Origin of the sequence: Acinetobacter sp. 'aerobic (ED)', from assembly GCF_904886855.1 — a bacterium.
Lineage (GTDB): Bacteria > Pseudomonadota > Gammaproteobacteria > Pseudomonadales > Moraxellaceae > Acinetobacter > Acinetobacter courvalinii.
The window spans coordinates 403,699-519,041 of the sequence record NZ_CAJHGI010000003.1 but is presented as its reverse complement, the minus strand read 5'-3'; the positions used below and the strand labels follow the sequence as shown (position 1 = coordinate 519,041).

Here is a 115,343-nt window from a genome sequence, read left to right as displayed (position 1 = left end):
GGTTAAGGTGGTTGCATCTGCCATCGCAAACGGTACATCAAGTAAACGTGCCAGCGTTTGTGCCAGTAAGGTTTTACCTGAACCGGTCGGGCCGATCAGCAGAATATTACTTTTCGCAATTTCAATATCCTGATGCCCATGATTCGACTGGCCCACTTTCAAACGCTTATAGTGGTTATAGACCGCAACAGACAAGGTCTTCTTGGCAACATCTTGCCCGATTACATATTGATCCAAGGCAGCACGTATTTCGTGTGGTTTTGGCAATGGCTTGGTTGCCCAATCACCTGCTTCAACTTGTTGACTGGTTTGCACCAGGTCCAAGCAGACATCCACACACTCATTACAAATATATGCGTCCTCACCAGCAATCAATTTTCCAACTTCAGATTGCGTCTTACCACAAAATGAACAATGTTTTTGTCCTTGAGGATGTTCGGACATATTTACTCCACAACTTAAATCTTAAACTTAGGTCCTAAATCAGGGACGTTTGCTTAGCACTTCATCTACTAAACCATATTCTTTGGCTGCTTGTGCAGTCATGAAATTGTCACGATCTGTGTCACGCGCAACCGTTTCATAATCCTGGCCGCTATGTTCGGCCATCAAGCGGTTTAAACGCTCTTTGATAAACAGAATTTCACGCGCATGAATTTCGATATCAGAGGCCTGACCACGGAAACCACCGAGTGGCTGATGAATCATGACACGTGCATTTTCCAGACAGTAACGTTTCCCTTTGGCGCCCGCATTTAACAAGAATGCACCCATTGATGCAGCTTGCCCCATGCAGTAAGTGACAACATCAGGTTTAATAAACTGCATGGTGTCATAAATCGCCATACCCGCAGTGACTGAACCACCTGGTGAATTGATATAAAGGTGGATGTCTTTTTCTGGATTTTCTGCTTCAAGAAATAACATCTGCGCAACGATTAAGTTCGCCATGTTATCTTCAACTTCACCCGTTAAGAAAATAACACGCTCACGTAATAGACGTGAAAAAATATCGAATGAACGCTCACCACGAGAGGATTGTTCAACGACAACAGGAACTAAAGCATTTTCAATTGTTGGAACATACATATGTTTACTTATTCCTAAATTATTGTGACCCGATCTATGCCAACAATATGAGGGATAATCGATGAAATTGCAAAAGGTTCAATCTGAAATATTCGATTATTTAGACTAAAATCTGGTAATTTTTCGAGAAATTAACACTTTCATAACATAGGGTTTTAAGCACTTGCAGCAATACTTTCCAGGATAGAAATTTTCGGATTCTGCAAGCCCTGCTCCCCAGCATTTTGCATACGAGAGAATAGAACGAGATAAGAGCCGTAACTGCTCAATTCATTTTTTAACGTTCTACCTTATCCATACAGCTCAATGCTAAAGAAAAAAGGCGCATTAAGCGCCTTTTTTCTTTAAACAACTTTTGAAAGATTAGCCACGACGAGCTTGTTGTTCTTTCAATAAGTCTTCGTAGCTAATCGCAACATCTTTTACTTTAGCAGCAGCTAAGATGTGATCAACCACTTGATCTTCTAACACAACAGCTTCGATTTGAGCGCGTTGTTGTTTGTCATTTTTGAAATATTCAACCACTTCAGTTGGATCTTCATAAGAAGAAGCCATGTCATCGATGTAAGCATCAACACGTGATTGGTCAACTTCAAGTTTAGCATCAGCCAATACCTTGCTTACCAATACGCCAAGCTTCACTGATTTTTCAGCTTGCTCTTTGAACAATTCATCCGGAAGCATGCTGCTGTCAAATGCGCCTGCACCTTGAGCACCAAACTGTTGCGTGAATTGCTGGATCATTTGTTGACGTTGACGGTCAATTTCTTGAGCAACCATAGATGCTGGAACTTCGATTTCGTTTGCAGCAACAAGCGCATCAAATGCAGCTTGTTTAACTTGGTTACGAAGACCATTGCGAACTTCACGTTCCATATTCTTACGAACGTCAGCTTTTAACTTGTCTAAGCCTTCTTCTTCAGTTAAACCAAAGATTTTCAAGAATTCAGCATCGATTTCTGGAAGTTTAGGTTTTTCAACTTGCTTCACAGTGATTTTGAATTGAGCCGCTTTACCCGCCAAGTTTTCAGCTTGGTAGTCTTCTGGGAAAGTTACATCGATAACTTTCTCTTCGCCAGCTTTCATACCAACGATACCGTCTTCAAAACCTGGGATCATACGACCTGAGCCAAGTACAAGTTTAAAGTCTTCAGCAGCGCCACCTTCAAACTTCTCACCATCAACAGTACCTTCGAAGTCGAAAGTCACTTGCATGTCTTTCTTCGCCATACCTTTGGTTACAGCCCAAGTTTGACGTTGTTTTTGCAAGTTTTCGATCATCACGTCAACGTCTTTATCGTTGATTTCTGATGATTTACGTTCAACTTCCAAGTCAGCAAAAGTTTTCACTTCTACTTCTGGATAAACTTCAACAGTTGCTTCAAAAACTAAAGCATCATCTTTGTTTTCAACTTTCTCAATGTTTGGCATACCCACTGCATTGATTTTTTCTTGTTGAATTGCTTCGAATACGCTGTCACGAATGACGTCATTCACAACTTCTTGATAAATGCCCGCACCATATTCACGGCGAACAACATTTAAAGGCACTTTACCTGGACGGAAGCCGTTGATCTTCACAGTTTTGGCAGTGCGTTTTAAGCGAGCTTCAAACTGCTCGTTAACACGGCTCGTCGGTACAGAAACATTTAAACGACGGGCAACGCCCGAAACCGCTTCAGTCGTTACTTGCATGGCTTCCTCGATATATAGTTAGTAGTAACATTTTTAAAGTGCCACATTATATGACAACTTTCAGGATATACAAAATCGGATGCTAAAAAAGCAAATATATTTCCAATTTCAACTGAAATCACAGTTTTCTTAAATGAAACTTAAATTGAATGTTACTTTTTGTTGTTAATGATAAATATTATCACTATAATTCGCACTGATTTTGAGCACTTTTCTATTTTTTCTCGTCCAGCTTTGGAACTCTAGTTATGAGTAAATTTAATTTATCCCCACTTTCTTTTGCATTACTTGGGGTAATGACCACTTCGGCTTTTGCAGACAACACAACAACACCTGAAAGCACCAATACACACCAGCTTGCTACCATTGTGGTTTCGGCTTCTGGTTTCGAACAAGATATTAAAAATGCACCGGCCTCGATTAGCGTTGTCACTAAAGACGATATTGAAAAGAAAAATGCGACCAGCATTGCAGATCTACTTTCAGATGTCCCTGGTATCGACATCCGTGATGGGATTGGAAAAACCTCTGGCTTAAATATTAAAATGCGTGGCCTAGGCAATGAATACAGTCTGATTCTGATTGATGGTCGCCGCCAAACCACTTCATCGGATGTAACACCAAACGGTTTTGGAGAATCAGCAAATGGCTTTTTACCCCCACTCGCTTCAATTGAACGGATTGAAGTCATTCGTGGACCAATGGCAACGCGCTATGGTTCCGAGGCGATGGGTGGTGTCATTAATATTATTACCAAGAAAATTAGTGATCAATGGAATGGCAATGTCACAGTGAGTGGCAATGTGATGGAACATGGCGGCGAAGCCGACTCATGGAAAACTAGCGTAGTGGTGAATGGTCCAATTATTCAGGACAAGCTGGGCCTCCAGTTACGTGGTTCTTATTTAGATCGCCAAAAGTCAGAACGTGTTCCAGGCACTTCAGGTCGTGATCCACGTCCAAGTGAAGCAGATATTTATGATATCGGTGGAAAATTATCCTTTAAATTGGATGATCAGAATAGCTTCTGGGTAGATGGTTTTCACTCAAGTCAAACTTATAAAAATGATGATAACCGTTTAGGTACACTGGATACACCGGCACGAGCTAATGGCTATAAAGACGAGCTGGAATTCAAACGGGACCAGATTGCTGCAGGTCATCATGGTGACTATAGTTTTGGTCAATGGAACTCTTATGTCAGCCAGACTAAAACAGAAACAATTGGCCGTACCATTCCAAGAAATACATTCCCTGGGAATGCAGCAGCAGGTCAGGACCGTACCTTAAAAAATACGGATTTTGTTGCCGACACACATGTGGTTATGCCAATTGCAGATCACAAACTTACTGTCGGTGCTGAATATAAAGAAGCAAAAATTGCAGATGATATTGCTGGTCTTGGTGCAACATTCAAAAAAGACTCTTTCTCTATCTATGCAGAAGATGAATGGCGCATTCTCGACAACCTCGGCTTTACGCTTGGTGGTCGTTATGAAGACCATTCGGGCTTTGGAGGCCAATTTAGCCCGCGCGCCTACCTCGTCTGGAATGCAAATGACGAACTTACAATTAAAGGTGGTGTCAGCACAGGTTATAAAGCACCATCTGCAAAAGACCTTCACAATGGCATTGTAAGTATTAGTGGGCAAGGAACCTCATTTAACATTGGCTCTCCTAACTTAAAACCAGAAGAATCAACCAACTATGAACTTGGCTTCAACTACAACAACGGCAATTTAGACCTGACGACAACAGCATTCTTTAATAAGATTAAGAACCTGATTACTGATGGACCTGAATTACTGAACTGTTTCTCTGAAAAAAATCCAAATCAACCCGGTTGTGTGAGCTATGGATCACATATCACTCAAGATACTTTTTCACAAAAAATCAATGCAGATGAAGCTGAAACCAAAGGTGTTGAACTCAGCTTGAAATATAGCATTATTCCTGAATGGGACATTAAAGCTGCATACACCTATATGGAATCAGAAATTACCAAAGGTAAGAACAAAGGTTCTTATCTAAGTAATGTCCCTAAAAATGCATTTAATATGACCTCAACCTGGCACATCAATGATGCATTTGATGTATGGTTACAACATGAATATAAATCAGACCGTAAGCGCTACAATACAGAACAAACCGCAGGTGATGCCGCTATTATTTATAATGCAACTAACAATAAATTAAAGGGTTATAACTTATTTAATTTAGGTGCAAGTTATCGTGTAAATGATCAATTGCGTTTCAATGGTTCAGTGAACAACCTGCTCGACAAAGACTTTAGCAGCAATGGTTCATATATTGATGCTAATGGTAATCCGGCTTCTTATTACGACTATATGCAAATTAGTTCAGGCATGTCTGGTACTTATCTTGCAGGCCGTAACTACTGGTTATCTGTATCCTACGATTTCTAAGTAATCTATACATCATTATATAAAAAACCTGCTCATGCAGGTTTTTTTTACATTTGTCTCCCGCTCATAGCATGCTGTTTAAAGTCATCGCTTTGACAATTTTTTATACTCAGAGTTTAAATTAAACTTTAAAATTTCTATTGTCTTTACTTTTAAACCTTGAGCATCTTGTTTAGAACCCAAGGTTCAGATCATCTTCTCTTTTCCATTAAAAATAACAAGCTGATATTCAAAAGCTTTCATATTGAGTGTCTATAGAAAAAACAGAATTCACTTTATTCGAATGAAAAAATAATTAAATCTAAATAAAAAATTAACTCTTAATGCACAATCGTTTTTCCAGATTAAAGAAAAAAATCAACAAATTAACTACATTTAAGAACAAAACTTCATTCATATTTCCATAATTAAAAGCTGAGGGAATTGGAAAAATCAATTCCAAACAAATGCATATAGAAATAAGAATGATTATTCTTTGCATGAATTTTTATACTGTTTAGGCGTGTCTCATGTCGTTTATCAAATCACGGAAGAAACTCGTTTCTTCTGCAATTGCATCATCACTTTCGGTCATTGCAGTACCTGCGATTGCACAAGAACAACCCGTTCAACTCCCAACCATTCATGCGCATGCAGAACAAGAACAGAGCCTCAAGGTTGATAACTCTGCAAATGCAAAATTTGTTGCACCCCTTAAAGACACTCCGAAATCAGTCTCTATCCTTTCTCAAAAACTAATTAAAGATACCAACTCGAATACCTTACTCGAAGCACTTCGTTATGAGCCAGGGATTACTTTAGGTGCGGGTGAAGGTGGTACACCATTTACAGATATGCCCTATATTCGTGGTTATAGTGGACAATCATCGATTTATGTAGATGGTGTACGGAACACTACCTCACAAAGCCGCGACATGTTTGCGATTGAACAGGTTGAAGTCATTAAAGGTTCTTCTTCTGCCCTCGGTGGAGGTGGCAGTGTGGGTGGTAGCATTAATCTTGTCCCGAAAGTGGCCCATCAGGGTGATGTATATCAGGGCAGCATTCAAGGGGGTACCGACAACTATCGCCATATCCAGCTGGATGCCAATAAAGATTTCGGCAATGGTATCGCAGGTCGTGTTGTGGTGATGGGTCATGAAAATGAAAAACCAGGTCAACACAATGGTGCAGAATTTGCTCGTGCAGGTCTCGCATCAAGCCTTGCTTTTGGCTTAGACACAGCAACACGCGGTACATTCAGCTATTACTATTTACGTAGTAATGACGAACCAGATGCCGGTATTCCATTTAATAATCCAACACGCGCTCCTGCGGGTGTAACGCTTAATCCAGGTGATGGTCGCCCAGTAAGCGTCAAAGCCGGCACCTACTATGGCTGGAAAGATCGTGATTTTGACAAACGTGAAAATCACATTGGTACCTTCAAGTTGGAACACGATTTCAATGAAGATCTGACCTTGTCAAATGTGATGACTTATAACAAATCAAAGTCGGACTATGTCTATACCAATGCAGATGACTCAAATGGCAATATTTACCGCGGTACAGTTGCTCGCCGTGCTTTAAGCCGTATTCTGGATACCGATGCGTATAGCGATCAGCTTTCTTTAAGAGGCAAGTTCAACACTGGGGCATTTAAACATTCATTTAATGTAGGTACTGAGTGGAGCTATCAAAATACCGATCAGGGCATGCATACCTTTACCAATGCGGCTGGCCAAACAACTTCAACTATTCTGGCTTCGAATGTCAGTGGTTGTGACACAGCTTCCGCTACGTCAAATGGCTGGTGTACTGGTTTAAATAATCCAGGCAATGGTCGCTTTACTGACAGTGTAGGCAGTATCAAAAGTCAATCAACAACACGTAGCCGTACTGCCTCTGTTTATGCCCTTGACAGTATTGAGTTTAACCCACAATGGTTACTTAACTTAGGTGTTCGTTGGGACAAATTTGATACCGAGAAGAAATATAATAAAGATGTCTATGCGACAGATAAAGGCGCTTATGACTACTCCAAAGTTGCCACAGCTAAAGGCACTAAATACGAAAGTGATGCTGATTTCTTTACTTATCAGGCCGGTTTAGTGTTTAAGCCAACTGAAGCAGGCAGTATCTATGCAAGTTTTGCGACTTCTGCAAATCCAGTCGGTGTTTTAGCTGAAGGTGATAACAGCGATAATGCGCTCGGTACGACAGATATTGTGAATAACCTGAAGCCTGAAGAAGCACGGACTTTTGAAATCGGAACCAAATGGGACCTGTTTAATGAACGTGCCAATTTAACCGCAGCTATTTTCCGTACTGAAAAGCAAAATACCCGTATTCAAATTGATCCAACCACAACCACCAATGCGGGTGAAAGTAAAGTAGATGGATTTGAAGTGAGCTTAAACGGCAAAATTACCAATAAATGGGATATTGCTGCAGGTTATAGCTATCTGGACAGCGAAATTACTAAGGCAGCTTATAACGCAGTCGCGCAAGAAGGTAAACCACTTCCATTCGTTGCGAAAAACAGTGCTACTTTATGGTCAACATATAAAGTATTACCGAACTTAACACTAGGTGCGGGCGCAGAATATCGTGATCAAGTGTTTGTAAACACAACAGCACCGAAATTCTTGCCAACTTATACCATCTACAATGCAATGGCAAAATACGATGTAAACAAAAATGTGAATTTACAACTTAACGTGAATAACATTGGCGATAAACGTTACTTTACCAGCGCACATGCTGCACATTATGCATTTGAAGGTAATGGTCGTAACGCGGTACTTGCTGTTAATTTTAAATACTAAGTAACAGCGCCATAATAACTTTATGGCATTCAACTGAGTTCATATAAAATAGCCTCGTCATGAGGCTATTTTTACAAATGCAATAAATATTCAAAAGGTGTTCAGCGTGATCCATCATATTCCCAATGTATTAAGCAAACAACAAGTTGCAGAATTCCGCCAGTTAATGGCAGATGCAAATTGGGTGGGTGGAAAAGTGACTGCGGGGACCCTCTCTGCTTCAGTGAAACAAAATCAGCAGCTTTCAGAACAAGATCCCCTGACCCATGCGCTTAGTGATATTGTGATCAAAGCGATCTGGCAACATCCACTGTTTCAGGCTGCGGCATTACCGCATAAAATTATTCCGCCCCTGTTCAATCGTTATGATGAATCTGAAAGCTTTGGCTTCCATGTCGACAACTCGATTCGCCTGATTCGTGGTACATCCGAGCAAATCCGCACCGATTTATCCTGCACCCTGTTCTTAAGCGAACCGGAAGAATACGAAGGCGGCGAACTGGTGGTTGAGGATACCTATGGTTACCATGAGATCAAACTTCCTGCCGGTGATGTGGTGCTTTATCCATCAACCAGTTTGCATGAAGTCAGTAGTATTGGCTCTGGCACCCGTTTCGCATCATTCTTCTGGGTACAAAGCCTGATTCGGGAAGATAGCAAGCGACACCTGCTCTTCTCTTTAGATGAAAGTATCCGTGAACTGCGCAAAACTCATGGCGATGCTTATCCAGAAGTGATGAAACTCACCAATATTTACCATAATCTGATCCGGATGTGGTCTGAACTCTAATTCACATAATTTTCAAAGCTTAGAGATAAAATTAATTTTTTTATCTCTCATTCATAAAATTACGGGAAATTTTCCCCATTAAAATTAAAATAGTGCAAAAAACAGGGAAATATTTTCCATTCATTGTCTTTAAAATGTTTTATAGACCTTTGCAGCCGTCTGTATTTTCGCCTAGACTGAACCCAGTTAGATGATTAATATAACTGCAAAATTAAATAACCCATACGAATGGTAGATGATGAAAACAAATCGCGGCTTTACCCCCCCGTCTCATACAACACATCTTGCTGTTCTTCTCCTGATGCTGCGCCTCGCGCGCGTATAAATTTTTAGCCTACCTTTTTAGGCACTCGCCCCCCAGATTTGCTTTAAATTAATTCTTATAGACACCATATATATTTGTAGCACGTTGCCTTTTATTTGACTCAGCAACCATGCTACGACAAGGAGTTATCTCATGATGTTGGCTGACCCAAGCAAGAAATACCGCCGTATGTACCAGCGCGTCGATTTACCCGATCGCCAGTGGCCAAATAATGAAATCAATCAGGCACCGATCTGGATGAGTACCGACCTTCGTGACGGTAATCAGGCAATTTTTGAGCCGATGAACATGGAACAAAAATTAAAAATGTTCCATATGTTGGTCAAGATTGGCTTTAAACATATTGAAATCGGCTTCCCCTCTGCATCACAAATCGACTTCGACTTCACCCGTAAGTTAATTGAAGAAAATTTGATTCCGGATGATGTCTATATCGAAGTATTGGTGCAAGCACGTGATCACTTGATTGAACGTACCTTCGAAGCTTTAGTTGATGCAAAACGCGCCATCGTGCATATCTATAACTCAAACTCGCCGACTTTCCGCAAGAAAGTCTTGAATGTCGATGCCAATGGCTCAAAACAACTTGCCATGAATGCGGCAAGCAAAGTTAAGGAATATGCGGCACAGTACCCAGCAACAGAATGGATTTTCCAGTACAGTCCCGAATGTTTCACCGCAACCGAATTAGAAGTCGCCAAAGATGTCTGTGATGCGGTGACTGAAATTTGGGAAGCTTCACCGACCAACAAAGTCATCTTGAACTTGCCTGCAACCGTGGAAGTGTCGACGCCGAATGTCTATGCCGATCAAATCGAATGGATGCACCGCAACTTGGCACGTCGTGATGGCGTGATTATCTCGGTACACTGTCACAATGACCGCGGTTGTGGTATCGCCGCCTCTGAATTGGCAATTATGGCAGGTGCTGACCGGGTTGAAGGCTGTGTGTTTGGGAATGGTGAACGTACCGGTAACGTTGACGTTGCAGCAATTGCCTTGAACATGTATACCCAGGGTGTTGCACCTAACTTGGATTTCTCCAATATCAATGAAGTGATTGCGACGGTTGAAGAATGTACGGGCTTACCTGTGCATCCTCGCCATCCATATGCCGGTGATTTAGTCTTTACCGCATTCTCGGGTTCACATCAGGATGCGATTAAGAAAGGTTTCGAGTTCCAGAAAAACGAAGAAATCTGGGATATGCCATATTTACCAATCGATCCGAAAGACTTGGGTCGTGACTATGATGCAGTGATCCGTGTCAATAGCCAATCAGGTAAAGGTGGTATTGCTTACTTATTAGAATCGAATTACAACGTTGCCTTGCCACGTCGTGTACAAATCGAATTTAGCCAGATCGTACAGCAACATACCGATGAAAATGGCACTGAAATCAGCGCCCATGAAATCTGGTCTTTATTTGAAAAAACCTATGTTGATGTAAAAAACAGTCATTATCACACTAAGCATTATCAATTATCAGATATTAATGGTACACAAATCATTGAATTAGACGTTGAAATCGACGGCGAAATTCAACGTCTACGCGGTGAAGGCAATGGTCCGATTTCAGCTATGTTAAATGCTTTACAGTTACCGATTGACGTGGTGAACTACGAAGAACGCAGCATCAGTTCAGGTGCCAATGCCAAAGCCCTTGCCTTGATTGAACTTCAGGTGAAAGGTACAGGTAAGAGTGCATTCGGTGCTGGCGTACATGACAACATCGTGACCTCATCAATTGAAGCCATTATTGCATGTACAAACCGTTTGATTGAGCAAGGTGTGTTGACCACCGACCAAGTGGCTGCCGCAGCCGTGTAGATCGGTGAAATATCACATAATCGTCAGTAAAGCTGAGTTGTAATATCAGAAAAAATGACTTTTGAAAGGATACCTGAATTGGTATCCTTTTATTATTAATGATTTATTATAGGGCGAATCATTCCAGTGTCTTTTCCATCGGATTCAGTGGGTTTAGTCACACCACAAAAGTTTCAATTTGAACAACCGCTAGAACTTGAATGTGGTCGAGTATTACCACGTTTTGATTTAATGGTTGAAACCTATGGAACACTCAATGCAGATAAATCCAATGCCATTCTGATTTGTCATGCACTTTCAGGACATCACCATGCCGCAGGCTACCATCATGAAGATGATAAAAAAGCAGGCTGGTGGGATAGCTGTATTGGCCCTGGAAAAGCAATTGATACCGACCATTTCTTTGTTGTTTCATTAAATAATATCGGGGGCTGTAGTGGCTCTACAGGACCAACCTCACCGAATCCAGAAAATGAAAATCGTCCTTATGGTCCAGACTTTCCACTGGTTACCGTGCGCGACTGGGTCAAAACCCAAGCCATGCTATCTGACCGACTCGGTGTTGAGGTTTGGTATTCCATTATTGGTGGCTCTTTAGGCGGTATGCAAGCCTTGCAATGGTCATTAGATTACCCTGATCGCCTAAAAAAATGTGCCGTGATAGCCAGCGCACCAAAATTATCAGCTCAAAATATTGCCTTTAACGAGGTGGCACGCCAATCAATTCTCTCTGATCCAGACTTCCATCATGGCCGCTATCTGGAAAATGACAGCTATCCGAAACGCGGCCTGATTCTGGCACGTATGGTCGGGCATATCACCTACTTATCTGAAGAAGCCATGAAGCAGAAATTTGGCCGTGACCTCAAGTCAGGCAAATTTATGTATGGTTTCGATGTCGAATTTCAGGTTGAAAGCTATTTGCGTTACCAAGGTGAACAATTTAGTCGCAATTTCGATGCAAATACTTACTTGATTATGACCAAGGCACTGGATTATTTTGACCCTTCCCGTGAATATGAGCACTCTTTAACAAAGGCCATGAGTAAGCCGAAATGCCAGTTTCTGGTGATTTCATTTACCACGGACTGGCGTTTTAGTCCTAGCCGTTCACAGGAACTGGTAGATGCCTTGATTGATAATCATAAGCCTGTCAGCTATCTGGATATTGATGCTGAGCAAGGTCACGACTCATTCTTGTTCCCTATTCCCCTCTATGTAAAAACACTACGGGCATTTTTAGGTGGAGAACAACAGTTGCAATCGACACGACAGGAGCAGCACTGATGCGTATAGATCAACAACTTGCCGAAAAATGGATTAACCCGAACTCTAGCGTGTTAGACTTAGGCTGTGGTGATGGTGAATTGCTGGCTCACATGAGCAAACAGCATAATATTCGTGCCTATGGGCTAGAAATTGATCAAGAAAAGATTGCAATTGCCATCAGTCGGGGGTTAAATATTATCCAACAGGACTTGAACCTCGGTTTAAGCCGCTTTGCCGACCAGTCTTTTGACTCTGTGGTGATGGCACAAGCTTTGCAAGCTGTAGATGCACCTGATGTATTACTCCGTGATATGGTGCGTGTCGGCAAACAGGCGATTATTACTTTTCCAAACTTTGCGCATTGGAAGACACGTTCTTTTCTTGCATTAAAAGGGAAAATGCCTGTTTCGGAAGCTTTACCTTATATGTGGTATAACACCCCGAATATTCATTTATGTACTTTCCGTGACTTTGAAGCCTTATGTGCCGAGAACCGGATTAAAATTATTAATCGACTTGCCGTTAATGGTGACCAACAAGGTAGTATGCTCAGCAAGCATATGCCGAACCTATTTGGTGAAGTCGCAATTTATCGAGTGAGCGCTCTATGAAAAAGACATTAATCAGCACATTTTTATTTGGTCTGATCAGTATACAAGCGCACGCTGACTATGTTGCCCAACCACAATCGGTCGCAACACAGGCAGCGCGTTATTCAGTGATGGACATCGGTGGATTACAAAGCGCAGCCAAATCTGGTCAGGCGGGGGCACAATTTTATTTAGCGACCCGTTACCAGTATGGTAAAGACGTGGCTAAAGATGAGAAACAGGCATTTACCTTATTCAAGGCTGCTGCGGATCAAGGTTTATCTGCAGCACAATTGAATGTGGGCCGTATGTATGCCGATGGTATTGGCACCAAGAAAGACGAAGCTTTGGCTCGTAAATATTTCGAGAAAGCAGCCAGCAATGGCGATAACCGTGCCAGCTTTAATCTTGCCATGATGGAAGAGCAAAAGAAAAATTATATGGGTGCTTATCAGTGGTATGAGCTTTCAACCCGTGATGGCATGCTCGATACCAAAGTGATCAAACTTTCTGAAGGTAAGAAAACGGCGTTGGCTGCAAACTTGACCCAAGACCAGATTCGTACTGCACGTGACCGTGCTGATAAATGGATTCAAGCGCAATAATCTTGTTTAGATTTATTGAATGATATAAAAACCGACTTGTAAGAGTCGGTTTTTTATTATATTGGTAACATTCATCCTTAATTAAATTTATTAAATGAGCGAGATAGAAAAGGCAATATTCAAAGCAAAACTAGAATTGGAAATAATCACTGCGGAAGAAATCCAAAGGTGGGCAATTGAGACATTAGAAAAAGATTCATCGAATGATTTAGCTTTAGAAATATGCTTTCTATCAACACCAGAACAAATTACAACCTATTTTAATCAATTATCCCGAAGTCTATTTAATACAGATTTAACAAAGGTATCAGTCAATAAACTCTTAAAAGATTATATTGAAAAACATTTAGAGCTAGTCAAAAGCCAAGAGCTTCTATTTCCTTTTCTTCAGAAGCTTTTGGCTTTATCTAAGGCTGTAGAGAATGAGGATCTTTTTGAGTTATTAAATTATTATGATGACCAGTTCTACTTAAGTTTTGAAGGATATACGCCTTCTGAACCAGATGCTGTATTTAAAGAGTTCATAACCGATTTAAAAGATTTCTTATCTACACAAAGTTAAAGATATGAGGGAAAAGGAGCAATTACTCTTGCTTTCAGAATGTGATAATTCAGCACTATCCTATTGCATAAAAACCCCCTAAAATTCCACTTAATCTAAGCTAATCTAAAAATTCATATGTCTACCCAATCCTGGCTCAACCAAGGCAGCCTTGTGCTTGCAAGTAATAACAAAGGCAAAGTTGTCGAATTTGAACACCTCTTTCAACAACTGAATCTTCCTGTTGAAATCATTCCTCAAGGCAAACTCGATATTGAAGATGCCATTGAAGATGGTCTCAGCTTTGTTGAAAATGCCATTATCAAGGCACGTCATGCGTCTAAGCTTTCAGGTAAACCTGCACTTGCAGATGACTCTGGGCTATGCGTTCCGGTTTTAGGCGGTGCACCTGGCATCTACTCGGCGCGCTATGCAGGCGAACATGGTAACGATGCTGCCAATAATCAAAAGTTGCTGGCCGATCTTGCACCTTTTCGTAAAGACGGTGAAGTGATTGAAGGGATGTTTGTGTGTGTACTCGCACTGGTCACGCATGCAGAAGACCCGCTACCACAAATTTTCCAAGGTATCTGGAAAGGTAAGATTTTAACAGCAGCGCGTGGTGAAAACGGTTTTGGTTATGACCCTTTATTTTGGCTACCTGAACTCAATGTGTCGAGTGCCGAACTCAGCAAAGCTGAGAAAAACAAGATCAGCCACCGTGGCCAAGCCATGCAGCTATTTAAAGCCAGTCTGGTTTAAAACACGCAAGTGCTCTCCTAAATGAGGGCGCTTTTTATATGTAGCAATAGACCATAGTTCACAATCACAATAGAACTGACGATGGTTCCTGCAGCAATATAGCGAGCTGAAACGCCTGTCCCTTGGTAATGCGTCTCCAATGCCACAATATTGGCGGCGGGCGGTAGACAGAATAAGAAAAACAGAACTGGAATCAAAAATTCAATCTGCGGCATGGCGATAAAATAATAAGTCATGGTACATATGATGACGCCACAGAGTAGCTTGAACATTAGGGTTCGAGTGCTCAGCAGCAAATCAGCCACATGTACACGAGTATGTCTCAGCCACATTCCCAGAATGCACATGCCGGCAAAGCTCATCCCAAACTTGGCAATCTCATACGCCCCTTCTACCAGCGCATTGCCTTGCAAATCATGCCCTCCCAACAGCCATAAAACCAAGGCTGCGAACAAGGCCAATACAGGGGGTGATTTCAGTACTTTTTGCAATGTTGCAAGGTAATCCGTCGGCCCGTCTGAAACCGCAGCCACCGCCCAGATATTGCCAAACAGTGAACCACCAATATATAACGCAATCATGGCTGCGCTGACCTGCTCTCCAAATAAGGCGATAGCAAATGGAAAACCCAACCAGCCGATGTTGCTATAACTCACACAGAGCGCCTGTAAGCGATCCGTCGAAAGAAGGAAAAAGCCATAAAATAAAATAATCGATGTAATAAAACTAAATCCCATCAAGGCCAAGCTGCCTGCCTGATAAAACACCATGTTGTAGATGATCACCGCCGGGATAAAAAGCCGTGCCAATAAGGAAGATAGGACTTTCTTCGCCTGTTCTGCGACTCTGAACTGAGCAAGCAATAGCCCGAATATAAAGGCACTTACTGGAAGAATGAAGGTCATGTCGATCTATTTTTTTATCATGTCTTGATAGGCTGCTTATGCTAGCACTATTTAGCATGGGATAAATGCACTGTCTTAAAACTGCAATATAAATGTCACATCTTTGTCATGCCAAACTGTTGAGATATATCCAAAGTTTTATAGGAATAGAATGATGGCGGGTTTATCAATTTGGCATGTACTGATTTTTGCAATCGTGGTGATTTTACTTTTCGGTACATCAAAGCTTAAAAATCTGGGTAAAGATGTCGGTGGCGCAGTGAAAGACTTCAAGAAATCCATGAAAGAAGACGAAACGGCGGCCTCTTTAAATGAACCTCGCACTATTGATGCTCAAGTTAAAAATACTGAAAGCTCAGTAAAAAGTTAAGCGAGCACGACTATGCTGAATTTGGGAATGACCGAAATCTTTTGCTTTGCAGTGATTGCATTGCTGGTGCTCGGTCCTGATAAATTACCAGAAGCTGCCCGGTTCGTAGCCAAATGGTATGGAAAAATTAAAAAGTTTATCAACAATATTCAGAATGAAATTGACCGCGAACTTCGCCTTTCCGAGTTCCGCGAAGAAATGCAAAAAGAAATTGATAAAATCACAGAACTTGAACGCAGGATGCAACAACAGCTAGATGCGCTTAAAAATACACAAACGCCTTCCGAGACTGAACAAGTCCAAGCTGAGACTAAAGCTCCCATCATCTATACGCTGAGTCCACAGCAAGCGATCCTGCCGTTCAGTCTTGAATATCACAAGCAATTACCTTTCAAACCTGAGCCGAGTCTGTCGACTCAACCGTTTGATACAGAATTAAAGATTGCCGTATGAGCCAGTTACCTTCGACCTCAGTAAATCCTGAAGAAACCCTGCAACAAATGCCAGTGATGCAGCATTTGATTGTACTCCGTCAATATCTGTTCAAGATTGTCGGGGTGACGATTCTGCTGTTCTTCTGTTTATTACCGTTTAGAAACACGACCTATCAATGGCTTTCAGAACCGTTAAGACAACAGCTACCTGCCAGCTCAACCATGATTGCGACTGATGTCACGGCAACATTCATGGCGCCATTCAAGCTGAATCTGTTTGTAGCATTCATGCTGGCCATGCCGTATATCATTTACCAGATTTGGTCATTTATCAAACCGGCCCTGTATGAAAAGGAACGCCATCTGGCTATTCCGCTGCTATTGGGCAGTATCGTACTGTTTTATCTGGGTGTGGCCTTTGCCTATTTTATTACCTTGCCGGCAATTTTACATTTCTTTATCAGTGTTTCACCTGAAACCGTTGCTCCAATGACCGATATCAACAGTTATTTAAGTTTCTGTTTAAAACTGTTTCTGGTGTTTGGTTTTACCTTCGAAATTCCCATCATTACGCTGGTTCTGATTTTAATTGGTGTGGTGAGTACCCAGAGCCTGATTGAGAAACGCCGTTTCATTGTGGTCGGCTGTTTCTTTGTTGCCATGTTTGTAACCCCACCTGATGCCTTGTCGATGATTATGCTGGCAGTACCGATGTGGATGTTATTCGAACTGGGTTTATTGTTTGGAAAAATACTCGAAAAACGTAAAGCATCCGCTTAAATGAACCGAATCAGATCCCTGAGCATGCTTCAGGGATTTTCTATTTTAAATTTATATTTTTTAGCTATTTATAAAAATTAAATTGTCTTGAAACTGCCTTCAAACTGTCAAAAAACTGTCATCTCCACTTCATAGAATCAATCAGGATTTATTTACCCTATATTATAGATACGGAATTATTATGACAGCCAATACCACTCAGCCAAGTCGTCGTGATATTTTAAAATGGTTCGCTGGCGTTCCATTTTTACCATTGGGGGCAATGGGGACAGCAGCAGCTTTAACGGGTTGTAATGATGACAACGATAACAATGTTGTTACACCACCGGCGAAACTGGTTAAATTCAAAAATGCCAAATTTACACCTATGGCAGCACCCTCAACCACAGCAGAAATGGCCACCACTTCAGTCAAGTCTAGCCTGACCGTGACCTGGGAAGACAACACCACTACCGAATATAAACTGGGTTATCAGGAATTTTTCCGCACAGGTATGCAAGTGGACAATATCGATGGTGGAAAAATTATTGCCGGTAGCTATTACGACATCAACAATAAACCGATCCGGGATACTTCGGTTGCAGGTCAGGAACGTCAATTCTTCTCTGACTGTCCAGATGGTTCGTCAATGATTCATCTGCAAGATGCACAAGTACCGGGCGTCAACAATCCAGTCTTCCATGTGGTGCAATTCGAATACACCACACAAAACCTGGCTCAACAAAGTATGTATGGGCAATTACCTTCTCCAATTGCGGTACTGACTTTAGATCAGGATCAGAAAACAGGTCATCTGGCATTGAAAAAATACTTCAATGTCGATATGTCCAAAGTGCATGGTCTATGGATTACCTGTGGTGCGAGCCTCTCCCCTTGGAATACCCATCTTTCTAGTGAAGAATATGAACCGGATGCTTTTGATCAGATCGGTAGCAGCCTCGCAACCTTGAAAGCCTATAGTAAAAATCTGTATGGCAATGAAAATACGGCGAATGTCTATAACTACGGCCATTTACCGGAAATCATTCTGGATGGTAAAGGTCGTGGTACTGCGGTTAAACATTATTGCCTAGGCCGTATTTCACACGAACTGATTCAGGTGATGCCAGATAACCGCACCGTGATCATGGGCGATGACTATACCAACGGCGGTTTCTTTATGTTTGTTGCAGATAAAGAGAAAGATCTTTCTGCAGGCAGCCTATACGTTGCGAAATACACAGCTGAATTGAATGAAACCTCTACTGCACCGATTAAGTGGATCAAACTGGGCCATACCAACAGTAAAACCATTGAAGATCTGGTCAATGTTCGTGGCATTAAAGCCGAAAACATTATGGAGAGCTTAAGCACTGCTCCAGCAGATTTGACCGGCTATACCCAGATTGTACTGGATAAGAAAACCCTGTGGGTCAAGTTAAAAGAAGCCAATAACGGTTTCAGCAAAGCCGAAATCGAACTGGCGGCAGCTTTCCTTGAAACTCACCGTTATGCGGCGCTCAAAGGCGGCAGTATGGCTTTCACCAAGATGGAAGGCACCACGGTCAATATCAAGGATAAAGTGGCTTATTCTGCGCTGGCCAATATTCAGGACTCCATGATTGAAGGTAAATCAGGCTGGGTGGCTGAACATAATGTGAAATTCAAAAACACCCTGAAAGCCGGTGGTGTACTTGCACATGACCTTAAAGGCAGCCAGATCGATCACTTAAATGGTGTCATCAATAGTGAATGGACACCTTATCAAAGTCATATGGTCTTGATGGGCAAGGATATTCCAGTGGATAGTCTGGGCAATACGGCTGATCCAGACAATATCGCCAGTCCAGATAACCTAAAATTCTCTGAAACCTTACGTACCCTGTTCATCGGTGAAGATAGCGGTAACCATACCAATAACTTCCTGTGGGCATATAACGTGGATACCAAGTCTTTAGACCGAATTCTGTCAACACCGGCAGGTGCAGAATCAACCGGTTTACATGCGGTTGATTCAGTCAATGGCTGGACCTATATCATGAGCAATTTCCAGCATGCTGGTGATAGCTCAAAACTGCCTGCTGACTTGAAAGCAACCGTTTTAGCCAACTACAATGGTGGTTATAGTGCCAGCGTCGGCTACATCACTGCTGACCCAGTTGCACCATCAATTGAGAAAAAAGCTTAAATCCAAGCTTTCATTGTAAAAAGAAAATGCCGACTTCATGTCGGCATTTTTTATGGGTGCAACTCGAGCTCTAACGCAACAATCTGTCCCTGCTGTTGCCCTTGCTGGGATTTTTCTAGCCATTGCCATTGTGTTGAGTTGAGTCTTAAAAAGTTTGAGCAGCGTGTGCCGTAGACCGGACTCTGGATAAAGGTCGAAGACAATAAGGCTTCCATTTCAGTGCTGATGCCGGTGTCAGGTAACAGGTCTGCAATGACCTTGCGCTCATCCTCCAGAATATCCCAGGCCGCATGTCTGAGCTCAGCCTCAGATATTTGTGTTTGTTGCAGCATCGGTAAAAACTCCTGGGTAAAGCGTTTGCGTAAATGTCGGGTCTTTTGCCAATCTTCGGACATTAAGCCATTCGATACCACATATACCCCATTCGCCAGTACCTGAGGCGCTTCCCCCCGGTTACTCATGTAAACGGCCTGCTCCCGATCGCCAACAAACAGATTAAAGCCTGCATAATCCTGCTGTCGCTGTTCTAGTTGCTGGGCAAAACGAATCGGTGCCAGCTCACTTTCCAGAAAAGACTGGATCAGATGGCCACGTGAAGTGGTGTAGGATTGCTGATCCCGGCCATTACGAAAATTGGTGAGGATGGCCCATCGTCCCGATGCAGTCACGCCCATCCAGGTCCCGCCTGACTGCAAGTCCTGTCCGGCCACAATCGGACTCGCGGTCCACTGATGTAAAGCGGCACTAGGACGATGATAAAATTCATCACGATTTGAAAGTAGACATAATGGCATCTCATCCAGTACATGCCATGCGAAAGCGACAATACACATTGATTTGGTTCTCACATCTTTACACATTGAATGTACAACATTTTTCACATCATTCCGCTACAATCTGATCAAAACTTAATTTCAAATTCTACATTGAGGAACAGCAATGCTGACCTATCCAAATATTGATCCAGTTGCGCTGAGCTTAGGACCAGTCAAGGTGCACTGGTATGGACTCATGTATCTGTTGGCTTTTCTATGTGCCTGGGGTTTAGCATCGTACCGCGCTAAACAACGTGATGGCTGGACTGCCGATATGGTTTCAGATCTGGTGTTTTACGGTGCGCTGGGTGTTGTGCTGGGTGGACGTGTCGGCTATGTGCTGTTTTACGAATTCGGTAAGTTTCTGGAAAATCCACTGTGGTTATTTCAGGTCTGGACCGGCGGCATGAGCTTCCACGGCGGTTTCCTGGGTGTCATGATTGCCATGTTGTTCTGGTGCAAAAAGTACCAGAAAACCTGGTTTCAAACCCTGGATTTTATTGCACCATGTGTACCAACAGGTCTTATGTTCGGGCGTTTTGGTAACTTTATTGGCGGGGAACTTTACGGCCGTCAAGTGCAAGATCCGAACTATCCGTTCGGGATGATTTTTCCGACCGATCCATTAGGTCTGGTCCGTCATCCTTCACAAATCTACCAAGCGCTATGTGAAGGTTTGATCCTGTTTATCGTACTGTGGTGGTTTAGTTCCAAGCCACGTCCACGTATGGCGGTTTCTGCGCTGTTCCTGACCGGATATGGTGTTGCCCGCTTCTTTATGGAATTCTTCCGTCAACCCGATGCAGACCAGGGCTTTATCCTGTTTGGCTGGATGACCAAAGGCCAGATCCTCAGTTTCCCAATGATTATTATTGGTCTGTGGATGATCTGGTACGCCTATCGTCGAAACATCTATGACTGGCAGTTAAAGAAATAAAATGATGGGAGCAAAAGCTCCCATTTTTTTGCGCTGTATTCATTATCCATAAAAAGCGTATAGTGATTTTAGAAGCTATCCCTATCGCAACAGGTCAAAGCGATGCCAGATCACCGTGCAGGCTTTAAAAGCCACCAACTCGTTCTATCGCTCTCCCCTTTACAATTAAATCGGGAGCTTGTGACAGCAATAGAAAAGACACTTGGCCTTTCCTTCCTTAATGAAGATGAGCCACATCGGGTGTGTTTTGCCAATCAAAATGCTGAACTGCAAGATGCCTATAAACAGGTTTTCAGTGCTATCGATCTGCTTGATTATGTCTATGCCATGTTGCTCTCAGCACAAGGCAATCTCGATAAAATATCGCTGCTCAGTGAACATCAGAGCATGATTGCCTATCCAACCGATCCTCTACACTTCTGGCAATTGGTTCGAGTCGGACAACAATACCGCCTGTCCCAGACTTAAAATTTTCCAGCCAACGCCTTAACGACTTCGCCCAAACGCTTGCCTTGTGCTTCACACAGAACCTTTTCATCCTGGCTCAGGCTTTGATCATGGCGAGGCCCACTGACATGGCTGGCGCCATACGGTGTTCCACCGGTTTTGGTATTCGACAGGGCTGGAATCGAATTGGGCAAGCCCAAAATCATCATACCGTGATGGAATAATGGCGGCAGCATGGTCAATAACGTACTTTCCTGCCCGCCATGCATGGAGCCTGAAGAGGTGAAGACACAGGCGGGTTTATCATGCAAAGCGCCATTCAGCCATAAACTGGTGGTTTGATCCCAAAAGTACTTCATCTCACTGGCCATATTGCCAAAACGCGTTGGCGAACCCAAGGCCAAACCGGAGCAATGGCTGAGATCGTCCAAAGTGCAATAAAGGTCGCCTTCTGCTGGAATACTGGGCGCCGCTTCAGTGACGACGGTGGCTAAATTCGGCACGGTTCGAATGCGCGCTGTTACACCTGTAGCTTCAATGCCATCGGCAATCAGATGCGCCATTTGCTTAGTGGAACCATATTTACTGTAATAAAGAACAAGAACGTAAGGTTGCATCACTTTCAAGAATTTTGTTAAAAAGGACACTATACGACATTTTATACATTTTAGGCTGTTACAAGTCCTGTGCTTTTGCAGGATCTTATTAAAAATAATTAGGATAGAACCCATGATCTTAGACCGTTATCTAAAAAAACTGCCTTTTTTAGAAAAAACATGGTTTCAATTTATTGTGTTTGTGTTACGACGTTTTGAAGCGGATCGCTGTCGGGAACAGGCAGGAGGACTGACCTATACTACCCTGTTTGCAGTCGTTCCGATGTTGACTGTTTTTCTGGTGATTATCTCCTCGATTAAAGCCTTAGAGCCTGCGCGGCAACAGTTACAACAACTGATTTACAGTAACTTTTTACCCAAAAGTACCATCGCCTTTGACAAGGCCTTGAATGCCTTTACCGAGAAATCCAGCAATCTTACCGTGATTGGTGTGCTGTTCCTGTTTGTGACCACCGTGCTGATGCTGACTTCGATTGAGAATGTGTTTAACCGCATCTGGCGTGTTAAGGAAACTCGCACGGGTCTGGTCGGTTTTATGCGTTACTGGACCATTATTTCACTGGGCCCAATTGTGTTGGGCAGTGCTTTTGTATTGTCTTCAACTGTCGCTTCGATGAGTATTCTCAGCAATAATTTTGCAGGCTATCAGCTGGATGGTGCCTTCCTGCTCTGGCTAATCTCGTTTTTACTGACCGTTGTTGGCTTCTTCATTTTATACTGGACCATCCCGAACCGTATTGTCCCGGTTTTTTCAGCCTTTATTGCTGCCTGTTTTAGTGCGACCGTATTTGAAATTCTAAAACGTTTTTTCGGCTGGGTGATGAGCAACTTCACCAGCTATGAAATCGTTTATGGCGCATTTGCCGCTGTGCCGATCTTCCTGCTCTGGATTTACCTGTCTTGGAATATCATTTTATTGGGGGTTGAAATCAGCTATGCCCTCACCGCCTTTCACTCTGGCAAAGAACAGAAACGCCATCCAATCCTGATGTTACTCGACATTCTGGAACTGTTTTACAAGAAGCAGCAGATTGGACAAAGTGTCAGTGAGAAAGAGCTATTGAATATTATCGGTCGTGGCGAATTAGGTCGACTACCGGCTTATATCCTGCAACTGGAACAGCAGAACCTGATTATGCGCACGGATAAAGATGAATATGTACTGGTGCGGAATCTGGCGCAAGTCGATTTCTGGAGTTTCTTTACCGCCCTGCCTTATCCATTACCGTTACGTCCCGATGTTGAAAATATTCATCAGGACGATGAATGGATGGAACGGCTCGGCCCGTCCCTGATTGAAAGTAATGATTATTTAGCTGCCAAGCTATCCATTCCGCTGTCCACCATCTTTGAACAGAAATAGTCAAAAGGCCTCAATCGAGGCCTTTTTTAATTTCTGATCCAGCCTTGCAGACTAACCACCACAATGCCAAGTAATACCAAGGCTGAGCCCATCACAAAATTCAGTTCAATTTTTTCGCCCAGCAAGCAGACGCCAAAAGCTATTCCAAATAACGGCGTAAGGAATGAAAATACGCCCAGTCGCGAGGCCAGATAATTGCGTAATAACCAGAACCAGGCCAGGAAACTGGCAAAGGACACAATCAGGGTATGAAAGGTCAGACTGCCGATCACCAACGGGGTAAAATGAATGGTGGCTTGTCCGAGAAAAAATGCCAAACCGAACAGCAATACAAAACTGCCTGCCAGTTGATAAAACAGAGTTTGGGTAACGGCGGCCTGAGCCAGCGAAGATAAACGAACTGTCACCGTGGTTGCCGCCCAGGCAATCCCCCCTGCCAAAGCCAGTAAGTCCCCCCATAACATCTGCTGTTCTAGCTGGTTGGCACCTGGATTTGCCCTCATAAAAGTGACCACAATGCCTAAAAAAGCAATGGCAATACCACTCCACTGCAGCACACTTAAACGCTCGGAAGGCAGCTTCCAGTGCAGCCCCAAAGCCACAAAAATGGGAGCGGTATACAACAGCACCACCGCATGAGATGCAGACGTCCATTGCAAGGCCTGCGCCAGTAGAAAGAACTCCAAAGAAAATAAAAAAGCGACCAGTGCCCCTGCCTTGAGATTCTGGCGATTGAATAACTGACTGGCTTTATCCAGATACAGCAACGGTAATAACAAAATTGCAGCCAAACCTGACCGCAATGCAATCTGCATTAAGGGCGAAATATCGGGAGCTGCCATTTTTAAAATGACTTGTTGTAAGCCCCAGATCATACACAGTACGACCATCAGGCCCGATGCAGTTGCATCTAATGCTTTGCGCTCATCCATCGCACGCTCCCGATTCTATTATTTGAGCACCAATATAAGGCTGTCAGATTTTCATGATATAGTGAAAATCTGACAAGACATGCGTGTTTTCGGGCAATTCTCATCTTATGAAAAAGTCAGCACAACGGATTCAGGATTTTCAGGCCATTCCAACCTACAATGATATTCCTGCACCTTTATGGTTACGGGTTCGGGATGCGCCTGCAGAGACTTTTTATCCTAAACATGCGCATGCTTGGGGGGAGTTTATTTATGCCTTTGACGGGGTGCTTGAAGTCAATATTGAGCAGATCAATTACCTTACCCCGCCGCCTTATGGCATCTGGTTGCCGCCGCATCTGCAACATAGCGGGATTAACCGGAATGATGTGACCTATTGTACGCTTTATATTCATGAATCATTATGTCAACGGATGCCACAACAGGCCGGGATTTTACTGTCCGCACCGCTGGTTTCCGCGCTACTGGAACATCTTCGTCACACAGCATTTTCAGAACACGATCCTGAATATATCCGCCTACTTCAGGTTTTACTGGACGCACTGACCCATGCTGAACTGGTCGGCAGCTATTTGCCCACCACGCAACATCCGGCACTGGCTAAGGTTCTGAGCCATTTACATGAGTTTCCTGCAGACAACAGCACCCTTGAACAGCTTGCCCACATGATCAACATGACCGAACGCACGCTGGCCCGCTATAGTCAAAAAGAATTGGGCATGTCATTGCATGAATGGCGGCAGCGCTTAAAAGTCATGAAAGCCATGTCGATGCTCAATCAGGGTAAGACCATTGAAAGTATTGCGCTGGATTTGGGTTATGCCAGCTCATCCGCTTTTATTTATATGTTTAAACGCTGGATGCATTTCACCCCTGACCAGTTCCGCAAGCTCTATCAAGGCAGTTAAGCTTTGCTTGGATAGTGCATAAATGATCAGGTCTTTCAATAAAAAAGCGCTGCTATTTATCGAGCAGCGCTTCTTTATCTTGCTGTTTTTATTGTGCTTTCACAAAGCTATCCCAGTCATATTCACCAGACTGGGTAATCAGTTTCATGGTCAACTGATCATTGGCACGTAAAGCGCCGACACCTGCTGGTGTACCGGTCATAATGACATCACCTGCTTCCAGGCTAAAACATTGATTGATCTCAACCAGTAACGCACCAATATCCCGAATCATGTCTTTGCTAAATCCATGCTGACGCTCAACCCCATTAATGGTGAAAATGAGTTCCAGCTCCTGCAAGTCGCCAATTTCATCCGCTTCGATCCAGTCCGCCAGAAGACAGGCTCCGTCAAAGGCTTTGGCACGTTCCCAAGGCTCGCCTTTGGCTTTTAAATTCCCTTGCAAATCACGCAAGGTTAAGTCCAGCCCCAAGGTCACTGCACCAACGGCTTCCAAAGCTTTGGCTGGATCCGTTTCTTGAGAGAGAGGATGGGTGATTTTTAAACAGATTTCACATTCATAATGACACTCCCCTAAAGCCTGATTCCAGCTGATTCCCTCAGATAAAGGACTCAAACTGCTCGGTGGCTTGATGAATAAGATCGCACGATCAGGAATAGGGTTGCCTAACTCTTTGGCATGTTCTGCATAATTTCGGCCGACACACACAATTTTTGAAGGACGTGTACTCATGAATGTTCCTTGTTCTTTGAACCGCTGATAAATTTACTTTTTAAAGCTATTTTCAAACTTGGTTTGATCTGAAGTATTTGCAAATGCACGTTTCGGTACAATAATCACGGTATGATTTTTCAGTTCCAGCATATAGGTCAGCTTGCCAGTTGCAAAAGATTGTACCTCGGTATACTGAGTTCTCTGGGTTTTGCCTGTTGCGTACAGTTCAAAATGATCCTGATATAAATCAATCCCCTGCTCACTTTTACCGAACTGGTAACGGACAAACTGGCGCTTGAATAACATCGGCAATAACCAGTAGCGCATTACGCCCTGCATCAGCAGAAAGAACGCACCCAATGCCACATAATAGCGCCCGACTCCAGAGAAGCCTAAATAAATCCCCCACAGGATAATCGCGATACTAATCACCGGTGTTAGAAAACGGCTAAAGGTCTTTTTACCAAAAGTGACCAGAGCAAAACCATCCTGTGATTCTTCCAGATTCAGATAATAGCGCACAGAGACCGTTGGACGTTGTTCAGACATTTTGATTTCTAACATTTGAAAAAAACTGACCTATTAGAACATAAATGCTTCACAGGTAAATCACCTTTCTGGCGTTTTGATACAAAATTTAAATCTGAGATTTAAGCTAACTTGATGATTCTTTTTTTATATCAATTTATCCCGATGCTTTGATTTTAAAGTCCTGCAAAATATCGTCTTTTGTTCTTAAATCGCCTGCATATATATTTATATGCTCAACCAATCGAATCAAGTTTCTGGCGAAGTTTTACACAACATGACTATTTTTTAACGCTAAAAAATCTTATTAATAACGGACATGGATACACTCAATTACAGGGTGTTAATGCCCGCCAAATCACGAATAAAAAGCAAAGGAATGTGATGCATTATTTGAATGGACTACTTATCTCTTGTATTTTTCTAGGCACAACACAAAGTTGTTTTGCTCAACTGTTGTCATGGAATGACAATATCCCCAGTGCTTTACAGCCATTTCAAAACAACCCCAAAATACTGGCAGGTTATACCCAAAACACGATTTTTATCTATGGACATCCTGTCACAAAAACGGCACTCCCCACCTTAAAAACCAATCCTCAACCCAGCGTGAGTTTCAATTCGGCTGCGATGATTGTACCCGTCAACGCCCAGCAGGTGGCCAAAACCTTAACTGATTTTAAGCAATATGTCGGTTTATTCCCGACCTTGAAATCCGCCAAAGCACTGCAACACTCAGGCAATATTGTCCAGATGAAATATCGGGTCTCGATTCCGACACCTATTCCCGTGCTGAACTTCAATGAAGACGTCACCTTACAGCATCAGATTCAACCCAATAGCATTTCCAGCTTGGTGATTGATGCACCCATTCCTTATGGCGTAGGTAAATTTGAATGGTTTGCCCTAGATGAACACCACACCTTAATCACCTTAACCCAATGGGGAGATCTGAACCAACCCAAGGGATTTATTTTTAAGAAAATTCTGAATGCCATTCCTGAAGTCAAGCTGGGTATTCCCAGCGGTACCAATGCTTTTGTAATGGAGGCGCTCAGAAACCGTTTTAATCAGCAAAATATAATCGCCCTGAATGCCGGACAAATTCCCAGCCCGCAACTGAATCGCGCACAATTGCTAAAAATCGCACAACTGAGCCAGAATGCCCAGCAGCCGGTGAGCTTTCTGCATGCGCCCACCAGCGTACTCTATACCCATGGACGTGAAGCCATGCGCTTTACCACAACCTATCGTTTTTATACGCAATCCCCTCAACCCTTACAAAAATGGTTGAGTCCTAATGCCTATCAGGAACTGTTCCCCCGCCAGATTAAAAAAGTGGTCACGACACCTGTTCAGAATCAGGCGCAGGATGCAGATCTAAAGGTCAATGTCGGTTTGGGCGTGATCAATATTCCCTTTGCTTTTAAACTGCATTTTAACTATCCCAACACGACTGAAAATAGTTTTTATGCCAATGGCGGAGACTTACGCTTTATCAAAGGGGAAATGCGCCTTGCTGCTCAAGATCAAGGAACCTTATTTAAAATGACAACAAGCATGAAAATCGATGAAAAGGCACCTTTTTTACTCAGGGCAATGCGAAGCCTGCCTTATCATGACGTGCTACCTGCGGTTGGTGGGAATGCGGTATTTGTACAGAAGCTCAAGACAAAAATTTAAGACACAAAAAAACCGCATTTAAGCGGTTTCTTTTTTCAAATTGGTGCGCTCAGAGAGATTCGAACTCCCGACCCCTTAGTTCGTAGCCAAGTGCTCTATCCAGCTGAGCTATGAGCGCATATTTGATGGAGGGCATTATACGCACTTTTTGGTAAAAGATAAGGCCTTTTTCAAGCATGAGTGATCAACTGGCTATAGATTCAGCGTTTTATTCAGATTAAATCACCACGACTGTGGCAAATCGACCGAACCATGCCAGAAATCAGTCCTACTCCCCGAAATTTCACAACAGGCCAAATCAAATCAGCGCTTGCAAACTATTGGATATAAATTAACGATTAAAATTCAATTAAATAAATAACAGTCTATAAAAGGTACTTCAAACCACTCTGTAATTTTTATAAATAATCTATAATTTCATAATATTAATAGCAATTAAAAATCCAAGTTCCAAAATCAAAATCCAATTCTTTGTTTTATATAATTTTTATAGCTCATTAAAAAATATGATACATACTGCAATATTGACATTAAAGCGTTAATCAACCAATACTAATTGGTATATTATGCGACAGGAGTCACATAATTATTAAGCTAAATAAAACAAAACTCCAATAATTATAGGTATATCGACATGTTATTTAAAAATATTTTATCACCAATTACGGGTATTCTCTCGCTTTCGAGTAGTAATAGCCAAGCAACGGCGCCAGTTCCTGTTAACACCGTATCGACAACAAATCATGTTCAGGTCGAAGATACCACCATCACCAATAATAGTAATGGTTCTGGTGACGGTTTATTCGGCGGTGTACTTACAGGCAATGGTCCTCAAAACTACGGTGTTGGCGTTGGTAATGTCCAAGACCTTAATTTTCCCCTTCCCTTCACCACAGCTTTTCACTCATTAGGAAATTCATTTCCCTGGTCAGCCAATTCTTCATCGATTAATACCGCCACCACCAGCGCTTCGACCCAGGTTCACGATAATGACATCATCAATAATAGCAATACTGGCACAGGTGCCGGAAATGGCAGTGATGGTGGCGTGTTAAGCGGTATCGCCTCTGGCAACGGCGAACATAATTACGGTATCGGTAATGGCAACGGTGACGATGCCAACCTGACAACCCCGGTCACAGTGCCATTCGAGGCCTTGGGCAATTCAGTTGCCGCACTGGGTCAAGGCGGACTGGACTCGGTTAATACCACACCAACTACCTCTAGCGTCAATATTCAGGACAATGACACCACCAATAATAGTAATACGGGTACAGGAGCTGGCAACGGCAACGGTGGCGGCTTGCTCAATGGCGTAGCAGCTGGAAATGGCGAACATAATTACGGTATCGGTAATGGCAACGGCGACGATGCCACAGTCACCATCCCATGGACCACACCCGTTCAAGCGGTGGGCAATTCGATTGCGGGTCTGGGTGGTGGCGATATTGATTCAGTTAATACTGCACCGACCACCTCGAGCACCAATATTCAGGACAATGACAGCATTAATAACAGCAATACCGGCACCGGTGCCGTAGGTAATGGCAGTGGTGGTGGCTGGTTAAACGGCGTAGGCGCTGGTAACGGTGAACAAAACTATGGCATTGGCAATGGTAACGGTGACGATGCCAGTGTCACTACACCCGTCACTGCACCATTTCAGGTACTCGGCAATTCAGTTGCAGGTCTTGGCGGTGGAGATGTGAATTCCGTCAATACCGCACCGACCACATCGACGACTAATCTCCAGGACAATGACACCACCAATAATAGCAACAGTGGTACAGGTACCGGGGGTAGCGGTAATGGACTAGGCGGATTGCTGAATGGTATTAGTGCAGGCAATGATGAACACAATTACGGTATTGGCAATGGCAACGGTGACGATGCCAGCGTAACCGTACCATGGACCACACCTGTGCATGTACTCGGCAATTCCTTTGCAGGTTTGGGTGATGGCGATGTGAACTCAACCAATACCGCTCCTACAACCACGTCCAATATTATTCAGGACAATGACACGACCGATAACAGTAATAGTGGTACAGCTACGGGTGGCGTCGGTAATGGTGTGGGGGGCTTAGGCAATGGCCCTGCTGCGGGGAATGGCGAACAAAACTATGGTATTGGTAACGGTAATGGAGATGATGTCGACATTACGGTGCCTTGGACCACACCTTTAAATGTACTCGGCAATTCTGTTGGCGGTGGTGGCAATAATTCATCAACCAATTCGGCACCGACCACCACACTGAACCATGTTCAGGACAATGACAGCACGGATAATAGCAATAGTGGTACAGGTACCGGCGGCACTGGCAATGGTCTGGGTGGCTTACTCAACGGTATCAGCGCTGGTAATGGTGAACACAACTACGGCATCGGCAATGGTAACGGTGATGACGCAGACTGGACTTCGCCTGTGGTGACTCCGATCAATGCCATGGGAAATAATGTTTCCTGGTTTGGCAGCAATGATCCGACTCATACCGGCAATACCTCGGTCAATAATGGCTCAACCCATACTACCAACATCGTCGAAGACAATGATCATATCGACCATAGTAATAGTGGCGCAGGTGCTGCCGGCAATGGCATCGGAGGTCTACTGAGCGGTATTGGCGCAGGCAATGGTGAGCAAAACTATGGCATCGGTAATGGTAACGGCGATGACGTCGGCATTACCACCCCGATCACGACGCCAATCAATGGCCTAGGCAATGAATTCTCATTCTTTGGGGATGCCAATAACGCATCGCATAACAATGCTTCGACCACCACCACCAATATTGTCCGAGACAATGATACAACGGACAATAGCAACAGCGGTGTTGGCAGTGGTGCAGGCAATGGCATTGGTGGCCTACTCAATGGTGTCGGCGCTGGCAACGGCGAACATAATTACGGTATTGGCAACGGTAATGGTGATGACGTTGGTGTCGTCATGCCAATCACCACCCCTCTCAGCGGCTTGGGCAACTCCTTCTCGGTCTTTGGAGACTCAACCACAAGCTCAGTCAACAATTCATCGACCACAGCCGTCAATCATTATGAAGACAATGACACGACTGACAATAGTAACAGTGGTACCGGCCTGACAGACGATGCTGCTGGCAATGGCGTAGGTGGTTGGGGTAATGGCCCTGCTTCAGGGAATGGTGATCACAACTATGGTATTGGCAATGGGATTGGCAATGATTCAAGTGTGGTTGCACCCATCACAACGCCAATCAGTGGTTCGGGAAATGCCTTCTCAATCTTTGGCAATGCCACCTCAAACTCGGTCAATGACTCATCGACCAAAACCACCAACTACTTCCAGGACAATGACAGCATTAATAATGGCAATAGCAGTAGTGGTGTTGGTGGTACGGCAGGGAATGGTGTCGGTGGTGGTTTATTAAATGGTGTCGGCGCAGGCAACGGTGAACACAACTACGGTATTGGTAACGGGATTGCCGATGATGCCAGTGTGGTGGCACCAATCACTACACCGATCAATGCATCGGGTAATGCCTTCTCAATTTTTGGCAATGCCACTTCAAACTCAGTGAATAACTCCTCAACCACAACCAATAATTACTTCCAGGATAACGACACAACCAATAACAGTAATAGCGGTGGTAACGGTACTGGCAGCGGTTCAGGCAATGGCACAGGAGGCGGATTATTAAATGGTGTTGCCGCAGGTAATGGCGAACACAACTATGGTATTGGTAACGGGATTGCCGATGATGCCAGTGTAGTGATCCCGATTACGACACCGATCAATGCATCGGGTAATGCCTTCTCGATCTTTGGTCATGCAACAGCCAATTCAACCAATAACTCCTCGACCACAACCAATAACTACGTTCAGGACAATGATTCAACAGACAATAGTAATAGTGGCAGTAATGGCGTAGGCGGTGGTTCAGGCGGGCTGCTTGGCTTAGGTGGTTTACTCAACGGGGTTGCAGCAGGCAATGGTGAACATAACTATGGTATCGGTAATGGGATTGCAGATGATGCCAGCATCGTCGCCCCGATTGCCATTCCGATTAACCTGTCAGGTAATGCAATCTCCCTATTTGGTAGTGCAACGGCCAATTCTCACAATAATTCATCCACCACAACCAACAATCATGTTCAGGACAATGACAGCACCAACAATGGTAACGGCACTGGCAATGGTGGCAGTGGTAATGACTCAGGCGGCTTACTCGGCGGTATTGGCGCAGGCAATGGTGAGCATAATTATGGTATTGGCAATGGGATTGGTGATGATGCCAGTATCGTGACACCGATTACGATTCCAATTAACTTCTCAGGCAATGCCATCTCGGTACTCGACCTCAGCGGTTTAAATGGTGATGGTGAATTTAATCCACTAAGCCCAGTGACCAACATTATTCATATTGTAGCGGGTGATGGCGAAGGCGGTACAGGACTACTCGGTACCGTGACAGGTGTTGTGGGCGGAGTCACAGGTGGTCTTGGTGGTGAAGGCGGTCCTTTAGGCGCAATCACAGGCATCATTGGTGGCATTACTGGCGGTATCGGTGGTGGTGAAGGCGGTCCTTTAGGCTCGATCACTGACATTATCGGTGGTATTACGGGTGGCATCGGTGGTGGTGAAGGTGGTCCTTTAGGCGCAATCACAGGCATCATCGGCGGTATTACGGGCGGTATCGGCGGCGGTGAAGGTGGGCCTCTTGGCGCGATCACTGACATCATCGGTAGTATTACCGGTGGTATCGGCGGTGGTGAAGGCGGTCCTTTAGGTGCAATCACTGGAATCATCGGCGGTATTACGGGCGGTGACCTAGGCAACAATCCTGTCACTGGCGTAATCCAGTCGGGCATTGATGTACTGCAAGGCGTTGAAAGCCTGAAAACAGATATTATCAACACCGGTATTAGCACGGTCGGCGGTGCAATTGGCAGCGTACTTCCGGGTGTTCATCCTGTTACGGATCTGACCAATCTTGGTACCCTCACCTTTGAAACTTCTCGCGATACCGTAAACGGCACACTTGAAGCCATTTCTGATCTGGCAGGTGCTGATATCGGTGGTGCTGCCGGTTCACTTACTGGTGTGGTGGGTACATTGATCAACAACGGTTCAACCGCTTCCGGTCTGGTTCAACATGCAGTTGGTGACCTGACTGATGTCGGCGGCCTGCTTGGTGGTATTACCGGTGGTATCAGTGGTGGTGAAGGTGGTCCTCTAGGCGCAATCACAGGCATAATTGGTGGTATCACAGGCGGTATCGGTGGTGGTGAAGGCGATCCTTTAGGCGCAATCACAGGCATCATTAGTGGTATCACAGGCGGTATCGGTGGTGGTGAAGGCGGTCCTCTAGGCTCAATCACTGACATCATTGGCGGCATTACGGGTGGCATCGGTGGTGGTGAAGGCGGTCCTCTAGGTTCGATCACTGACATCATCGGTGGCATTACGGGTGGTATCGGTGGTGGTGAAGGCGGTCCTTTAGGTTCGATCACTGACATCATCGGTGGCATTACTGGCGGTATCGGTGGCGGTGAAGGCGGTCCTTTAGGTTCGATCACTGACATCATCGGTGGCATTACGGGTGGCATCGGCGGCGGTGATGTGATTTCCGGAGTCGCTCAACCTATTCAAATTGTGGTTGGTAGTGGTAGCTTAACGCTCGATCTTCTGCAAGACAGTCTGGGTAGACTATCAAATGGCAATCTATTCGATGGCATTAGCAACCTTGTTCATGTCAATAATGAAGATGGTAGTGTGGATAATATCTTAACTGCGATTACAGGAACCGTTTCATCAAGTTCAGGCATTGCTGTAGGTGAACCAAATCCAAATGGTGGCGCTTTAACAGATCTCATCTCCATCACTTCACCATTATCAGGTTTAACCGATCATCTATTCGGTTCCGTTCATCACTTTTAATCTCTAAATTGTAGAAAAGCTGCTGGGATCAGTGGCTTTTCTCTTCCTCTGGAATCATCATTTGAATGTGATTAAGCAACGATATAAGTGTTGATTAATAAGTTTTTTTTAACAACGCGACATAACCCTATAAGTAGGCAACATTTTTACTGGATCTTTATTTTAAAACAGAGTGATGTAATATTTGTAAGTAATTAATAATTATATGTTTTGTTAAAAATCTCAAACTAGAAATATTTAATTTCAAATGAGTTACAAATTTTATAAACTTCTGGCCATTTGTCTAAGTAAAAAGCAATTTTTTAAAGAAAAATCATTTTAATTGCCTGATATATTTGATTATATTTCATCCTATAATGTTTATAATAATTTTTAGAATAAAATACATATGTAGATTTAATAGAATGTTTTTCTGAATAAAATAAATATAATTCAGTAACTTAAACTCAAATTTAACAATCCGATTCAATCACGTTACAGATTGACAAAAGAATTGCCACATATAACACTAAAAGCGATTAATGTGACTTTAATCACAAAATAATCATAGCACGCTAATAATTACTTAGAACAACACAACTTTAAGAATATAGGTATCATTATGCTTTTTAAAAGTCTTCTATCACCCATTAAAAGCATTACTTCGAGTCTCGTCGATAGTAATAGCTCAACATCACATGTTGGCGGTTCACTCCTCGCTCCCCTGTCTCTCTCTAGCATTACCAATATCGTTTCAACCAATACACTCACCAATACGGTTAGCAGTATTACTGGCGGAGCAGCCAACAATCCTCTCGGGGCAGTGACAAATATTCTTGGTGGTGTGACAGGCGGAACAAGCGGTAGTCCACTTGATTCGGTCACACATATTATTGGAGGAGTTACAGGCGGTGCTACGGGCAATCCGCTAGGCGCGGTAACAAATATCATCGGTGGCATTACCGGTGGAACCGATGGTGGTCCATTAGGCGCCGTTACAAATATTGTTGGCGGTATCACAGGGGGAGCTGGTGGAAATCCACTAGGCGCTGTAACAGGCATTATCGGTGGTATTACAGGCGGTACGGAAGGCGGCCCGCTTGGCGCGGTCACGAATATCATTGGTGGGATTACTGGCGGTGACCTTGGTCATAATCCGGTCACAGGCGTAATTCAGTCTGGTATTGATGTACTCCAAGGCCTTGAGAGCTTAAAAACAGAAGTGATCAATACCGGTATTGATACAGTTGCAGGTACGATTATTGGGGCAGTTCATCAATCCGAGCATCCGATTGGCGATCTTGCAGATTTAGGAACACTTACTTTTGAAACCTCTCGCGATACTGTAAACGGTACGCTTGAAGCCATTTCTGATTTAGCCGGTGCTGATATTGGTGGTGCCGCCGGTTCGCTTACAGGTGTAGTGGGTACACTGATCAACAACGGTTCTACTGCTTCTGGTCTGGTTCAACATATTGCTGGTGATTTGACCAATGCTGGTGGAATCATTGGCGGTGGTGAAGGCGGTCCTCTGGGCGCAATCACAGGCATTATCGGTGGCATTACTGGCGGTATCGGTGGCGGTGACGGCGGTCCTTTAGGCGCAATCACAGGCATCATTGGTGGTATTACAGGTGGCATTGGCGGCGGTGAAGGCGGTCCGTTAGGTTCTATCACAGGCATTATCGGTGGCATTACTGGTGGTATCGGTGGTGGTGACGGCGGTCCTTTAGGCTCGATCACTGACATTATCGGCGGTATTACGGGCGGTATTGGTGGTGGTGACGGCGGTCCTTTAGGTGCAATTACAGGCATTATCGGTGGTATTACGGGTGGTGACCTAGGCAACAATCCTGTTACAGGCGTAATTCAAACTGGTATTGATGTACTGCAAGGCGTTGAAAGCCTGAAAACAGATATTATCAACACCGGTATTAGCACGGTCGGCGGTGCAATTGGTAGCGTACTTCCAGGTGTTCATCCTGTTACAGATCTGACCAATCTGGGTACCCTCACCTTTGAAACTTCTCGCGATACCGTAAACGGCACACTTGAAGCCATTTCTGATCTGGCAGGTGCTGATATTGGTGGCGCTGCTGGTTCGCTTACAGGTGTGGTGGGTACATTGATCAATAATGGTTCAACCGCTTCTGGTCTGGTTCAACATGCAGTTGGTGACCTGACTGATGTCGGTGGCCTGCTTGGTGGCATTACTGGCGGTATCGGTAGTGGTGAAGGCGGTCCTTTAGGCTCAATCACTAACATCATCGGTGGCATTACCGGTGGTATTGGCGGCGGTGAAGGTGGGCCTTTAGGTGCTATCACAGGCATCATCGGCGGTATTACCGGTGGTATCGGTGGTGGTGAAGGCGGTCCTTTAGGCTCAATCACTGACATCATCGGTGGAATTACGGGTGGCATCGGTGGTGGCGAAGGTGGGCCTCTTGGTGCGATCACTGGAATTATCGGTGGTATCACAGGCGGTGACCTAGGCAACAATCCGGTTACAGGCGTAATTCAAACTGGTATTGATGTACTGCAAGGCGTTGAAAGCCTGAAAACAGATATTATCAACACCGGTATTAGCACGGTCGGTGGTGCAATTGGTAGCGTACTTCCGGGCGTTCATCCAGTGACTGACCTGACCAATCTGGGTACCCTCACCTTTGAAACTTCTCGCGATACTGTAAACGGCACACTTGAAGCCATTTCTGATCTGGCAGGTGCTGATATTGGTGGTGCTGCGGGTTCTCTTACTGGCGTTGTCGGTACACTGATTACGAATGGTTCGACGGCTTCTGGTCTGATTCAACATGCAGTCGGTGACCTGACTGATGTCGGTGGCCTGCTTGGTGGTATTACCGGTGGTATCGGTGGCGGTGAAGGCGGTCCTTTAGGCGCAATCACAGGCATAATTGGTGGTATCACAGGCGGTATCGGTGGTGGTGAAGGCGGTCCTTTAGGTTCAATCACTGACATCATCGGTGGAATCACTGGCGGTATCGGTGGCGGTGAAGGCGGTCCTTTAGGTTCGATTACTGACATTATCGGTGGCATTACGGGTGGTATCGGTGGTGGCGAAGGCGGCCCTCTAGGTTCAATCACTGACATTATCGGTGGTATTACTGGCGGTATCGGTGGCGGTGAAGGCGGTCCTCTAGGCTCAATCACTGACATCATTGGCGGCATTACGGGTGGCATCGGTGGTGGCGAAGGTGGGCCTCTTGGTGCGATCACTGGAATCATTGGTAGTATCACAGGCGGTGACCTAGGCAACAATCCTGTCACTGGTGTAATCCAGTCGGGCATTGATGTACTGCAAGGCGTTGAAAGCCTGAAAACAGATATTATCAACACCGGTATTAGCACGGTCGGCGGTGCAATTGGCAGCGTGCTTCCAGGTGTTCATCCAGTGACGGACCTGACCAATCTGGGTACCCTCACCTTTGAAACTTCTCGTGATACCGTAAACGGCACACTTGAAGCCATTTCTGATTTGGCAGGTGCTGATATTGGTGGTGCTGCGGGTTCTCTTACTGGCGTTGTCGGTACACTGATTACCAATAGTTCAACGGCTTCTGGTCTGGTTCAACATGCAGTCGGTGACCTGACTGATGTCGGTGGCCTGCTTGGTGGTATTACTGGTGGTATCGGTGGCGGTGAAGGCGGTCCTTTAGGCGCAATCACAGGCATAATTGGTGGTATCACAGGCGGTATCGGTGGTGGTGAAGGCGATCCTTTAGGCGCAATCACAGGCATCATTAGTGGTATCACAGGCGGTATCGGTGGTGGTGAAGGCGGTCCTCTAGGCTCAATCACTGACATCATTGGCGGCATTACGGGTGGCATCGGTGGTGGCGAAGGTGGGCCTCTTGGTGCGATCACTGGAATCATTGGTGGTATCACAGGCGGTGACCTAGGCAACAATCCTGTCACTGGCGTAATCCAGTCGGGCATTGATGTACTGCAAGGCGTTGAAAGCCTGAAAACAGATATTATCAACACCGGTATTAGCACGGTCGGCGGTGCAATTGGTAGCGTGCTTCCAGGTGTTCATCCAGTGACGGACCTGACCAATCTGGGTACCCTCACCTTTGAAACTTCTCGTGATACCGTAAACGGCACACTTGAAGCCATTTCTGATTTGGCAGGTGCTGATATTGTTGGCGCTGCCGGTTCGCTTACTGGCGTTGTCGGCACACTGATTACCAATGGTTCAACCGCTTCTGGTCTGGTGCAACATGCAGTCGGTGACCTGACTGATGTCGGTGGCCTGCTTGGTGGCATCACGGGTGGTATCGGTGGTGGTGAAGGCGGTCCTCTGGGCGCAATCACGGGCATTATCGGTGGCATTACTGGCGGTATCGGTGGTGGTGAAGGCGGTCCTTTAGGTTCAATCACTGACATTATCGGTGGTATTACGGGTGGTATCGGCGGTGGTGACGGCGGTCCTTTAGGCTCAATCACTGATATCATCGGTGGCATTACTGGCGGTATCGGTGGTGGTGAAGGCGGTCCTCTAGGCTCAATCACTGACATCATCGGCGGTATTACAGGTGGTATTGGCGGTGGTGAAGGCGGTCCTCTAGGTTCAATCACTGACATTATCGGTGGCATTACTGGCGGTATCAGCGGCGGTGTAAATAGCGGAGATATTATTTCTGGTATTGCTCAACCGATTCAGACCGTAATCAGTAATGGAAATGTGACGATTGATAGCTTACAAGACCATGTCAGCACACTGTTCAGTGACGGTTCATTTGACGGTATTAATAACCTCATCAGTGTAAGTGCTGGCAATGGTGATTATAATATTGATGGAAGTATCGATGGCATCTTGGATGCATTGACGGGTACTGTATCTTCAGGCATTGCTGTTGGCGAACCAAATCCAAATAGTGGTGCTTTAACAGATCTTGTTTCACTGCAATCTCCACTCAACAATCTTACAGATCACCTCTTCAGCTCTGTAAATCACTTCTAAATAGATCAAATAAAAAAGCCGCTGATCAGCGGCTTTTTTATATTTCTAATATTTACGATCTACGATCCGTAAAATTCAGGCATAAAAAAACCGCAATCAAGCGGTTTCTTCACTTTAAGTTGGTGCGCTCAGAGAGATTCGAACTCCCGACCCCTTAGTTCGTAGCCAAGTGCTCTATCCAGCTGAGCTATGAGCGCATTACTTATCTGCCTATTCAGGCGTGTGTTACTTTAAATCTTTACTTGGTGCGCTCAGAGAGATTCGAACTCCCGACCCCTTAGTTCGTAGCCAAGTGCTCTATCCAGCTGAGCTATGAGCGCCTTAAGTAAAGTGGCGGTGAGAGAGGGATTCGAACCCTCGATACAGTTACCCGTATGCATCCTTAGCAGGGATGTGGTTTCAGCCACTCACCCATCTCACCGTAACACGAGCGCAATAATACAAACTAAAACCACATTACACAAGGGATGTTCCTATTTTTTTCCACTATTTCAGCTCAATCAAATACTTTTTAATCAATTTTCGTATTTTTTCAGCATTTTTTAGTTCTACGCTTGTTAATATAGCGTTATCTCCTTTATTTGGATCGGGCCAATAAACAGAATCTTGCAATCTTTGACGTGCAGTTAGAGTTTGAATGACTTATGCTAAACCGATCTGCCAGATGTGAAATGAAACGATATGACTAAAAATTGGGCCGATCCCGAAGCAAAAGCAGAAGCGCAACGTTACGATAATCCTATTCCTAGCCGAACTCTTATTTTAACTACATTAGAACAATTAAAAGCTGCCCAGTCTCATGCAGAGCTGGTTGACCACTTCAATATCCCCGATCAGAAAAGTATTGATGCATTAAATCATCGTTTAAGTGCGATGGTACGTGATGGGCAATTGATGAAGGATGGGTTCAAATACCAGCCTGCAACCGATTTACCGAGCCATGAAGCCACGGTCTATATCAATAGTAAAGGTTTGGGGACTGCCAACATTGCAGGTCAGGATGATGTGCTCCTGCCTGAACGCGAATTACGTCTGGTCTTTAATGGCGATCGCGTTAAAGTCCGCCAGACCTCCGTTGACCGTAAAGGTAAAGCTTGGGGCTTTATTACCGAAGTGGTACAGCGCCGGGTTAAACAGATTATTGGTAAAGTGGCTGAGCATGAAGGTGAGTATTTTATTCAACCGGGCAATCCCAATCAGCATCAACCGATTACCTTAGAGAAAGAATTGATTGAACATGCCAATGCCAAAGTGGGCGATATGCTACGCGTGGCTATTGATGACTACCCGACCCGTGAAGAACTGGCGACCGGGCATGTGGTGCAGTCGATGGCGGATAAAGCCGATACAGAAATCATTATTCCGCAGACCATTCTAGAATTTGGTTTGCCTTATGAATTTCCAGAAGCTGTGATTAAGGAAGCAGAAAGCTTTAAAGAACCTTCTGAACAGGATCGTAAAGGTCGTGTTGATTTACGCGATTTACCCCTCGTGACGATCGATGGTGAAGATGCACGCGACTTTGATGATGCAGTATTTGCAGAAAAACGTGCAGGTGGTGGTTATCGTGTGGTGGTCGCGATTGCCGATGTGAGCCATTATGTCCGCTTAGATTCACCTTTAAATGAAGAAGCTGAAGAGCGTGGGACCTCGGTTTATTTCCCGCACTTCGTATTACCGATGCTGCCTGAAGCCTTATCCAATGGTCTATGCTCTTTAAATCCGCATGTAGACCGTCTGTGTATGGTCTGTGATTTAAAGCTGTCACGTGCAGGTAAAGTGACAGGTTATGAGTTCTACCCTGCGGTGATGCATTCCAAGGCACGGTTGACCTATACCCAAGTCGGTCAATATTTTGAAGGTGCCACAGATGCCATCCCGGCAGATAAAACCATTCATAAATCATTAAACACTTTATTCCAGCTTTACCAAACGCTGAAAGAGTTACGTGCCAAACGTCATGCAATGGAGTTTGAAACCATTGAAACCTACATGACCTTTGATGAGCTAGGCGGAATCAAGGAAATCTTGCCACGTACCCGTAATGATGCGCATAAACTGATTGAAGAATGTATGTTGCTGGCCAACGTTGCCGCAGCAGAGTATTCATTAGAGCATGATATTCCGATGTTGTATCGTGTGCATGAAGCACCAGAGTTCTCCCGTATTCAAAAAGTGCGTGATTTCGTCAAATTACTAGGCTTACCGTTCCCTGAACAGCCAACTCAGGCCGACTACCAAGCCGTGATTGAAGCGACCAAAGATCGTCTGGATGCACCAAGTATTCATGCAGTACTGTTACGTTCAATGATGCAAGCCTATTATGGTGCTAACAATGCGGGACATTACGGTCTGGCTTATGAAGCCTATACGCATTTCACTTCGCCAATTCGCCGATATCCGGATTTATTGTTACACCGTGCGATTAAGGCTTATCTTGATAAGAAACCTTACCCGCTTTCAGGTGCAGCATTAGATGATGCAGGTGAGCATTTCTCACAAACTGAACGTCGTGCCGATGAAGCCTCACGCAGCGTCACCACCTGGTTGAAATGTCATTATATGCAACAGCATTTGGGCGACGAGTTTGTCGGTGTGATTAGTGCAGTAACCGAATTCGGCCTGTTCGTCACCCTCAAAGACCTGTATGTGGATGGCATGATTCATGTGAGTCAGCTCGGTGAAGACTTCTTCCTGTATGATCAGGCCAGCCAAAGCCTCATCGGTCAGAATCGTGGCCAATCATTTAGCCTTGGTGATGAAGTCAAGATTCAAGTGGCCGGCGTAAATCTGGAAGAACGTAAAATTGACTTCCAGTTGGTTCAGCAATTAACCCATCTCGGTCGTGTAATTCGCCAGAAAGCACCTCGCACTGCGAATCCTTCTAGCTCGAATCGTGCATCAACAACGGAAGAAGTATTTGGCAAAGCACCTTCATCGACGAAAGCTAAAGTCAGTGAAAACGGCGAAAAGCCTGTACGCAAGAAAAAAGATAAGAATAAACCAAGTTCTTATAGTAAAAAGCCAGCTAAGAAGGCTTCAGCTAAACCTGATACGAAAGAGAAGGCCAAAAAGAAAGTGAAAAAGAAAAAGTCGAATGCGAAAGCAAAGGCTGAGTAATTTATAATGGCTTTAGGGTTAAAACCTTAAAGCCATTCACTTTATAACTGTTAATATCATGAAAATATTTTTAATCCTCTTTTTACTCTTACATTCATCCCAGTTATTGGCACAAACTGAAAAAATTATCTCTTCGTCATCTAAAGAAATGCACCTAGATATTCCCGTATTTTCTCTTTTTTCAGACTTTTCCAAGATTCAATCTGAATTCCCCCTGCAAGAATACAGCCCCAATAAAAACTTTATTCAGGAATCAAAATATTATTTTTTTGAAGCTGAACTTGTTGATATTAAATTAACCGAGTGGAAGGGAAAGTTGCATGAAGTCAATTACACTCTTAAAACAGAAGATCCCGTTCAATTGAGAAAAATTCAAAAATATCTTTTCGAGCATTATAAAAAAAATTTCGAATGGGAACTAACTGTTGATAATGGATTTGGTAAATTCTATGAAAATTCCAATAAATCAATTTTAGGGATATATGCTTATTCTTTTGAGCCTACAATCTCTTTTCTTTCAAATGAATTAAGAGTAGAGGAAACAAAAAGACGCTTTCCTGATTCAAATGAGTGATACACATGCAAAACTCAAAAATATTTTATTAGCCTTGATTTCTCTCCCGCTAAGCCCTACATCTATAACTATGTTTAGAAATGATATGGCAAAAATACAATGACACTACAGCAAGCGACACTTCCCACTCCCCAGTTTGATCAGATTCAACTTGCCGACTTAAAACAACAGATCGAACAAACGATTCAAAACGGTCAAGAATTCCTGAATCAACTCAATGAGGTCCCACAAGGCACCGAAGCACAACTGGCGACATTGAGTGAAGTCGATCAGCTTGAAAATAATATGAGTGAGTCTTGGGGTATTTTGTCGCATCTCAATGCTGTGATGAACAATGCCGAAACGCGTGAAGTGTATCAGGCCCTGTTACCAAGTTTAAGCGAATACTATACGCAGCTTGGACAACACACGGCGCTATATCAAACCTATCAGCAGATTCATGATAGCGCTGCATTTCAAACACTCAGCGAAGCCCAACAAAGTGCTATTAAGCTCGCACTTCGTGACTTTAAGCTGTCTGGTGTGGCTCTCGAAGGCGAAGCGAAAAAACGTTATGCAGAAATTTCGGCACGTTTATCGCAGTTGTCTTCGGACTTTTCCAATCATGTGCTTGATGCAACCCAGGCCTACTTTAAGCCTTTAACAGAAGCACAGCTTAAAGGTCTACCGCAAAGCAGCGTTGAACTGTTAAAACAATACGGACAACAGCGTGAGCTAGAGCAAGCCGTTGCCACACTCGACTTCCCTGCCTATTTTGCAATTATGACCTATGCCGAGGATCGTGAACTAAGAGAAGAGCTGTATAAGGCCTATGTCATCCGTGCGTCTGAGCAGTCCGACAAGACTGAATTTGATAACACACCTGTGATGGAAGAAATCCTGAGCTTACGCCAGGAAATGGCACAACTGCTGGGTTTCAATAATTTCGCTGAATATTCACTTGCCAGCAAAATGGCACCAGATGTCGAAACGGTGGATAAATTTCTGGTTGATCTGGCAGAACATGCGCGCACCCCAGCACTGGCTGAAATTGCAGAGCTTAAGACCATTGCACAACAAGATGGCATTGAAGAACTCAAACCGTGGGATGCAACCTACTACTCTGAAAAGTTGAAACAACAACAATTCAACCTTTCTCAAGAAGCGCTTAAACCCTATTTCCCTGCACCGAAAGTGGTACAAGGTTTATTCCAAATTGTGCAACGCCTGTACGGTATCCAGATCATCGAACGTCAGGCACCCGTTTGGCAGGATGATGTGCGCTATTTTGAAATTGAAGATCAAGGCCAAGTGGTCGGTGGTTTCTACTTCGATTTATATGCCCGCAATGGCAAACGTGGTGGCGCATGGATGAGCGGCTTCCGTTCCCGCGTACAAACCACCAATGGTCTGCAAAAACCGATTTGCTATATGGTCTGTAACTTTACTCCGCCGATTGGCGATCAACCTGCCCTACTGACCCATGATGAAGTGATTACCTTATTCCATGAATTCGGACACGGCTTACACCACATGCTCACCGAAGTGGATAACATCTCGGTTGCAGGTACACACGGCGTGGCGTGGGATGCAGTGGAGTTGCCAAGTCAGTTCATGGAATTCTGGGCGTGGGATAATGAAAGTCTGGATGTCCTAAGTGAACATACCGAAACTAAACAAACCCTACCGCAAGAATTGCTATCAGCATTATTAAATGCACGTTTCTTCCAGTCGGGTATGCAAACACTACGTCAGATTGAATTTGCGCTGTTTGACCTGACCATTCACCGTCAAGCCCCGGCATTAAACAGCCAGCAGATTCAGGACACACTGGATGAAATTCGCCATAAGTTTGCCGTAGTGCCTGCCGTACCATATAACCGTTTCCAGCACAGTTTCAGTCATATTTTCGCGGGTGGCTACGCTGCGGGTTACTACTCTTATAAATGGGCAGAAGTTTTAGCCAGTGATGCCTTTGACCGTTTTGAAAGCGAAGGTATTTTTAATACCGAGACTGGAAAAGAATTTAGAAAGTTTATTCTAGCAGTTGGCGGAAAAGATACAGCACTTGATGCGTTTCGCAATTTCCGAAAAAGAGAGCCTAAAATAGATGCGTTATTACGTCATCAAGGTTGGACGAACACAGATAAAACCGCTTAAACTATGTCATTATTATTCACAGGGTGTAATGAACTGACATGAAAAGACAATTCATCGCGGGTGCAAAATGTCCCAAATGTGGAGCGTTAGATCGTGTGGTTAAGATCATCACTGTGGATGACGAGTGGATTGAATGTATCGAATGTGCTTATAGCGAGAAGCGCCCGACCCACGTGGAAGAGCAACAACCCGCTGAGCCAGATGAAATTGGGGTGATACAGTTCAAACCTCGTCATTTTGACTAGAAAGGTTAAAAATGATGTCCACATATCCAACTGAAAATTCCAGATTATTATGGATGATCATCGGTGGAATAAGTGTTGTTGTGGTTCTGTTCCTTGCTGTCCAATGGTTTTTAGCACAAAAAGATCAGCAATCGACAACAACACCAACTCAACCTGCTGCGGCTCAGACCGCTGTTACCACGTCTCAACCAGACCCTGCAGTCAGCAATGAAACCGTGACTGCGGAAAATGAGTCTGTAGAGCCGATTAAGCTGGTTGAAGAATCGATTATTAAAGCGCCGCTTCCAGCCAATGACAGTCTGGCCAAGGAAGAAATTGCCAAACTGGATGATATTCACCTGCAACTTCAAGACCAGCAACATGAGCTTAAGCAGCAACATGAAGATGTTGATCAAATGCTTAAACTCAAGGAAGAGCAGATCAAGTTATTAGAGGCTCAACTCGCTGCCCAGAATCACTCTTGAAACCGAACAAGCTTTAACTTTCGTTAAAGCTTTTTTATTGCTGAACGTTTTAATCTAAAATTTGTTCAGAACGCGATTTCAACTGAAGCGGTTTCTGAATCGTTTGTGCAATCAAGATTCCCACCAAAGTCAAACCACCACCAATATAATGGAACATTTGCAAATGTTCGCCGAGTAGGGCCACTGCAATCAAGGCAGTAAATAAAGGCAACAGGTTCATAAAGATACTGTTGCGATTCGGTCCTAAATGTCGGACCCCTTCAATCCATAAATAAGACAACAACACCGATGAGAAAATGCTGGCATAAACAATCAGCGGAATGGTTTGCTGATTTAACTGTATATCTTGGGCGGGTAAAAACACAAAAAAAGGTAAGACATATAAAATCGCAAAGCTGGATTGGACGAAATTCGATTGCCAAGCCGGAATCGGCATTTTCCAGCGTTTTAATAACACCCCATATAAAGCATAGCCTGCTGCTGCAATCAGCATTAAACCATCACCGAGATGTACGCCCTGACCCCATATATTGCGAATACTGCCATGACCCAATAAATATAAAATGCCATAAAAAGACAGTGCGCCACCGAACAACATGCCATAGCTGATCCGGTCTTTAAGCATCACGCTACTCAAGATCATGGTGAGTAATGGAATCAAGGCGGTGACGATCGCCATATTGGTTGCCGTGGTCGTCGCTGCCGCCTGATAGGATAAGAACTGAAATAATGACACCGACAAAAAACCACCCAATGCCAATTGCTTCCAGTATTGCTGGATGGTGTGGCGGTTTTTCCAGACTGGAATCAGCACAAAGGTACTCATCACGGCGAGCGCCAGCACCAGACGATAAAAGGTAATTGCCACAGGAGAAATGGCATGACTGGCCATTTTGGACACCGCTACATTGCCTGCCCAAAATAAAATGGCGAACAATGGATAAAAATAAGCTTTCTGAAACATAATCAAAACCTGTACATAGCCGTACCGATCATGCTAAAAAATAATCAGCTTATAGTTTCTCGATAAAAAGACGATAACTATCGTAAAAAGGACAAATTATTTTAGGTTTAGCTGAGTATGGGAAAAAATTTTCAACATGGCTTTTTGGATTATCCGGTCTATGCCTTCTCGGAGAATTATCCGCATGGCCATATTGAAGACTGGCATAGTCATGAACGTATCCAGTTAATCCATACCCTGACTGGCGTAATCCGGGTACAAACCCATGAAGGCATCTGGATTACACCGCCTGGAAGAGGCGTCTGGATACCTGCCCAAAAACCCCATGCGCTACTGAGCAGTGGTGAAGTTAAAGCAAGAGGCGTTTTTATTGAAAGTTCCACTCAAAATGATCTGCCAGACCAATGTCGCGTGGTGGCAATTCCAGCGTTATTACGTGAATTGATCAGTAGTGCGATGCATATACAAAGCACGATTCAACCAGTTAGTCGCAATGAAAGGCTATTACAGCTAATTCTGGACGAAGTTCGTCTCCTACCCGCACTGGCTTTTAATTTGCCCGAACCCCAAAGCCCCAAGCTTCAACAGTTATGCCAGCGCATTAAAGAAAATCTGGCTTGGGAATGGAGTCTGGAACAAAGTGCGCAACACTTACATATCAGCACTAAAACGCTGGCACGTCATTTTCAAAAAGAAACTGGCCTACATTTTTCCCATTGGGTTCGGCAGGCAAAACTGATGCAAGCCATGATTGATTTAGCCATGTATAAACCCGTGCTGAATGTGGCCTTAGATTTAGGCTATGAGAGTCCCAGCGCCTTTAGTGCCATGTTTAAACGTGAAACTGGCATGACACCGAGTGATTATCTGAAACAATTTTCTGATCACATCGTTTGATGTGTATCAAGCAGTCCTATTAGAAAAATACATTCCTTTCACTTCCGCACAGGCATAAAATAAGCCCAAATTCTCGATACTGCCCTGGTTATGAATACTCCCCAAACGAATCGCAATCTCTTTGTGGCGATTGGTTGCCTAACGATTTCTGCACTACTTTTCTCTGTGATGGGCATTTGTATTCGTTATGCTTCTCATACGGTCGATAATTACACCATTGTGTTTTTCCGTAATGTGGTGGGGCTGATCCTGTTTCTGCCTTTTATTTTTAAGCAAGGCATTGGATTTGTAAAAACAGAAAAACTGTGGATGCATACCTGGCGCAGTATTGTTGGCCTTGCTGCCATGTATGGCTTCTTCTATGCCATTGCACATCTGAAACTCTCCAATGCCATGGTATTTACCTATTCTTCTCCGATTTTTATTCCTTTAATTGCTTGGTTATTCCTGAAAGAAAAAGTTACCACGGCGATGCTATGCGCTGCAGGGCTGGGATTTATTGGCGTATTCTGTGTGGCAAAACCCGATCAAGGTTTATTAAACTGGATCTCCATTGTCGGCATCAGTTCAAGTTTATTGGCCTCTATGGCCTTTGTCACCGTTCGTGCCCTGACCCAAACCGAACCACCAGAACGGATCGTATTTTATTTCTGTCTGATTGGTTCCCTGCTTTCGGTGATTCCGATGTTCTGGGTATGGCGACCTTATCATCTGCATGAATTATTTTTCCTGGTCGCGGCAGGTGTCCTAGCTAATGTCAGCCAGATTTTTATGTCGCATGCCTACCGTCTTGCCCCTGCTGGACAAATTGCCCCTGTGAATTATATTGCGATTATCTTCGCCGGAATCTGGGGCTTTTTACTCTGGAACGAAGTGCCAGATTTATACAGTGTGATTGGTTTTGGCATTATTTTATTGGCAATTTTATTATGCAGTCCGCTGATCCAAAGCAAAAAGCAGACTCAATAAATAAAAATAAAGACGTTAAAAAAAGCACCCGAAGGTGCTTTTTTAATTTTCACTATTAGTGTTTATACCAGCCAAACATCTGGAAGATATACGGTGCATAGGTCACCAGCACCAAGGATGAGAACAATACGATAATCGGCAATAACCAACGTTCATAACGGAAGTAGAAACTGGTGTATTTCTCTTTCGCTTCCCTGTCGGCGGCCGAGACCTCCTCATCCCCGACGGAGAGTCGCGTCAGCAAGTGGTTCAAGGCAACCGGTGGCGTTACATAACCAAATTCGAAGGCGACTAGTACAATCATCCAGAAGTGGATCGGATGAATACCATTCTCGTAGGCCACAGGTGCAACCGTTGCCGCCACCAAAATCACCGCACCGAATGGATCGGTCGTCATACCAATAATCGCCAGTAACAGTGCAATAAAGGCAAGTGAAATATAGATATTGCCCAAGTGTGTTGGTAATAATTCCACCACTTCAGCACGTTCAATTAAGCCACCGACACTTGCAGATAAAGCCATCAACAGAATCAACGCACCGATATGTCCAACTGTTTCTGAGGTTGCAAAACGTAATGCACCACCAAAACCAAAGTGCTTACCCCCATGTGGATCATGAGACTTCAGGAACTCAGATTTTTTCTCATGTTCACGAACCAGAGCTTCATGCTTAGGATCAACCACAGATGCTGGTGCCACTTTTGATGCAAATAACTTGTCAAACAAGATCATTGCAATCAACACCAACGGTAAAATCATTGGTGCAGTGAATTCATTAATAGACGTATCTAAAGCCAGCTTATAGAACATCACAACAGCAAAGCCGATAATCACATAAGGAATGACAGGTACACACGCACGTAACATGCCCGGTACCGCCACTTTCGGTGAATTCACACGGAATTTTTCTTCGGCAAGAATCAATGAAACACCGAGGAAAATAAACGCAGTTAACCAGAAAACATAGATACCGTGATCAAATAATTCGGTAGAGGTCACATGACGACTGTCGAGCATCGAGATCAGGATCACCAGTAAGCATGGGCGAATCACCACACCTAAAGAACCTGACATGGCCGATACAGCCAATGCATATTGACGACGCGCGCCTGAGTTCCAGACTTCCTTATAAATGATTGCGCCGGCTGCAATTACGAAAATTCCAGAAGCGCCGGTATAGGCGGTTGGAATCGCTGCTGCAATCAGAATCAACCAGGTTAAAGTTTCCGGCGCCAGGTTCCATGGACGCAGGATATTTAAGAATAAATCCATCACACGGGTTTGGGTCAGTAACATACCGGCCCAGATAAACAGTGCAAGATTCAGGAAAATACCCGAGAATTCCACCAGAATACCCAAGTAGATCCCTTGCCCCATTGGATAGTCCATGAAGAAGGTAAATACAATACCGGTCACTAGCGACATGAACGCGTACAGTGGCACACTGAGTAAGGCTAAACCAAAATTACCCTTCGGCTGAGCCGTCTTCGGTATAAAGATAAACTGGAAGATACTGATAATGGTTAGGGATACAAATAACGCAATCCATAACCAATATAAGACTGTGGTTTTACCAGCAACCTCAACCCCAGAGTTCAGTACAGAATGATACTGGCTGACCACTGAATAGCTCAGTAAGGCATTGCCCGCTACCATCAACGCTGAATAAACCCGGAAATCAATCTTGGTTTTTGGCGCACGTAAACTGATATGGTGATAACGTAAAGAAGCTGTTACTGAAGCAAACAACACCATGATCAATAAAATGATGGTTTGATTTTCAGTACCATATTTAAAAATACCAAAGAAAGTCGTTTCAACTTTGCGATAAGTACGAATACTTGGATGAGCTTCCAAGTGCTTCATGGCTTTATCATAAAATTGATACTTTTCTTCACATTGTTGCTGTGCGGCCAACAAAGATGTACGTACATCAGACTCAGAAGCTGCACCAAACATACTGGCAAATTCATCCGCAGCATTGGCCTTCATCTGCGCCTGTACTTGTGCATCAATATTCGGATGTCGATCACAAGATGGTTTTTCAGGCTCAGCCCGCAAAAACGAATATTGCATCCCTGTGGTTTGATCACCGTAAAGTCGCTCCCCCATACGGAGCATTTGACCGTGAATCATCTCGCCAGTACCAATAAGCAAAGTCATTAGCAACAAAGCAAGAATGATGAAGGTTGATATCCAATCATTCCAGATATAGCCTAACCGGGCTAATCCATACTTTTTCTCTTGATCATTTTGCATGTCTATTCCAGTTTATTCTTATCAACATCCATCCAAAGATGTTGAATCATGCGCTGTCCATGGTTGATAGATAAATGAATTTACCCTCTTATTAACCAATCCCTTTAAACCGCTTAAATTTGAATCAAATTTTTTCAAAAAAGAATGACTACAATCACTTTTTTGTTGGTTGTTTTTATCAATCTAGATGTGCTCTATTTTTTTCCTTTTTATAAATAAATAACTTAAACCGGCTAGTACGCCCCCGATAGCACCAATCAGATGGGCCTCAGTAAGCACGGGACTGCCAATTAACTGCGCTGTTCCCGTCTGTCCAAAGGTATTTTCCCAAATCAATTTTGCTGCAATCAGCGCTAAAACCAGTAAGGCGAACTTACGTTCTTTCTTATATTGCAGATATACCAGTCCTACAGCAGTGTACAAGCCATGCAATACACCAGAAAGCCCGGCATAGGCATCAATATAAGGTAAATAGAAATAGAAAACCAAACTGATGAATGGTGGCAAAACCAGCAGTAATGACCATAAATGCCAATTACGGACATGCGGAAAAATAAAAGGTAAACATGCAAAGGCCAGCATATTTAACAGAAAATGTATCCAGCCCACGTGTACCCAATGTGCAGTCCATAACCGCCAGAATTCAGTGAGTAAACTCGGTCTCCAATAAATGAAATAATCGGAAAAAACTTGCAGACATGCCGATATGGATACACATATCGCGATCAAAATGACTTTTTCTATCCATATTTGATCTTTCATTGATTGACCACCTCTTGAAAAAACAGACCTTTTACCCAGTGTAAGTGCTGGTGAAGTAAAAGGCCGTTTAATTCAGGTTACTCAGCTGGCGTTTCTTGCGTTGGAGCGGCCTCATCCTGTGCTGGTGCAGAGGCTGCCTCGCCACCCCCATCAAAGAGTGAATCCAGTTCAGCTGAACTTTCTTGTTTGTCATCCCAGAATGTGGTCATACCCTCATCGCTTGCTCTGACACCGGTATTTTCAGTCCAGTAACGGTCTGCGATGCCACGTACCATCAAACCAGCCATTTTATCAATCAGTCTGAACTGCGGATTTGCAGGTTTGTCATCCCCTGTTGCGGCTGCATAAGAACGCAGTGCATCACGTAATTTGGCATCATCACCGCTGGCTTGTGCTGCCACGGCATATAAAGCATGCGATAAGCGCACACCTTTCTTCTCGCCAATCGCCATTGATTGTTTCATGGTGGCATACGGTTCAGGTTTACCATCGCCAGCGCCAGGCAATAAAGTCCAGATCACGGCGCGAGTCGCCATTGGCGCACCCCAGAATTTTTCATTGTCCAGACAGGTCATGCCACGTTCAACAATCCCGGCAATATCCTTAGGCACATTGATTGCACCGCCCGAGTTAATGTCATTGGTCATGGCTTGCAAGCCACTCACCATACCGAGTAAATACACGGTCTGATCCAGATCATTACGCATGGTTGGGCATGAATCACCTAATTTATATTTGTATTTTGATTCCCAACGATTTGCAAAAAGTTGATAGCCTGCATATTGGCGTTCAGCCGCAATCCCAGCCCAACGTTTCTGCTCGATACGCGCGTCTTGAGCTTCCGAAACCTGACCGGCTTTAGAGGCACGTAAATAACGTAATTCTGCTTCCAATGCCTGATTCTCAGCACAAATCCCGGCTGCGGTATACAGCAGCACAGCCATACGGGTCGGGTCTGCCCCCATATCTTTGGTTGACATCACTGCAGGCGTTAATGCATTGCCTGAGTTACACACCATTTCAGCATCATCCATGGCCAAAATCGGTGGAACGATATGTTTTTCACCAAAACCTAATGCGACATTTGCTCCAGTTTTAACAACGTATGAGCATCCAGATAACATTGATGTTGTCAGCAAAGCTACCGCGACGCCTTGTCCAATTTTATGGAGTTTAGACATACTTCCTGTCCCTCTAATAATTTGTTTTTTCCTTTTAGCTGTACATTATCAGATGCAATTCCTGAATTAAAGAGTAATTACTCTAATTTTACAGGGACATTTTGACATACTTCACACATGAATAAATTGACAGATCTGCGGGAATACAGAAATTTCAGGCAAAAAAAAGTAGCATTGCGACGGTTCAGCACATGCTACTTATTAACTGGTAAAATCGTGAAACTCTTTATCTTTTAGTTTTGTTGAAAATAATCCTTGAGTAATGTACCGGCTCTTCCTACTACAATCGCCATAACGATCGCAATTACCAGAAACATCCACATTGAAATCTCCATAGAGACCTCCTATACTTTTCGTATCTACTTTTGATAGATACTAGATTGGCGTTCACCATCGATATTCACAGGAGCGTGATATATTGATGATACTTTCAATCTCTTTCTCTTGGTCACAGCAACAGGTTGATGTGATTCAAGATATTCCCTGAGTAAAGTTCCTGCTCTTCCTACTACAATCGCAAAGACAATTGCGATCACCAGAAACGACCATGTTGGAATTTCCATTTTGGACCTCCACCACACTTTACGTTGGTGTTTGTACTTTAACGAAAATAAATCGGTCTTGAGGGGCAGATTGTCTGACAATCATAATTTTCACTATTTTTTAGAGTTTTTAACCTAACAATCGAAGCAAAATATACGCTTTAAAACCATATATCATTGAAATTTATAAAATAATTAATTATACACAGATGTAAAATTGTCAAACAATTAGCCTAGTTTTGCCTGTAATTTTAAGGATTTCCACTGTAAAAATGATAACTGGTCCCACCAGATGATGAAATTTTTATGTTTTGGATCAGAAAAACACAGCACGATATAAGCTTGATGATCAATTATTCTTGTGATGGATCGGGTCTGGATCGGAAGAGATGAATCGTAAAATTCAAATGACCACGCCTGTTGGTCGAGATGCTCAAAACGTTTTAATCGGGGTTGTTGCAGAAATAGCAACCAGCTCAATGCCAATATGAAGCAACTGCCTAACCATACCGCCAAAGAAAGCAAAGAATAAGTCAGGCTAACAATCAACAGCAGCATAAACAGTTGCAATACCATCGAAAAACGACTGTATTGCAACTCAAAAACACGATCAGCCGTGGACATAATGTTTTAGTTTGAGAATAAATGCTTTCAGTTCAGTCCGTGGCGGTTCCCCAACTTCCATGAACCAGTCCAGCAAGTCCGGATCTTCCTGATCAACCAGCTCTGCGAATAAGGCCTTTTCAGCCGGATCGGCAGTGAGATAGTAATTTTTAACATATGGGTCAAAATATACATCGATTTCTTTTAAACCACGACGTGCACGATACACGACCTTACGTTCTTCCAGTGTCATTTCATCAGACATTATCTGTTCCACTATGCAACCATTTACTCTGATAGTGTACCTGATCCCCCTTTAACTTCGCAGCGTTTTTTCTCAAGTGACCAAATACATCAATCAAATTGAGCATTGATCACATTGTTCACTATTTTCCCTTTCTTGTATGGTGAAGAGGATGATCTACATTCAACAAACCAGGGAAAATATAACAAATGCAATCAGGTGCAATTCGTCCAGTTCCAAACATGCTCGCGCGTAAACTCTTTACTTCTGATCATGAAGCATTTCGTGAAACTGTACGTAAATTCTATGAAAAAGAAGTTGTTCCAAATATTGAAAAATATGAAAAACAACAACATGTTGACCGCGACTTATGGAATAAGGCCGGTGAGCTTGGCTTGCTGTGTACCACCATGCCAGAGCAATATGGCGGTTCAGGTGTTGATCGCCTCTACAGTATGATTCTGATTGAAGAACAAGCCTATGCCATGGACTCCAGCACTGGTTTTTCATTACATTCAGATATCGTGGCCAACTATATCAACAACTTTGGTAATGAAGCACAAAAGCAGCACTGGCTGCCAAAAATGGCAACGGGTGAAGCGGTCACCGCGATTGCCATGACTGAACCAGGAACAGGTTCAGACCTGCAAGCCGTTCGTACTACCGCGGTACTGGATGGCGATGACTATGTGATTAATGGTTCAAAAATCTTTATTACCAATGGCTATCTATGCGATATGGCCATCGTGGTGTGTAAGACTGGCAATAGTGAAAAAGGTTCTGCCAATCTGTCGTTAATTATTGTGGAAGCCGATCGTGCGGGCTTCAGTAAAGGCAAGCCTCTGAATAAAATCGGGATGAAAGGTCAGGATACCTGTGAACTGTTCTTTGACAATGTACGCGTTCCGAAAGAAAACCTACTCGGTATGGAAGGCATGGGCTTTATGATGCTAATGAAAGAATTGGCATGGGAACGTATGCTGGTTGCAATCATTTGTCAGGCGGGCGCTGAAGCCGCTTTTGCACATACTGTGCAATATACCAAAGACCGTAAAGCCTTCGGCAAAGCCATTAGCACCTTCCAGAACACCCGTTTTAAACTGGCTGAATTACGGACTGAAATTGATTTCTGTCGCACTTATTTAGATCGCTGTATGGAGTTACAACTCGAAGAAAGCTTAGGTGTTGATGCTGCTGCCGCTGCAAAATATAAAATTTCCGATATGTTCTCGAAAGTGGTGGATGAATGTTTACAGTTACACGGCGGTTATGGCTACATGCTGGAATATCCAATCGCACGTGCCTATATCGACAACCGTGCCAACCGTATTTATGCAGGTACCAATGAAATCATGAAAGAGTTGATTTCCCGTACTCTCTAAAGACAGAAAAACAAAAAGGGATCATGCTTAATGTATGATCCCTTTTTATTTACTTAATTTCTGTTTTCTCATTGCCCGTCTGGGCAGCTTGCGGATTCATCCGTTGCATTAACTGCTTGACCTTAGGGTTTTCACTATACTGTTGCATGGTGGTATTCAGTGCATTGCGCGCATTTTGTGTGGTGAAATGTGCCACCTCACTACCAACATCACTAGCTTTCTTGGCCCAGACCTTCCCTTCAGCAGATTGATAGAAATTCAACGCAGCCTGTAATTCTTTTTCACTAAAGCTCTCGACATAGCGCTGTACAATAAACTGCTTGCGTTGCTCACTATCCAGATTCTTAGTTAAATCAGTATAGAAGCTTTCTGGCAAATCCTTGGGTAAACGCATCCGGATTTGCTCTAGAATCATTTTATCGGTGTTTTGCAAACCCTGTTCCGTGCCATCGACCGATACCAGTTTTTGTGCAATCGCTACCTTCTGTTTTGCATCATCAGCAAAAGCCAGACTGCTTGATAACATGATCCCCAAAATGATGAGTTTTTTCATCCAATTATCCCTATCTTAATTTTCTAATCTGCCCAATATACGTGATATTTTTAGAATTCAAAGCCTATTTCCAATAAAAAACCCTATGTATCGACATAGGGTTTTCAATGATCAGGTTACTACATTACGAGACCAGTTTTGGTTTACGGTCAGCATGTTCATCACGTTTGTGGAACTGTAGAACACCATCATTAAATTTAGCATCTTTCAATTCTTTACGGTCTGCCAGATAGTTATTGGTAATTTTCCAAGGCGCTTGCTTACCTTGTTTCGGCATCACATCTGCGGCACGCGCAATATAGCCAGAAGACATTTTGCCCATAATCGTGTCGTGTTCCAGTTGTGATGGGTCCGCATGCGCAATCACTTCATCAAAACCATTCTTGTCCATATGATTGAGCAAACGGCAAATATATTCAGCTGCAATATCAACTTTTAAGGTCCAAGACGCATTGATATAACCAATGATCATGGCCATATTTGGTACATCGCTGACCATTACCCCTTGATAGAGCATATGTTGTGAAGTATTCATCGGCTTACCGTCAATTAACCCTTTCACACCACCCAGAATTTGAATTTCCAGACCGGTTGCAGAAATGACGATATCCGCTTCAAGATGCTTACCAGATTTTAGCTGGATGCCATTGGCCGTGAACTTCTCAATTTGATCTGTTTCTACGCTGGCCTGCCCCTGACGTAATGCTTTGAATAAATCGCCATCTGGTACCACACATAAGCGTTGATCCCAAGGGTTATAGCTCGGGGTAAAGTGTTTCATGTCGACTTTACCTTTCAACTGCAATTCAATCCCTTTCAGCAATAAGCGACGTACTGTTTTTGGATATTTTTGTGCAAGCGCATAAATACCACGTTGCATGCCAATGTTACGTGCACGGGTAAATTTATAAGCCGTTTCTTCAGACATAAATTTACGGGTTTTTTCATAAATAAAGTCGATTGAAGGCACGGTTGCAATATAGGTTGGTGAACGCTGCAACATGGTTACATGACCTGCCCCACCTTTGACCATTGAAGGCACCAAGGTAATTGCAGTTGCACCACTACCAATGATCACGACTTTCTTACCAGTGTAATCCAGGTTTTCAGGCCAATGTTGCGGATGAATAAACTGACCTTTGAAATCTTCCTGTTTCGGGAATTTTGGTGCATAACCCTGATCATAATTATAATAACCGGTACAGCCCATCACAAAGTTTGCTGACCAAGTTTGCTTTTTCTTGTTGCTATCTTCAATCTCAACAGACCATTTTTTCTTGCTTGAATCGTAATTTGCAGAAAGCACACGATGACCAAAATGGATTTTTTCTTTCAACTGATTTTCGCTAATCACATCGCTTAAGTAGCTTTTGATTTCAGCGCCACTCGCAAGCACTTTTTCTTTTGCCCATGGTTTGAAGTTAAAACCGAAGGTCGACATGTCCGAATCAGAGCGAATACCAGGGTAACGGAATAAATCCCAAGTTCCACCAAAACTGTCACGACGTTCTAAGATTTCAAATTTACGTTGTGGACAGTTCTTAGAGAGATGTACAGCCAATCCGATTCCTGAGATCCCTGCACCAATAATTAATACATCAACTTGCTTTTCCATTTTTTTTATACCCTGTATAAACCATGTCTTTATTAAAGCACAAATTTGACAATACACAATGTCAAGTTTAGTCATTCATCGGTTTTTTTATATCAGTTCGGGACATTTTGATAAAAATTTGCTGTCAAAAATGTTGAGATTTTTGCTTGGATTTTAGAAGGACTCAATATGTAACAATAAATATATGTAATTTTATAGCCCTTATATTCTGAATATGGTGTTAAATCATCAAAAAGAGCCATTAAAATTATGAAATGAAAGAAAAAGTTTGATTCATTTGCATACAAATGACCAATATAAAAGTAAAATCTAAAATGTTTTCTATAAATCTTATTATAAACAAATGATTTTAATCATATTCACAATATTTCAGGTATAAGAATGAGTCTCTTAAGTCCTCAAATGAATAAATTCTTGTTAATGAGATCTGAAGTTGCTATCCCCTCAACATTAGAACTTAAATTGTTAAAAGGTTTTTATGAACACTCTGATGTAATTGTCTTTGATTTTTACAAAGCTCGATTAAAATATTGGGACTATGAGATCATCATTAGCAGATATGGTGATCTAACAGGGTTTGAGGCAAATACTAATAGAATTCATCTTGATGATTATATTAACACTGAAAATTTCACCATAAGTGAAGTGATAAATATAGGCTTTTCCTTAGTACAGTTTATTCAAAATTTATGGAATCACTTAAGAGATGATGAATGTACAATAATTTTATCATCTGATCTAAAAAGCGAATTCGGAAGTAATGCCTCAATCACTTTTCATAAGAAAAGACCAAACCAAATATTAGTGGATTGCCTAGATGACTGTCCTCAGGCAGTATTCATTTGTAATAATAGCGATTCCCTACAATCTATTTCCGACGCTCTAAAAATTATGTAAATCTTAAACATAGCATTTTCACTGAATGATAGTGAATCAACAAACTACCCATACTACGAAATATTATAAAAAATATAGCTAATAAAAAAGGCCGGTTATTACACCGGCCTTTTTTGGAACAACTGACTGTTCTACACGTAGAAGTATTATTTTACTTCACGGTCAACGAGTTCAACGTAAGCCATCGGTGCAGCATCACCTGCACGGAAGCCCGCTTTAAGAACACGAAGATAACCGCCGTTACGTTCTTTGTAACGAGGGCCAAGAACGGTAAATAATTTACCAACAGTTGCTGCAGAACGAGTACGAGCAAACGCTAAACGACGGTTTGCTACTGTATCGTTTTTTGCCAAAGTGATTAAAGGCTCAGCAACGCGGCGAAGTTCTTTCGCCTTAGGCAAAGTTGTTTTAATTAACTCGTGCTCAACTAAAGCATTTGTTAAGTTTTGGAACAACGCCTTACGGTGGCTGCTTGTACGGCCTAATTTCACACCACTATTACGATGACGCATGGTGATAGTCCTACTTAATTAACGGCTACGATAGGCAAAACGGTCATCCATACGGAGACTAGCTGGTGGCCAGTTCTCTAAACGCATGCCGAGTTGTAAACCTTTCGATGCCAAAACATCTTTGATCTCTGTTAACGATTTTTTACCTAGGTTAGGAGTTTTTAACAACTCAACTTCGGTACGTTGAACAAGATCACCAATGTAGTAAATATTTTCTGCCTTCAAACAGTTAGCAGAACGAACAGTTAGCTCGAGATCATCTACTGGACGAAGCAAAATCGGGTCAACTTCTTCGCGAGGTTCTTGAGCAACCGGAGTTTGATCTTTCTGAAGATCAACAAAAATTGCAATTTGTTGTTGCAAGATTGTTGCCGCTTTGCGGATTGCTTCTTCTGGATCAACAGTTCCGTTAGTCTCAAGATCGATCACTAACTTATCAAGATCGGTACGTTGTTCAACACGAGCATTTTCTACTGTGTATGAAACACGCTTGATTGGGCTATAAGAAGCATCTAACTGTAAACGACCTACTGGACGTGTCTCACCTTCAGGGAAACGTGAGTCAGATGTTTCATAACCACGACCTTGAGCAACTTTCAGGCGCATTTTTAATGAACCAGAAGAACTCAAAGTACCGATTAAATGATCAGGGTTAACCACTTCAACATTATGAGGTAAACGAAGGTCAGCTGCAGTTACGTCACCTGCCCCTTGTTTCTCTAATGTTAAATATGCTTCATTTTGATCGAACAGCTTAATAGACAATCCTTTTAGGTTCAGCAAGAGCTCGACGATGTCCTGCTGCAAGCCTTCTAAAGTACTGTACTCGTGCTCGACACCTTCTATTTCTACTTCAACCACAGCAGCGCCAGGTAAAGAAGACAATAGAATGCGACGTAAAGCATTACCTAGAGTATGACCAAAGCCACGCTCTAAAGGTTCCAGAATCACTTTTGCCGAGGTCCCGCTCACCGCTTCGACCTTGATCGCTTGCGGAGTTAGAAACTCGTTTGCAGTACGCGTCATTTATTGCTACCTCAAGGATTATTTAGAATACAATTCTACAATCAAGCTTTCGTTGATTTCAGCAGGTAAATCAGAACGATCTGGCGCAGCTTTAAACGTACCTTCTAACTTAGAATGATCAACTTCCATCCAAGCAGGGATACCACGTTGAGCAGCTAATTCAATTGCGCTTTTAATACGTAATTGTTGTTTAGCGCCTTCATGTACTGCAATTACATCACCAGCTTTAACTTGGATAGATGCAATGTTAACACGACGACCGTTCAAAGTGATGCTACGGTGAGATACTAACTGACGAGCTTCTGCACGTGTAGAACCAAAACCCATGCGATAAACAACGTTATCAAGACGGCTTTCAAGCAACTTCAACAAGTTCTCACCTGTTGCGCCTTTAACACGAGCAGCTTCTTTATAGTAGTTACTAAATTGACGCTCTAACACACCGTACATACGACGTACTTTTTGTTTTTCACGTAATTGTAGTGAGTACTCAGATTGTTTGCTACCACGAGCTCCGCCATGTTGGCCAGGAGCTTTAGCATGTTTTTTAGTCTTAACGTCAAATGGTTTAACGCCAGATTTTAATTGCAGGTCTGTCCCTTCGCGGCGAGAGAGTTTGCATTTTGGACCAATATAACGAGCCATGAATGTTTCTCCTTACACGCGACGTTTTTTAGGTGGACGGCAACCGTTGTGCGGAATTGGAGTCACATCGGTAATGCTGTTAATTTTATAACCCACTGCACCTAATGCACGAACCGCAGATTCACGACCAGGACCAGGACCTTTTACAAGGACGTCCAAGTTTTTCAAACCGTAATCTAAAGCAGCTTTACCAGCAACTTCAGCAGCTACCTGAGCAGCAAACGGTGTTGATTTACGTGATCCACGGAAGCCTTGTCCACCTGAGGTAGCCCAAGCCAATGCATTACCTTGACGATCGGTAATCGTAACAATGGTGTTATTAAAAGAAGCGTGAATGTGTGCGACACCTTCAGAGACGGTACGAGTGACCTTCTTGCGTGCGCGAGTATCTTTAGCCATCTTTTAGCTTCCAGAAATCTTATTTCTTAATCGGTTTGCGCGGACCTTTACGGGTACGTGCGTTAGTTTTGGTGCGTTGTCCGCGAACAGGCAAGCTGCGACGATGACGAAGACCGCGGTAGCAGCCTAAATCCATTAAACGTTTAATGTTCATGGAAATTTCGCGACGTAAGTCACCTTCGGTCGGAACCTTAGCAACTTCTGCACGAATCGCATCAAGCTGAGCATCATCTAATTCACGGATCTTTGTAGTTTCAGTGATACCTACAGCAGCCAAGATGTTCTTAGCAGTGTGGCGACCGATACCAAAAATATACGTGAGAGAGATAACAGCATGCTTGTTATCCGGAATGTTTACACCGGCAATACGAGCCATTCAATTTTCTCCAAAAAGGCAGTCAAGATAATCAACCGCCCCACAAAAATCTTGAGGGGCGGATAATAACCTAATTAGCCTACTGAAATCAACAGGTCTTAATTAAATTAACCTTGACGCTGCTTATGACGAGGTTCTGCGCTACAAATTACGCGAATTACCCCATTACGACGGATAACTTTACAGCTACCACAAATTTTCTTTACAGAAGCTTGTACTTTCATGATGAAACCTTCTAAGTGCGCTTATCCCTTAGGATGAGCAGTCGTTTTTCTCATTAACGTTTGATTATCATATTGATGCGAAGTAAGGTGCGCTTGGAGTTGCGCCATAAAGTCCATTACCACTACCACTACAATCAGTAACGATGTCCCACCCAGATGGAATGGAATACCGAACGAGCTTTGTAGCACCATAGGCATTAAACACACTACAGTGATGTAGATTGCACCAATGAAGGTCAAACGGTTAAGAATATGATCTAAATAACGAGCCGTTTGCTCACCTGGGCGGATACCAGGCACATATGCCCCGCTACGTTTTAAATTCTCCGAAACTTCTTTTGGGCTAAATACAAGCGCCGTATAGAAATAACAGAAGAAGATAATTAACGCGCCAAAGAGCATTAGATACAACGGCTGTCCAGGCGATAACACCAATGCCAGATCTTGTAGGCTACGCTTCACAATCCCTGCATTTGGATCAGCACTTCCTAACCATTGTCCCAAGCTCGCTGGAAATAATAACAATGAGCTTGCAAAAATTGCTGGAATTACACCCGCCATATTAATTTTTAATGGCAAATGCGTCTGCTGTGCAGTAAATATACGACGGCCTTGCTGTTTTTGAGCATAGTTCACTGGAATACGACGTTGTGCTTTTTCAATAAACACGATCGCAGCTAAAACGGCTAATGAGAGTAAGCCGAAGACAACTAAACCAATTAAACTACCCTGACCATTCTGTACAGACGTAAACGACTGAATCACAAGATTTGGCAAACCTGCCACAATTCCTGCAAAAATGATCATCGAGATTCCATTACCAACACCACGTTCGGTAATCTGCTCGCCCAACCACATCAAGAACATGGTTCCAGCAACTAACGAAGTCACTGCCGGAACATAGAATGCCAGACCTGAGGTTAAGGTAATACCTTGACTGATCAAGCCGGCACACATCCCTACACCTTGCACTAGTGCAAGAAATAAGGTGCCATAACGCGTATATTGATTGATCTTACGTTTGCCTTGCTCGCCTTCTTTTTTCAAAGCTTCCAGCGAAGGAACCACCGTAGACATTAACTGCACGATAATCGATGCAGAAATGTACGGCATGATCCCTAACGCCAGAATCGACATGCGTTCTAATGCACCGCCAGAGAACATGTTAAATAAACCTAAGAAGGTACCTTCATTAGCTTTAAAAAAATGTGCTAGCGCTACATTATCAATCCCCGGCAACGGAATATGCGCTCCTAGTCGAAAGACCAACAACGCGCCAATCAAGAACATTAATCGACGAATAATTTCACGGTATTTCACATGAAACGGTTGGCCTTTCATCATGTTGACATGACCTGAAGAACTAGGAGTCATAGACACTCGAGATTACTCCTCGACTTTACCGCCAGCAGCTTCAACAGCAGCTTTAGCGCCTTTAGTCAACACAACACCTTTAACAGTGAATGCGCGAGTGATTTCACCAGAAAGAACGATGCGAGCACGAATTTGGTCACGACGAACAACATTCGCAGCTTTCAAAGTTTCAAGGCTAACTACATCGCCTTCAACTTTGTTGAGCTCAGACAAACGTACTTCAGCAGTTTTCAAAGCGATTTGGCTAGTGAAACCGAATTTAGGCAAACGACGATATAACGCAGTTTGACCGCCTTCAAAGCCTGGACGAGTACCACCACTTTTACGTGAGTTTTGACCTTTGATACCACGACCACCAGTCTTACCTACGCCAGAACCGATACCACGGCCTAGACGACGGTTTTCACGTTTTGCACCTTCTGCAGGTGAAAGTTCATTTAAACGCAGAGTCATGGCTTATTCCTCTACACTAACCATATAGTAAACTTTGTTGATCATACCACGGTTAGAAGGCGTATCTTGCACTTCTACAGTATGACCAATACGACGCAGACCTAAACCTTGAAGGCAAAGTTTATGATTTTTTAAACGATGCGATGAAGATTTAGTCTGGGTAACTTTAATCGTTTTCATGATTGATTACCCTTGAATTTGTTCTACTGAAAGACCACGTTTCGCAGCGACTTTCTCAGGAGAAGTCATATCACGCAAACCTTTGAAAGTTGCGTTTACTACGTTAGCAGCATTTGTAGAACCATAACATTTAGCAAGTACGTTATGTACACCTGCAGCTTCAAGAACAGCACGCATAGCGCCACCAGCAATTACGCCAGTACCTTCTGAAGCAGGTTGCATGTATACACGGCTTGCGCCATGACGAGCATTCACAGGGTGTTGTAAAGTAGTACCCGCGAGGTCTACAGTGATCATGTTACGACGAGCAGCTTCAAGTGCTTTAGAAATAGCAGCTGGAACTTCACGTGCTTTACCACGACCAAAACCTACACGACCGTTACCGTCGCCCACAACAGTTAATGCTGTGAAAGAGAAGATACGACCACCTTTAACAACCTTGGCTACACGATCAACGGCAACCAGCTTTTCAACGAGACCTTCGTTTTGTTCAACTTTCGCCATGATTAGAACTCCAAGCCGCCTTCACGAGCAGCATCAGCCAAGGCTTTGATACGACCATGATATTTAAAACCAGAACGGTCAAATGCAACTTTAGTAACACCAGCTGCTTTAGCACGTTCTGCGATCAAAGCACCAACTTTTGTAGCTGCATCTACGTTACCCGTAGTACCGCTACGCAAAGATGCATCTAAAGTTGAAGCTTGCGCTAAAACTTTGCCACCATCTGCTGAAATAACTTGCGCATAGATGTGACGCGGAGTGCGGTTTACACACAAACGAGTCGCACCCAATGCACGAATGTGCAAGCGTGTGCTTTTCGCACGACGCAAACGGGTTTGTTTCTTTTCGTTCATAAGAACCTCGCGCCTTATTTCTTCTTAGCTTCTTTACGAAGAATAACTTCATCCGAATAACGAACACCTTTACCTTTATATGGTTCAGGAGCACGGTATGCACGGATTTCCGCTGCCACTTGACCTAACAACTGCTTGTTTGCTGATTTCAAAATGATTTCAGTAGCAGTTGGAGTTTCCGCTGTTACACCTTCAGGTAAAGCGTAGTCAATTGGGTGTGAGTAACCGAGGTTAAGGTTTACAGAAGTACCTTTAACCGCAGCTTTATAACCAACACCAACAAGCTGTAACTTACGTTCGAAGCCTTCGCTAACACCTTTTACAAGGTTGTTCAATACAGCGCGAGCAGTACCAGCTTGCATCCAAGCGTCTTTCGACTCTTTAGCCGGAGCAAGTTGAAGTTTACCTTCTTCCTGTTTTAGCTCGACCAGCGCATGCAGGTTGAAAGACAATGTACCTTTGCTGCCTTTCACTTCGACCTGCCGGCCGTTCTGAGTAACTGTTACACCATTAGGTACAGTTACTGGGGCTTTAGCCACACGAGACATGAGGAATCACCTATTAAGAAACAAAAGCAATAACTTCACCACCGATGCCCGCAGCACGTGCAGCGCGATCAGTCATGATGCCTTTGCTTGTAGAAACAATTGCAATACCTAAACCTTGCTTAACGCTAGGAATTTTATCTTTACCGCGGTATTGGCGAAGACCTGGACGGCTTACACGCTTAACGGTTTCGATAACTGGTTTGCCTTCGAAATATTTTAACGTAATTGTCAGTGTAGCTTTTGTCTCTTCTTGAGCAACGGCTACATCTGAAATATAACCTTCTTGTTGAAGAACGTTTGCAATCGCAACTTTCAACTTAGAAGAAGGCATAGAAACAGTTTGTTTCTTTGCCATTTGCGCGTTACGAACACGGGTTAACATGTCGGCAACGGTATCTTGCATACTCATTTAGTCGCTCCTTACCAGCTTGCCTTAACAACGCCCGGTACATCACCTTGCATTACTGTGTCACGTAATTTGTTACGGCTTAAACCGAACTTACGGAAGTAACCATGAGGACGACCAGTTAAACCACAACGGTTACGAAGACGTACTGGAGATGCGTTACGTGGCAATGCCTGTAACTTTAATGTCGCTTCGAAACGTTCTTCGTCACTCGCATTTACATTTGCAATCGTTGCTTTTAATTCAGCACGTTTTGCAGCGTATTTAGCAACTGTCTTTTCGCGTTTCAATTCGCGATTAATCATACCTTTCTTAGCCATATCGACCTCTTATTTGAACGGGAAGCCGAATGCACGCATAAGCGCACGGCCTTCGTCATCGCTACGAGCAGTGGTCGTAATAGTGATATCTAAACCACGGATACGATCAATTTTGTCAAAATCGATTTCAGGGAAAACGATTTGCTCTTTTAAACCCATAGAGTAGTTACCACGACCATCAAATGATTTCGCAGAGAAACCACGGAAGTCACGGATACGAGGGATTGCGATCGAGATCAAACGATCCAAGAATTCGTACATTTGGTCGCCGCGTAAAGTAACTTTACAACCGATCGGCCAACCGTCACGGATTTTGAAACCAGCGATTGATTTACGAGCAAGAGTCACAACTGGTTTTTGACCAGCAATGAGTTGCATATCAGCAACAGCGCCATCTAATAATTTCTTATCAGTTGCAGCTGCGCCTACACCCATGTTCAGGGTGATTTTCGTGATGCGAGGAATATCCATCACGTTCTTAACGCTAAGTTCTTCTTTTAACTTTGCTTTAAGTTCGTCGTTGTAACGTGCTTTAAGTCTGGCCATTGCCTATTCAACCTATTACTTCGCTACCGCCACTGATTCACCATTTGATTTATAAACACGAGTTTTCGCGCCATCAATCACTTGGTAACCAATACGGTCAGCCTTTTGGGTTGTAGCATTAAAAATTGCCACGTTTGAGATATGAAGCGTCGCCTCTTGAGTAACGATGCCGCCTTCAGCGCCAGTTACACGGTTTGGCTTTTGATGCTTCTTCACTAAGTTAAGGCCTTCAACCTTAACTCGATCTTCAGAAACAGACAAAACGATACCTTGTTTGCCTTTTTCTTTACCTGCGATCACGATTACTTGATCGCCTTTTTTAATCTTAGCCATGATTGCCTCTTATAGAACTTCAGGAGCCAATGAAATGATTTTCATGAACTGTTCAGTACGAAGTTCACGAGTCACTGGTCCGAAGATACGAGTAGCAATCGGAGCTTTGTTGTTGTTCAAAATAACAGCTGCGTTATCGTCGAAACGAATCACTGAACCGTCTGGACGACGGATGCCGAATTTTGTACGAACAACTACAGCATTCATCACGTCACCTTTTTTAACACGTGCGCGTGGGATTGCTTCTTTTACAGTAACTTTAATAATGTCGCCAACTGAAGCATAACGACGGTGTGAACCACCAAGTACTTTAATACATTGTACGCGGCGTGCACCACTGTTGTCTGCTACGTCGAGCATACTTTCGGTTTGAATCATTGCCCTACTCCAAAACCGAGCATCACCGGTCACAATTTCGAAAGGCTCAAAGAGTACTCGAAATTGTCCGATGATGCAACAAGAACGTCTAATTACTCAGCAGCAGCTTCAACTACTTCCACTAAAGTCCAAGCTTTAGTTTTAGAAATTGGGCGGCTTTCTTTGATGGTTACCAAGTCGCCTAATTTAGCAACATTGTTCTCATCATGAGCGTGTAATTTAGTTGAACGGCGGATTGATTTGCCGTACAACGGGTGTTGAACGCGGCGTTCAATAAGCACAACAATAGACTTGTCCATTTTGTCGCTTACGACTTTGCCGGTTAACGTGCGGACTGTTTTTTCACTCATTGTCCGTTCCCCTGTTTTTCGGTAAGGAGTGTCTTGATACGAGCAATTGTCTTACGAGCAATTTGCACTTCATGCGATTTGCCTAGCTGACCAGTTGCTTTCGCCATACGAAGACGGAATTGGTTAAGCTGTTGCTCATCAAGCAAAGCCTTCAACTCTTCTACCGACTTTTCACGTAGATCTTTAGTTTTCATTACATCACCGTCCGAGTCACGATAGTGGTTTTAAACGGGAGTTTAGCAGCAGCTAAAGCAAAAGCTTCACGCGCTAACTCATCGCTAACACCTTCAATTTCGTACAGGATCTTACCTGGCTGGATCTGACAAACCCAGTATTCCACGCTACCTTTACCTTTACCCATACGAACTTCTAATGGTTTTTCGGTAATTGGTTTGTCTGGGAATACGCGGATGAAGATTTTACCACCACGTTTGATACGACGGCTAATGGTACGACGTGCAGCTTCAATCTGACGCGCAGTCATACGACCACGTTCAGTTGCTTTAATTGCAATCGAACCAAATGATACTGTACTACCACGATGCGCTAGACCAGTGTTACGGCCTTTGTGCACTTTACGGAATTTGGTACGTTTAGGTTGCAACATGGATTATTCTCCCTTGTCAGCAGCACGGTCACCGCGACGACCACGACGCTCTTGACCTTCACCACGACCACGACCGCGTTTAGCTGGACGCTCTTCAGCAGGAGCAGGGTTCATGACTTGTTTCATGCCACCTAAGATCTCGCCACGGAAAATCCAAACTTTAACACCGATCGTACCGTATGTTGTTTCTGCGCGCATAGTTGCATAGTCGATGTCAGCACGAAGCGTATGCAAAGGTACACGACCTTCACGATACCACTCAGTACGAGCGATCTCTGCACCACCTAAACGGCCAGAAACTTCAACTTTGATACCTTTAGCGCCAGCACGCATTGTGTTTTGAACCGCACGCTTCATAGCACGACGGAACATAACACGCTTTTCCAATTGAGAAGCAATTGCTTCAGCAACTAGACGTGCGTCCAAGTCAGGGCGATCAATTTCATTGATGCTAACTTGAGCCGGAACACCCATGATGTTGGTGAGTTCGCGCTGTAATTTCTCAATATCTTCGCCTTTTTTACCGATAACGATACCAGGACGAGCAGTGCTAATAGTTACTTTAGCAGCGCCTGTAGGACGTTCGATAAGAATATTGCTGATCATCGCGTTTTTAAGTTTTTTGATTAAAAACTCACGAACTTGAAGATCTTTAAGCAAGTATTCAGCGTATTGTTTCGGATTCGCATACCAGTTAGCGTTATGGCGTTTCACAACACCTAGGCGGATACCGATTGGATGAACCTTCTGACCCATATCAAACCCCTACCTTAACGGTGATGTGACAAGTACGCTTAGTAATACGATCTGCACGGCCTTTAGCACGTGGCATGATACGTTTAAGGCTCATGCCTTCATCAACGTAAATCGTAGTTACTTTAAGGTCATCAACATCTAAGCTGTTGTTGTGTTCAGCATTCGCGATTGCAGATTCAAGTGCTTTTTTAACGAGCACAGCTGCTTTCTTGTTGCTGAAGTTTAAAATGTCTATCGCACGTGCAACCGACTTACCACGGATCAAATCAGCAACTAAACGTGCTTTTTGTGCCGAGATAGCGGCACCGCGTAATTTAGCAGTTACTTCCATCATAGCACCTATTAACGTTTAGACTTCTTATCAACACCGTGACCACGATAGGTACGAGTTGGCGCGAATTCACCCAATTTATGACCAACCATGTGTTCAGTAACAATTACTGGAACGTGGTTACGGCCATTGTGAACAGAAATTGTTAAACCAACAAAGTCTGGAAGGATCATTGAACGACGTGACCAAGTTTTGATCGGCTTACGGTTGTTAGCAGCTACAGCAGCTTCAACCTTAGCGAACAAATGTGCGTCGACGAATGGACCTTTTTTTAATGAACGAGGCATTATTCAGATTCCCTTACTTGACGCGACGGTCGCGAATAATCATCTTAGTCGTACGCTTGTTGGTACGTGTCTTGTACCCTTTAGCTTTTTGACCCCATGGGCTTACAGGTTGAATACCTTTACTACGCCCTTCACCACCACCGTGCGGGTGATCTACTGGGTTCATCGCCATACCACGAACGGTAGGACGAATACCACGCCAGCGCGCAGCACCAGCTTTACCCAATGAACGAAGGTTGCTTTCTTGGTTAGAAACTTCACCAATTACAGCGCGACATTCAACATGGACTTTACGCATTTCACCAGAACGTAAACGAACGATAGCGTAAGAACCATCACGACCCAACAACTGAACTGAAGTACCAGCAGAACGTGCTAATTGAGCACCTTTACCGATTTTAAGTTCAAGGTTGTGAAGTGTAGAACCGATTGGCATGTTGCGAAGTGGCAAGCAGTTACCTGGACGAATTGGAGCATCGTTACCAGATTGAACTTTATCACCAGCACGTAAGCCTTTAGGTGCAATGATGTAACGACGTTCACCGTCAGCATATTTCAATAAAGCAATATGCGCTGTACGGTTAGGATCGTATTCGATGCGCTCTACAGTCGCTGGAATACCATCTTTGTTACGTTTAAAGTCAACAATACGGTAGTTTTGCTTATGACCACCACCCACGTGACGTGTAGTGATGTGACCATTGTTATTACGACCACCAGTACGTTTTTTAGCTTCTACCAACGGTGCATAAGGCGCGCCTTTGTGAAGGTGGTCATGAACCACTTTCTCTACAAAGCGACGTCCTGGAGACGTTGGCTTACATTTTTGAATTGGCATAATTCTCGTCCTTATTCCGCTGCGTTTTCAGCGGTATCGCCCAAGTCAGCCATTTCTACATCTTGGCCGGCTTTCAGGGTGACGTATGCTTTTTTCACATCAGAACGACGTCCTAATGTTTTACCAAAGCGTTTTGTTTTACCTTTAGTGATCGTTGTATTGATTTTTACAACTTCAACACCGAAGAGCTGCTCAACTGCTTTCTTGATTTCAAGTTTGTTTGCATTTAATGCAACTTTGAACACTTGAACACCAGCAGTATCACCTAAAACTTGTGCTTTTTCTGAGAATACTGGTCCTAATAGGACTTGATAGATACGTTCGTTGTTCATCCGAGTTCTACCTCAATTTTCTTAGCAGCAGCTACAGACATTACAACTTTATCGAATGCGATCAAGCTAACAGGATCAATAGCAGTAGCATCAACCACATCAACGTGTGGAAGGTTGCGAGCTGCGAGATACAAGTTCTCATCTACAGCATCTGTAATGATCAATGCGCGAGTTGCATTCAAGTCAGTAAGCTTTGCAAGCAATTCTTTAGTTTTTGGAGCTGCAACAGCAAACTCTTCAACTAATACAAGACGATCTTGGCGAACAAGTTCAGCTAAGATACATTGCATTGCACCGCGGTACATCTTACGGTTTACTTTTTGAGACCAGTCTTGTGGACGAGCAGCAAAAGTTTTACCACCACCAACCCAGATCGGGCTACGAATAGAACCCGCACGAGCGCGACCAGTACCTTTTTGACGGAATGGTTTTTTACCACCGCCAGAAACATCTGCACGTGATTTGTGAGCACGAGTACCTTGACGACCACCAGCTAAGTAAGCTGTAACAACTTGGTGTACAAGAGCTTCGTTAAATTCACGTCCGAAAGCAACTTCAGACAATTCAACAGCAGAGCCGGAAACAGTTTTTAAATTCACAGTATTTCCCCTCAGGCCTTGATGGTAGGACGTACGATAACGTCACCGCCAGTTGAACCAGGAATAGCACCCTTAACAACTAAAACAGAACGTTCAGCGTCAATAGATACGATTTCAAGACCTTGAACTGTTACGCGTTCGTCACCTAAGTGACCAGCCATTTTCTTGCCTTTGAACACGCGACCAGGAGTCTGGTTTTGACCTGTAGAACCTAATACACGGTGAGATACAGAGTTACCATGAGTAGCATCTTGCGTACGGAAATTCCAACGCTTAACACCACCTTGGAAACCTTTACCTTTTGATTGACCAGTTACGTCAACAATTTGACCAACTGTGAACAAATCAACACCGATAGAAGCACCAACTTCACGGCCTTCAAGCTCAGCTTCAGTAACACGGAACTCTTTAACTAAACGACCAGCAGCAACACTCGCTTTCGCGAAGTGACCTTTCTGAGCGTTAGTTACGCGCGATTCGCGACGTTCACCAGTAGTTACTTGAATTGCTTGATAACCATCAGTTTCAAGTGTTTTGATTTGCGTAATGCGGTTTGGATCGACTTCGATAACTGTAACAGGTACAGATACACCAGCATCCGTAAAGACGCGAGTCATACCACATTTGCGACCGACTAAACCAATAGCCATGTGCATAAACCTCTAATAAAGCGGCCTAATTAACTTAAAAGTTAATCAACCGAAAGCCTTAACCCAAAGCGATCTGAACATCAACACCAGCAGCAAGATCTAACTTCATCAATGCATCAACAGTTTTATCTGTTGGTTGAACGATGTCGATCAAACGTTTATAAGTGCGGATTTCGTACTGATCACGAGCGTCTTTGTTGACGTGTGGTGAAGTAAGAACGTTGAAGCGTTCGATGCGAGTAGGCATCGGAATTGGACCACACACTTGTGCGCCAGTACGCTTAGCGGTTTCTACGATCTCTTGAGCAGATTGATCAATCAGACGATGATCAAAAGACTTCAAACGGATACGAATTCTCTGGTTAGACATACCAGTAAACTCCAAGCCAAATATATAAAGAATCACCCATGACGCACCTCACCTTTTGGTAAGTGTCAAGGGCAGTGAAAATCACTATGGTCGTGATCGATGCCACGACTGTAATGCGTTAACTACTTTCTTCGTAGTAAACACCCTCCTTTTGAGGGTCGCCCATTATAACGATTGTTTAAGTCTTATGCAATTCTTCTTTTCATTTTTTAAGCATTTTCTCAGCTCAGGCACTGACCACATAATCAATCGCCTGATTCAGCAAACGATTTCCCTGTTCAAATTTATGTTTCAAGCTTTTTTTCAATTCAGCCATGGGTTGTACATAGGTGCCATTAAAAACCGCCAACTCCTCCTCTCCCTCGATCAACAGCGCCAAGGCATGAGGGGTCATTTCCGGATGAAACTGAAAACCCAGTACATTACGGCCAATTTGATACATCTGGTTTATGCATACCTTATTCTCGGCCAAACGTACAGCGCCTTTGGGAATTTCAAAGGTTTCGCTATGCCACTGCAACACATTCAATTGCTCCGGGATTTGAAAATAATCCTTAGGCACGTAAGCAGCTCGCCCGACATCCATCCAGCCCAGCTCCTGATGTGGATTGCGACTCACCGCTGCACCCAAGGCATTGGCAATCAGTTGCCCGCCCAGACACAAGCCAATCGCGGGTTTTCCAGCCGCCAGATAACGTCTGAGCCATCTTTTTTCTAATTTTAACCAGGGATAATTCGCTTCATCATTTACGCTCATGGTGCCCCCCATGATAATCAATAGATCCACTTCATCTACGCGTGGTAAAGCTTCCAGTTCCAAGGGCAAATCGACAGGTAAAGCAAAAAATTCGGTTGCGGTAATTTTTGCGTGATGTGCTTTTAAAAAGTCGTAGCAACTGCCAAAACCTTCGCCAGCGATGTGCTGAAAATAATGCACTCTTAAATGCGACTTCATGCGCGAAAACCTATTATCGTTAGAATGATGCTTAGTCTTAGCAAAAATAAAGCCAGTTTTTATTGATCACCCGAATCTGTACCGATTCTGTACAAAAGCAGCAAAGCACTAGCAGCTTTCATGATTTTCTCTTAACCTGAGATGCATTATATCGATTTGATTTTGCCCTATGACATCTCACAATAAAGCACAAACTGATCTCATTCATGCACCACGCCAAGCCCCTCAATACATAGAAACCATCCAGCCTCCCCTATTTCGTGCATCTACGATTATTTTTAAAAGCACAGCGCACCTTTTTGATCGCCACTGGACCGATGCTTATGACTATAGTTATGGTACACACGGCACCCCAACCACTTTTACCTTAGGCGACAATATCGCAAGAATAGAAGGTGGCAATTATTGCCTGCTTGCACCCAGCGGCTTATCTGCGATTAATCTAGTGAATAGTGCATTTTTAAGCAGTGGCGATGAAGTTTGGGTCGCCGACAATATCTATGGCCCCAATCTTGAACACTTGAATCATTTGCAAGACCGTTATGGCATTAGAGTTAAAATTTATAATCCGGTTGATGCCGCCAGCTTTCAACCGACTGAGAAAGCCAAACTGATCTGGCTGGAAGCTGCAGGCTCGGTCACACTAGAGTTTCCCGATCTCAAAAATCTGGTCAAAAAAGCACAACAGGCCAATGTACTGACTGCATTAGACAACACTTGGGGTGCAGGACTGGCGTTTAATGCCTTCGATTTCTCTGATGAACATTTGGCGGTCGATATCACCGTGCATGCACTGACCAAATATCCAAGCGGCGGCGGCGATATTCTGATGGGTTCAGTGGTGACCCGTGATCAACAGTTACATCACAAGCTGTATCGCATGCATGCCATTCAAGGGATCTCTGTGTCAGGCGATGATACGGCCCAGATTCAACGTAGTCTGGCACACATGTCGCTCCGCTATGAACAGCAAGCACAAAGCGCTCTTGTGTTATTGGAATGGCTCAAGCAACGGCCTCAATTTAGTCAGGTTTTACACCCGAGCTCACCAGATTCAGCAGGACATTCGTTCTGGTCAGAAACGTGTACCACCGGCAAAAGCGCAGGTCTGGTCAGTGTCATTTTTAAAGCCAACTATGACTTGACGGCGGTTCGACAATTCTGTGATAACTTAAAATTGTTTAAACTTGGATTTAGCTGGGGTGGCCCAGTCAGCCTAGCCATGCTCTATGATTTAAAGCAGATGCGTTCGCTGGACAATACACATTTACAACAAGGTTTATTGGTGCGCTTCTGTATAGGACTAGAACATCCAGAAGATTTAATCCAAGATATTCAAAATGCATTAAAACAGCTCGATTGAGATCAAAAACAACAGGTGAAGAATGAGTACACCAATCGTTATTGCTAAAAAAACCACAGATACAACACAAGATATTGTTTTGCATTCTAAATTCGTCAACCGACATGGTTTGATTGCTGGTGCAACAGGGACAGGGAAAACCGTGACCCTCAAAGTACTGGCAGAAAGCTTTTCCCGACTGGGTGTACCGGTTTTCCTTGCCGATGCCAAAGGCGATGTTTCCAGCCTTGCCAAGGCTGGCGAGAGTAATCCTAAATTTGATGAACGACTGAAAACCTTACAACTTGAACCGATCCCATTTGCCGCTTCACCTGTGGTTTTCTGGGATTTATTTGCTCAGCAAGGCCACCCGATCCGCACCACCATTTCAGAAATCGGCCCCTTACTTCTAGCACAAATGCTCAATCTGAATGACACCCAGGAAGGTGTCCTTTCAGCCGTGTTTCGTGTTGCAGATGACCAAGGCCTGCTCCTGATTGATTTTAAAGACCTAAAAGCCATGCTGACCTATGTCAGTGAAAATGCAGCCGAACTAAAAGCTGAATATGGCAATCTCTCTCCTGCCAGCCTCGGTGCCATTCAACGCAATTTACTGGCCTTAGGCGATCAAGGTGGAGAACAGTTCTTTGGCGAACCTAGTCTGAATATTCTCGACTTCATTCAGACCGATACCAATGGTCATGGCTATATCAATATTTTAGCTGCCGACAAGCTAATGAACACGCCGAAGCTGTACGCAACTTTCTTACTATGGATGATGTCGGAACTGTTCGAACAACTACCAGAAGTCGGCGATATGGACAAACCCAAACTGGTATTCTTCTTTGATGAAGCTCACCTGCTCTTTGACAATGCCAGCCCAGCTTTACAACAGAAGATTGAACAAGTGGTGCGTCTGATCCGTTCTAAGGGGGTCGGGATTTACTTTATTACCCAGAACCCACTGGATCTACCGGAAAGCGTTTTAGGACAACTCGGCAATCGCGTACAACATGCCTTACGTGCTTTTACCCCTAAAGACCAGAAAGCTGTTAAAACTGCCGCGGACACCTTCCGCGCCAATCCAGAATTTAAAGTGGATCAAGCCATTACCGAGCTCGCAGTTGGCGAAGCATTAATTAGCTGTCTGGATGAACAAGGCACACCGCAAATCGTAGAGCGCGGTTGGGTGATGCCCCCTTACTCTTCCTTTACCCCAATTAGTCCCGAAGAACGCCAACTGATCATTTCACAAAGCATCGTCGCGGGTGTTTACGATCAAGCGGTAGATCGTGATAGCGCCTATGAAATGTTGCAAAAGAAAGTATTGCAACAATCCCAGCAAAAAGAGGCTGACGATCTGGCAAAACAACAAAGTAAAGAACAGGAAGCGCTCGCCAAGCAGCAAGCCAAAGAGCAAGAGCGTTTTGCCCGTGAACAGCAAAAAGCTGCTGAAAAAGCACAACGTGACCGTGAAAAACTGACACAGGATATCGTGGGAACATTTGCCAAAAGTGCCGCGCGTAGTCTAGGCGGTAGTACTGGACAGAAAATTGTGCGTGGTCTACTCGGTTCTCTTTTCGGCAAAAAATAAAGTGGTACTATTTTGAAAATTAAGGGATAATTTATTATCCCTTAATTTTTTTATGGCTTTTATTTCATTTAGCATTGCAAATCTATTCTTAAAGGTATATTTTAAATACATCTTATAAATGATAGCCAAGAGAGATCAACAATGACTCCGCAGCAAATTGACCTTGTAAAAGCCACTGTTCCAGTACTCCGTGAAAACGGCGTAGCCTTGACTGGATACTTTTATAACCGCATGTTGGGTAATAACCCTGATTTAAAAGAAACCTTTAACATGGGGCATCAACGTAGCGGTGCGCAAGCACAGGCGCTTGCGGGGGCAGTTTTAGCTTATGCAGAGAACATTGAAGATCCTTCCGTGCTTTTACCTGTGGTTGAACTGATTGCACATAAACATGTCAGCTTAAACATCCAGTCACCAGATTACGGCATCGTGGGTGAAAACCTGCTGCATTCGATTAGTGAAGTATTGAATATTTCCATGGAAGATCCGCTAATTGGTGCATGGGCTGCGGCTTATGGTCAACTGGCCGATTTATTTATCAGCACTGAAAAAGCAATTTATGAGCAGCATCAACAAACCAAAGGTAGCTGGTTGGGCTGGCGCAGTTTCAAAATCGCCAAAAAAGTTGTAGAAAGCGACGAAATCACCTCGTTCTACCTTGCACCTGTGGATGGGGGCGAATTACCCAAATATGAAGCAGGACAATACATTTCAGTTCGCGTATTTGTGCCTGAACTAAACTTAAGACAGCCGCGTCAGTACACCCTTTCAACCAGCCCACAAGCAGATTACCTGCGTATCTCGGTGAAACGTGAGGATGAAAAAGGCGAACTTGCTGGTGGTTGGGTCTCAAGCACCTTACATGGTTTAGCGGAAGGCTCAGAAATTGAAGTATCTGCACCTACAGGCAACTTCTATTTAATTGATAGCAATAAACGCAATGTCTTTATCAGTGGTGGTGTCGGTTTAACCCCAATGATTGCCATGCTGAATCAACTGGTGACTTTAGATATGCCACAACCGGTGAGCTTTATTCATGCCTGCCGCAGTAGTCAGGTGCATGCCATGAAGCAGCATATTCAGGAACTGAAAAGCAAATATCCACGCTTGAGTACATTCACTGCTTATGAGTTCCCGCATGAATCTGATGTGCTCGGTGCAGATTATGATGTCGCTGGTCGTCTGGATCTAAGTACGATGGATGCTGCGCTACTGCCAGTGAATGCCGATTACTATCTATGTGGGCCGATGCCATTTATGGCAGCACAACATCAGGCGCTTGTAGCACGTGGTATTCCAGCTGAAAATATTCACAGCGAAGCCTTTGGTACTGGCGGTGTTAAGCTTAGCTAAACTGTGGCGCGTTTTTGTATAAGGCTAGCCTGTGATAGACTAGCCTTTTCCATTTATTGCGGCAGATTGAGTCAAACCCCATGCAACTCAATAAGTTTACAGATTATGCACTCAGAATCCTGATGTATGTCGCTCGTCCGAGTGATGTACCCTATACGATTGCAGATATCGCGCAAGACTTGCATGTGTCGCAAAATCATCTGGTAAAGGTGGTTCACTTCATGGGCAAGCAGCAATGGATTGTCACCATTCGCGGCAAGGGAGGCGGTCTTCGCCTAAACCCAGAAGCCAAAAGCCTGAAATTGGGCGAAATTGTCCGCACCCTGCAAGGCAACCAGCAAATCGTAGAGTGCAATACCCCGCCCTGCGTATTACGTTCCCATTGTGGCCTGAAGGGTATTTTAGATCAGGCACTGGAAAGCTTTTATCAAAGCCTGAATCAATATACGCTCGGTGAAGTGGTTCAGCACGGTATTGTTCCTTCTCCGATCCATTCAGAAATCAATTTTTTAGAGTTGTCGCAGAAAGCCTAAACAGCGCTTCAACATCAAGATTCGCACGAAGCCGTCACATCCTTTATAATGGTCGTTGCTATTTCAATTCAAAAGTAAGCTTCTATGCGTCGCAGTGAAAAATCCAAAGACACCAAAGCCAGACTCGCTCCGAAACAAAAAATCAGTTATGAGAAAAAAGCTGACCCTGCAGTGACTGAATACGCAGTACAGTCTCTGACGTGGTTACGCCAAGCTGAATTTTTGATGAGTGCGCCAAAACTGTCTTTGTGCGTAGAAGATACAGGCTATGAAATTGCATTTGCTGGCCGTTCTAATGCCGGCAAGTCCAGTGCGATCAACACCTTAACCAACCAAAAGCAACTGGCGCGCGCATCTAAAAAACCGGGCCGCACCCAGATGATCAACTTTTTCAGCTTGGGTAATCCTGATCAACGTCTGGTCGATTTACCCGGTTATGGGTATGCGGCGGTTCCGGAAGCCATGAAAATCGTCTGGCAGAAAGAGCTGGAAAACTATCTGATCCATCGTAAGAGTTTGCAAGGTCTGGTGTTATTGATGGATATTCGTCATCCCTTACAACACTTTGACCTGATGATGCTGGAATGGGCGCATTCACGTCATTTATTCGTACATATCCTGCTGACCAAAGCCGACAAGCTGAACCGTGGCCCAGCCAATAAAGTGCTATTAGAAGTTAAACAGCAATTGAAAAAGATGAAGCTTGATTTCTCAATTCAGTTGTTCTCGTCCTTGAACCGAATCGGCTTAGAAGAACTAGCCAGTGTGATGGCAGGTCGCTTGAATTTCACCCTCGATCAACCGACTGAATTTGACCTTGATCAGATCCCTGAAGCCTCGGAAACTGATGTAGAACAATAAAACATGCATTTTATGCAACTTGATGCATTAAATAATTTTTAATTGTCCCGTATTGCTAATCACAAACACTAGGCAGTTTTCATATACTGCTTAGTGTTGGTTCATTGCACTATCGATTAGGACTAAACAACAATGAAATTACTATCATTTGTGAAGAGCAAACTTGGTTCTTCGATTGACTATAAAATCCTCCCGCGCAAAGTAAAATTTGATTGGGAAAATACACCAGTGGACTGGATTCCAAACCAGCCATTTGCCAGCTATTTTATTAATGAAATTAACAACATCTTACCTGCTGGTGAGTTCTGGTTTTGTCGTTTATATAACAAAGTCCTGCCTGAAATTACCGATGAAAAACTAAAACAGGATGTGCAGGCGTTTATTCGTCAAGAAGCCATGCATGCTGTGGCCCACACCTCTGCCAACAAGGAATATCTCAGCCAGCGCAATATCGATATTCAGCGTAATCTCGACATTATGGACTTCTTATTTACCAAAGCTTTGGCAGATAAACCTTTCGGCAAAGAAATCCCGAAAGCGCTGGATCACCAATGGGACTTATTCCGTCTCGGTGTGATTGCCACCGTTGAGCACATGACCTGTGTACTCGGTAAATATGCGCTTTACAACAAACGCTGGGAAGAACTGGGCGCCGATCCTGAAATGCTTGACCTGATCAAATGGCATGGGTCGGAAGAAATCGAACACCGTACGGTAGCTTTTGATCTTTACCGTCATTTAGGTGGAGGCTATCTTGCACGTTACTACCTGAGTGTTGCAGTCATTGCGGGTGTCTTAGGACTCTGGGTTGACGGCGCAGCCCATATCATGAGCCAAGACCCACGTTTTGCTGATAAAAAACCAAGTGTGTTCAAGCCATGGATCTGGATTGAATGGTCCAAGATTGCCTTAAAAGATTCTAAAATCTTACCCGGCCCTGCATGGCTGGTGGCACAACAGCTTGACTACCTGATGCCGTGGTACGACCCAGTTAAGGAAGGCAATACTCAAGATGCCGTGAATTACTTAAACAATTCACCAGCCGCAAAACGCGCTTTACAACAAGCCGCTTAAAGCTTAAGACATAAAAAAAGCAGGAATAATCTCCTGCTTTTTTTATTCCAATACAGCTTAGCTTGCCTCAGCTTCTGCCTGTTTGGCATAGCGATCCACCACCACACTGATCATCATGTCACCTTGTACATTCACCACGGTGCGTACAGTATCAAGCACACGATCAATCGGTAATAAGATGGCAATCGCTTCCGCAGGCAAACCGACCGATTGCAGCACCATAATCATGGTCACCATACCCGCACTCGGAATCCCCGGCGCCCCCAATGATGCAATCATGGCGGTTAAACAGACAATAATTTGCTGCGTCAGACTGAGATCCAGCCCCATTAAATTGGCAATAAATAAAGCCGCAGCAGCTTCATACAGCGCCGTACCATCCATATTCAACTGCGTTCCAAGCGGGATGACAAAACCTGCGGTCTGCGGCCGAACCCCCAGATTTTCCTGTGCACATTTCATGCTCAGCGGCATGGTGGCAGAGCTGGAACTGGTGGCAAATGCGGTGACCAGTGCGGTTCTCGCTCCTCTGAAAAAGGTGATCGGATTCATGCGCCCAAAAATCCACAGTAAGGCAGGTAATACCACCACACCGTGGAAAATGGTGGTTCCCGTCACCACCGCCGCAAACTCGACCAAGCGGCTCAGTACCGACAGATCCTCGGTCGCAATCAACTTCGCCAAGAGTGCAAAAATACCAATTGGCGCCAACTTCATTACCCAGCCGACCAGCATCATCATGATGTCAAAAAATTGCTGGCTGATGTTGCGGACTAAAGTAAAACGTTCCCCGCCCTTGACCAAAGCCACACCCAGAAACAGGGCAAACACCACCACGGCCAGCACATTGCCTTCACTAAAGGCCTTAAATGGATTAATTAAGGTATTTTGAATAAAGGTAGTAAAGAAACTGGATGGGGTTAAGGTATCAGGAGTCTGATGACTATCCATGGCAGCCTGAAACAGCTGGATATCCACGCCTTTACCGACATCAAATAAATGCGCACAACTGATTCCTAAAATCAAAGCTAAAGTCGTCGTGGTTAAACAGCTCAACGCGGTAATTTTCCAGACCCGACCGAATTGACCACCTGCCTGCAAATTAGAAACACCCACCACAATCGAACTAAAGATCAGTGGAATCAGTAGCATTTTCAATAAGCCGATAAAAATGCTACTCAACACCCCCAGGCCATATAGACTGTAGTCAACAAATGCCGTTTGCGGATAAGCAATCAGCAGAAAACCAAAGGCCACACCGAGCACGGCGGCAATTAAAATTTGTGTATTTAGATTCATTGTGAATGGATAAAATCTTTTAACTTAGCCGTACTATGGCATGCTCATGTTGAAGAATCGAGCAATTTTTTGTCACATCTTTATGATAAAAAAAGCCATCAGAATGATGGCCTTAATGTGGGTTTATTTTTTACTGGGTTTCGATTTCTCTGAGCCGAATCAAACCTTCCTGGACTGTACTACAGACCAGTTGACCATTTTGCCACATCCGTCCAAAGTTCAGACCACGTGAACTGGCACTCACGGTTGCTTCCATCTCATAGAGCATCCATTCGTCAGCCCGGAGCGGACGATGAAAATAAATGGTGTGATCAATACTGGCACATTGCAGATTCGGTGAAATCCAGGATAAGCCATGCGGACGTAACGCTGTGGTCATCAGGGTAAAGTCGGAATAGAATGCGACGATGGCCTGGTGTAAGGAAATTTCATCCAGATCTTGCGCAATCGTGCCATGGGTCCGGATGTAATGCGCATAGAACGGTGCTTCGGGCTGCGGCTGAAACGGATTGATCAGCTGGGTTGGACGAATCTCGACATGGCGTTCACGCATAAAGCTGGCACGCACATTTTCAGGCACAAAATTAATCAGGCTTTCCTTCAGCTCATTTTCAGACTTTAAGCTCTCAGGCAACGGGTATTCTGGCTCTTTGTGCTGATAGTTCAGCCCCTCTTCGGGATTGGCAAAAGAAACCATCGCAGAAAAAATAATACGTCCATGCTGAATAGCCCGAACCTGCCGACTGGCAAAACTCTTGCCATCGCGAAGTGGATCAACTTCGTAGATAATCGGTGCATTCACATCGCCGCCATAGAGGAAATAGGCATGCAGGGAGTGGGCTGGACGATCTGTGGTATATGACGCTGCTCTCAAGGCTTGTCCAAGAACCTGTCCACCGAATACTCGTTTGCCAACCAGATTGCGGCTATTGCCTCGGAAAATATGCTCTTCCAGCTTTTCCAGAGTCAAAAGTTCAACCAGTTCTTGAGTTAACGCATTCATGTAATATTCTTCCAACATCAATGAGGAGAGATCAACCAATCCTTTCAGGGTTGATAATTGTGATTGTGCCACAAATTCAGATAACAGTGCTCAGGATAAAATGATTCATCCGTCACGTTAATTGTATTTATAACTGCTAAAAATACGATTTTTAACGATAAAATCTACCAAATACGCTATATTCTGTCAGAAAATAACATACCGTTTTATGTCAGAATACCGCAGAATGTCGTGTTCATCATGAATCGATGCCAGGATTATGATTTAGGAGTTTGTAATGTCCAAGACTGGATTTGGTCAAATGTATCGCCAACTTTCGAGTAAGTTACTTGACCTGGTGGTCACCCCACATGTTCTTGGTGAAGTTCCTACAGAATCCACCACAACCGAGCAACAGACAACAGAATCAAATAAGCTAGTCTGCTATGTTTTACAGAATTATTCGCGTAGTAACGCCTTGGTGGTCGATGGTGAAACCCGTCGCCTCAATTTAAAACCCGCGCTAGACCCGTTGAGTTTTGGATCGTATCAAGAAAAAAACTCCGTCCTGTTCTTACATCATAACGAAAATAATTTCTTTAATACCCAAACCTTTCCTCCTCGCCTATTACAACTGGTTGAAGCACTGGAACAGCACCCTGAAGTGGATATTCAGCTGGTACCTGTAACCGTACTTTGGGGACGTTCACCAGATAAAGAAGATTCATGGTTCAAACTCTTATTCTCTGATACCTGGGCAACCCCAGGTACCGTCAAACAGTTAATGAATATTGGCCTACATGGCCGCCAGTCTTATTTAGAGTTTCATGAGCCGCAATCATTGCGTGAACTGGTTGACTATGCCAAGAGCAATCACCCGAATGTTTCACCCGCTACCTATATTGCCAGCTCATTAGATACTTACCTCGATCAACAGCGTGAAGTGGTGCTTGGCCCCGATTTATCCGATCGTCGTAACGTCATGCAATCGGTGATCAAATCTCCTGAAGTACAAGATGCGATTCGTCGTGAAAGCATCCAGCATAAAATCAGCATGCTTGAGGCAGAACGTCGTGCCATCGGTTATGTCAATGAGATCGTTTCGGATTATTCTGCCTCGGCAGTCCGTTTTGCCGATATGGCCCTGACCCGTTTATGGACACAGCTCTATGACGGCGTTGAAGTACATAACTTCAGTACGGTCCGTGAACTGGCAAAAGACTATGAAATCGTTTACACCCCGTGTCACCGCAGCCATATCGATTATTTATTATTGTCATACGTGATTTATAAACGTGGCTTGATGATTCCTTATATCGCAGCCGGTGATAACCTCAACTTACCATTTGTCGGTCAGTTATTACGTGGGGGCGGTGCCTTCTTTATTCGTCGTTCCTTCCGCGGCAATGCACTTTATACCTCTGTATTTAAAGAATATTTATATAGCATCTTATCGCGCAACACCCCAATCGAATACTTCATTGAAGGTGGCCGTTCACGTACAGGGCGTTTACTCCCGCCAAAAACCGGTATGCTGGCAATGACCATTCAAGGGCATTTACGCGGCCCGGCCAAACCGATCGTATTCGTACCAACCTATATCGGTTATGAGCGCCTGATGGAAGGCTCAACCTATGTCGGTGAAATGCAAGGTAAACCGAAAGAAGCCGAATCCATTTTTGGTATTGTTAAAACCTTACGCAAAATTGAACGGATCTTCGGTAAGGTGCATGTGAATTTTGGCGAACCGGTATTCCTGAATGATATCCTGAAACAGAATAATGTAGAGCAAAACCCGACTGACGTACCAAGCTCGACCGAGATTTCAACCGTAGTTGCAGACTCAGCACATCTGATTCTGGAAAATATCAACCGCGCTGTCGTGATTAATCCGGTTTCATTGCTCTCGTTAATTTTATTGGCGACACCGAAACACACCTTAGATGAAGAGATCTGTGCCAAACAACTCGACATCTATCGTGATCTGGCCACCCAGCAACCTTATGATGAACGCACTCAAGTGACTTCATTATCAGGTAAAGAAATCGTTGCCTATGGTCTCAAGCTGAAGCTGATCAAACGTGTACAACACGTGCTGGGCGATATTATTGCGATTGAAGATAATCAGGCCGTGTTGCTGACTTACTTCCGTAATAATATTTTGCATGCCTTTGTGTTACCGTCATTGGTCGCATCTCTGGTTGAACACAACGGAAAAATTCACAAGAATGACTTAAGTAACGTGATTCGCACCTTATATCCATTCTTGAAAGCCGAACTGTTCATGAAGTGGCAAGCAAGCGACTTGCAGCAGCAGATTGATAGCTATATCGATGCTTTGGTGAAGATTGGCCTGATTTTTCAGGATCAAGAAGGTAACCTGTTTAGCCCAACACCAAACAGTGAAGAACATCAGAAACTGGTGACTTTGGCAATGCCGGTCAAACAGAGTCTGGAACGTTACTACATGACGCTGGCACTGATCACCCAACGTGGTTCCGGCAATATCTCGACCAAGCAGGTGGAAGAGCTAAGTCATTTACTCGGTCAGCGCCTGTCTGTGCTGTATGAGTTCAACTCACCAGAGTTCTTCGATAAAGCATTATTCCAGAGCTTTATTAAAGTGCTGACCCAGCAAAATTATATTCGTAACAATGAACAAGGCTTCATTGAATATGATGACAACTTCAGCGAAATGGCTGCAGGTGCCCAACTGGTACTGGATGAAACCACCTTGCAAATGTTGCAGCACATCACCACCTTTAGCGATGAAGAACTGGCTGAAGCATTGGAAGCCGTGGCGTCACAACAAGCCAAACGTCGTTTAAAACGTAAGAAAGCATAAATAGAAAATAAATCCTCCCTCTTGCGCTGCTATAACCGCAGCTCACCTTTAAAAAGGAGGGAGTTCATGACGTCTAAAATTATCTTAGATTCTCAACCATTCCCCTCTTTTTAAAGAGGGGTTAGGGGAGATTTTTAAATGAATAATTAAAAAGTTTTACTCAGTGATCAATATTACAACTTCAGCTGCCTTTTTCTTGCACTGTTAACGGCGACATGCCAGATATTTAGGATCATCCTGACAGCGCAAGCGGTTAATCAGCTCGACAAAGTAGCCATCGTAATACTCTGCATCGACATAACGTTTACTGATTTTAGCCACTAACGCATCATATCCCTGCTTTTCATAGCCCGAGATATCTGCCCAGTAATAAGCGGGTAAGTGGTTTTCCCACTGGATCGCCTGCGCGGCTAATACATTACTGTTATTCACAAACCAGTCGCGTATTTGATGGCCAAATCCAGCCGGATAAGCTTGTGGCCGGATGACCACATTCATTGCAAAATAAGCCACAGGAAAATTCACCACCTGCGTCGTCTCACCAAATTCCTTTTTAAGATTATAAGGCAGTATGCCATACGCAGGCGCTGCCAGAATGTCGATCTTTTTATGCTTGAATGAATCCACTGCATTGGAAAAATCGACATATACCGGTTTGGCACCAACACTTTGCACCAGTGCCAGTTGCGGCGGATTATCTGCCAGGATTCCAATAGTTTTATTGCGTAATTGTGAAACCTTATTGATCTGTTGTGTGTTCATGATCATATAAACCGTTCCAATCGGAATCATGCCCAATACTTCATAATCCTTTGCCACCATACGCTTTTCGACATTGGAATGATTCAGCAGTTGCAGAAAAGCCCGGGCCACCCGATTATTCGGAATGAGTCCAATTCCCCCGGTGGTGCCCATAAAACGATTGTAGCGATAGGTATTGAAATTCGAAGCGACCAGTCCAGAACATTGCTTTTGCTCAAATGAACGTATTGCATCCTTTTCATTCTTAAAGATTTTCAGTTTTAATTGCACCTGATTTTTTAAGGCATAGGCCCGCACGTCTTGTAAACGGCGACTAATATCGCCTTGCGTGCTTAAAGGATCAAATACACACCAGCTTTGTTCTGCCGCCCAACCCGTTGTCGTCATTAATCCAAGCAGGCTCATGCAGATTATTTTTTTCATGTTTCACCTTTTATGCCTTGCAGCAAACCCCGTGCTTAATTCAGGCAGTTCCTTTGCGGAATCTGTTGGTATTTTAAGTTCAAAATCCATACCAACTCTTTAAGCGTTCTTTACAGTGTAATCGAATTATTTTTCATTACTATGGACAGATAAGGCCGCAGCGTAGTCATTAAAGCAAATCAAATGGTCAAATTTAAATCCGGTTTTTGGCAAGCGGGTGGCATAAATTTGCTTGCCGCTCGGTCGGTCCGAAAGCAACTTTAAAGGCGCTAAATGCAATTGCTGTTGGAACCACAATAGAATTTCATGCATCGGAAGCGGTCGATTATTGGTGACGATATAGCTCTGTTCAACGTGAACCAAATTCACCAGTAATGCTAAAAACCTAGCCAGATCATCAATATGAATCCGGTTGCTATAATGAACAGTCGGATAAGTCGTGCTTTGCTCGGCCAGCTTTTTCAGTCGGGCAATTGAAGTCCCATAAATACCCGTAGGACGGACAATGATACTGTGTTGTGGGTAATGCTGCTGCCACAGCAACTCCATACGTCGCAATAGCTCACCTTGTGGATCAGCAGGATGGATCTCGCTCTCGTCATCAATACGTTGCCCTGCATTTTCGCCATAGACGCGGGTTGAGGACACAATCACGATACGTTGCACCGGATGGGCTTTTAAGGCCTGAGCAATCGGCTCCACGCTATCGACATAGGTCTGCTGATAAGCCTCAATCCCACTTTCAGAAGGCGCCAGAATGATATACACCATATCCACAGGCGCCAGCCCGGTCAAATCAAGTTGATGAATGTCCTGAATATAATGGGTCGCGTAACAATCTGTTTTTGCACTGCGACTTATTGTGCTAATGTGGTGTCCTTGCTCAAATAAGTGTTTAGCGACACGCTGAGATGTTTTACCATAACCAATAAATAAAATATGCATACACACCTTTGACCAGAGATGACATCAGTTCAGCAATTACAAGGCGTTGGTGCTGCCGCAGCGACCCTCTTAGAAAAGCTTCATATTTTTAGCACGGATGATTTGTTATTCCATCTTCCCCGTGACTATGAAGATCGTAGCACTATTATTCCAATGAATCAGCTGGTCGTTGGACGAAGTTACTTGCTTGAAGGTGAAGTCCGCTCTGTTGACTTTCCACCTGGAAAAAAGAAATCTCTTGCTGCACTGGTCCAGGACGATTTCGGCAAGGTTACCTTACGCTTCTATCATATTTATAAAGGTCTTACGGATCGCATTAAAATGGGGCAACGGCTGCGCATTTTTGGCGAAGTGCGTGTCGGTGCACGTGGTCTGGAACTGTATCATCCCGAAATTCAGGTGATCCAGCAACATACGGCCCTGCCCAAGACCCAGCTGACCGCGATTTATCCCAGTACCGAAGGCCTGACCCAACCTAAATTACGTGAGTATGTCCGTCAGGCACTTACCTATCACAGTGATGATCTGCCCGAATTATTACCCAGCAAATATAGCAATGGCTATGAGCTGAAAGAGGCATTGCATTACATTCATGAGCCGCCCACTGATGCCAACATGTTGCAGCTCAATCAAGGCTCACATCCGGCACAGCAACGGCTGATTTTTGAAGAACTGGTGGCGCATCAAATCAGTTTACTCACACGCCGTGCCTATATCCGTCAGATTTCAGCACCACGCTTTAGTAGCAGTAAAGTACTGGCCAAGACATTATTAGAAGGGCTACCTTTCCAGATGACCAATGCGCAAAAACGCGTTTCCAAGGAAATCTTGCAGGACCTTAAACAAGATCAACCGATGTTACGTCTGGTGCAAGGCGATGTCGGTGCTGGCAAAACCTTGGTGGCTGCGGTCGCTGCCTGTCATGCACTGGAAGCCGACTGGCAGGTGGCACTGATGGCACCCACTGAAATTCTAGCCGAACAGCATTACTTAAACTTTAAACGCTGGTTTGAACCATTGGGTATTCAGGTGGCATGGCTGTCGGGTAAACAAAAAGGCAAAGCCAGAACACAAGCTGAACAGCAGATTAAAGAAGGTCATGCCCAGTTGATCGTGGGTACCCATGCGCTGTTTCAGGATACGGTCGGTTTTTCCAAGCTCGGCTTGGTGATTATCGATGAACAGCACCGTTTCGGGGTTGATCAACGCCTCGCCTTGCGCAATAAAGGCGCGGACCAGTTCACCCCGCACCAACTGGTAATGACCGCAACCCCGATTCCCCGCACCCTCGCCATGAGTGCCTATGGTGATCTGGACACTTCAATTATTGATGAGCTGCCACCCGGCCGTACCCCGATCCAGACTGTCACCATCCCCCTGGAACGGCGGGAACAGGTCTTGCAACGCATTGCCAGCAATTGTCGTGAAGGTAAACAGGCCTACTGGGTCTGTACCTTGGTGGAGCAATCTGAAACACTGGATGCGCAAGCCGCAGAGGCCACTTATCAGGAAATTAAAGAACGTTTTCCAGACATTAACATTGGGCTGGTACACGGCAAGATGAAAGCCGATGAAAAGCAGGCTGTGATGCAAGCTTTTAAAGACAATCAATCACAACTGTTGATTGCCACCACGGTGATTGAAGTAGGTGTCGATGTACCTAATGCCTCGATTATGGTGATTGAAAATGCAGAACGTTTAGGCCTGTCTCAACTGCATCAGCTGCGTGGCCGTGTCGGTCGTGGTGCTACAGCCAGTTTTTGTGCCTTACTCTATAAAACCCCGTTATCACAAAATGGGCAAGAACGGCTTTCGATTTTACGGGAAAGTAATGATGGCTTTGTGATTGCAGAAAAAGATCTGGAAATTCGTGGCCCCGGTGAATTACTCGGGACCAAGCAAACCGGTGATATGGGCTTTCGTGTGGCTCGTCTAGAACGGGATGACCACCTGCTGACTCAGGCACATTATGTCGCAGAGCAAATCCTGAAAGATTATCCGCAACATGCGGAAGGTCTATTGAAACGCTGGTTACCCGAAGCACCAAGATATGCCTATGTTTAAATTATTGGGCAGATCAGCACAGCAGCTATTTGATTATTTTACCCCATGTAGCCTGTGTGATATTGGCATGAAACGGCACTTCGGTGTTTGTCAAAGCTGCTGGCAACAATTGCCCTGGCTCAAGCAAACCATTGAACGCAATCAGCAGCAAATCATGGTGGCCTGCCATTATCAGTACCCGATTGACCGGATTATCCAACAATTTAAATATGAGCAGAAACTGCATCATCAACGTCTATTAAATGGCTTGCTATTGCAACCCAGACTGCCCAAAGTGCATGCCATTGTGCCCATGCCTATTTCAACAGATCGTCTGGTCGAGCGTGGTTTTAACCAGAGCCTGCTCTTGGCACAAGCCTTAAGTGAGCACTTGAACATTCCCGTCTGGCAACCAGTCCAGCGCTTGGCCCAGCATTCTCAAAAAGGATTAAGCCGTCTAGAACGGCTAGAAAATATTGAACAGCAATTTGTTGCTGCTCCACCGAACCAGATTCGCTATCGCAAGGTCCTCATTGTCGATGATGTGGTCACCACAGGCAGTTCGATTACTGCATTATCTCAGGTGCTGCAACAACTGGGCTGCCAACAGGTCTATAGTCTGTGTCTGGCAGCCGCGCAGCATCAGGAAATTAATTCAAATGCTGCTGCTGACACCACGGAATCACCACTTCTTTAGTCAGTGGCGCCAGTACCGTTGACTGGTCATCCAGATCGATCCATTTCATCTCTGCAATCTCAGCCGCGATTTGTGGCTGCTGTTTTAACTCAACCGCATATACATAGCTGATCAAGGCATGATCAGGTTCATTGGCCGCTGCTGTTTTAAATTCACCGACAAACTCTTTAAGCTCGCACTCACAGCCGATTTCTTCCAGAATCTCACGCTGAATCGTCACTTCAGGTGCTTCATCCAGCTCAAGCTTACCGCCGACCTGCATAAAGGCATGGGTATTCTGCTTACGCACCAACAGTAATTGATTGTGCTCGTTCAAGATAATGGCAGCAGCAACAGTAATGGTTTTCACAATCGTATCCTCAGGCCTGAATTTCAGTGCTAGATAGCCACTTCGGGGCCGCAGGCTGATAAGCCGCAAATGCAGCCAGGACCTCTTCAATCTGCTCGGCCACAATCAGCTTATCCACAAAACGTGCTTGGGTAAAACCACTGTCAACCGAGGCTTGCAGCATTTTCAGCAAATCGGTATAGAAACCATTCACATTTAAAAAAGCACAAGGCTTTTGATGGATACCCAACTGACTCCAGGTCCATTGCTCAAAGATTTCTTCGAGTGTGCCTGCACCGCCGGGCAAAGCCACAAATGCATCAGATAGCTCAGCCATTTTGGTCTTGCGCTCATGCATATTGTTGACCCGGTACAATTCGGTTAAACCGGTATGGGCCAGCTCTCGATCCACCAAGGCATGGGGAATCACACCAATCACACGGCCGCCCGCCTGTAGCGCACTATCAGCCACCACACCCATCAGACCCGAACGTCCACCGCCATAGACCAGCGTTTTGCCTTGTGCGGCAATCACCTGCCCGGTTAACTGGGCCATTTGCTTGAAAACAGGATCATTCCCGAGAGAGGAACCACAGAAAACACATATAGAATTCATACAATTAAAACCGTTTTATAGAACTGTCATGCTGATAAAGTAGGCTATGTAACAAGATTTTTTAAAAAATAACGTTTAGGCAAGTGTTTTTCGTTTCATCCTTGTCTAAAATACACCCTGCTTTTCGGAAAAACACCGGAAACTTTACCTCGACTGCGCAAGGAAAAAAGACATGCTTGAAGCCTTTTATGCCACTGAGCGCGGTAGTCTAGAAGATGCAACAATCAATGGCAGTTTCGACCTCCATCCTGAACTGGTCTGGATCGATCTTATCGCCCCATCCCAAGAAGAACAACAATGGATTCTGGATGCATATGAGCGAAACCTACCTACCCTAAAGTCACTTGAAGATATTTCCTCATCAGCACGATTCTACCGTGATGATGACGGAATTTTGCATATCAGCACCTATTTTTTAACAAAGAATAAAAATTTTCAATCGGATCGTGAACAAGAAGATCTCGAGAATACACTCGCCGCTACCGTCCACACCGTTGCGTTTCTACTGGATAAAACACAACTGATCACGCTACGTGGCGAAAAATTGGTGGCCTTCCGGGCCTTTCGCGCCCGGGCAAGACGCAATGATTACAGCATCGATTATAAAGATCCGGTGTGGATTTTATTAGGCTTGCTGGAATCTAAACTGGATGAGCTTTCAGATATTCTGGAAGATACGCATAAGTATCTGGAAGAATATTCAGCCGAGGTGTTAAACGATCACCACCGTGAACAGATCCTTGATCTGGATGACATGATCACACGACTCGCGCATCAGGAAGACATGTTAGGGAAAGCTCAGCTCTGTCTGACCGACCTGCGCCGAGTTCTGTCTTTCCTTTCGCGGCCACGTGCTTTAGGCAGCCATATTTATGACCCTGATATCCGGGAGATGAGTGAGGATGTGCGTTCTTTACTGGAGCACAATACCTTCCTGTTTCAAAAACTAAAATTCTTACTGGATATTACCACCGGTTTTGCCAATACCGAGATGAATGAGACCTTCAAACGCTTCTCTATTCTTCCAAGCATGCTGGCACCTCCAATGCTGGTGGCCAGTATTTATGGCATGAATACCGAAGTATTACCGTTTTCACATGGCAGTACCAGTTTCTGGATCGTGATCACGCTGGTGTTAACCTTCCTGATTGGTCCGACCATCTACTTCCGCTGGAAGAAATGGATCTAATAAAAAAAGCACCTGACGGTGCTTTTTTTATTGCGACAAGTGATCTTTAAATCAATTTCAGATCATCCTGCAAATGACAGGCCTGAATGATTTTCAGCATTTTTTCAGTCACATTCTTGAAATGTAGCCCTTTACTGTCTGGTGTCTGACGCAACCATTGCACCAGTACCGCCAACGATAAAGTATTACCCTGCTCAAGCTGGCCCAGATCAACAACCAGAGGAAAATTCTTATGCTGCTGAATATGCTTTAAGCCAGCTTGGTAGATCTGCTCTGCATTTGCAAAATTAATCGTTTTGGAAACGACTAATTGCTGATCAATATACTGAATCACCCGTCACCTACTTATTTTTTGCTAACTGCAGCATCTGCATCTGGTTTAAAGGTCGCAATCGCTTTATTAATATCGCCACCATTACGTTGCACGGTTGCAGCGAACTGGTTACGGAACTGCAAGCCCAAATCGATACCAGACACGTTGATGTTACGTACTTTCCACTGGTCGCCCTTGTCGGTTAACTGGAACGACACCGGGATTTTCTCGCCATTGTGCAAGAAGTCTAAAGTCACCACAGGGGTTTTGCTGTTGGTCGATTTAAACGGACGCATGGTGTAGCTTTCATTGGTATATTTTGCGAAAGCACCGCCATAGTTCTCGATAATCACTTCACGGAAGTTCTTCTCGAACTGTGCACGTTGTGCAGCATTGGTATATTGGTTATTCGCATAAGTACCTAACACAATACGGGTAAACGCTTGAGAATCCACATATGGGTCAAGGTTTTGACGAATAATGCTTTTCACCAGTGCCGGGTTATTCTGCAACTTGGCATGATCCGCTTTTAGACGCGTAATTAAGCCATCAGCCACACGTTTAACAAAGTCAGGCGGGGTTTCAGTTGGTGCCGCAAATGCAGCACTTGCAAGCATTGTCGATAATACGCTTGCGGTTAGCGTTTGTTTCAATAATGTATTCACTTCAATCTCCTAACCTGAATTACTCAACAAAAGAAGGTTCTGCTTCAGCAGCAGGCTGTGAAGCTGGACTTTCTGTCGCTGTTGAGCTTGATGTGGCTTTACCAGCACCACCGGTAATAAATTTACTGATCAAATCTTCTAAATCCATGGTGCCCTGGGTATTTGAAACTACGTCACCCCGTTTGAGGTAGTTCACACCACCACCCGGAACAACTTTCAAATATTTCTCACCCAATAGACCATTGGTTGCTACCATTATATAAGCATCTTCATCGAGTGTGGTGATGGAGGTCATGTTACTGGTAAGTTGCTGTTCCATTTCTTTTTGTTTCGCAGCATTCGCTTGCTCATAGTCAGAACTATAGCGTAACTCTTCCAGCGCATTGTTCTGCACTTCTTTGAGCTGCTCCGGATTAAAGCTGGTCAGCTTACCATCCAGATCAAATTTAACAGTGGCCAGACGGGAAACCGGATCAAGCGTAATTGATTCAACACGACCAATGGTTACACCACTCATGGTCACTTTGGCACGTGGCTTCAAGCCATTCACATTGTCAAACTGTGCTGTCATGCTGTAGCTGTCGCGCAGATTAGTACCCACCAAGCCACTGACCTTCATCGCCAGAAAAAATAGAGCGACACCGAAGATAATGACAAAAATACCTACGGCCAGCTCACTAGTACGTGATTTCATTAAATCCCTCCGAACATGACCGCAGTCAACACGAAATCAAAACCTAATACACAAAGTGAAGAATATACGACCGTTCTGGTCATTGAAGTCGCGATACCTTCTGGGGTTGGTTCACAGGCATAGCCCTGATATACCGCCACCCATGTACAAATCAAAGCAAAGACAATGCTTTTAATAATGGTGCCATTAAAAATGTCATGCCAGAACTGGACGCTGCTTTGCATACCACTCCAGAACGAACCTTCATCAGCACCTAAAAAATCCACACCAACCAGCTTGCCGCCAATAATACCAATGCTTGCAAAAATAACCGTGAGCATGGGTAAACTGACAATACCGGCCCATAAACGAGGAGCCACGATCTGACGCAGTGGATCAACACCGATCATTTCCATGCTGGCAAGCTGTTCACTCTGTTTCATGGAACCAATTTCAGCAGTTAAGGCCGAGCCTGCACGCCCTGCAAACAATAAGGCAGCAACGACAGAAGCAAGTTCTCGCAGCAAGGTCAGTGAAATTGCAGTGCCTAGCATTGCTTCACTGCCAAAAGTGACCAGAATGCTATACATCTGTAAACCCAGCACGGCACCAATAAACAAACCGGAAACCGCAATAATCAGCAGGGACATCACCCCCACACGATACATCTGGTAAACAAAGCGCCGAAAACCACCTTTCGATGGCATGGAAAATAAAACTTGCAGGAGCATCAATGCGGCAGCGCCGATGCCTTTTATTCGCTCAATAACGAGTCTACCTAGCCAGGCAATCGCATTCATGGACGAACCTCGTTATCTAAATATGCTTGATGAGTAAATTGATATTCCACAGGTCCCTCAGCCGAACCTGTTAAAAACTGACGTACAAAAGGCGAAGCATGGTTTTTTAATTGTTCTGGTGAACCTTCACCCTGAATTTTACCTTCGGCAACCACATAAATATAATCCGCAATTGATAAGGTCTCAGCCACATCATGCGATACGATAATCGTGGTCAGATCCAAAGCATCGCGCAAGGAACGGATCAGACGGGTCAATACCCCCATCACAATCGGATCTTGGCCTGCAAATGGCTCATCATACATGATCAGCTCAGGATCCAGTGCAATCGCTCGCGCCAAGGCAACACGACGGTTCATACCACCGGAAAGCTCGGTTGGCATCAACTGTTCAGCACCGCGCAATCCAACCGATTCCAGTTTTAATGCCACCAGTTCTGCAATCAGATGTTCTGGCAATTTGGTATGTGCGCGGATTGGAAATGCGACATTCTCATATACCGACATGTCGGTGAATAATGCACCACTCTGGAATAACATGCCCATACGCGCGCGCGCAGCGAACAACTCATGACGTGACATGGTGGCAATATTTTTACCATCCAGTAGTACCTCGCCATGATCTGGGCTTAACTGTCCACCAATCAGACGCAACAAAGTGGTTTTACCGGTACCGGACGGTCCCATAATGGCAGTAATCTGACCACGACGAATCTTAAGACTGATATCGTCATAAATGACGCGCTCTCCCCGATTAAAGCTTAAGTTTTTAACTTCAATTAAGGCTTCACGATCAAGAGGAGATGGATTATTCATAATGGCATTCTTTCCTGCACTTTTTATGCACGCATACTATACACTGAAACACTAAACGCTTGTTTCCATTTTGATAAACCATGTATCAAGAGTATTTAATTTATGTAGTTATTCTTGGGAACAATTTGGCTGGTAGTTGGATGAGAATTAACATTGAATGATTCCGTATTAATCATATCAAACAACGCATAAGCAAAAAACAAACCGTTACATAGCATTAAAATGACGAATAGGCATGGCAGCCCTTCACTACACATGAAAGACCAAGCTTGACTCAAAAGGCTTTTATTTTGCTTCACCTTATTCATTTCTTATATAAAGTTTGAATTAGTACACATTTTTATAATTTTACATGACTAAACCGAAATAAAAAAGCCAGTTTTTCAACTGGCTTCTTCATTCTATCGGTTTTTAACGATTAAAAATCGTTTTTGCGACGACGGTCGCCACCGAAAGTTTCTTCACGTGAACCGCGTACTGGACGCTCATCGCTACCAAACTTACGCTTTGGACGGTCATCACCACCGAAGCTGCGTTTTGGACGGTCATCACCGAAGCTACGCTTTGGACGATCACCGAAACCGCCTTCACGCTGTGGACGATCGCCAAAATCACGTTTAGGACGGTCACCGAAGCTACCTTCACGACGTGGTTTGTAATCTACACGGTTACCACGGTTGTCATCATTTGAGTCAAAACGCGGTTTATCATTGAAACCACCTTCACGACGTGGGCGATCAGAATTGAACTCGCGACGTGGACGGTCTTCACCACCAAAGCTGCGTTTTGGACGATCATCAAAACCGCCTTCACGACGTGGACGATCAGAATTAAATTCGCGACGTGGACGGTCTTCAAAACCACCTTCACGGCGTGGACGATCTGAATTGAACTCGCGACGTGGACGGTCAGAGTTGAATTCACGACGTGGACGATCTTCGCCACCAAAAGATGGACGCTCACCACGTGGCTTGTCATCGAAGCTACGACGTGGACGATCATCACCGCCTTCACGACGTTTGAAGTTACCTTCACCTTCAAAACGACGGCCACCGCCAAAACCACCGCGACCACGACCGCCGCCATCACGACCACCGCGACCACGACCGCCACCGTCACGACCTGAACGTGCAGGAGGTGGAGATGGTTCTAAACCTTCGATTTCAGATACATTTAAACGTGCATCTAAATAATCTTCCAAAGCACGGATTTTGCCACGCTCACGGTAAGTCGCCAAAGTCACGGCTTGACCAGTACGACCCGCACGACCTGTACGACCAATACGGTGTACATAGTCTTCATTTTTCATCGGTAAACCGAAGTTAATGACGTGTGAAATGGTTGGTACGTCTAAACCACGCGCCGCAACATCTGTTGCAACCAGGATTTTTGCACGACCTTCACGAATGCTACGTAAACGGCGGTTACGAACGGTTTGTGGCATCGCACCATGGAGTGCAACAACAGAGTGACCCGCTTCAGCCAGCTCTTCAGCAAGCATATCGGTATCTTCTTGCGTGCTCGCGAATACAACCGCTTGATCTACAGACTCATCAGATAACCAGTGAGTTAGTAATTTTTTCTTGTGTTCAAAGCCATCAGTCCAATGTAATGTTTGAGTTACATCAGTGTTGGTGCTGTGGCCAGTTTCAATGGCAATACGTTGCGGATCATTCATCATGCGTTCAGCAAGACGGATAATACGATCAGCAAAAGTTGCAGAGAACATTAATGTTTGATTACGGTTTGCAGCCAATTCACCAATTGCTTCTAAATCTTCAGAGAAGCCAAGATCAAGCATACGGTCTGCTTCATCAACAATTAATGATTCAACTTTATCAAGTTTGATTTGACGACGGTTTACAAGGTCAAGTAAACGACCTGGAGTCGCAACGACAACTTGTGCACCTTTAAGCTGCTGGATTTGCTTACCAAAAGGCATACCACCCATAATTGCAGCAATACGAACACCTTTCATGTGACGTACAAATGCAATCGCGTCTTGGCTAACCTGTTGAGCCAATTCACGCGTAGGAGAAATAACTAAAATCGTAGGCTGAGTGACTGCTTTCATGCGCTCTTTGAATGGCACAAAAGTATCTTCACCCGCTAAAGCGTTTAATGTAGGAAGTAAAAATGCTGCTGTTTTACCAGAACCGGTCTGGCTTGAAACTAATAAATCTTTACCTTCTAATGCAGCTGGAATCGCTTGTTCTTGCACAGGAGTTGGTGTCGTAAAACCTAAACCTTCTAGGGCTTGTTGTAAGGTTTCGTGCAAAGAAAATTCGGCAAAAGTTTTGCTCATAGAGAGTTTCACCCTTGTGGGTGCTCCATTTTAATAAATACAAAAAATAGACATCGGCAACAAGCGGCAAAGCGACTCAAGCTGAAAATATATGAAATTCAGCGGCGATCCGAATAACGACGATGTGGACTAAACGCACGCTTGATTACTGCCTCAACCTGAAGAATCGCTAAGCGATTTGGGCGCAAGATGTGGTCCTCTCTATGGACAGCGTGCGCTAATATGAATAGAACTGAATGTTCAGGTAATGAACTGGAATTTAAGTGCGTGGGCGGATTATAGCAGAATAATTTTAAAAGTCACCTTTTTTAATTGGTTTTTCTATTACATCACATTTATTATCAGGGCTTTCAGCTTCGAACCGCTCTAAAATTAAACAGCAGATTAAAAGATATACAGCGAAATATCAGCAAGTTAAAAATAATAAAAAGTACTTTTTTTTAATTAAGTTTGCTCAATTGCAAACAGAAAAAAATATGTATTTTTACAAAAAATTGAGAGGAGCATGCCAATTTAAAGGAGCTTACATCCTAACCCTACCCGCATAAGGCACCTGTGCTGTTCATTCAACATGACATTTTAAATCCACATAAAGATTAAAGCGTGAATAAGTTTTAAATTTCTCTTTTTCTATCTCATTATTTAAATAAATTATTATTTCCTCATCGACCTCAAAGCAATCGAATAGCTCAGAATTTCGTTTCCCTATTTTCTAAACGCATAAAAAAACCCTCAACATATTGAGGGTTTTTTCTATATCTACAAATTATTTTGCAGCTTCGCCCCAAGCTGGAACAACGTTTTGCATCAATGGCTTTAACATCTTCAATGAACACGCAAGCACCTGACCATTGTCAAATGATTCATTGCCACCGCGCGCATCAACAACAACACCGCCCGCTTCTTTCACGATTAATTCGCCCGCAGCGATATCCCACGGTTTTAAGCCAAGCTCAAAGAAACCATCAAAACGACCTGCTGCAACATACGCCAAATCCAAAGCAGCTGAGCCACCGCGACGGATTTGCGCGCCAGATTTAGTCACTGCCAATAATGACGCAAAATGTTGCTCTGCATAAGAAACGATTTCACCATTACGCTTGGCACGGTACGGATGACCGACTGCAAGGAAAGTATTTTCAAGGTTTTCTTTAACATTGACACGGATACGGCGCTGGTTCATCACTGCACCACGACCGCGGCTCGCAGAAAATAGCTCATCACGTACCGGATCATAGATCACACCGTGTTGAGTCACACCTTTATGTTGTACTGCGATAGAAATACAGAAATGCGGGAAACCGTTGATAAAGTTTTGGGTACCGTCTAAAGGATCAATCACCCAGCACCAGTCTGCATCGTGACCTTTACCTTCTTGCATACCAAACTCTTCACCAAGGAAGCTGTGGTTTTTATAGCTTTTGCGAAGTGTATCAATTGTAAGTTGTTCCAAGTAACGATCAACACGTGTTACCGGACCATCAATGCCTTTTTCTTCAACTTGTAAATCGAGTTTATGACGATTTTGATGTGCCTTTAAAAGCTCTTGACCAACTGTTTGAGCCGCACGCGCAGCCATAACCACCATAGGTTCCATTGAACACCCACTACAAATTTGAAGATTTTGACAAAGAATAATGCATAAAAGCGCGTATATTCTAGCAAATATAAGCGCTTTTAGGGGAAAAATGTTGCGAAAAATTATTTTCGCTTTTACATCAACTTAGAAACTAGAACCAGGCTTGCTCAATGGACGCCAAGATTCCTTGAGCATCTAGACCACAATCTTGTAGCATTTGCTGATGCGTTGCTTGGTGTAAGAATGTGTCTGGCAAACCCAGATTCAGGATCGGTTTGACAATCTTGGCATGTGCCATGAATTCATTCACCGCACTGCCTGCGCCCGCCATCACGGCATGTTCCTCAACCGTTACAAATAGTTGAGTAGTCGCTGCCAAATCACGAATCATTTGCTCGTCCAGTGGCTTCACAAAACGCATATTCACAACACGCACGCCAATCGCATGTTTCTGTGCAAACTGTTCTGCCGCTTCAACCGATGGTGCAACCCGGCTACCAAAGGCCAGAATACTGATGTGCTGCTCAGCATCAACATTAAATTCAGCCACGATTTCCGACTTACCAATTGGCAAAGCCGTCATCTGTTGTTGAATTTCAACACCCGTGCCTGCGCCACGCGGATAACGGACTGCTGTCGGCCCTTCATAGAGGTAAGCGGTATGTAGCATCTGACGACATTCATTCTCGTCTTTCGGCGCCATAATCACCATGTTAGGCACAGTACGCATATAGGCGTAATCGTAAGCACCCGCATGGGTTGGGCCATCTTCACCGACCAAACCTGCACGATCGATTCCAAAAGTGACATCCAGATTTTGCAAAGCCACATCATGGATCAGTTGGTCGTAACCACGTTGCAAGAAGGTTGAATAAATCGCGACAACCGGTTTTAAACCTTCACACGCCATACCCGCAGCTAAAGTCACTGCATGTTGTTCCGCAATCGCCACATCAAAGAAACGTTCAGGATATTGCTGTGCAAATTTCACCATACCCGAGCCTTCACACATTGCTGGTGTAATGGCAAGCAGGCGCTGATCTTGAGCGGCTTCATCACATAACCATTGCCCAAATACATCAGAGTATTTAGGGGGTGATTTTTTTACCGGTGCTGCTGCGGCTGGCGCAATTTTAGTAATGGCATGATAGGTAATCGGATCGGCTTCCGCTGGCGCAAAACCTTTCCCTTTTTTGGTATAAATATGAACCAGACGTGGGCCTTTACGCTTTTTCAGCGCATGGAACACTTGCGCCAGTTGCTCCACATCATGCCCGTCAAATGGTCCGAAATAATCAAAACCAATTGCTTTAAATAAATTATCAGCGGCATCGGTCGCTGATTGATGTAACCGTGAATTATACGTCCACTTAGGATGAGGCTGAACATAGGCTTCACCCTGTTCATTCACGTTAATCAACTGCCCTGTTTCCCAAATGGCTGCCAGATGTTTGGCAAAACCACCGGTACTACACGAGATCGACATATCGTTATCATTTAATACCACGATCAAGTCGGCATTATGCGCAACAGCATCATTCATGGCTTCAAATGCCATGCCCGCGGTCATTGCCCCATCACCGACGATTGCAACAACATCACATGGATCTTTTTGATAACGGCGTGCCAATGCCATACCCAGCCCTGCTGAAATGGCAGTCGAAGAATGGCCTACACCAAAGGTATCAAATTCAGATTCATCACGTGCAGGGAACGCAGCCAAACCATTTTTACTACGGATGGTCGCGATACGATCACGACGACCCGTCAGCACTTTATGCGGATAAGCTTGATGACCCACATCCCAGACCAGACGATCATCAGGGGTATTAAAGCTATAGTGCAAGGCTACGGTCAGTTCGACCACACCTAGATTTGCACCAAAGTGTCCGCCACTCTGCCCAGCTGCATACAAAATATATTGACGTAACTCATCCGCCACTTGAACGAGTTGGCTTTGCTCGAGCTGACGTAATTGTTGTGGATGATCAATTCCATCTAACAATGGCGTAACAGGGCGTTGAGTTGGAATTTCGGTATACAACATAATGTGGCAAAGCCTTTTTAAGCCTGGCAAGTCCGAAGCTGGGTTAAATGGGGGCAATCATACAATTAAATATGATCTACCTTCAATCAGCCACACGTGCGAATGATGTAGTGCTGAACATTCTTCTACAATTTTTAAAGAATGACCCGTAGATTATCCTGAATTATGTCACTGTTTATCAACCATTATTGTGTGCTTTGTATGAAAAAGAAAAACTTATATAAAAAATCAGAAATTCCGGTTCGCGCAATCTTCACACATTAAGCTATACTCAGACAGTTTTTATGATCATAGTGAGTTCTCTGTGCCGATTGAATTTATTGCAACATCAAAGCTGCCGACTGCCTTTGGTGACTTCAATATTTCCGTGTTTCAAGATCCAGAAACGGGCGAGGAACATGTGGCGCTTTCTAAAGGGCTAGAAACTGCTCCAGATAAGCCTGTGCTTGTGCGTATCCATTCTGAATGCCTGACGGGCGATGCTTTCGCTTCGCTTAAATGCGATTGCGGCCCGCAGTTACAAGCCACCCAACGCCTGATTAATGAAGCGGGCCAAGGTGTCATTTTATATTTGCGTCAGGAAGGACGTGGGATTGGCTTGACCAACAAGATCCGTGCCTATGCCTTACAGGACCAAGGTCATGATACGGTTGATGCGAACCTGTTATTAAACCTGCCTGCCGATGCACGTCGTTATGATATGTGCAGTATCATGCTGGATCATCTTCAAATCAAAGAAGTGAAACTGGTGACCAATAATCCCCTCAAACTCAAAGCATTGACTGATCTGGGGATTAATGTGGTTGAACGTGTTCCGCTTACGGTGGGCCGTAATCCTTTCAATGAACAATATTTAAAGACCAAAAGTGAACGTATGGATCATCTGTATAAAAAAGATGATTTTTAATTCACTTTCTAAAATATTTAAAAATAAAACTGTTAAGGGATTTTAGTTATAACAACGAAAATCCCTTACTTTTTTTATGGATTTATGTTTTGATATCAGTAATTCCTAGATCTTATCAAGAGGATCATCATGCAGCATCCAACTTCAGCTGATATTCAACGTGTTCGCGAGTTTTTACTCGATCTACAGGCACGCATTTGTGCAGGACTAGAGCAACAGGAACGTGCAGGCGGTGGCACCGCTGAGTTTATCATTGATGATTGGCAACGAACCGAAGGCGGTGGCGGCCGCTCTCGTGTTTTGCAAAATGGTGAAGTCATTGAAAAAGGTGGGGTCATGTTCTCCCACATCAATATCAGTAAACTGCCCGCCTCTGCCACTGAACGTCATCCGCAAATTGCAGGCGCAAAGGCACAAGCATTGGGTGTATCCTTAGTCATTCACCCAAAAAATCCAAATATCCCAACCTCTCATGCCAATGTTCGCCTATTTGTCGCTGAGCCTGAAGGCCAAGATCCAGTATGGTGGTTTGGTGGCGGTTTTGACTTAACCCCATTCTATCCAGATGATGAGGATGTGCTGAATTGGCATCAACAAGCTTATGATCTGTGCCAGCCTTTTGGTGACACGGTTTATGCGGAACATAAGCAATGGTGTGATGATTATTTCTATTTAAAACATCGTGATGAACAGCGTGGTGTCGGTGGTTTATTCTTTGATGATTTGAACCAGTGGGATTTTGAAACCTGTTTTAAATATATGCAGGCCGTTGGTAATGGTTATTTAGACGCAATCTTGCCGATTTTTGAAAAGCATCGTGAACAGCCTTACACCGAGGCGCAACGTGAGTTCCAGTTATACCGTCGTGGTCGTTATGTCGAATATAACCTGGTCTATGACCGTGGTACCTTATTTGGCCTACAGACAGGTGGGCGCATTGAATCAATCCTGGTGAGCTTGCCTAATCTGGCCGGTTGGTCATATCGTCCTGAATGGGATGCAGATTCGGCAGAGAAGCGTCTCACCGATTATTATCTAAAACCAAGAGACTGGTTGGGTCTAAATCAATAAATGAAAAAACTCATCCCAGACATATAGTTCAGGGATGAGTTTTTTTACGGATTCCTAAAATAAAAAGATTGCGGTATTTGGGATGGGTTGCTGAATTAAATTCTTTCTAAAATCTTGCATCAGTTCTCGACTCAAAGGCTGTGGTGCATGTTTTAGTGTGAGCAATAATTGTAAAAACTGACCATGCGTAAATACGGCCAAATTCTTATGCACATATTGCTGCGCTAATTGACTTAATTTTTCATGAACACATTGCACTCGCCCATATAAGTCAGCAAAAGATTCAGCGTCATCGGCATCACGATATTTATCATCCATTCTTTCCCAATACGCATTGACCCATTGCTTACGATCATCCAGATTGGTATTGGCACACCTCCTTTCCGAAAGATAACTAAACTCATGCAAATTGTCGTCGATTTCTGCTGTAATCTGATACTTGAGTAAAATTGGTTGTGCGGTCTGATAGGTCCTGTGGTATTTAGAAATCAGGACATGGTCAATAGGTGGTAAGGTTTCGCAAAGTTGTTTTGCCTGCTGCCACCCCTGCTCACTTAGTTCAATGGCAGCATGTGATCGTGTACGGCCATTCATATTCGCTTCACTTTGTGCATGCCGAATTAAATAAATACTCATCCTTAAAACCAGTCTCAACGTTTACAACAATCTAAAATTATCAAATCATGTTCTGGTGCTGAAATCATGCCTTCCTGACATATTCAGATGTAAATCAATATTGCAGCACTTGCCCCAAATTTATACACTTCAACTAACGCACAAGAATGATTCGCCCATGACCAAACAATTTGCTGTAATTGGAAACCCGATTGAACAATCACGCTCACCAGAGTTACATCATGCATTCGCAGCAAAGACCGGGGTCGATTTAAACTATAGAAAAATTCTTGCGCCACTAGATGGTTTTGAAAGTACCGCCAAAGACTTCTTTGCCAAGAATGGTGCGGGAATGAATGTCACCGTACCGTTTAAAGAACAGGCCTTTGCGCTGTGTGATCAATTGACTGAACGTGCCAAGATTGCCAAAGCCGTAAATACGCTTTGGATGCAGGATGGCAAACTGTATGGCGATAATACCGATGGTCAGGGTCTGGTTGCTGCGATTCAAGCACTAGGCTGGGAACTTAAAGATAGCCGTATTTTGATTTTAGGGGCTGGTGGTGCAACCCGTGGTGTGATTTATCCTCTAGGACAGGCAGGTGCAAAACAGATTGTGATTGCGAATCGTACCCTTGCTCGCGCAGAACAACTGGTTGAAGATTTAAAAGATGCTGTCCCGCAAACTGAGCTAAAAGCGATCGGTCTCGATCAACTGTCAGGTGAATTTGATTTGGTGATTAATGCAACTTCAGCAAGTTTAACGGGAGATACCTTGCAGTTGCCTGAAAGCTTGATTTTCCATCATGCTTATGAAATGGCTTACGGCAAATCCTCCAGTTTTCTCGATCAGGCCCAACAACGCCAAGTGCCTGCGACGGATGGTTTCGGCATGCTGGTAGGTCAAGCGATTGAAGCCTTCTCGATCTGGAACGGGGTTAAACCTGAGCTGAAAGATTTTTTATAATCATTTGAAAATTACATAAAAAAACAGCCTGTATGTTACAGGCTGTTTTTGTGCTGGCTTACTTCAGATTTAACATCTTCTGATAGACTTGCTTAAAGATTTCATAATCAATAAATTCATTATGTTCAATCTTTAAAGCTTTAATCGATTGTTCAGACAGTCTGTTTTTACGTGCATCGACATAGACTTGTCCCAGAATATTTGCCGTTTGCGCAAGTAAGACTTTTTCCTCAGTTGAAGCGCCATTTTCTTGTTCGAACTGGATTTGGTATTGCTTGGCAAATAACTGTTGCGGCTGCTTATATTGAGCCTGTAGCTTTTTCCAGGCCTGACGATCTTGTTCACCCTGCATCGCCTCACTGACAATATGGTAAACCGAACGCCCTAAACCATCATCAAACTGGTCTTCACCTTGCAGGTGATGTTTGTTTTGCAAAGTTTCAATCTTTTGCAGTGCTTTACCTTCTGGATTATAAACATCTTCATCGGCGTACCAATACGCATATACAGCAGCTATTTCCTGCAACTCTTGGCTTGAGTAACGCTGCACAATGTGTGGTGAATTTTCTGTCAATTTGGCAATGAATACCGCCTTATACGTTGGCTCATAAGCACGTGTTGCGTCGTAACGCTGCTCGGCAATAAGGTTGAGCTGATCATCTAAAGATAAGCGATACGGCTCGGCTGAACGCTCCTGAATACCCGCCTGCCCCAACTTTTCCGAGAAGCTGTTCACTGCCTGCTCAAGCATTGAACCTTTGCTGGCTTCAGCCCATGTTTTCGCTTGCTTCAACTGCGCTTGGTCAATCGGCGTGCCATTACCATAATTGGAAATCAGCATATCGGCCTTGATATTAAACCGTGATTTCAACTCAGGCAGACCATAATTCAAATCATAGTCAATCTTTACAGCACGTCCTTTAGCATCCAGTCCAACATCCATCACAAATGGATTGCGTTTATCGGCAGGCGGTAAAGCTTTCTCAATATCCACCTGATGTTTCAGCCAAAGTGTCTTAAATGCCTGATCATCAATAAACCGGTTTTGATCGTAAACCGCAAATTCTTTTTCAACAGCTTGTAACTTCTGGATATAAGTCAAGAAACCCGGCTCTACTGGCTGATCCGAGAACACATCAATGCCATATATACTTTGACAATACTGCACATCGCCATAGGTGGTTTTAGGCGCTGTTTGCAGGGCTGTACATTGTTGCTCAGATAAACCTGCCTGCTCATCTTCAGCTGCTTCCAGATCATCAGATTCTTCCGGATATTCAGATGCTTTGGGATCGTCAGCCGCTGCTACAGCTGCACGTGCCGCTGCTGCTTCCGCCGTATCTGCACTTTCATCAGCATCGGCTTCCTCAATATCCTCAACACCAAAATGCTGATTCACAAGACGGTATAGCTGTTGGCTTACCAAGCTGGCATCATCTGCCGAATCTTTTGCGTCCAGTAATGATGCTTTAGATTTTGCCTGCTCGGCATTCGCCACTTCATCTGCAACCAGTTTTTCTAAATTTTGCGCGTTCAGGTTTAAAACACTTTGCATCAAATATTTTTCATTGACCTTGCTATATAAATTCGCTTGCAGGATCAGTTCTTCAACCGAGGTCTTTAAACGGATTTTTTCCACCACGCCTGCGGCCTGATCAGCAGAGGAAACGGATAAGGCCTGAATATTCTTTTGATCGGCAAGACGATAATAAACCGCACTGGATGCTTTCACATATTCAGCAAATTTCTTGTAATCCACTTGCTTGAAAGCATCCTGATATTTTGAAAAATCCAGATAGGCCAGCTTGTTCTGGTTCTCTTTATTAACCAGATAAGGCATCAAGGCAAAGTAGTTGATATAGAATTTATAATGATTCAGATCAAGCACCATCGGCACTTTGGCCTGTACCAGCAAGGTGGGCTTTTCATAACGCGCAGTCAGGTTCAAGGAACCCATTTTCTGGCGATAATGCACTGAACCCTCGTACTCAAACTGCATCTCGTTCAGGATATTGGTCATGACCTGAGTAAACTTGTCGGCCTTGGAACGACCAGCGCTTTTTTGTTCCTGCGCCAGTGCGGTATACAAAGCCTGCTTCTGTTTATTGTTTAAGTTGACCTTTTGCTCTCGTAAGTATTGATCCACTTTTTGCTTGAGTGCCGGTTCTAAAGATGCAGGTTCAGCTTTTGCAGTATTTTTACTTGGCTCCTGATCAACATGAATATTGAATTTGCCACGGTAGTCATAGCTTGGATATTCGTAGATGGCATTCAGGCTATTCACTGCCTTCTGCTCGAGGTTGACCGTCGCTGGATTGGTTTTAATGACATGTTGAGAACAGGCCGAAAGACTGAGACCCATTAAACATAAAGTTAAATATTTTAGACGCATAGCTTTACCAAACACCTTTATATCATTATATTTTCAAGTATAGAATTAAGTATTTTTCACGTTTAATATAAGTTTAAACACCCACAGAAAAGTGATTTTTCCATCTCCCTCAAATCTAGGAGATTCGCTTTTCTGACATTCTTTTCCCCAGTGATTATCAATGTATTTTTATCACCATTGTGAATAATCAAAGTATCGAAACAGATAATCCAAAATGATTCAAATACAGGATTAAGATTATGCCAGCTTATAAAGCCCCGCTCCGTGATATTCGTTTCTTAATGAACGAAATGTTAGATTATCCAGCACATTACCAAACTTTGACAAGTGGTCAAAATGCGGATGCTGATACAGTTGATATGATTCTTGAAGGTGCGGCAGATTATTGCGAAAACGTACTTTCTCCGCTTAACCAGTCAGGTGATGAAGAAGGCTGTACTTTTAATAACGGTGAAGTAACCACACCGAAAGGCTTTAAAGAAGCGTATGACCAGTTTGTGATGGGTGGCTGGCAAGGTCTTTCTTATCCGGAAGAATTTGGCGGTCAAGGCTTGCCAATGTCTTTAAACCTGATCAAATCAGAAATGATGGGAACCGCGAACTGGTCTTTCACCATGTACCCAGGTTTAAGTACAGGTTGTATGAACACCATCATGCAGTTCGGTACAGACGAGCAAAAAAATACCTATATGCCTAAACTGGTTGAAGGTACCTGGTCAGGCACCATGTGCTTAACCGAGCCTCAATGTGGTACAGACTTAGGTCAGGTCAAAACCAAAGCAGAACCAAATGCAGATGGTACCTATAAAATTTCTGGGACCAAAATCTTCATCTCTGCGGGTGAACACGATTTAACTGAAAACATCATCCATATCGTATTGGCTCGCCTTCCAGATGCGCCTGCAGGTACACGTGGTATCTCTCTATTCATCGTGCCTAAATTCATCCCGACTGCGGATGGTGGCGTAGGTGAGCGCAATGCGGTGTCTTGTGGTTCTATCGAGCATAAAATGGGGATCAAGGCCTCTGCAACTGCCGTGTTGAACTTTGACAATGCCACAGGTTACCTGATCGGTGAAATCAACAAAGGTTTACATGCCATGTTTACCTTTATGAATACAGCACGTATCGGTACCGCAGTACAAGGTATTGCACACGCCGAACTGTCTTTTCAGGGTGCTTTACCTTATGCCAAAGATCGTATGTCAATGCGTGCCCTTTCTGGCAAGAAAGAACCTGAACGTGTAGCTGATGCGATTATTCACCATGCTGATGTTCGTCGTATGTTATTGACGCAAAAAGCAATTGCTGAAGGTGGTCGTTCAATGATCTACCATGCTGCAAAACTTGCGGACAAAATGACAGATGCATTGGTCAGTGGCGATCAGGCAGCTTATGAGGCTTATGATGACAAGCTTGGTTTCTATACGCCGATCTTGAAAGGTTTCTTGACCGAAATGGGTCTAGAAGCAGCTAATCACGGTATGCAGGTTTACGGCGGTCATGGCTATATCCGTGAATGGGGTATGGAACAAATCGCACGTGATGCACGTATCTCAACCTTGTATGAAGGCACAACAGGTATTCAGGCACTCGATCTGATTGGTCGTAAAGTCCTGTTAAGCTCGAAAGGTAAAGTGGTTCGTGATTACACGGCTGAAATCCTGAAATTCTGTGCTGCACACGCACGTAACAAATATCTCCGCCGTTTTGCATGGGACTTAACCAAGCTTTGTGCACAATGGAACACTTTAACTGTTCGTATCATGCTGGCTGCACGTAAGGACCGTGATATCGTGTCTTCAGCTTCTGCTGATTTCTTGATGTTCTCTGGCTACGTCATGATGGCTTATTTCTGGGCGCAACAAGCAGTGATTGCCTCTGAGAAATTAGAAGCAGGTAACGGTATTGAAACCCCTGAATTCTATAAAGCAAAAATCAAGGTTGCTGATTTCTACTTCGACCGTTTATTACCACGCGCTCAAGGCCATGCCGAGTCAATGGTGACTACGTCTCGTACCTTGACTTCACTGGCACCAGAACACTTCAGCTTCGATTACTAATCCGGGCTGTAAAAAAAGAGCGCTTATTGCGCTCTTTTTTTATGATCAAAACAATTTTTATTCTACTCTTTTAAAGACATAGGCTTGCTGCGGAAAAGGATATTCTTTAAAGAACTTGCGGTTATTACCATTGCCTTCATTCCACATCTTGTCCAGATTTAATACCAGATCCTGCTGCTCATTGATCTGATAGTAAAGATTTAGATCTGCCACATCACAACGCACCATGATCTCATTCAGTTCTTTATGAACATGCCAGTGCACCTGTTTACAGGTTTGTTCGATCTTGGCCACACTACGTGTTGGATCGGAACCGAGACGCCCAAAACTGGTATTGGTCCAGTACACTGAACCATCACTTAATAAATTCAGGATATATTCAGCTTCTTTTTCATTATTTACACAGCCTGCAAAAGGGTCTGTACATGGTATGCGGGCATGATAGCGACCGACATAGATCAGATCGGCTTCCGAGGGTTGACTATGATTATCTTGACGCACCACAGGATGTGGCAAGGTGGCTTGTCCAGCAACCTGATTGAGCGACATCGCTTCTGTATCAGAAGTTGCTTGCTCTTGTTCATCTGCGAGTACATAACTCGCTTCATGATCCGATTGCGTCTGCGGTTGTTGTCTTACAGGTTCAGGATGATGACTATCACACGCCATCAAACCTAGACTCAATAAGACTCCTACACTAAGCTGCTGTAAGGATAACCTGAACTGCATATCTACAAATCTCTAACATCAACATCGCTATCGCGTACTTTTCACGCTGTGCCCTAGTTTTTAACAGGACTTCATTGAGTGCTGCTACATACCTGTGATAGGTAATGTAGACCGTCGCAATAGGATGGAAATAGCAAATTAACAAAGCAGTGTGCTTTAAGTCGGTGCATTTTAGGCGATGCTGTTGCTTTTTCCAGCAAGAATTTACACAACTTAACTAATCTCTCATCTGTTTAAACTTTAAAAAAAATTCATCGCCCATATCTCTTAAATAACAGCAGCTCTTCAACTCATATTTTACTTTTTGCTGCCATTTCATGAATTTAAGGAGATACACTCGATGACCAACTCTGGTTTATATCGCTCAAACCAACAAAGCATGATCGCTGGTGTGATGGGCGGTATTGCGGAACGATTTGGTTGGAATGCAAATTTATTACGCCTGATCTTTGTTGTGATCTCGATTATGAGCGCCGCTTTCCCGGGTATTTTGGTGTACCTCATTTTATGGCTGGTCATTCCAAAACGTCAGCAAGCGCGTGTTGACCATGTTCAAGGCTATAACCAGCCTGTGAAAACTGTCTATGAAGACCAAGGCATAAAACGTTAATTTCTCACTTTCCTTTTTGGTCGCTACGGTTGAAATTACCCCTAATCCAACCGTAGCTTTTTTTTAACTTAATTTTTGATTCAGCTGCTGTTGCAAGGCCGCAATCATATCGGCACGACTGATAATGCCGACCAGCCGCTGGTTCTCAACCACTGGAATATAGTTAAAAGATTTTTCTACAAAATAAGGCACCAAATCCTGAATCGGCTGTAACGGATCAACCGTCACCACTCTCCGGCTCATAATCTGTCGCACAAAATGCTGCCATGAATTACGTGGATCGGTCGCGCCCTTAAACCATTCCACCACTTCGTATAAAGCCAGCGTCCCGACCAGTTTTTCCTCTGCATTGACCACAGGCAAGCTCATCAGGTTAACCGCCTTAAATTTATCTACGGCTTGATGGATATCATCATTTTCATGCAGTTTAATGACATCCCGACTCATAATATCCTGACAGACAAATGAATTAACCAGTCGCTCATTGGCATGCTCTTGCGCTTCTAAAATGATTTTTTCCAGATCATATTGGCTAATGTCTAACAGCTCGGTGTGATGTTCTAAAGCATATTCAATATCTTTCGGCTGAATCGAGACTTTCTGCGTCGGTGTCGGGTCTTTAGAGCGCTCATTGACATGCGCAGTCAAAGGATAATGACGCCCAATCAAACGGTTAAATACCACCGCGAAAACCAGTAATAAAATCGAGTTCAGCAGCACCGGATATAAGATAAAATGGAAACCCAGCCGATGGACCGCCTCCCCGCCCAACACGGCGGTAATCGCCACTGCCCCACTGGGTGGATGCAGCGAATCTGTTGTCATCATCATAAAAATTGCCAAGCCAACGGCCACACTAAAAGCAGTGGTCAGATCAGGCATTAATTGAGTACAGGCAACCCCAATCAAACCTGCCAGGGTATTACCGACCACCACATTCCACGGTTGCGCCAAGGGACTATTGGGTACTGCAAACAGGAGTACTGAAGAAGCGCCCATCGGTGCAATGTACCAGGCATTCATGCCCCCTAGCACATACCAGCTGATGAGTGAGGAAATCGCCAGACCGCATAAAGCCCCCACGCCTGACAGCATCCTCTCCCTCAAAGGCAGGACTTTATAATTAGGTTTAAGCAGATTTAGCCAGTCTGATTGGGTAGAGCTCACAATGCACCTTGCTGGAATAGTGTTGTTTTATTCGAGGCAGAAGTATACGCCGACTCAAGCTGAAGGTGTATTTAAATTATAGTTTTAGATTATGAGTAAAGCTGTTGAAAATAAATTTTCTCAGTTCAGATATTCTTTTAACTGCTCAATTCGCTCGCCATATTTTTGCATCGGGCAAAACTCATACATCGGCGAGCCGATATAGGCACCCGCATTACGGCATTCCTGATCCACAAAACTTTTCCACAATTGTTGTGATTTCATAATGTCGTTGTAGCGTTCAGGCTGCTGATATTCTTGACTCTGCTTCTTGATTTGGTCGAGTAATTGTACGATCTGCTTGCTATATAATGTTTTGGTTCTGCTACTACAGATTTCCACCACGGCATTATTGATATTGCCCAGTCCCAATTCCTGAATGGTTTCATCCACACAAAGGCTATAAGCATCGGTAGATTTATCCGGTGTTTCCGCCATGACCTCCACACTTAAACAGGTCATTGCCAGTAATAGGCATTTAAAACTTAATTTGTTCATTTTCTAGCTCTTGGTTTTGTCATTTTTAAAATCGTGTTCAAGCCGTAAGGACAAGTTTATTTTTTACTCAGATTCAATTAAAACTGCAAGTGGCTCTCAAGCACACTTCTTTTCAGGCCCCTCACCCAAGCATTAAAGATATTTTTCATTTAGATAACGCCAGTATCGTTTTGGCAAATATTGCACATGGAGTTTGATATTCTGCCGTTCTTTAATATTGACGCTATTGAAGTAATCTTTCCATAACTGATCATATAACGCTTCCTGCTCATCCAGTTCTAACTGAAAGCTTTGACTAAAGCCCGTTTCAATATTACGGTCGATCTCATTCACCTCCATCGAGACTTCATGAATCTCATGCAAGTCGTAATACAGTCCATATTGGCGCTGCTCATCATAAATCAGCCAGCGTTGATCCTGATAACGACGTTTAAAATGCGGCTGAATGAGCGGCAATACATTAAAATCCGGTCGTACCAAACTCAGAAATAGCCCATCCGAGGTTTTCTTAAAACGTATAAATGCCTCCATCCGGTGTTTTTCACGCCCGACCTTTTTGGTCCATTGCGCAATAGCCAGCACACTCGGATGTGAATAGTCTTTTTCAACGGAAACTTGCTGCTGGAACACATAAATACAGTAATTAAATAAATGCTGATAGGCCTCCAGCGATTCTGATAAAGACGTAAAATAGAATTGTCTCAAGGCCGATTGCGATAGTTTCTGTTGCAGGCCTGCCCAGACCCGTTGTGCCTGCTGTTCATGCGTTGGCACCTCAATCAGACTGGCAAACAGGCCATGTTGGACCTGATTGTGCAGACACAGCTGCACCTCAAATTCTTTGAACTGAAAGGCACGAAAAACACAACTCAGCAGTCCCGCCATGGAACCATCAAAGCAATACGCCACTGGATCAGTGAACACGCTTAAAAACCTAAACTCAGCTGCGGTGAAAGTTGTTGCACGTATTTTGAGGAACCCTGCGTCAGGATTTGCTGACGGATATAATGGGGAGAAAGTTCCTTCTGAAAACGTGGGCTGTCTTCACAGCGAATAAAAAACTTTGCCCGCGAATAGGCCACACCGAGCTGTTTCAATAAATCGATATGGATTTTGCCAAAACGTCTTGCCTGCACAATTTTCTTGGCTGATTTCACGCCAATGCCGGGCACACGCAATACCATCTGATAATCGGCACGGTTTAAATCCACCGGGAATTGTTCGGGATGGCGTAAGGCCCAGCTCAGTTTCGGGTCAATATCCAGATCAAGATGCGGAAAACGCTCATCTACAATTTCATTGACCTGAAAGCCATAAAACCGCATCAACCAGTCACTCTGGTATAGTCGGTTTTCACGTAATAGCGGTGGTGCTGAACCCACAGCCGGTAAATAATGATTCTCGGTATTGATCGGGATATAACCCGAAAAATAAACCCGTTTAAGTTTAAATTCCTTGTAATGCCGATCCGCCATTAACAGCACATCCTGATCGGTTTCCTGATGTGCCCCCACCACCATTTGTGTGGTCTGTCCCGCAGGCACGTATTTTGGCACATGCTTGATCACCTGCCGCTCATCTTTCAACTGAATCAGGCGATCGCGAACCAGACCCAAATCCTTTTGTACTTCCTGATGCGATTTTTCAGGGGCAAAGGTTTTCAATCCGGCTTCTGTCGGCATTTCCAGATTGATACTCATCCGGTCGGCATATAGCCCTGCTTCATGAATCAGTTCTGGGGAAGCACCTGGAATGGTCTTGAGATGAATATAACCATTGAAATTTTCTTCAAGACGCAGCTTCTTCACCACCTGCAGCATGCGCTCCATGGTGTAATCTGCGGACTTGAAAATACCTGAACTGAGAAATAGCCCTTCAATATAATTACGTCGATAGAAATTAATGGTCAGGTCAACCACTTCCTGCACGGTAAATGCCGCACGTTTTACGTCATTAGAACGGCGTGATACGCAATAAGCACAATCAAAAATACAGACATTACTAAACAGGATTTTCAGCAAGGAAACGCAGCGTCCATCTTCGGTATAGCTATGGCAAATCCCTGAATGGCTGGCATCTCCAAGCCCCTTACCTTTGTTTTTACGGTCACTGCCACTGGAAGAACAGGACACGTCATATTTGGCAGCGTCCGCTAAAATTTGCAGCTTTTCACGAATGCGATCAGACATTTCAAACGACCTGAAGAAAACAGAGAAGATCGTTTAAAAATTAACATGTCCACATTGTGAAATTAAGAGCATGAGAGATGCTAAACGTCATGGGGTGACGTATTAATTTTACTCAAGCTAGCGCAGTTTAATAAAATTGATATAATCACTATAAATTCAAAAGGTTAAATTATTAGTAATGGAACAAAATAAAGAAGAACTTCTTAAACATCTAGCAGCTTCTCTACAAGATGCAAAAGATCAAGGTGGTGCAATTTTATTAGTCGGTGCAGGTATTTCTGTATCTGCTGGCATCCCTCCTGCACAAAAACTAATGAAAATTGCGATTGAGAATTTTCCTAATTACTTTACATCAGAAGAACAGAAACTTGCTCAAGAAGATCTAAGTAAGCTTCAATATAACGACATTATGACGAAACTCTCGAATGTTAAACGTAAAGAGCTTTTCAAATGGTTTATAGAAGGAAAAGAAGACAAAGGAATAGAAAAAGCTAAACTAAACTTTGCGCATATCGCAATTGCAGAACTACTAAAACAAGGTTATTTCAGCCGAATTCTTACTGTTAACTTTGATCCATTATTGATACATGCATGTTATATGGTTGGTATGTATCCTTTCCCTGCAATCTATGATTTAGGCGCTATGGGCAAAGTAAATGCAGAACTTCTTCATGACCCTAGTATTGTATATTTAAATGGACAACATGTTGGCTTTGTTCAGCGAAATACCACAGATCAAC

The 115,343-nt window shown here is 44.0% G+C and carries 112 protein-coding genes, 4 tRNA genes and 1 pseudogene (2 of these 117 only partly in view); 45 read left to right on the top strand and 72 right to left on the bottom strand.

The annotated features are described in order from the left end of the window. The 3 genes from clpX to tig form a co-directional block, all read right to left on the bottom strand. Positions 1-444: the beginning of an ATP-dependent Clp protease ATP-binding subunit ClpX gene (gene clpX, locus JO943_RS08620; protein ID WP_005227324.1), read on the bottom strand. The gene continues 867 nt to the left of window position 1, outside the view; only the first 444 of its 1,311 coding nucleotides appear in the window; it begins with the start codon at positions 442-444; the stop codon falls past the left edge of the window. Between the two features lie 39 nt (positions 445-483). Then, positions 484-1,089 carry an ATP-dependent Clp endopeptidase proteolytic subunit ClpP gene (gene clpP / locus JO943_RS08615; protein ID WP_004775790.1) on the bottom strand — a complete coding sequence of 202 codons (606 nt, stop codon included), beginning with the start codon at positions 1,087-1,089 and terminating at the stop codon, positions 484-486. Positions 1,090-1,452: 363 nt separating this feature from the next. Then, positions 1,453-2,784, bottom strand: coding sequence for a trigger factor (gene tig, locus JO943_RS08610; RefSeq protein WP_005227325.1), 1,332 nt, complete (start codon positions 2,782-2,784; stop codon positions 1,453-1,455). A gap of 248 nt (positions 2,785-3,032) precedes the next feature. On the opposite strand from tig, the gene JO943_RS08605 reads away from it, so the two are divergent. The 9 genes from JO943_RS08605 to rdgB all read left to right on the top strand — a co-directional run bounded on the left by JO943_RS08605 (position 3,033) and on the right by rdgB (position 14,729). Continuing rightward, positions 3,033-5,210: a TonB-dependent receptor domain-containing protein gene (locus tag JO943_RS08605; protein ID WP_032876484.1), complete on the top strand. Its 2,178-nt coding sequence runs from the start codon at positions 3,033-3,035 to the stop codon at positions 5,208-5,210. Between the two features lie 509 nt (positions 5,211-5,719). After that, complete coding sequence (locus tag JO943_RS08600) at positions 5,720-8,017, top strand: TonB-dependent receptor (protein ID WP_202740512.1); 2,298 nt, start codon at positions 5,720-5,722, stop codon at positions 8,015-8,017. Positions 8,018-8,123: 106 nt separating this feature from the next. Continuing rightward, positions 8,124-8,807, top strand: a complete 684-nt coding sequence (locus JO943_RS08595) for a Fe2+-dependent dioxygenase (RefSeq protein ID WP_202740511.1) — start codon at positions 8,124-8,126, stop codon at positions 8,805-8,807. Between the two features lie 457 nt (positions 8,808-9,264). Beyond that, complete coding sequence (gene leuA, locus JO943_RS08590; protein WP_202740510.1) at positions 9,265-10,962, top strand: 2-isopropylmalate synthase; 1,698 nt, start codon at positions 9,265-9,267, stop codon at positions 10,960-10,962. Positions 10,963-11,088: 126 nt separating this feature from the next. Then, on the top strand, positions 11,089-12,249 hold the full coding sequence (gene metX / locus JO943_RS08585; RefSeq protein WP_032881307.1) for a homoserine O-succinyltransferase MetX: 1,161 nt from the start codon (positions 11,089-11,091) through the stop codon (positions 12,247-12,249). Next, positions 12,249-12,842, top strand: coding sequence for a methionine biosynthesis protein MetW (metW, locus tag JO943_RS08580; RefSeq protein ID WP_004775800.1), 594 nt, complete (start codon positions 12,249-12,251; stop codon positions 12,840-12,842). Before metX ends, metW begins: the two co-directional genes overlap by 1 nt. Next, positions 12,839-13,426, top strand: coding sequence for a tetratricopeptide repeat protein (locus tag JO943_RS08575; RefSeq protein WP_005227336.1), 588 nt, complete (start codon positions 12,839-12,841; stop codon positions 13,424-13,426). Before metW ends, JO943_RS08575 begins: the two co-directional genes overlap by 4 nt. A 94-nt stretch (positions 13,427-13,520) precedes the next feature. Continuing rightward, complete coding sequence (locus JO943_RS08570) at positions 13,521-13,988, top strand: hypothetical protein (RefSeq protein WP_202740509.1); 468 nt, start codon at positions 13,521-13,523, stop codon at positions 13,986-13,988. A 117-nt stretch (positions 13,989-14,105) separates the two neighbouring features. Then, positions 14,106-14,729: an RdgB/HAM1 family non-canonical purine NTP pyrophosphatase gene (gene rdgB, locus JO943_RS08565; RefSeq protein WP_202740508.1), complete on the top strand. Its 624-nt coding sequence runs from the start codon at positions 14,106-14,108 to the stop codon at positions 14,727-14,729. A 17-nt stretch (positions 14,730-14,746) separates the two neighbouring features. Here rdgB and JO943_RS08560 read toward each other — a convergent pair whose 3' ends face one another. Next, a complete protein-coding gene (locus JO943_RS08560; RefSeq protein WP_202740507.1) occupies positions 14,747-15,634 on the bottom strand; it encodes a permease in 888 nt (295 codons plus the stop codon). 154 nt (positions 15,635-15,788) lie between these two features. On the opposite strand from JO943_RS08560, the gene tatA reads away from it, so the two are divergent. The 4 genes from tatA (at position 15,789) to JO943_RS08540 (ending at position 19,385) form a co-directional block, all read left to right on the top strand. Continuing rightward, positions 15,789-16,004: a Sec-independent protein translocase subunit TatA gene (gene tatA / locus JO943_RS08555; protein WP_032876465.1), complete on the top strand. Its 216-nt coding sequence runs from the start codon at positions 15,789-15,791 to the stop codon at positions 16,002-16,004. A 12-nt stretch (positions 16,005-16,016) separates the two neighbouring features. Beyond that, positions 16,017-16,457 carry a Sec-independent protein translocase protein TatB gene (gene tatB / locus JO943_RS08550; RefSeq protein WP_202740506.1) on the top strand — a complete coding sequence of 147 codons (441 nt, stop codon included), beginning with the start codon at positions 16,017-16,019 and terminating at the stop codon, positions 16,455-16,457. Next, positions 16,454-17,218, top strand: a complete 765-nt coding sequence (gene tatC, locus JO943_RS08545) for a twin-arginine translocase subunit TatC (protein WP_005283090.1) — start codon at positions 16,454-16,456, stop codon at positions 17,216-17,218. The genes tatB and tatC overlap by 4 nt, the downstream gene beginning before the upstream one ends. Positions 17,219-17,399: 181 nt before the next feature. Next, the gene (locus tag JO943_RS08540) at positions 17,400-19,385 is read left to right on the top strand and encodes a PhoX family protein (protein ID WP_202740505.1); all 1,986 of its coding nucleotides are present in this window, start codon (positions 17,400-17,402) and stop codon (positions 19,383-19,385) included. 50 nt (positions 19,386-19,435) lie between these two features. Here the strand turns inward: JO943_RS08540 and JO943_RS08535 are convergent, their stop codons facing one another. Beyond that, positions 19,436-20,218 carry an NRDE family protein gene (locus tag JO943_RS08535; protein ID WP_202740539.1) on the bottom strand — a complete coding sequence of 261 codons (783 nt, stop codon included), beginning with the start codon at positions 20,216-20,218 and terminating at the stop codon, positions 19,436-19,438. Between the two features lie 106 nt (positions 20,219-20,324). Here JO943_RS08535 and lgt point away from each other — a divergent pair, with 106 nt between their 5' ends. Beyond that, complete coding sequence (lgt, locus tag JO943_RS08530; RefSeq protein ID WP_005227354.1) at positions 20,325-21,137, top strand: prolipoprotein diacylglyceryl transferase; 813 nt, start codon at positions 20,325-20,327, stop codon at positions 21,135-21,137. 102 nt (positions 21,138-21,239) lie between these two features. Beyond that, the gene (locus JO943_RS08525; RefSeq protein ID WP_202740504.1) at positions 21,240-21,605 is read left to right on the top strand and encodes a hypothetical protein; all 366 of its coding nucleotides are present in this window, start codon (positions 21,240-21,242) and stop codon (positions 21,603-21,605) included. On the opposite strand, the gene wrbA is transcribed toward JO943_RS08525, so the two are convergent. Further along, positions 21,602-22,201, bottom strand: coding sequence for an NAD(P)H:quinone oxidoreductase (wrbA, locus tag JO943_RS08520; protein ID WP_202740503.1), 600 nt, complete (start codon positions 22,199-22,201; stop codon positions 21,602-21,604). The two genes, JO943_RS08525 and wrbA, sit on opposite strands and share 4 nt — an antisense overlap. Positions 22,202-22,313: 112 nt before the next feature. Between wrbA and JO943_RS08515 the strand changes: the two genes are divergently transcribed. Beyond that, positions 22,314-23,564, top strand: a complete 1,251-nt coding sequence (locus JO943_RS08515; protein WP_005227359.1) for a YihY family inner membrane protein — start codon at positions 22,314-22,316, stop codon at positions 23,562-23,564. A 26-nt stretch (positions 23,565-23,590) separates the two neighbouring features. Here the strand turns inward: JO943_RS08515 and JO943_RS08510 are convergent, their stop codons facing one another. After that, entirely contained in the window at positions 23,591-24,496 is a 906-nt protein-coding gene (locus JO943_RS08510) for a DMT family transporter (RefSeq protein ID WP_202740502.1), read from the bottom strand. Positions 24,497-24,603: 107 nt separating this feature from the next. Here JO943_RS08510 and JO943_RS08505 point away from each other — a divergent pair, with 107 nt between their 5' ends. Continuing rightward, complete coding sequence (locus JO943_RS08505) at positions 24,604-25,404, top strand: AraC family transcriptional regulator (protein WP_032868687.1); 801 nt, start codon at positions 24,604-24,606, stop codon at positions 25,402-25,404. Positions 25,405-25,492: 88 nt separating this feature from the next. Here JO943_RS08505 and JO943_RS08500 read toward each other — a convergent pair whose 3' ends face one another. Both JO943_RS08500 and JO943_RS08495 read right to left on the bottom strand, forming a co-directional pair. Further along, the gene (locus JO943_RS08500; protein ID WP_202740501.1) at positions 25,493-26,137 is read right to left on the bottom strand and encodes a fumarylacetoacetate hydrolase family protein; all 645 of its coding nucleotides are present in this window, start codon (positions 26,135-26,137) and stop codon (positions 25,493-25,495) included. A 33-nt stretch (positions 26,138-26,170) separates the two neighbouring features. Beyond that, positions 26,171-26,668, bottom strand: a complete 498-nt coding sequence (locus JO943_RS08495) for a YcxB family protein (protein ID WP_199950393.1) — start codon at positions 26,666-26,668, stop codon at positions 26,171-26,173. A gap of 363 nt (positions 26,669-27,031) precedes the next feature. On the opposite strand from JO943_RS08495, the gene JO943_RS08490 reads away from it, so the two are divergent. Then, complete coding sequence (locus tag JO943_RS08490) at positions 27,032-28,330, top strand: SRPBCC family protein (protein WP_202740500.1); 1,299 nt, start codon at positions 27,032-27,034, stop codon at positions 28,328-28,330. 41 nt (positions 28,331-28,371) lie between these two features. On the opposite strand, the gene JO943_RS08485 is transcribed toward JO943_RS08490, so the two are convergent. After that, positions 28,372-28,448, bottom strand: a tRNA-Arg gene (locus JO943_RS08485). Positions 28,449-28,964: 516 nt separating this feature from the next. On the opposite strand from JO943_RS08485, the gene JO943_RS08480 reads away from it, so the two are divergent. Together JO943_RS08480 and JO943_RS18510 are read left to right on the top strand one after the other, a co-directional pair. Beyond that, on the top strand, positions 28,965-34,247 hold the full coding sequence (locus JO943_RS08480) for a beta strand repeat-containing protein (RefSeq protein WP_202740499.1): 5,283 nt from the start codon (positions 28,965-28,967) through the stop codon (positions 34,245-34,247). A 601-nt stretch (positions 34,248-34,848) separates the two neighbouring features. Further along, positions 34,849-39,210 carry a beta strand repeat-containing protein gene (locus JO943_RS18510; protein WP_227614436.1) on the top strand — a complete coding sequence of 1,454 codons (4,362 nt, stop codon included), beginning with the start codon at positions 34,849-34,851 and terminating at the stop codon, positions 39,208-39,210. 120 nt (positions 39,211-39,330) lie between these two features. On the opposite strand, the gene JO943_RS08470 is transcribed toward JO943_RS18510, so the two are convergent. From JO943_RS08470 to JO943_RS08460, 3 genes are all read right to left on the bottom strand, one after another. Then, a tRNA-Arg gene (locus tag JO943_RS08470) sits at positions 39,331-39,407 on the bottom strand. 46 nt (positions 39,408-39,453) lie between these two features. Next, positions 39,454-39,530, bottom strand: a tRNA-Arg gene (locus tag JO943_RS08465). A gap of 11 nt (positions 39,531-39,541) precedes the next feature. Continuing rightward, positions 39,542-39,631 (bottom strand) — tRNA-Ser (locus JO943_RS08460). Positions 39,632-39,891: 260 nt separating this feature from the next. Here JO943_RS08460 and rnr point away from each other — a divergent pair. The 5 genes from rnr to JO943_RS08435 all read left to right on the top strand — a co-directional run bounded on the left by rnr (position 39,892) and on the right by JO943_RS08435 (position 45,752). Further along, positions 39,892-42,330, top strand: a complete 2,439-nt coding sequence (gene rnr / locus JO943_RS08455) for a ribonuclease R (protein WP_202740498.1) — start codon at positions 39,892-39,894, stop codon at positions 42,328-42,330. Between the two features lie 58 nt (positions 42,331-42,388). After that, the gene (locus tag JO943_RS08450) at positions 42,389-42,904 is read left to right on the top strand and encodes a hypothetical protein (protein WP_150954558.1); all 516 of its coding nucleotides are present in this window, start codon (positions 42,389-42,391) and stop codon (positions 42,902-42,904) included. A 99-nt stretch (positions 42,905-43,003) separates the two neighbouring features. Beyond that, positions 43,004-45,043 carry a M3 family metallopeptidase gene (locus JO943_RS08445; RefSeq protein WP_202740497.1) on the top strand — a complete coding sequence of 680 codons (2,040 nt, stop codon included), beginning with the start codon at positions 43,004-43,006 and terminating at the stop codon, positions 45,041-45,043. A gap of 38 nt (positions 45,044-45,081) precedes the next feature. Further along, positions 45,082-45,288: a YheV family putative metal-binding protein gene (locus JO943_RS08440; RefSeq protein ID WP_004660391.1), complete on the top strand. Its 207-nt coding sequence runs from the start codon at positions 45,082-45,084 to the stop codon at positions 45,286-45,288. Between the two features lie 11 nt (positions 45,289-45,299). Beyond that, a complete protein-coding gene (locus JO943_RS08435; protein ID WP_199973242.1) occupies positions 45,300-45,752 on the top strand; it encodes a hypothetical protein in 453 nt (150 codons plus the stop codon). A gap of 49 nt (positions 45,753-45,801) precedes the next feature. Here the strand turns inward: JO943_RS08435 and JO943_RS08430 are convergent, their stop codons facing one another. Continuing rightward, on the bottom strand, positions 45,802-46,716 hold the full coding sequence (locus JO943_RS08430) for a DMT family transporter (protein WP_202740496.1): 915 nt from the start codon (positions 46,714-46,716) through the stop codon (positions 45,802-45,804). Positions 46,717-46,833: 117 nt separating this feature from the next. Between JO943_RS08430 and JO943_RS08425 the strand changes: the two genes are divergently transcribed. After that, entirely contained in the window at positions 46,834-47,613 is a 780-nt protein-coding gene (locus JO943_RS08425) for an AraC family transcriptional regulator (protein WP_202740495.1), read from the top strand. Positions 47,614-47,703: 90 nt separating this feature from the next. Further along, complete coding sequence (locus JO943_RS08420) at positions 47,704-48,582, top strand: DMT family transporter (RefSeq protein ID WP_202740494.1); 879 nt, start codon at positions 47,704-47,706, stop codon at positions 48,580-48,582. A 55-nt stretch (positions 48,583-48,637) separates the two neighbouring features. Here the strand turns inward: JO943_RS08420 and JO943_RS08415 are convergent, their stop codons facing one another. The 6 genes from JO943_RS08415 to JO943_RS08390 form a co-directional block, all read right to left on the bottom strand. Next, positions 48,638-50,842: a TRAP transporter large permease subunit gene (locus tag JO943_RS08415; RefSeq protein ID WP_202740493.1), complete on the bottom strand. Its 2,205-nt coding sequence runs from the start codon at positions 50,840-50,842 to the stop codon at positions 48,638-48,640. A 183-nt stretch (positions 50,843-51,025) separates the two neighbouring features. Then, positions 51,026-51,604, bottom strand: coding sequence for a rhombosortase (rrtA, locus tag JO943_RS08410; RefSeq protein ID WP_032868665.1), 579 nt, complete (start codon positions 51,602-51,604; stop codon positions 51,026-51,028). A gap of 77 nt (positions 51,605-51,681) precedes the next feature. Continuing rightward, positions 51,682-52,785, bottom strand: a complete 1,104-nt coding sequence (locus JO943_RS08405; protein ID WP_202740492.1) for a hypothetical protein — start codon at positions 52,783-52,785, stop codon at positions 51,682-51,684. A gap of 359 nt (positions 52,786-53,144) precedes the next feature. Next, positions 53,145-53,348, bottom strand: a complete 204-nt coding sequence (locus JO943_RS08400) for a hypothetical protein (RefSeq protein WP_005227396.1) — start codon at positions 53,346-53,348, stop codon at positions 53,145-53,147. A gap of 207 nt (positions 53,349-53,555) precedes the next feature. Beyond that, entirely contained in the window at positions 53,556-53,951 is a 396-nt protein-coding gene (locus tag JO943_RS08395) for a hypothetical protein (RefSeq protein ID WP_202740491.1), read from the bottom strand. Then, on the bottom strand, positions 53,938-54,195 hold the full coding sequence (locus JO943_RS08390) for a succinate dehydrogenase assembly factor 2 (RefSeq protein WP_005227398.1): 258 nt from the start codon (positions 54,193-54,195) through the stop codon (positions 53,938-53,940). The genes JO943_RS08395 and JO943_RS08390 overlap by 14 nt, the downstream gene beginning before the upstream one ends. 188 nt (positions 54,196-54,383) lie before the next feature. On the opposite strand from JO943_RS08390, the gene JO943_RS08385 reads away from it, so the two are divergent. After that, on the top strand, positions 54,384-55,556 hold the full coding sequence (locus JO943_RS08385) for an acyl-CoA dehydrogenase family protein (RefSeq protein ID WP_005227399.1): 1,173 nt from the start codon (positions 54,384-54,386) through the stop codon (positions 55,554-55,556). 49 nt (positions 55,557-55,605) lie between these two features. Here JO943_RS08385 and JO943_RS08380 read toward each other — a convergent pair whose 3' ends face one another. Beyond that, a complete protein-coding gene (locus JO943_RS08380; RefSeq protein ID WP_202740490.1) occupies positions 55,606-56,109 on the bottom strand; it encodes a DUF2059 domain-containing protein in 504 nt (167 codons plus the stop codon). 124 nt (positions 56,110-56,233) lie between these two features. Next, the gene (locus JO943_RS08375) at positions 56,234-57,724 is read right to left on the bottom strand and encodes a flavin-containing monooxygenase (protein ID WP_202740489.1); all 1,491 of its coding nucleotides are present in this window, start codon (positions 57,722-57,724) and stop codon (positions 56,234-56,236) included. A 381-nt stretch (positions 57,725-58,105) separates the two neighbouring features. On the opposite strand from JO943_RS08375, the gene JO943_RS08370 reads away from it, so the two are divergent. Next, positions 58,106-58,621 carry a hypothetical protein gene (locus JO943_RS08370; protein ID WP_005227404.1) on the top strand — a complete coding sequence of 172 codons (516 nt, stop codon included), beginning with the start codon at positions 58,106-58,108 and terminating at the stop codon, positions 58,619-58,621. Between the two features lie 146 nt (positions 58,622-58,767). Here the strand turns inward: JO943_RS08370 and rplQ are convergent, their stop codons facing one another. The 29 genes and pseudogenes from rplQ to JO943_RS08225 all read right to left on the bottom strand — a co-directional run bounded on the left by rplQ (position 58,768) and on the right by JO943_RS08225 (position 73,273). Then, positions 58,768-59,133, bottom strand: a complete 366-nt coding sequence (rplQ, locus tag JO943_RS08365; RefSeq protein WP_004641032.1) for a 50S ribosomal protein L17 — start codon at positions 59,131-59,133, stop codon at positions 58,768-58,770. An 18-nt stretch (positions 59,134-59,151) separates the two neighbouring features. Continuing rightward, on the bottom strand, positions 59,152-60,159 hold the full coding sequence (locus JO943_RS08360; protein ID WP_004660372.1) for a DNA-directed RNA polymerase subunit alpha: 1,008 nt from the start codon (positions 60,157-60,159) through the stop codon (positions 59,152-59,154). An 18-nt stretch (positions 60,160-60,177) separates the two neighbouring features. Then, complete coding sequence (rpsD, locus tag JO943_RS08355; RefSeq protein ID WP_004775874.1) at positions 60,178-60,804, bottom strand: 30S ribosomal protein S4; 627 nt, start codon at positions 60,802-60,804, stop codon at positions 60,178-60,180. A 12-nt stretch (positions 60,805-60,816) separates the two neighbouring features. Further along, positions 60,817-61,203, bottom strand: a complete 387-nt coding sequence (gene rpsK / locus JO943_RS08350) for a 30S ribosomal protein S11 (protein WP_004281491.1) — start codon at positions 61,201-61,203, stop codon at positions 60,817-60,819. A gap of 19 nt (positions 61,204-61,222) precedes the next feature. Further along, positions 61,223-61,579 carry a 30S ribosomal protein S13 gene (rpsM, locus tag JO943_RS08345; RefSeq protein WP_000090815.1) on the bottom strand — a complete coding sequence of 119 codons (357 nt, stop codon included), beginning with the start codon at positions 61,577-61,579 and terminating at the stop codon, positions 61,223-61,225. A 107-nt stretch (positions 61,580-61,686) separates the two neighbouring features. Then, the gene (gene rpmJ / locus JO943_RS08340) at positions 61,687-61,803 is read right to left on the bottom strand and encodes a 50S ribosomal protein L36 (protein ID WP_000867907.1); all 117 of its coding nucleotides are present in this window, start codon (positions 61,801-61,803) and stop codon (positions 61,687-61,689) included. A gap of 21 nt (positions 61,804-61,824) precedes the next feature. Continuing rightward, on the bottom strand, positions 61,825-63,144 hold the full coding sequence (gene secY, locus JO943_RS08335) for a preprotein translocase subunit SecY (protein WP_171067682.1): 1,320 nt from the start codon (positions 63,142-63,144) through the stop codon (positions 61,825-61,827). A 45-nt stretch (positions 63,145-63,189) separates the two neighbouring features. Next, positions 63,190-63,630: a 50S ribosomal protein L15 gene (gene rplO / locus JO943_RS08330; RefSeq protein WP_005227407.1), complete on the bottom strand. Its 441-nt coding sequence runs from the start codon at positions 63,628-63,630 to the stop codon at positions 63,190-63,192. Positions 63,631-63,633: 3 nt separating this feature from the next. Then, positions 63,634-63,810, bottom strand: coding sequence for a 50S ribosomal protein L30 (gene rpmD, locus JO943_RS08325; protein WP_000849088.1), 177 nt, complete (start codon positions 63,808-63,810; stop codon positions 63,634-63,636). Between the two features lie 6 nt (positions 63,811-63,816). Next, positions 63,817-64,314 (bottom strand): 30S ribosomal protein S5, encoded by a 498-nt coding sequence (gene rpsE, locus JO943_RS08320; RefSeq protein WP_004657688.1) that lies wholly within the window; start codon positions 64,312-64,314, stop codon positions 63,817-63,819. A gap of 2 nt (positions 64,315-64,316) precedes the next feature. Next, positions 64,317-64,667, bottom strand: coding sequence for a 50S ribosomal protein L18 (gene rplR / locus JO943_RS08315; RefSeq protein ID WP_004775881.1), 351 nt, complete (start codon positions 64,665-64,667; stop codon positions 64,317-64,319). A gap of 14 nt (positions 64,668-64,681) precedes the next feature. Then, a complete protein-coding gene (gene rplF / locus JO943_RS08310; protein ID WP_004657685.1) occupies positions 64,682-65,215 on the bottom strand; it encodes a 50S ribosomal protein L6 in 534 nt (177 codons plus the stop codon). Positions 65,216-65,228: 13 nt separating this feature from the next. Then, positions 65,229-65,624: a 30S ribosomal protein S8 gene (rpsH, locus tag JO943_RS08305; protein WP_004775883.1), complete on the bottom strand. Its 396-nt coding sequence runs from the start codon at positions 65,622-65,624 to the stop codon at positions 65,229-65,231. A gap of 11 nt (positions 65,625-65,635) precedes the next feature. Further along, positions 65,636-65,941 carry a 30S ribosomal protein S14 gene (gene rpsN, locus JO943_RS08300; RefSeq protein WP_004641050.1) on the bottom strand — a complete coding sequence of 102 codons (306 nt, stop codon included), beginning with the start codon at positions 65,939-65,941 and terminating at the stop codon, positions 65,636-65,638. 9 nt (positions 65,942-65,950) lie between these two features. Then, a complete protein-coding gene (rplE, locus tag JO943_RS08295; protein WP_004775884.1) occupies positions 65,951-66,487 on the bottom strand; it encodes a 50S ribosomal protein L5 in 537 nt (178 codons plus the stop codon). A gap of 15 nt (positions 66,488-66,502) precedes the next feature. Continuing rightward, positions 66,503-66,820, bottom strand: a complete 318-nt coding sequence (gene rplX, locus JO943_RS08290; protein ID WP_004804115.1) for a 50S ribosomal protein L24 — start codon at positions 66,818-66,820, stop codon at positions 66,503-66,505. A 9-nt stretch (positions 66,821-66,829) separates the two neighbouring features. Further along, entirely contained in the window at positions 66,830-67,198 is a 369-nt protein-coding gene (gene rplN, locus JO943_RS08285) for a 50S ribosomal protein L14 (RefSeq protein WP_004657680.1), read from the bottom strand. Between the two features lie 92 nt (positions 67,199-67,290). Further along, positions 67,291-67,548, bottom strand: a complete 258-nt coding sequence (rpsQ, locus tag JO943_RS08280; RefSeq protein ID WP_004657679.1) for a 30S ribosomal protein S17 — start codon at positions 67,546-67,548, stop codon at positions 67,291-67,293. Next, entirely contained in the window at positions 67,545-67,742 is a 198-nt protein-coding gene (rpmC, locus tag JO943_RS08275) for a 50S ribosomal protein L29 (RefSeq protein WP_000849927.1), read from the bottom strand. The genes rpsQ and rpmC overlap by 4 nt, the downstream gene beginning before the upstream one ends. Continuing rightward, a complete protein-coding gene (gene rplP, locus JO943_RS08270; RefSeq protein ID WP_004657678.1) occupies positions 67,742-68,155 on the bottom strand; it encodes a 50S ribosomal protein L16 in 414 nt (137 codons plus the stop codon). The genes rpmC and rplP overlap by 1 nt, the downstream gene beginning before the upstream one ends. After that, positions 68,095-68,911, bottom strand: a pseudogene (gene rpsC, locus JO943_RS08265) (30S ribosomal protein S3). Before rpsC ends, rplP begins: the two are co-directional and overlap by 61 nt. A gap of 1 nt (position 68,912) precedes the next feature. Further along, on the bottom strand, positions 68,913-69,242 hold the full coding sequence (gene rplV, locus JO943_RS08260) for a 50S ribosomal protein L22 (RefSeq protein ID WP_004657676.1): 330 nt from the start codon (positions 69,240-69,242) through the stop codon (positions 68,913-68,915). A gap of 11 nt (positions 69,243-69,253) precedes the next feature. Beyond that, positions 69,254-69,529 (bottom strand): 30S ribosomal protein S19, encoded by a 276-nt coding sequence (gene rpsS, locus JO943_RS08255; RefSeq protein WP_004775885.1) that lies wholly within the window; start codon positions 69,527-69,529, stop codon positions 69,254-69,256. A 13-nt stretch (positions 69,530-69,542) separates the two neighbouring features. Beyond that, positions 69,543-70,367: a 50S ribosomal protein L2 gene (rplB, locus tag JO943_RS08250; protein ID WP_004660349.1), complete on the bottom strand. Its 825-nt coding sequence runs from the start codon at positions 70,365-70,367 to the stop codon at positions 69,543-69,545. An 11-nt stretch (positions 70,368-70,378) separates the two neighbouring features. Beyond that, positions 70,379-70,699, bottom strand: a complete 321-nt coding sequence (gene rplW / locus JO943_RS08245) for a 50S ribosomal protein L23 (RefSeq protein ID WP_004641070.1) — start codon at positions 70,697-70,699, stop codon at positions 70,379-70,381. Next, complete coding sequence (gene rplD, locus JO943_RS08240; RefSeq protein WP_004641072.1) at positions 70,696-71,298, bottom strand: 50S ribosomal protein L4; 603 nt, start codon at positions 71,296-71,298, stop codon at positions 70,696-70,698. Before rplD ends, rplW begins: the two co-directional genes overlap by 4 nt. Positions 71,299-71,309: 11 nt before the next feature. After that, positions 71,310-71,948 carry a 50S ribosomal protein L3 gene (rplC, locus tag JO943_RS08235; protein ID WP_202740488.1) on the bottom strand — a complete coding sequence of 213 codons (639 nt, stop codon included), beginning with the start codon at positions 71,946-71,948 and terminating at the stop codon, positions 71,310-71,312. A gap of 58 nt (positions 71,949-72,006) precedes the next feature. Beyond that, positions 72,007-72,318: a 30S ribosomal protein S10 gene (gene rpsJ, locus JO943_RS08230; protein ID WP_000070912.1), complete on the bottom strand. Its 312-nt coding sequence runs from the start codon at positions 72,316-72,318 to the stop codon at positions 72,007-72,009. A gap of 226 nt (positions 72,319-72,544) precedes the next feature. Continuing rightward, positions 72,545-73,273 carry a type 1 glutamine amidotransferase gene (locus JO943_RS08225; RefSeq protein ID WP_202740487.1) on the bottom strand — a complete coding sequence of 243 codons (729 nt, stop codon included), beginning with the start codon at positions 73,271-73,273 and terminating at the stop codon, positions 72,545-72,547. Positions 73,274-73,442: 169 nt separating this feature from the next. Between JO943_RS08225 and JO943_RS08220 the strand changes: the two genes are divergently transcribed. The 6 genes from JO943_RS08220 to JO943_RS08195 all read left to right on the top strand — a co-directional run bounded on the left by JO943_RS08220 (position 73,443) and on the right by JO943_RS08195 (position 80,030). Further along, positions 73,443-74,636, top strand: coding sequence for a PLP-dependent transferase (locus JO943_RS08220; RefSeq protein WP_005227421.1), 1,194 nt, complete (start codon positions 73,443-73,445; stop codon positions 74,634-74,636). 22 nt (positions 74,637-74,658) lie between these two features. After that, positions 74,659-76,209: a helicase HerA-like domain-containing protein gene (locus JO943_RS08215; protein ID WP_202740486.1), complete on the top strand. Its 1,551-nt coding sequence runs from the start codon at positions 74,659-74,661 to the stop codon at positions 76,207-76,209. Positions 76,210-76,350: 141 nt separating this feature from the next. Next, positions 76,351-77,562 (top strand): NO-inducible flavohemoprotein, encoded by a 1,212-nt coding sequence (hmpA, locus tag JO943_RS08210; RefSeq protein WP_005227425.1) that lies wholly within the window; start codon positions 76,351-76,353, stop codon positions 77,560-77,562. Between the two features lie 80 nt (positions 77,563-77,642). Beyond that, positions 77,643-78,095: an RrF2 family transcriptional regulator gene (locus tag JO943_RS08205; protein ID WP_005227427.1), complete on the top strand. Its 453-nt coding sequence runs from the start codon at positions 77,643-77,645 to the stop codon at positions 78,093-78,095. 84 nt (positions 78,096-78,179) lie between these two features. Next, positions 78,180-78,956, top strand: coding sequence for a ribosome biogenesis GTP-binding protein YihA/YsxC (gene yihA / locus JO943_RS08200; protein WP_005282972.1), 777 nt, complete (start codon positions 78,180-78,182; stop codon positions 78,954-78,956). A 132-nt stretch (positions 78,957-79,088) separates the two neighbouring features. Continuing rightward, entirely contained in the window at positions 79,089-80,030 is a 942-nt protein-coding gene (locus JO943_RS08195; RefSeq protein ID WP_005227431.1) for a metal-dependent hydrolase, read from the top strand. Between the two features lie 57 nt (positions 80,031-80,087). Here the strand turns inward: JO943_RS08195 and JO943_RS08190 are convergent, their stop codons facing one another. Both JO943_RS08190 and JO943_RS08185 read right to left on the bottom strand, forming a co-directional pair. Then, positions 80,088-81,329 carry a dicarboxylate/amino acid:cation symporter gene (locus JO943_RS08190; RefSeq protein WP_005282969.1) on the bottom strand — a complete coding sequence of 414 codons (1,242 nt, stop codon included), beginning with the start codon at positions 81,327-81,329 and terminating at the stop codon, positions 80,088-80,090. Positions 81,330-81,459: 130 nt separating this feature from the next. Continuing rightward, positions 81,460-82,332, bottom strand: a complete 873-nt coding sequence (locus JO943_RS08185; protein ID WP_005227434.1) for an acyl-CoA thioesterase — start codon at positions 82,330-82,332, stop codon at positions 81,460-81,462. A 277-nt stretch (positions 82,333-82,609) separates the two neighbouring features. Here JO943_RS08185 and plsB point away from each other — a divergent pair, with 277 nt between their 5' ends. Then, positions 82,610-85,156 carry a glycerol-3-phosphate 1-O-acyltransferase PlsB gene (gene plsB / locus JO943_RS08180; protein ID WP_199973255.1) on the top strand — a complete coding sequence of 849 codons (2,547 nt, stop codon included), beginning with the start codon at positions 82,610-82,612 and terminating at the stop codon, positions 85,154-85,156. A gap of 204 nt (positions 85,157-85,360) precedes the next feature. Here plsB and JO943_RS08175 read toward each other — a convergent pair whose 3' ends face one another. Together JO943_RS08175 and JO943_RS08170 are read right to left on the bottom strand one after the other, a co-directional pair. Beyond that, complete coding sequence (locus JO943_RS08175; RefSeq protein ID WP_199973256.1) at positions 85,361-86,341, bottom strand: putative solute-binding protein; 981 nt, start codon at positions 86,339-86,341, stop codon at positions 85,361-85,363. Positions 86,342-86,467: 126 nt separating this feature from the next. After that, on the bottom strand, positions 86,468-87,286 hold the full coding sequence (locus JO943_RS08170; protein WP_199973257.1) for an NAD-dependent epimerase/dehydratase family protein: 819 nt from the start codon (positions 87,284-87,286) through the stop codon (positions 86,468-86,470). A gap of 18 nt (positions 87,287-87,304) precedes the next feature. Here JO943_RS08170 and recG point away from each other — a divergent pair, with 18 nt between their 5' ends. Together recG and JO943_RS08160 are read left to right on the top strand one after the other, a co-directional pair. Next, complete coding sequence (gene recG / locus JO943_RS08165; RefSeq protein ID WP_199973258.1) at positions 87,305-89,350, top strand: ATP-dependent DNA helicase RecG; 2,046 nt, start codon at positions 87,305-87,307, stop codon at positions 89,348-89,350. Next, positions 89,343-90,026: a ComF family protein gene (locus JO943_RS08160; RefSeq protein WP_202740485.1), complete on the top strand. Its 684-nt coding sequence runs from the start codon at positions 89,343-89,345 to the stop codon at positions 90,024-90,026. The genes recG and JO943_RS08160 overlap by 8 nt, the downstream gene beginning before the upstream one ends. Here JO943_RS08160 and JO943_RS08155 read toward each other — a convergent pair. Both JO943_RS08155 and JO943_RS08150 read right to left on the bottom strand, forming a co-directional pair. Then, a complete protein-coding gene (locus tag JO943_RS08155) occupies positions 89,980-90,375 on the bottom strand; it encodes an NUDIX hydrolase (protein WP_005282949.1) in 396 nt (131 codons plus the stop codon). The genes JO943_RS08160 and JO943_RS08155 overlap by 47 nt on opposite strands. Before the next feature lie 10 nt (positions 90,376-90,385). Next, positions 90,386-90,970: a TIGR00730 family Rossman fold protein gene (locus tag JO943_RS08150; RefSeq protein ID WP_032868638.1), complete on the bottom strand. Its 585-nt coding sequence runs from the start codon at positions 90,968-90,970 to the stop codon at positions 90,386-90,388. Between the two features lie 172 nt (positions 90,971-91,142). Here JO943_RS08150 and JO943_RS08145 point away from each other — a divergent pair, with 172 nt between their 5' ends. Beyond that, positions 91,143-92,159, top strand: a complete 1,017-nt coding sequence (locus tag JO943_RS08145) for a CorA family divalent cation transporter (RefSeq protein WP_005227453.1) — start codon at positions 91,143-91,145, stop codon at positions 92,157-92,159. Positions 92,160-92,205: 46 nt separating this feature from the next. Here JO943_RS08145 and JO943_RS08140 read toward each other — a convergent pair whose 3' ends face one another. The 8 genes from JO943_RS08140 to dxs form a co-directional block, all read right to left on the bottom strand. Then, positions 92,206-92,493, bottom strand: coding sequence for a lipid asymmetry maintenance protein MlaB (locus tag JO943_RS08140; RefSeq protein WP_005227455.1), 288 nt, complete (start codon positions 92,491-92,493; stop codon positions 92,206-92,208). Positions 92,494-92,504: 11 nt separating this feature from the next. Next, positions 92,505-93,137 carry a phospholipid-binding protein MlaC gene (locus tag JO943_RS08135; protein WP_005227457.1) on the bottom strand — a complete coding sequence of 211 codons (633 nt, stop codon included), beginning with the start codon at positions 93,135-93,137 and terminating at the stop codon, positions 92,505-92,507. 19 nt (positions 93,138-93,156) lie between these two features. After that, entirely contained in the window at positions 93,157-93,831 is a 675-nt protein-coding gene (locus JO943_RS08130; protein ID WP_009514011.1) for an outer membrane lipid asymmetry maintenance protein MlaD, read from the bottom strand. After that, entirely contained in the window at positions 93,831-94,610 is a 780-nt protein-coding gene (mlaE, locus tag JO943_RS08125; protein ID WP_005227460.1) for a lipid asymmetry maintenance ABC transporter permease subunit MlaE, read from the bottom strand. Before mlaE ends, JO943_RS08130 begins: the two co-directional genes overlap by 1 nt. Then, positions 94,607-95,425: an ABC transporter ATP-binding protein gene (locus tag JO943_RS08120; RefSeq protein ID WP_005227462.1), complete on the bottom strand. Its 819-nt coding sequence runs from the start codon at positions 95,423-95,425 to the stop codon at positions 94,607-94,609. Before JO943_RS08120 ends, mlaE begins: the two co-directional genes overlap by 4 nt. A 418-nt stretch (positions 95,426-95,843) precedes the next feature. After that, complete coding sequence (locus JO943_RS08115) at positions 95,844-97,730, bottom strand: DEAD/DEAH box helicase (protein ID WP_005227464.1); 1,887 nt, start codon at positions 97,728-97,730, stop codon at positions 95,844-95,846. A 766-nt stretch (positions 97,731-98,496) separates the two neighbouring features. Beyond that, positions 98,497-99,327 carry an inositol monophosphatase family protein gene (locus tag JO943_RS08110; RefSeq protein WP_004775922.1) on the bottom strand — a complete coding sequence of 277 codons (831 nt, stop codon included), beginning with the start codon at positions 99,325-99,327 and terminating at the stop codon, positions 98,497-98,499. Positions 99,328-99,460: 133 nt separating this feature from the next. Beyond that, complete coding sequence (gene dxs, locus JO943_RS08105; protein ID WP_202740484.1) at positions 99,461-101,356, bottom strand: 1-deoxy-D-xylulose-5-phosphate synthase; 1,896 nt, start codon at positions 101,354-101,356, stop codon at positions 99,461-99,463. A 304-nt stretch (positions 101,357-101,660) separates the two neighbouring features. Between dxs and ribA the strand changes: the two genes are divergently transcribed. Next, positions 101,661-102,263 carry a GTP cyclohydrolase II gene (gene ribA / locus JO943_RS08100; RefSeq protein WP_005227469.1) on the top strand — a complete coding sequence of 201 codons (603 nt, stop codon included), beginning with the start codon at positions 101,661-101,663 and terminating at the stop codon, positions 102,261-102,263. A 129-nt stretch (positions 102,264-102,392) separates the two neighbouring features. After that, entirely contained in the window at positions 102,393-103,334 is a 942-nt protein-coding gene (gene hemF / locus JO943_RS08095; protein WP_005227472.1) for an oxygen-dependent coproporphyrinogen oxidase, read from the top strand. Positions 103,335-103,388: 54 nt separating this feature from the next. On the opposite strand, the gene JO943_RS08090 is transcribed toward hemF, so the two are convergent. Further along, entirely contained in the window at positions 103,389-103,970 is a 582-nt protein-coding gene (locus tag JO943_RS08090; RefSeq protein ID WP_005227474.1) for a histidine phosphatase family protein, read from the bottom strand. Positions 103,971-104,127: 157 nt separating this feature from the next. Here JO943_RS08090 and aroE point away from each other — a divergent pair, with 157 nt between their 5' ends. Further along, complete coding sequence (gene aroE / locus JO943_RS08085) at positions 104,128-104,916, top strand: shikimate dehydrogenase (RefSeq protein WP_202740483.1); 789 nt, start codon at positions 104,128-104,130, stop codon at positions 104,914-104,916. A gap of 58 nt (positions 104,917-104,974) precedes the next feature. Here the strand turns inward: aroE and JO943_RS08080 are convergent, their stop codons facing one another. Next, positions 104,975-107,308, bottom strand: a complete 2,334-nt coding sequence (locus JO943_RS08080) for a hypothetical protein (protein ID WP_202740482.1) — start codon at positions 107,306-107,308, stop codon at positions 104,975-104,977. A 239-nt stretch (positions 107,309-107,547) separates the two neighbouring features. Between JO943_RS08080 and JO943_RS08075 the strand changes: the two genes are divergently transcribed. After that, positions 107,548-109,371 (top strand): acyl-CoA dehydrogenase C-terminal domain-containing protein, encoded by a 1,824-nt coding sequence (locus JO943_RS08075; protein WP_005227481.1) that lies wholly within the window; start codon positions 107,548-107,550, stop codon positions 109,369-109,371. Positions 109,372-109,428: 57 nt separating this feature from the next. Here JO943_RS08075 and JO943_RS08070 read toward each other — a convergent pair whose 3' ends face one another. Continuing rightward, a complete protein-coding gene (locus JO943_RS08070; RefSeq protein ID WP_202740481.1) occupies positions 109,429-110,100 on the bottom strand; it encodes a hypothetical protein in 672 nt (223 codons plus the stop codon). A gap of 340 nt (positions 110,101-110,440) precedes the next feature. Between JO943_RS08070 and JO943_RS08065 the strand changes: the two genes are divergently transcribed. After that, positions 110,441-110,710, top strand: coding sequence for a PspC domain-containing protein (locus JO943_RS08065; RefSeq protein ID WP_005227485.1), 270 nt, complete (start codon positions 110,441-110,443; stop codon positions 110,708-110,710). A gap of 63 nt (positions 110,711-110,773) precedes the next feature. Here JO943_RS08065 and JO943_RS08060 read toward each other — a convergent pair whose 3' ends face one another. From JO943_RS08060 to JO943_RS08045, 4 genes are all read right to left on the bottom strand, one after another. Beyond that, the gene (locus tag JO943_RS08060) at positions 110,774-111,877 is read right to left on the bottom strand and encodes an HPP family protein (RefSeq protein ID WP_032868629.1); all 1,104 of its coding nucleotides are present in this window, start codon (positions 111,875-111,877) and stop codon (positions 110,774-110,776) included. Positions 111,878-111,997: 120 nt separating this feature from the next. Next, positions 111,998-112,414: a lysozyme inhibitor LprI family protein gene (locus tag JO943_RS08055; protein ID WP_202740480.1), complete on the bottom strand. Its 417-nt coding sequence runs from the start codon at positions 112,412-112,414 to the stop codon at positions 111,998-112,000. A gap of 132 nt (positions 112,415-112,546) precedes the next feature. Beyond that, the gene (locus JO943_RS08050; RefSeq protein WP_202740479.1) at positions 112,547-113,338 is read right to left on the bottom strand and encodes a TIGR03915 family putative DNA repair protein; all 792 of its coding nucleotides are present in this window, start codon (positions 113,336-113,338) and stop codon (positions 112,547-112,549) included. A gap of 2 nt (positions 113,339-113,340) precedes the next feature. After that, positions 113,341-114,603 (bottom strand): putative DNA modification/repair radical SAM protein, encoded by a 1,263-nt coding sequence (locus JO943_RS08045; protein ID WP_005227493.1) that lies wholly within the window; start codon positions 114,601-114,603, stop codon positions 113,341-113,343. Positions 114,604-114,781: 178 nt separating this feature from the next. Between JO943_RS08045 and JO943_RS08040 the strand changes: the two genes are divergently transcribed. Then, on the top strand, positions 114,782-115,343 hold the 5' end (the start) of the coding sequence (locus tag JO943_RS08040) for a hypothetical protein (RefSeq protein ID WP_227614433.1). It continues 1,070 nt past the right edge of the window; the window shows 562 of its 1,632 coding nt (coding positions 1-562); its start codon is at positions 114,782-114,784; its stop codon lies beyond the right edge, outside the window.

What these genes read in the sequence shown, in the direction of transcription:
- rrtA (WP_032868665.1), bottom strand. Translation starts at nt 51,604, where the DNA reads ATGAAAGATCAAATATGGATAGAAAAAGTCATTTTGATCGCGATATGT.
- yihA (WP_005282972.1), top strand. Translation starts at nt 78,180, where the DNA reads ATGCGTCGCAGTGAAAAATCCAAAGACACCAAAGCCAGACTCGCTCCG.
- JO943_RS08605 (WP_032876484.1), top strand. Translation starts at nt 3,033, where the DNA reads ATGAGTAAATTTAATTTATCCCCACTTTCTTTTGCATTACTTGGGGTA.
- rplB (WP_004660349.1), bottom strand. Translation starts at nt 70,367, where the DNA reads ATGCCAATTCAAAAATGTAAGCCAACGTCTCCAGGACGTCGCTTTGTA.
- JO943_RS08490 (WP_202740500.1), top strand. Translation starts at nt 27,032, where the DNA reads ATGCATTATTTGAATGGACTACTTATCTCTTGTATTTTTCTAGGCACA.
- JO943_RS08370 (WP_005227404.1), top strand. Translation starts at nt 58,106, where the DNA reads ATGAGTCTCTTAAGTCCTCAAATGAATAAATTCTTGTTAATGAGATCT.
- JO943_RS08510 (WP_202740502.1), bottom strand. Translation starts at nt 24,496, where the DNA reads ATGGATGAGCGCAAAGCATTAGATGCAACTGCATCGGGCCTGATGGTC.
- rplW (WP_004641070.1), bottom strand. Translation starts at nt 70,699, where the DNA reads ATGAACAACGAACGTATCTATCAAGTCCTATTAGGACCAGTATTCTCA.
- hmpA (WP_005227425.1), top strand. Translation starts at nt 76,351, where the DNA reads ATGACTCCGCAGCAAATTGACCTTGTAAAAGCCACTGTTCCAGTACTC.
- dxs (WP_202740484.1), bottom strand. Translation starts at nt 101,356, where the DNA reads ATGTTGTATACCGAAATTCCAACTCAACGCCCTGTTACGCCATTGTTA.
- JO943_RS08430 (WP_202740496.1), bottom strand. Translation starts at nt 46,716, where the DNA reads ATGTTTCAGAAAGCTTATTTTTATCCATTGTTCGCCATTTTATTTTGG.
- JO943_RS08115 (WP_005227464.1), bottom strand. Translation starts at nt 97,730, where the DNA reads ATGAGCAAAACTTTTGCCGAATTTTCTTTGCACGAAACCTTACAACAA.
- JO943_RS08400 (WP_005227396.1), bottom strand. Translation starts at nt 53,348, where the DNA reads ATGGAAATTCCAACATGGTCGTTTCTGGTGATCGCAATTGTCTTTGCG.
- JO943_RS08170 (WP_199973257.1), bottom strand. Translation starts at nt 87,286, where the DNA reads ATGCATATTTTATTTATTGGTTATGGTAAAACATCTCAGCGTGTCGCT.
- JO943_RS08190 (WP_005282969.1), bottom strand. Translation starts at nt 81,329, where the DNA reads ATGAATCTAAATACACAAATTTTAATTGCCGCCGTGCTCGGTGTGGCC.
- clpP (WP_004775790.1), bottom strand. Translation starts at nt 1,089, where the DNA reads ATGTATGTTCCAACAATTGAAAATGCTTTAGTTCCTGTTGTCGTTGAA.
- rplE (WP_004775884.1), bottom strand. Translation starts at nt 66,487, where the DNA reads ATGGCCAGACTTAAAGCACGTTACAACGACGAACTTAAAGCAAAGTTA.
- JO943_RS08130 (WP_009514011.1), bottom strand. Translation starts at nt 93,831, where the DNA reads ATGAAATCACGTACTAGTGAGCTGGCCGTAGGTATTTTTGTCATTATC.
- rplP (WP_004657678.1), bottom strand. Translation starts at nt 68,155, where the DNA reads ATGTTGCAACCTAAACGTACCAAATTCCGTAAAGTGCACAAAGGCCGT.
- wrbA (WP_202740503.1), bottom strand. Translation starts at nt 22,201, where the DNA reads ATGCAACCTTACGTTCTTGTTCTTTATTACAGTAAATATGGTTCCACT.
- metW (WP_004775800.1), top strand. Translation starts at nt 12,249, where the DNA reads ATGCGTATAGATCAACAACTTGCCGAAAAATGGATTAACCCGAACTCT.
- JO943_RS08425 (WP_202740495.1), top strand. Translation starts at nt 46,834, where the DNA reads ATGGGAAAAAATTTTCAACATGGCTTTTTGGATTATCCGGTCTATGCC.
- rplQ (WP_004641032.1), bottom strand. Translation starts at nt 59,133, where the DNA reads ATGCGTCATCGTAATAGTGGTGTGAAATTAGGCCGTACAAGCAGCCAC.
- JO943_RS08145 (WP_005227453.1), top strand. Translation starts at nt 91,143, where the DNA reads ATGCTTGAAGCCTTTTATGCCACTGAGCGCGGTAGTCTAGAAGATGCA.
- JO943_RS08480 (WP_202740499.1), top strand. Translation starts at nt 28,965, where the DNA reads ATGTTATTTAAAAATATTTTATCACCAATTACGGGTATTCTCTCGCTT.
- JO943_RS08445 (WP_202740497.1), top strand. Translation starts at nt 43,004, where the DNA reads ATGACACTACAGCAAGCGACACTTCCCACTCCCCAGTTTGATCAGATT.
- JO943_RS08600 (WP_202740512.1), top strand. Translation starts at nt 5,720, where the DNA reads ATGTCGTTTATCAAATCACGGAAGAAACTCGTTTCTTCTGCAATTGCA.
- JO943_RS08225 (WP_202740487.1), bottom strand. Translation starts at nt 73,273, where the DNA reads ATGAAGTCGCATTTAAGAGTGCATTATTTTCAGCACATCGCTGGCGAA.
- JO943_RS08185 (WP_005227434.1), bottom strand. Translation starts at nt 82,332, where the DNA reads ATGAATGCGTTAACTCAAGAACTGGTTGAACTTTTGACTCTGGAAAAG.
- JO943_RS08080 (WP_202740482.1), bottom strand. Translation starts at nt 107,308, where the DNA reads ATGCGTCTAAAATATTTAACTTTATGTTTAATGGGTCTCAGTCTTTCG.
- JO943_RS08525 (WP_202740504.1), top strand. Translation starts at nt 21,240, where the DNA reads ATGCCAGATCACCGTGCAGGCTTTAAAAGCCACCAACTCGTTCTATCG.
- JO943_RS08515 (WP_005227359.1), top strand. Translation starts at nt 22,314, where the DNA reads ATGATCTTAGACCGTTATCTAAAAAAACTGCCTTTTTTAGAAAAAACA.
- recG (WP_199973258.1), top strand. Translation starts at nt 87,305, where the DNA reads ATGACATCAGTTCAGCAATTACAAGGCGTTGGTGCTGCCGCAGCGACC.
- JO943_RS08570 (WP_202740509.1), top strand. Translation starts at nt 13,521, where the DNA reads ATGAGCGAGATAGAAAAGGCAATATTCAAAGCAAAACTAGAATTGGAA.
- JO943_RS08215 (WP_202740486.1), top strand. Translation starts at nt 74,659, where the DNA reads ATGAGTACACCAATCGTTATTGCTAAAAAAACCACAGATACAACACAA.
- tatB (WP_202740506.1), top strand. Translation starts at nt 16,017, where the DNA reads ATGCTGAATTTGGGAATGACCGAAATCTTTTGCTTTGCAGTGATTGCA.
- rnr (WP_202740498.1), top strand. Translation starts at nt 39,892, where the DNA reads ATGACTAAAAATTGGGCCGATCCCGAAGCAAAAGCAGAAGCGCAACGT.
- JO943_RS08560 (WP_202740507.1), bottom strand. Translation starts at nt 15,634, where the DNA reads ATGACCTTCATTCTTCCAGTAAGTGCCTTTATATTCGGGCTATTGCTT.
- rplO (WP_005227407.1), bottom strand. Translation starts at nt 63,630, where the DNA reads ATGACTCTGCGTTTAAATGAACTTTCACCTGCAGAAGGTGCAAAACGT.
- JO943_RS08045 (WP_005227493.1), bottom strand. Translation starts at nt 114,603, where the DNA reads ATGTCTGATCGCATTCGTGAAAAGCTGCAAATTTTAGCGGACGCTGCC.
- rpsS (WP_004775885.1), bottom strand. Translation starts at nt 69,529, where the DNA reads ATGCCTCGTTCATTAAAAAAAGGTCCATTCGTCGACGCACATTTGTTC.
- JO943_RS08450 (WP_150954558.1), top strand. Translation starts at nt 42,389, where the DNA reads ATGAAAATATTTTTAATCCTCTTTTTACTCTTACATTCATCCCAGTTA.
- JO943_RS08220 (WP_005227421.1), top strand. Translation starts at nt 73,443, where the DNA reads ATGACATCTCACAATAAAGCACAAACTGATCTCATTCATGCACCACGC.
- JO943_RS08075 (WP_005227481.1), top strand. Translation starts at nt 107,548, where the DNA reads ATGCCAGCTTATAAAGCCCCGCTCCGTGATATTCGTTTCTTAATGAAC.
- mlaE (WP_005227460.1), bottom strand. Translation starts at nt 94,610, where the DNA reads ATGAATGCGATTGCCTGGCTAGGTAGACTCGTTATTGAGCGAATAAAA.
- hemF (WP_005227472.1), top strand. Translation starts at nt 102,393, where the DNA reads ATGCAGCATCCAACTTCAGCTGATATTCAACGTGTTCGCGAGTTTTTA.
- JO943_RS08395 (WP_202740491.1), bottom strand. Translation starts at nt 53,951, where the DNA reads ATGTCCACGGCTGATCGTGTTTTTGAGTTGCAATACAGTCGTTTTTCG.
- JO943_RS08195 (WP_005227431.1), top strand. Translation starts at nt 79,089, where the DNA reads ATGAAATTACTATCATTTGTGAAGAGCAAACTTGGTTCTTCGATTGAC.
- JO943_RS08495 (WP_199950393.1), bottom strand. Translation starts at nt 26,668, where the DNA reads ATGTCTGAACAACGTCCAACGGTCTCTGTGCGCTATTATCTGAATCTG.
- JO943_RS08375 (WP_202740489.1), bottom strand. Translation starts at nt 57,724, where the DNA reads ATGGAAAAGCAAGTTGATGTATTAATTATTGGTGCAGGGATCTCAGGA.
- rpsN (WP_004641050.1), bottom strand. Translation starts at nt 65,941, where the DNA reads ATGGCTAAGAAAGGTATGATTAATCGCGAATTGAAACGCGAAAAGACA.
- rpsK (WP_004281491.1), bottom strand. Translation starts at nt 61,203, where the DNA reads ATGGCTAAAGATACTCGCGCACGCAAGAAGGTCACTCGTACCGTCTCT.
- JO943_RS08160 (WP_202740485.1), top strand. Translation starts at nt 89,343, where the DNA reads ATGTTTAAATTATTGGGCAGATCAGCACAGCAGCTATTTGATTATTTT.
- rpsD (WP_004775874.1), bottom strand. Translation starts at nt 60,804, where the DNA reads ATGGCTCGTTATATTGGTCCAAAATGCAAACTCTCTCGCCGCGAAGGG.
- rplC (WP_202740488.1), bottom strand. Translation starts at nt 71,948, where the DNA reads ATGGCTATTGGTTTAGTCGGTCGCAAATGTGGTATGACTCGCGTCTTT.
- JO943_RS08505 (WP_032868687.1), top strand. Translation starts at nt 24,604, where the DNA reads ATGAAAAAGTCAGCACAACGGATTCAGGATTTTCAGGCCATTCCAACC.
- rplX (WP_004804115.1), bottom strand. Translation starts at nt 66,820, where the DNA reads ATGGCTAAGATTAAAAAAGGCGATCAAGTAATCGTGATCGCAGGTAAA.
- rplN (WP_004657680.1), bottom strand. Translation starts at nt 67,198, where the DNA reads ATGATTCAAACCGAAAGTATGCTCGACGTAGCAGACAACAGTGGTGCA.
- tatA (WP_032876465.1), top strand. Translation starts at nt 15,789, where the DNA reads ATGGCGGGTTTATCAATTTGGCATGTACTGATTTTTGCAATCGTGGTG.
- JO943_RS08065 (WP_005227485.1), top strand. Translation starts at nt 110,441, where the DNA reads ATGACCAACTCTGGTTTATATCGCTCAAACCAACAAAGCATGATCGCT.
- rplF (WP_004657685.1), bottom strand. Translation starts at nt 65,215, where the DNA reads ATGTCTCGTGTGGCTAAAGCCCCAGTAACTGTACCTAATGGTGTAACA.
- plsB (WP_199973255.1), top strand. Translation starts at nt 82,610, where the DNA reads ATGTCCAAGACTGGATTTGGTCAAATGTATCGCCAACTTTCGAGTAAG.
- JO943_RS18510 (WP_227614436.1), top strand. Translation starts at nt 34,849, where the DNA reads ATGCTTTTTAAAAGTCTTCTATCACCCATTAAAAGCATTACTTCGAGT.
- lgt (WP_005227354.1), top strand. Translation starts at nt 20,325, where the DNA reads ATGCTGACCTATCCAAATATTGATCCAGTTGCGCTGAGCTTAGGACCA.
- JO943_RS08055 (WP_202740480.1), bottom strand. Translation starts at nt 112,414, where the DNA reads ATGAACAAATTAAGTTTTAAATGCCTATTACTGGCAATGACCTGTTTA.
- rpmC (WP_000849927.1), bottom strand. Translation starts at nt 67,742, where the DNA reads ATGAAAACTAAAGATCTACGTGAAAAGTCGGTAGAAGAGTTGAAGGCT.
- JO943_RS08385 (WP_005227399.1), top strand. Translation starts at nt 54,384, where the DNA reads ATGCAATCAGGTGCAATTCGTCCAGTTCCAAACATGCTCGCGCGTAAA.
- tatC (WP_005283090.1), top strand. Translation starts at nt 16,454, where the DNA reads ATGAGCCAGTTACCTTCGACCTCAGTAAATCCTGAAGAAACCCTGCAA.
- JO943_RS08090 (WP_005227474.1), bottom strand. Translation starts at nt 103,970, where the DNA reads ATGAGTATTTATTTAATTCGGCATGCACAAAGTGAAGCGAATATGAAT.
- rplV (WP_004657676.1), bottom strand. Translation starts at nt 69,242, where the DNA reads ATGGAAGTAACTGCTAAATTACGCGGTGCCGCTATCTCGGCACAAAAA.
- JO943_RS08175 (WP_199973256.1), bottom strand. Translation starts at nt 86,341, where the DNA reads ATGAAAAAAATAATCTGCATGAGCCTGCTTGGATTAATGACGACAACG.
- rpmJ (WP_000867907.1), bottom strand. Translation starts at nt 61,803, where the DNA reads ATGAAAGTACAAGCTTCTGTAAAGAAAATTTGTGGTAGCTGTAAAGTT.
- JO943_RS08110 (WP_004775922.1), bottom strand. Translation starts at nt 99,327, where the DNA reads ATGGAACCTATGGTGGTTATGGCTGCGCGTGCGGCTCAAACAGTTGGT.
- JO943_RS08380 (WP_202740490.1), bottom strand. Translation starts at nt 56,109, where the DNA reads ATGAAAAAACTCATCATTTTGGGGATCATGTTATCAAGCAGTCTGGCT.
- JO943_RS08440 (WP_004660391.1), top strand. Translation starts at nt 45,082, where the DNA reads ATGAAAAGACAATTCATCGCGGGTGCAAAATGTCCCAAATGTGGAGCG.
- JO943_RS08420 (WP_202740494.1), top strand. Translation starts at nt 47,704, where the DNA reads ATGAATACTCCCCAAACGAATCGCAATCTCTTTGTGGCGATTGGTTGC.
- JO943_RS08405 (WP_202740492.1), bottom strand. Translation starts at nt 52,785, where the DNA reads ATGTCTAAACTCCATAAAATTGGACAAGGCGTCGCGGTAGCTTTGCTG.
- JO943_RS08535 (WP_202740539.1), bottom strand. Translation starts at nt 20,218, where the DNA reads ATGTGTATTGTCGCTTTCGCATGGCATGTACTGGATGAGATGCCATTA.
- JO943_RS08435 (WP_199973242.1), top strand. Translation starts at nt 45,300, where the DNA reads ATGATGTCCACATATCCAACTGAAAATTCCAGATTATTATGGATGATC.
- JO943_RS08540 (WP_202740505.1), top strand. Translation starts at nt 17,400, where the DNA reads ATGACAGCCAATACCACTCAGCCAAGTCGTCGTGATATTTTAAAATGG.
- rplR (WP_004775881.1), bottom strand. Translation starts at nt 64,667, where the DNA reads ATGAACGAAAAGAAACAAACCCGTTTGCGTCGTGCGAAAAGCACACGC.
- rpsQ (WP_004657679.1), bottom strand. Translation starts at nt 67,548, where the DNA reads ATGAGTGAAAAAACAGTCCGCACGTTAACCGGCAAAGTCGTAAGCGAC.
- tig (WP_005227325.1), bottom strand. Translation starts at nt 2,784, where the DNA reads ATGCAAGTAACGACTGAAGCGGTTTCGGGCGTTGCCCGTCGTTTAAAT.
- leuA (WP_202740510.1), top strand. Translation starts at nt 9,265, where the DNA reads ATGATGTTGGCTGACCCAAGCAAGAAATACCGCCGTATGTACCAGCGC.
- JO943_RS08120 (WP_005227462.1), bottom strand. Translation starts at nt 95,425, where the DNA reads ATGAATAATCCATCTCCTCTTGATCGTGAAGCCTTAATTGAAGTTAAA.
- secY (WP_171067682.1), bottom strand. Translation starts at nt 63,144, where the DNA reads ATGAAAGGCCAACCGTTTCATGTGAAATACCGTGAAATTATTCGTCGA.
- JO943_RS08575 (WP_005227336.1), top strand. Translation starts at nt 12,839, where the DNA reads ATGAAAAAGACATTAATCAGCACATTTTTATTTGGTCTGATCAGTATA.
- aroE (WP_202740483.1), top strand. Translation starts at nt 104,128, where the DNA reads ATGACCAAACAATTTGCTGTAATTGGAAACCCGATTGAACAATCACGC.
- rpsJ (WP_000070912.1), bottom strand. Translation starts at nt 72,318, where the DNA reads ATGTCTAACCAGAGAATTCGTATCCGTTTGAAGTCTTTTGATCATCGT.
- JO943_RS08500 (WP_202740501.1), bottom strand. Translation starts at nt 26,137, where the DNA reads ATGAGTACACGTCCTTCAAAAATTGTGTGTGTCGGCCGAAATTATGCA.
- rdgB (WP_202740508.1), top strand. Translation starts at nt 14,106, where the DNA reads ATGTCTACCCAATCCTGGCTCAACCAAGGCAGCCTTGTGCTTGCAAGT.
- JO943_RS08205 (WP_005227427.1), top strand. Translation starts at nt 77,643, where the DNA reads ATGCAACTCAATAAGTTTACAGATTATGCACTCAGAATCCTGATGTAT.
- JO943_RS08415 (WP_202740493.1), bottom strand. Translation starts at nt 50,842, where the DNA reads ATGCAAAATGATCAAGAGAAAAAGTATGGATTAGCCCGGTTAGGCTAT.
- JO943_RS08070 (WP_202740481.1), bottom strand. Translation starts at nt 110,100, where the DNA reads ATGCAGTTCAGGTTATCCTTACAGCAGCTTAGTGTAGGAGTCTTATTG.
- rpsE (WP_004657688.1), bottom strand. Translation starts at nt 64,314, where the DNA reads ATGGCGAAAGTTGAACAAAACGAAGGTCTCGTTGAAAAGCTGGTTGCC.
- rpmD (WP_000849088.1), bottom strand. Translation starts at nt 63,810, where the DNA reads ATGAAAACGATTAAAGTTACCCAGACTAAATCTTCATCGCATCGTTTA.
- JO943_RS08390 (WP_005227398.1), bottom strand. Translation starts at nt 54,195, where the DNA reads ATGTCTGATGAAATGACACTGGAAGAACGTAAGGTCGTGTATCGTGCA.
- JO943_RS08150 (WP_032868638.1), bottom strand. Translation starts at nt 90,970, where the DNA reads ATGAATTCTATATGTGTTTTCTGTGGTTCCTCTCTCGGGAATGATCCT.
- rpsM (WP_000090815.1), bottom strand. Translation starts at nt 61,579, where the DNA reads ATGGCTCGTATTGCCGGTGTAAACATTCCGGATAACAAGCATGCTGTT.
- JO943_RS08360 (WP_004660372.1), bottom strand. Translation starts at nt 60,159, where the DNA reads ATGACGCGTACTGCAAACGAGTTTCTAACTCCGCAAGCGATCAAGGTC.
- rpsH (WP_004775883.1), bottom strand. Translation starts at nt 65,624, where the DNA reads ATGAGTATGCAAGATACCGTTGCCGACATGTTAACCCGTGTTCGTAAC.